Raw genomic sequence first — 114,644 nt, forward strand, 5'->3', positions numbered from 1 at the left:
AAATCATTAATTTGTTTTTGCAATATTCTTTCAATCTGTTTTTCTCTTGTAATCATCTTGCTCCTAAAATCAGGACTAACTTCTATTTCATCTGGTGTTCCCTTTTTATAATGTGTCTTAATTCGTTCATTAATTTGTCCAGGTGTTAACTTACCAAATTTATCATGCAGTTTATCCAAGCGATTTGCATATTTTCCTCTTTGAAGCTTTTCACCTTCACTCGTACCCTTAACCCCACCACTCTCCAAATTCGAGATCCTACTCTGAATACTCGCCTTTGAGGCATCATGGGCTTCTTGGAATTTCCCGCTATAATTCGTTCCAGATCTAACGACACTTCCATCTGGCAGTATTTCTACACCTTTAAAGATTGGGAATACGGAGTCCGCACCTTTTGCTAGTTTAATTTCAATTATATAATACTAGTAATTTCTGTTAACCTTAATTCATAAAAATAATTTTTAAACATTTATAACATGCCTATCTAATAAAAAAGCGCTTGTTGTCTTTCGTAGACAATCAAGCGCTTTAAGTTCATTTGTTTTTAAGTAGCGTAAATTTCTAAGTTTTGTAGTAACAGTATGACACCTTGTGTACATCATGACAAATACTATCTTAAAACTTACGAGTTTGTACAAGTTTGTACGAGTTCGTTAGTTTCATATACATTCCATGTGTTTATATTTATCGCCCGGTAAAATGTCATCTCGCCTAAGCTCGTACTTTATTTTCTATTCTATCATTGCACATAACACTCTATGATGGTACAACCATCATGAGGTCTTTACTTTTTAACAGCCTATTCTTTTTCGTTCTCATGCCTTACCTGACTGTGTATACAATTTTAGTACCACATGCTTTATCACTCTAGTATATAACCTATAAGTCCTGTAATAAATACTTAGGCAGTTACTATAGCTAATTGTATTGGTTTCCTTCACTAAATCACAAACTATTCATCCCATTCCTCATATACAACTGACCCCATATAAATTAAATTTCCACTTTTAAATTTAACTTCATCTATATCTCCATCGTACTCAAAATCATATAATCTAATAACAGAATCATAGGTTTCTGGCAATTCTTCCCCATAATGTTCCACAAATTGTGATAAAATTTCCGCTTCGTAAGAGGAACCACTTAAAAGGGTAGTCAACGATGTAGTGGAGCCCTCTATCAAGGTACTCTCTAATAAATCTTGGTTATAATCAATAAAATCAATATTAAAGTCTCTCATGAATTTAGATTGAATTCTGTCCCCAACTTCATCAAACTTAATTTCAACATATTCTTTTAGACTTTGCTTAGTTCTAAAATTACCTATCCATAAAGACATTACGCCCGGATTTTCCATAATGAATCCCCCTATATATAAATTATAGTAACATCACTTATCTTAAGCCTTCAGGTAATGAATTTATTCCACCTTTCAATCTAAAATGTGCCCAATTTTTTAATCTTCTTTTAAATGTACTATAATCTAAAGAACTATCAATAATTTTTAACAACTCATTATGTGTTGTAGTAGAACCTATATCACCATGTTTACCTATTGGATTAACAAATTGTCCCACTCAAATATTAGCTTATTAAATTTAAACTAAAGTAAAAAAACCTTGAAAGGCAATCTGAAGTGACCCCCGAAAACGGGACACCAATCAAAACACCTAAACCACTTGTTCCCTAAATTCTTTAGGGGATAGGTGGTTTAATTTTTCTTGAATTCGCACACAATTGTAGTAATGAATGTATTCTAGCACAATCTTTCGCACAGTTGTGTTGGATACTTTTGTTATCTTTTGTGAATAGAAAGCTTCACTTTTTAAATGACCAAAGAAGCTTTCCATGACGGCATTATCATGGCAATTTCCTCTCCGGGACATGCTGGTGATAATGCCGTTTTCTTTGGCATACGCTTGAAATTCTTTTGCTGTATAAATACTTCCTTGATCTGAGTGAAGAAGGACATCTTTTACTTTTCGCCCTCTCATTGCTTGTTTTAATATCTTCATCGCTAATGTCAGTGTTTGTGATTCGCTGATGACACAACTAATAATTTCACCATTAAAGGCATCCATAATCGTTGATAAATACAAAGTACGCTCTCCAAATAAGAGATACGTCACATCCGTAAACCATTTTTCATTTGGTCTGGATGCATCGAATTGGCGCTCCAATCGATGAGGGGCTACCATTGGCTCCGCACCATTGATATATTTCTTTTTCTTTCGACGTACTTTTGAAAGAATGTGATTTTGTCTCATGATTCGTAATACTTTTTTATGATTGACACACAGTCCCATTTTTCGAAGAGTAGCGGTCACTCTTCGATATCCATACCGGAATTTATGCCTAAGACAAACGTCCTTTATTTTCTCTTCTATACCATCTTTCAAATCTTCCGTTCGTTGTAACCAACGATAAAATGTGGAACGGGGTAATTCTAATACGTTACACAATTCTTTTACCGTTATTTTTGTTTTTACATTTTCCCATAAAGTAACTACAGTTTCTGGTTTCAGCCCCTTTCGATTTCCAGATACTTTCCCCATACAAGTAATTTTGTTTTTAGATGTTTATTTTCTAAACGTAGCTGTTCTAATTCACTGAGCTCTTTTGGTCCTTTTCCATAAGAATATTGTTTTCCTACAGGTTGTTGAAAACGATACGTTTGATTTGTACGATACCATTTCATCCATGTCTTAATTTGGGAAACATTTTTAATTCCGAGTTTCTCCATAATTGTACGATTTGAATAGCCGTCTTTCTTCATTTCAATCACTTTCCACTTTGTTTCTTCTGGGTAATGAACTCTTGTCTTCAAACGAAAAACACCTCCATTGAATTTGCATACTTAGTATGCGAATTCAGGAGGTGTTTTTTTCATGTACCACTATTCGGGTTCACTTCAATCAGCCACTCAAGGTTTTTAATACGCTTAATTTAACTCATATACTTTCATAAAGTTAAAAAATTACCATCTATCATCTACAGTAATTGTATATTGTGCCACACCGATAAACTTCAAATCACTATTTCTAAATTTACCTTTTGTTTTTTGAGCATCATATTCCAAATTGTAAATTAGAATAGCAGCATTAAATTCTTCACTATATCTTATAGTATCAAACTGTTCTAAAAATTGATCGGAGTAAGAAAATCCATCTAATAAATCCTTCACACTGTTTGTCGATTTACTAATCCATTTCTTTTCAATTAAATCGCGATCATAATAATCTAAGTTAAAGTCTTTTTCGAAAGTTGAAGAAATACTGTCTCCATCTTCTGTATACTCAATATTTGTATAATTCATTAACTCTTCCTCATTCTCAAAATTCCCAATCCATATTGATACATGGTCATTCATAATTTTACTACCTCCTTAATTCAATTGGTAATCCCATCTTTCCGCTTTCCAATCTATCTTCTGCCCAATTATTTAATCTTTTTACAAAGGTTTCATAATCTTTTGATGTATCTATAATTCTTAGAATTTGATTATGAGCTACTGTAGAACCTTCGCCACCATGAACACCAGGTGGATTAACAAATTTTACATATTTTGTTAAAGTTCTCATTTCTTTTATATCATTCATTGATATTCCCCACTCTTTAAACTTTGGAGTTCTTGCCACCAAATGCCACTCATGATATCCTCCCGGTCTTCGAATTCTATCTTCAATCCTTTTTCTTAACTTAGGGTCCTCCCACATTTTATTAAACTCTTTTGAAGATAACTCGTCAAACCATTTATTGAACTCTCCATTCCTAATAGAAGGAATATTTATTTTCCCTATAGCTTCACCCGTACCCTTAGTACCACCACTTCCCCGTATCTCCGCAAGCGAAGCTCTAACACTATCAATCTCATCTTGTATCTTCTGATTACTATCAATGCAGTGCCCATGTACCCAGCCTTCTACGTTAGTTCCAACACGTTCGAGAGTTCCGTTATCATTTGTTCTGTAAACAGGAACTTTGACACTTGCTAAGACAAAATTAAAAGGAATGAATCCTACACAATACAAGATTCATTCCTCACTAGATGCTTATAATATTTGTCTAACTTTTTGGGTTCACTTCACAATCAAGTGTTTTTTTAAACTTTAAGTGCAGTTTAACAAAAAAATATTAAGAAACCTATATCAATTTATTACAAATAGCAATGCTCTATATGTCTAATATATGCAAACTAGCTTAATTATTCTTTATAAACAAACCAAGAGCTAAATATTATAAAAAATCCCCAAATTTATTACTTACTTAAAATATATTTATAAAATCTTCTCTTTTTGTTGGAATTTCAGTATTTGTACTCGAGTAATTATTAATAACTGTTTCCATTTCTTTGATTTCCTCTACAGTAATAAAGCTGGTTTCCACTGCACTATTTAAGAAAATTGTAATACTATCGGTAGTAATACTTTCTAATGACTGTGGTAAATATTTTACTTTTTCATTTTTATAGGCTTCCCAAGAAGTATAAGCGACAGCATCAACTAATAGTGACCAGATCCTAGAAATATTCAAATCTTCTTCTTCCTCTGCAAATTCTGAAATTCCTGTAAAGTCTGCGTTATCAATAAGCTCATATAATTCATCCCCAGTAACAGCATGAGATTCAATCCATAACCAACATTTGTCCAAGGCTTCCCTTCCATCCGGATATCTTTCATCATCCTTGCTGATTATAGAAAATACTCTTTCAGCAACTGCTAAAACAAAGCCTACTTTAACTTCTTTTTGTAAATTCTCGATTAATATATTACCCATGATTTCCTCCTTAAATTATTCAATGATCTTTCCATCTTTTAAAACAAAAGATAACAATCCATTAGTTTTAACACTGCCATCAATCTCCGATGTTACTTCTATTGTTAAGTTAGGATATTTTTTGCTAGCTTGATAAAATATACCACTCTTTTCAATAGGATGTGGTTTCAGCAATCCTTTGCTACACTTATTACATACACCTCTTGGGTTAGATTGATGAATTCTAAGTGTACCCGTTACTTCCGTTGGTTCGATTCCTGCTTTTTTTATAGCATAATCAAACTCATTTAAAACTCCTTCTTCAGCATGTCTTGTAAACTGTGCTAACTTAGGATTTTTTAAATGGTCATATGGAGCCCTAATCTCCCTATTTGGTAAGATTGTATCCAATGAAGGCAGTCCAGCTTCTTTTCTAACTTCTGGAGACCCTCCTTCAAAAGCCAAATCCCTAAGGCCTTTTACATCTGTTTTACCAACTGCTATTGTATTAGTCTCTGGAACATTCCACTTTTTCCGTAAAGCATCCAAATCTTCTTTACCTAATTGGATTTTACTATTACCCGTACCCTTAACCCCACCACTCTCCAAATTCGAGATCCTACTCTGAATACTCGCCTTTGAGGCATCATGGGCTTCTTGGAATTTCCCGCTATAGTTCGTTCCAGTTCTAACGACACTTCCATCTGGCAGTATTTCTACACCTTTAACGAATGGGGTTACGGAGTCCACACCTTTTGCTAATGTATTTTCAATTATATAATACTAGTAATTTTTGTTAACCTTAATTCATAAAAATAATTTTTAAACATTTATAACATGCCTATCTAATAAAAAAGCGCTTGTTGTCTTTCGTAGACAATCAAGCGCTTTAAGTTCATTTGTTTTTAAGCAGCATAAATTTATAAGTTTTGTAGTAACAATATGACACTTTTTATACTTCATAACAAATACTATGTTAAAACTTACGAGTTTGTACGAGTTCGTTAGTTTCATATACATTCCATGTGTTTATATTTATCGCCCGGTAAAATGTCATCTCGCCTAAGCTCGTACTTTATTTTCTATTCTATCATTGCACATAATACTCTATGATGGTACAACCATCATGAGTCATTATTTTCAAGCTTCTCATTGTTTTTCTGTATCACTCAAAAATCTTTTTGGAGTTCCTTTATCTAGTTTTAATCATGTGATTTGTCTAGATAGATGTATTAGTGAAGCATACCCATAAATTCAGCAAATGTATCTGCAACATGATGACTTACTGGTTCAAGTTCAGCAGAATTCTCATGATCCCACACACAAACTTTCGGGTTACTTCTTGATTCTCTAAAATCTAAACATAAAAAATCACCGGCAAATAATACAGCAATTGGTAATAAAGCTACTCCCAGTAAATCTCCATCATCTGTAAGTCTCTCATCTAGCTGGGTCCATGTTACATCAATATCAAACATACCTATTTCAATATTTTCTGGGGCTTCAAGAATACATAAAAACCTAATAACTGCATAGCTATGGTTATTACACACAAAAGATTTCTTTTCTGGGGAACCACCATTATTAACTTTTATGAAATTCTTATAATCTACCGGTAGTTGAACTCTCCAAAATTCTTCTTTCTTTAATATTAAACTATCAGACGGTAACGGATAAATTATAGATTCTTTTTTAATTTCCATTCAAAACACTCCTTTTTTATTATCTTGGCGCATCTGCCCACATTCCTTTAGTCCTTCCACCATTATGAACAGTAATACCATGGATTCCGTAAGGAACTAGTTGCATTTTCCGCTCCCCAAAAACTATTTAAAGAAAAAAGATAACTGTCTACTAAATATAGATAGTAGATTGTTATCTTCTTTTCGTTTTCTTTATATTGATAAAATCCCTGTTTCTTACTCAAAGTAAGTGCTTTTTTAAGAGCCTCATCAAAATCAAAGTCATTTTTTATACCTGAATTTCTAAAAGAACTTTTATTAAACTCTTCATTTTATATGAATACATTTCATAATTCTCTTCCGTTTTTTCATCTAGTAGGATATTTTAATAAAAAATATTATCTTTCCTTTTTGTATTTCTCAATAATCTCTTTATCGAATTCATTATTTTCATCAGGTAACGTATTCAATTTTTTATATTTCCATATCACATGCCTTTCGTAATCATCATAATCACAATTATCCAAGTCTGTATAGTCATAATCAATGTTAAATTTCCCTGAAGAAGTTAGTTCAAATGTTAAATTAGACCATAATGGTTGATTATTATTTTTAAATTCCTCGCGCAATTTTTCTACATAGTCATTAAGTTTAAATAATTTTTCCATATACTGATTTTTATCTAAATTATATATTTTAGAAACCTCTAAACTATATATAGGTTCTGAAGAATCATTCGGATAGAAATAGAAAAAGGTCTCATTACTAAAGTCATCTATTTCTGCATATAAATAAACTTCCTTCCACCCAACAGGGATTATACTATTAAGATAGTTTGCAATCATTCCATATAATTCTTCCATTTTTTCAGTTTTCATATACTAACCTCCATATATATTTTTTAAAATTTTCACTTTTTCAATACCATTTATTTTATAACTGATAGCAAAGCTATCCGGTCGTATTGAAGTTCCGCTATACCTTGGCCTTATATCCACAAAAACTTCTTTTCCTCCCCTTAAAGCTTTTGCCCAAGCAGATTCCAATTTTTTATAAGCACTTACATTCACATTACCATTCATTGCAACTATATTATCAATTAGCGGAGATCCATTAAATTGCGTACCGATTAAATGTCCACCATGATCGCCTTGAGTGCTAGGAGCTTTAACTCGGTCTTCTCCTCCAGCAGCTAGCTGATGCTTACTATTACATTCTCCCATCTCTAACGTTAATTCTCCAGAAGCTCTCTCAATTCTTCCTAGTTCATCTGTTTGATATAGATATCCATTCGTTTCATATTTTACATTAGGTTTCAATTTAAATTCATCTGAAAAGTGACTACCATCTTTAACTACATCATCAACAGCCTTACTAGTTTCACCCGTACCCTTAACCCCACCACTCTCCAAATTCGAGATCCTACTCTGAATACTCGCCTTTGAGGCATCATGGGCTTCTTGGAATTTCCCGCTATAATTCGTTCCAGATCTAACGACACTTCCATCTGGCAGTATTTCTACACCTTTAAAGATTGGGGATACGGAGTCCGCACCTTTTGCTAGTTTAATTTCAATTATATAATACTAGTAATTTCTGTTAACCTTAATTCATAAAAATAATTTTTAAACATTTATAACATGCCTATCTAATAAAAAAGCGCTTGTTGTCTTTCGTAGACAATCAAGCGCTTTAAGTTCATTTGTTTTTAAGTAGCGTAAATTTCTAAGTTTTGTAGTAACAGTATGACACCTTGTGTACATCATGACAAATACTATCTTAAAACTTACGAGTTTGTACAAGTTTGTACGAGTTCGTTAGTTTCATATACATTCCATGTGTTTATATTTATCGCCCGGTAAAATGTCATCTCGCCTAAGCTCGTACTTTATTTTCTATTCTATCATTGCACGTAATACTAATTTTTTATCCATATCTAAATTCTTCTTTATCACCTATTCAACGTAATACCTCGGTGAACTCCTATAATAAAATTAAACTATTTAATCAGTAAAACAAATTTTCATATAAAGTTTACATAATAGTAATACCTCTTAAACTACCAATTCTACTTTTAAATTATTTATCAATTCAGCAAGTGAATTAGCAAGAAATTCGTTTTCTTCCGTTTCAAAATTCTCTATCAATATCTGTCCTGTTTTATTGTCAAAGATAATAGCCATATCTTCTGGAAAGACAAATCCTATTTGTATATATCTAAATTCTCTTCCATTGTTCTCTTCATATTGTTTCATTACTTCAAAAAATTCTAATATAGATTTACACGGTTCTATGGGTTCAAGATTAACTAATCTTGAACCGTAAAAGCCTTGTAAGCTTAAGAACCAATACGAATTAAAGTATTCTTTCATTGCATGGTGAATATTCATACCCAGCTTTTTTTCAATTTCTGTAAAATCATCTAAATCAACTTTTTCAATAGGTTTCCAATATACATATTCTTCTTCATCTGGATTACTTAAATACAATCGAGGATCAATCTCTTCATCCCACGGTGCTTTAGGATATGTACCATATTTTGTATCCCATACATTTATGAGTTCTTTAAAATAATGTTCTAATGCTTTTTTTATGTCCATGTTATACCTCCAAAAAGATTACTTAATAAATACTTGAAGACGTTCAGCGTTTTCTTGATCTTTTCCCCATATACCTATTTGTTTCTCTATATTATGGATTCCTCCACTCCCTGGATGCAACGGTTGTGGAATAGCCATTGCTTGTCCCCCACCACCAATATGATGATGTACTAAAGGTTTTCCTTTTAATCCCACAATATCATATTGAGGGAAATGTCTCCTAAAGACCGCATCATTTACAATAGCCCATCCATTATTAAGATTTTTGATGTTAGCATCGCTAAAATACTCAGGATGTAATTTATATAGTTCATTAAAATAATACTTGTTATCTCTTAGCCATCCTTCTGAATTTGTACTTTGCTTCCCCTTACCTATATAAGGCATATCCACAACAAGTTTTTCATCTGCTACTATTTTAGTAACAAATGTTCCTTTTCTAGTAATTATTTCATACTCTTTATTTAAAACGGTGTCGTCAATATCACGGTATACTCTCACTGGATGGTTTGTATTACCCGTACCCTTAACCCCACCACTCTCCAAATTCGAAATCCTACTCTGAATACTCGCCTTTGAGGCATCATGGGCTTCTTGGAATTTCCCGCTATAGTTCGTTCCAGATCTAGCGACACTTCCATCTGGCAGTATTTTTACACCTTTAACGAATGGGGTTACGGTTTCCGTGTCCACAACTTTTACTAATTATATAATACTAGTAATTTGTGTTAACTTTAATTTACAAAAATAATTTTTTAAATTTTATAGTATGCCTATCTATAAAAAAAGCACTTGTTGCCTTTCGTAGACAATCAAGTGCTTTAAGTTCATATGTTTTTAAGTAGCATAAATTTATAAATTTTGTAGTAACAATATGACACTTTTTATACTTCATAACAAATACTATCTTAAAACTTACGAGTTCGTTAGTTTCATATACATTCCATGTGTTTATATTCAGCACCCAGTAAAATGTCATCTCGCCAAAGCTCGTACTTCTTTTTCTTTTCTATCATTGTACATAGTACTCCATGATGGTACAACCATCATGGAGTTTACTCTTCAAAATAGCCATTTCTTTTTCTACCCACTTCTCATATATGCTTATACATGTTTACGTTAAACCACTACAAGCTTTTATCATATATGGTATTGCACTCAATTTTTTGTATCTTCAAGATTTTTAAGATGCTTTTCTAAGTATTTTTTCCCTGAATTACTTTTAGGCATAAGACCAAGATGTTCATATTCCCAAATAATCATTCTCTCGTGGGAATTTTCATCCGAAAGGTCATCATAATTAAAGTCAATATTAAACTTTCCTGTATTATCAAAAATCATAGTGAAATTTGTCCAAGCTTCTTGATTATTATCAATAAACTCTTTCTTCATTCTCTTAATACAATCTAACAAACGATGCCACTTCTTAAAATATTCTTCTTCTGGGACATTAAAGAGTTCAAAAATACTATGACTGTAAATAAGAGTACTATTCTCTTCAGGGTAGTAATAAAAATATGATTCTTGAGCACCTTCCCCAACCTCACCATACAGGTAAACCTTAAACCACTTCTCTGGAATTGTATCAATTACAACCTCTGCTATTTCATTGTATAACTTGCTTAATTTTTCATCATTCATCTAATTTTCCTCCTGGTACATTATCAAAATTCTTTAATCTCCATCTATCTTCATCACCAATTTTATATCTAATAACAAAACTGTCTGGACGTTTTGAATTCCCGCTATAATTCGGCGTTATTTTCACCCTAACTTTATCACCATCATTAAGAGCATTAGCCCATTCATTCTCTAGTTTTTTCCATTCTCCTCTGTTTAAGTTACTATTCATTGGAACTAAATTATCCATATTACCAGAGCCTTTAAATATAGTTGCAATTAAATGTCCGCCGTCATCATCATCCAAACGGTCATTCCTACCTACCACTCTCTGAGCGTAGTTATTCCGCTTACCATCACCTAATTGAAGGCTACCCTCGCAACTTGCAACACGCCCTTGACTATCTGTTGTATATGTATATCCTTCTTTACTTGTATACTCAACATTTGGCTTTAATATCTTTTTACGTTTTTCCCTAGCATATTGTTCTCCATAGTTTACTTTTACAGGTCCTTCACCCGTACCCTTAACAACCTTACTCTCCATATACTGATAAGCCTCTTTCAGAGAATACTGTCCTCCTCCTGAGACCTTTCCTACTCCAGCCATGGCGAAGCCTTTTCCCTCGCCTGGGATCCATTTGTATTCCAGTAATGTTTTTACTGCGTGCTGGATCTTTTCATTCTCCTGCAAGAAGGTTGTTTTTACGGTTGTGGCGCCTTTGTTCCATAGATTTCCGATTTTGTCGGCAAATCCTTTTGCTGTGGAGGCTACAAAGTTTACACCTTCTGTTACTTTGTGGTTGGCTGTTTTTATGCCATCGACAGCTGCTTTTTAGTACCTATTTTTCACTTTTTATAATCTCAAGCTAATATTAACTTTATCTTTATTATATATCATTTTTATACTGAGACGAAAAAAGCACTTGTTGCCTTTAATTGACAAACAAGCGCTTTAAGTTCATATGTTTTTAAGTAGCATAAATTTGTAAATCCTGCAGTAAAAGTATGAAACCTTTTGTATGTCATAAAAACTACTACGTTAAAACTTACGAGTTTGTACGAGTTCATTAGTTTCATATACATTCCATGTATTTATATTTATCGCCATATAAAATGTCATCTCGTCTAAGCTCGTACTTCTTTTTCTATTCTATCATTGCACATAGTACTCCATGATGGTACAACCATCATGGAGTACTATTTTCAAACACCCTATTATTTTTCTATCCACTTCACCTAAACTTTATTTTTCATTCATCATTATATTTTTTAATCGTGTAATTTACTTAAAAAATCAGTAAATGTATCTGCAATATAAAATACATTTTCTCTTGCCAGTTCTTCTACTTGTGCTTCTGTTAGACCTTCTTGACGCATTAACATTTCTTTTTCGCCAGCATTCTCATGTTCCCAAAATACCACAACAGGGTTATTTTGGGCATTTTTATAGTCAAAACATATTAAATTTTCTGCTGGGTCAAAAGCAAAAGGAACTAACTCTTTAGGTATAGTAGTGGCATAAGTACGATATACTTTAACAATATATTCGCTACTATCCGTATCATAAGAGAGCAATGTCCCAAACACTCTTGTTACTCCATCCACCTCAAACTTATATGGTAATACCGCTGAACCATTATTAGTAGTAGCACACTCTACATAATCACTTGGAAATATAAAATCCATCTGCTTACCCACTTCATATATATATTCTACTGAAACCGGCTCATCTGGTACTGGCCATGTTAAATCTTTTCTCATCTAATTACGGCCTTCCAATACTATTAAAAAAGCACTGGTTGCCCTTAGTCAACAATCAAGTGCTTTAAGTTCATATGTTTTTAAGTAGCATTAATTTTGTATATTTTTTAGTAGTATGATACCTTTTATATGTCTTGACAACTACTACGTTAAAACTTAAGAGTTTGTACGAGTTCATTAGTTTCATATACATTCCATGTGTTTATATTCATCGCCATGTAAAATGTCATTTCCCCTAAACTCGTACTTCGTTTTCTATTCTATCATTGCACATAGTACTCCATGATGGTACAACCATCATGGAGTACATACTTTCAAATACCATATATTTTTTCTATCCACTTCAAAAATACATTCTTTTTCTTCACTTTTCTTATAAGTAATATAACCACTTTTATTGTGTTATCTCTCTAGAAAATACTATTAAATAAAAAATTTGTTTTTTTATTCTTTTTCATCCATCTTCTGCTTTAAATATTCAGCAATTTCTGTTTGCCCTCTTTCAATAGCAAATTCATAAGCTCCCATATCTTTCATAGTATCTCCTGTATACTTAACAGTAATATCAATACCATTCTGAACAAAATACTTTACAACATCAAGATGCCCACCATAAATCGCTGAGAATAAAGGATTCCTATTCGGGTCACCAACATCTAATATTGCACCCTTATTAAATAAGTACTCTACAATATTAATTTCACCTTCACTAGCCGCATGTGCAATAGGCGCTGACTTTGGTACACCTTCGTTTATGTTAATATCCATACCAGATTCAACTAGAAATTTTATCATATCCAGTTCACCAGCTCTAGTCGCAACATGTAGCCACGTTCCAAAAGGTGTTACAAAATCAAGTAAACTTTTATCAGTAACAATTATCTCTTTCGCTTGTTCTATATCACCATTCTTCATTAAATCATAGATTTTTATTGCTTTCTCCTTATTATCCATAGAATCCTCCTAAAATATCTTTATTTCATTGATGCCGCTTCTTCACCTAGTAGTTTAAGCATTTCAACCATTTTTTCACGAGTTCCACCAAAACTATCTACTGCCTTTAACTTATCAATAATATGTTGAAGACGTTCTATGCCGTGTTGTCCTGCAATTCTATTTGGTGCCCAAACAAGGTTTTCTTTACCGATTATTGGATCTATCCCATACCTTCTTAATATTTCTTGACCTTCTCGAACCAGTTCTTGTTGCTTCTGACGAAGGCCTTTTTTAAATAAAATATGATGTGCATGTGGATCTATCATAGCAGTAGGTGGGTCACCTATTAGTCCTCTAAGATATTTACCAAAATCAAGTTTAATTAATGCTTCATTATATTCTTTAGTAATGCCTAAATCAGACATCTTTTTTCTAATCTCAGACAACTCATCTACACTAAAAGTATTATTTTGAATAGCATTTTTAAGCTTATTCATCTTTGTGGCATTGACACTACCAGCCTCGACTATATCATCAAGATAATTGCTTACAGTGTTACCCGTACCCTTATTTAAAACCAAAAGCGATAATTGGGTTACCAATTATCGCTTACTAAGTCAAACCATTTGATGTACTATAAAGTAACAATTATTTTATTATCTATGATAGTTCTAAAATTGGTGTAATTTCTCATCATATTATTACCATATGCACTAACTGCTTCATTACCACACACCATACTTTCATAGTTATCTTTAAATTCTTTTTTTATTGACTCTTCCAAACTGTCATAGTATCTTTTGATAGCTTCCTCTGCCAATTCACACGACCCGTGCGTTAATATAAAATTAATATCTACCATATAACCCTTTTGAGGATAAAAACCCCTTTCAACAACCTCTTTTACAAAGTTGTTCAAATCATTCGTACACCTTTCTACAATTGGCATAAATACACTATTTAACCAATTAGTGAATTCGTTAACTGTCCGCTCCCACTCTTCCTCATTTGCTATGTTCCAATATAACTGACCGCTTGGTACATTGCACTGACGTGTATTAATATGAAATATTTTATCTTCAGATTTTAAAGGAAGAATTGCGCATTCACCATAAAATACTACGTTTTTATCAGATATATTATTCCAACTTGTATAAAAGAGTACCTTATAAATGAAATTTTTATCTTTTTTACTCATCCAATGACCAGACTTCGAATATTTCCAGCCATTATCTAAATACTTTTCAGATATTAGATTACATACGCATTCAAATGCTTTATTAGCTTTCACATTACCCCTCCAACAATTCCATGCAATTTCCAATTATTTTATATTTACATCATTTAATACAGTTTCAACTAATTCTCCATATGAAAAATCAACTTCATCAAAACATGTTTCAAAACAACTACTTATATTTATCTTTGCATATTTCATATTCGCTTTAGAAAAATCCGCTTCGCCAAACCTACAATCTGCAATATGTATTTCCTCTAAATTACAGCTCCTGAAATCAGCCAACTCAAAATCACAATCAAAAAAAGATGCTCTCATTAGTGAAGAAGCTCTTAAATGGACTTGTTTTGCCATGATACCCTCTGCCATCACCTCTGACAAATCTGAAAAAGTAAGATCTAAATCACTCATATCTAGTCCATCTATAACCTCATCATTGTATTGAGATCTATTTAATATTTCCATGACTCTTATTCTATCATTACCATTCTCATTCATTATTACGATCTCCTTTCATTTAGCTTTTCAGATAGTCCTTCCAAGCAATATTTGGAGAATAAGTTACAACCATTCGACTTTCATGAAAACTTGGCATGGCCATTACTTGAGCTGGTTCTAAGTATTTCATTACATGTAACCAACTATCAAGTAATATATCTATATCGGCTTCTAATGGATTTTGTAAAAGGTCTATACAAATCCCACCCCAATCCAGCTCTGATACGACAGCTGGGCTATTTAGTAATAATTCCTTATCAAACATGTCTAAAATATGACCACTCAAATATGTTTTAGCGCCTGCCCCCAAAGGACCGTTAGGAAGAAACCTTACCGGTATAGGTAAGGCAGACATATTCATCCACATATGTAACCGTTCACGTTCCGTATTCCATGGATAAGACGCTTTCCAAAAGATTTGCGACACCCCAAAACGTGGTTTTACAATTTCTGCGATTTGATCGGATAACTCAAAAAAAGCAGACCATAAACTTTTAGGTATTGATTTATGAAACTCAAACTCAAGATATGACCTATGACTCCAGTTAACTTTAAAGCTTCCTCTATAATGCACTGCCTTATCACGATACAAATGTACTTCTGATACTTTACGTTCCAAAATCACCTTTTCAAGAATTTCCTCACGATTATATTCTACCCGTACGGTTTCACTGTTACCCCAATGAGTAGGAGCAAATTTTTCATTCGAATCAAACACGCTCAAAAGACGAACTAGTATCTCTTCCTGATTAATCGATACTGTAGGATACATTGCAATTGTAAAATAATTAGGTTTCATTTAAATCCCCCTTAATACTAAAAAGTAAAGTTACATACTTATCTATATTTTTATCCATATACCTCCACCTGGGATATCTAGGTGCGCTTCCCACTTATGTGTTACTTTACCACTATTTGGATCAGTATAGAAAATGTCACTCTCTTTCGCTAAAGGCCCACTTGGTCTTGGATGAGGAGGAATCCCATTCAAATCAGGTTTATCGCTTGATATTGTCACAATATGACTTCCATTTTTATCTTCGAGCATCTCTCTTTCAGCTCGCATTTGGCTGTCATTATGAATAAAGTGTTCTTTGTCACTTATTTTGTGTTTGTGATCATGAACTAAATCGATTTCATCCTTAGCATTACGACCTATACTATCTGGACGCGTAAGATGCCCTTCACTGGATGTATACGTAACAACCTTGCCAGAGTTATTGTCCTCTAATGTACGATTTAGGTGTTCTCCCAAAGCTTTTCTTCCTTTTATTTCTTCTTCTCTTCCACGCTCTTGACTTTTCTTTAAATTTTCACGCTTAACATCCCACTCTTTACGTTCTAAAGGCTCTTTTGTTTCTTCACAATGACGATTATACCTAATGTTATCTGCTTCCTTATAATCCCCCCGTGCTTTGGCTTCATCTATTTTTATTCGATAGTATTTTTCTCTTTCCGGGGTTAGTTTAATTTTGTTTGGGTTTGCGTTACTACCAGTACCCTTAACCCCACCACTCTCCAAATTCGAGATCCTACTCTGAATACTCGCCTTCGAGGCATCATGGGCTTCTTGGAATTTCCCGCTATAGTTCGTTCCAGATCTAACGACACTTCCATCTGGCAGTATTTCTACACCTTTAAAGATTGGGGATACGGAGTCCGCAACTTTTGCTAATGTACTTTCAATTATATAATACTAGTAATTTTTGTTAGCCTGAATTCATAAAAAATATTTTCTAAAAATTTATAGCATGTCTATCTATTAAAAAAGCACTTGTTGCCTTTCGTAGACAATCAAGTGCTTTAAATTCATCTGTTTTTAAGCAGCATAAATTTGTAAGTTTTTTAGTAACAGTATGACACCTTTTATATGGTAACAAGTAATACATTAATACTTACGAGGTCATTATTATTATGTCCTTTCCATGTCTTTTCAATAAAATATCATCTCACCTAATTCTCACGCTTTTCTTTCTAATACAGTTGTAAAAATAAAAAATTCAATAGCCACTACGTTCTCCTAACGTTGCCATTGAATTCCTTTACTAAGCATGTACCTTTGTCAGCGTCCAAGTAACCAATAAAATAGGCACATTTCTCAATTTATTTTTCTATTATCAACCCTCCCAAATCCAAAACATTTTTATTATTTCGAATTCAGGAGGTGAAAAGTTTAAATGCATTTGTAGTAACACATGGTGTTATTAAAATTGTACGTGGCCAAAAATAGCACATTCTAGGTGGTTATGCAATCTTGATATTAACTTATAAAAAAATCTTGATCGGATTCAAGGGTGAAGGTATACAACCTTAGGCCTATCTATAATATTTGATACACCTTTCTTGAAAAGGAATTCTATCATCAAGCAACACCTCTTCTTGCAGGATTTTTGTTATATTCTCTATTTTCCCAATGAATAATGCATAAAAGTCGCCCGAATTTGGATATAAAAACAGACCAAATCCCTTTGGTGACAGTATTTTGTTGGCCATCTTGATCTTATCGGGTAAAAATTCATAATTAAATGCTTCTAATCTCTCAAGTTCTTCTTGTGTTGCTAATTCAATTTGGTGGGCAAATTCGTAATCAAGAATAAAATTGACAATTTCTTGGTATTGCTCACCTTTATAGTCAACGTATAAAAACTGTTTCGTTGTCAATCCATATTTTAATAGGTCTTCATGTAAGTCATAACTTCCTTGTTCCTTCAAAAATGTTTCCAAATCCTTGCTATCAGGAAATATAATCTGCGCTATCCCTTGATCAGGCATCTTAGCTTCCTCCCTTTTATTGAAATAATTCTCCATGCTTGTTAGGAATATATTCCGGATAGTTTTCACGATAAAATTGATCAATCATCTGAAGTACGGGATCCCATTCAGGATATGACTCATGTTCCCCAAATACCATTCTAGCTTCTGAAGTATTCATCAGAAAATTATCGATTTGAGTAGGTACTGGCAACCCTAGTTGTTTCCTTACATGGATTAAAAATAATATTTCAAAAGGATAAAATCCGTATCTGAAATCACCAAATTCACCTAGCTGTCCGATTTCAGAAGCTAACGCAGAATGATACTGAGACATTATCGAAATTAGATATTCTATTTCTTCTAAGTCACGAGTCGACCAACGTCCTAACACTTCATCATATATATTTAGGTCTTCAGGGATTAAATCGCATCGCAGTTCAGCTTCTTTAAACTTATTTTTCACGACTAGATGCAATTTTTCATTTGTCCCCATGATGGTTTTATTTCTATACTGCGAGTATAGCTCTAGCAAAAACCAAATATGTCTATTCTCTTCATTAGCATCTATTAAATGTCCACCGAAGTGATGAACCATAAAATCATATAATATATTTTCTTCTTTCTCCCATCCATACATTGCAAAATGAACTAATGTGAGGACGACTTCTCTAAACGTATACCCCAAAATCATCTTTGGATATCTGATTTTATAAAGATCTTGTCCCATGCACTGGTAAAATAAGACTTTCTGCATGTTCTTTAATCCTTCTACATTGTTTCCACCGCTTATCAATACATCGTTTTTCCATAGTGACAAGTGATATGAGAAAATTTTGCTTAAATTTATTAGTAGGATGTGATCTTTCTCTGTTTCATTTTGCTCAACGATTTTCTCAATCTTTCTTCTACTGACATTATATTTATCTTTCACATCTTCAAATTTGATTCCATCCACAAAATTTTTGCTATATTTTTTAAAAGCCATTTCTAACTTTTTTTGGTTTATCATTGTATCCTCCCTATGAATTAATCTATTTTCTTATTCCAGTCCTTTACCTTTAACTCATCAACACCGAATCCAGTATCAGTATTCTTTATATCTGTTTCAACTCTAATAAAATCGAATTGTAGATCCGGACTCTCCAAATTCGAGATCCTATCCTGAATACTCGCCTTTGAGGCATCATGGGCTTCTTGGAATTTCCCGCTATAGTTCGTTCCAGTTCTAGCGACACTTCCATCTGGCAGTATTTCTACACCTTTAGCGAATGGGGTTACGGAGTCCACACCTTTTGCTAATGTATTTCCAATTATATAATACCAGTAATTTGGGTTAGCCTTAATTCACAAAAATAATTTTTAAAATTTTATAGCATGCCTATCTATAAAAAAAAGCACTGGTTGCCTTTCGTAGACAATCAAGTGCTTTAAATTTATATGTTTTTAAGTAGTATTTAATTTGTAAGTTTTTTAGTAACAGTTCGACAGCCTTTACATGTTGTGACAAATACTAGGTAAAACTTACAAGTTTATATAAATGCATTCTACTTGTATTTATTGCTTAATAAATATAGAATACACTATTTTATCCTTCCATTAACTTCTTCCTCATTTTATGTGTTTCTAAATCTGCTAATCTAACAGGAATAGGTAAACGACTTTCATTATTAATACAGTTCATAACAATTTCAGTACTTGTATCTAAATCAATCCAGTTCCCACAAGAAACAAAAATAGGTTTAACATTTTTGGTCGTTCTTAAAGTTCGACCATAGACTTCATTATTTATTACAATATCAGTGTAAGATCCTTTTAGATTCTCTGGCATAATAAAATCTACATCTCGAATTTTAAGATAACTTTTTGCTACACCAATGGTTGGTTTATTTAGCAGAAAGGAAGCATGAGTAGCAATACCCATGTGACGATAATGTAAATATCCATTACCATCAAAAATATATATATCTGGTTGCTTTGTTAGCTTTTTAACTGCCTCTATTATTAAAGGTAACTCTCTAAACGCAAGGAAACCTGGAATATACGGGATTGGTATTTCTCCATAACTGTATACTTTTTCGACAACTTCCTTTGTACCATAATCAATGATTACAATACAACATGTACCATACTTAGTTTTATTCACATTCCAATAAGCCAAATCTACCCCTGCGATAAATTGTATCTCTTCTATTTGAAAATTATTTTCTAATTTAATTCTAGGTGATAATTCACTTTGGATTTTTGAAAACTCTTGTATTAATTTCTTTTCATCAAAATTATTCATTATCATCACAATCAGCTAATCGGGTAATTAGTCTTAATTCCTCTTTTGTTGGAGCAACTTTTTGCCTAATTATATTCCCTTGTTTATCCCATTCAGTATATTTTAAACAAACGCCAAACTTAAACGTTCCTTCATATTTGAGTTCTTCGCTTTCATACCAAATTTTTCTTATACCTCTTGTTTGTCCTTTTATCATGTAATCTATAGATTTAACTTTCCCATTATGGTGAAATTTAACATAATTACCTTCTTTAAAACCATTCTTATAATAACAGTAATACGCTAGATTCCCATTTTCATATAACTCATAAGCTAATCCAGTAAAAGGTTTTCCACCTTCATCTTCTGGGTTATCCAGCACTTCATCGCTGTAAGAGGTAAACCATAGTTCCTCATCAAAATCTATACCCTGTTCTAATACATATTCTTTACTTAATACACCCATCTTATTTTCCAATTTTTCTCACCTCTGAACTAAATTCAAATCCTTCAGTAATAAAATTACAATGTGGATAGGTTGGCATCATCATACCAGCCGGTTTCAATTTCTTACCAGATCTTACGACGTGGGTAATAAAATCTGTTGGCTGTGCGTTGTGATTCGCAAGTAATGCCTGATTCAAGGAGTATACCTCTGCGTGGGAACCTGCTCCATACGTAAATTTATAACCATCTCTAACGCTACTAGGCATGTTCTCTATCCGATCCCTAATAATTGTGTGCAATGTAACTGGAATATCACCGTCAGTATTGTTAATTCCAAAATAATATTTTCCAGTATTTTTATCAAATGTTCCTGCAACCGCTGGACCCATTTCGTTTTTGGTTAGCCCTAATGTATTTAATCTTTCAACCTCTTTTTCTACAGCACCACGCAAATTAATTCTATGATTTAATTTGCGTGGAGTAAATCGACCATATTTATTACGCAAGTATTCTATTCTACTTAATTTTTCACTACTATTAGAAACTTCACCCGTACCCTTAACCCCACCACTCTCCAAATTCGAGATCCTACTCTGAATGCTCGCCTTTGAGGAATCATGGGCTTCTTTTACGCTTTCACTGAAGTTCGTTCCATCGTATCTACGTACGCTTCCATCAAGTAATACTTCTTCACCTCTAATGAAGGCGGTTGTTTCGTCCACACCTTTTGCTAATGTAGTTCTAGTTATATAATACTAGTAATTTTTGTTGGCTTTAATTCATAAAAATAATTTCTTTAAATTTATAGTATATTTTTCAATAAAAAAGCACTCATTGCCTGTAGTCGACAATCAAGTGCTTTAACTTCATATGTTCTATAAGTAACATTAATCCGTCACTATTCTTCTTTCAATAGTCCAACTAAAGCTAGTTAATTTGGATATTTTACATATTTACTCGCTAATAATACATTCCTTAATTTAACAAAAAAATATTTTAAGATTTATTTTGCTCTTCATATTCTTTCATCTCTTCGAATTTTCTTCGCTCATTTTCATTACTAGGTTTCTTCCCTAAATATTTATATTCAAAATAATCCACTCGGTCATTCGGTCCAAAAGTAGATTGATACCATTTAGTATACCCATAATGAATTTTTAATTTCCCCTCAGATGTCACAATCATATCAAAAGAATACCAAGGTTCCTGATTATTTTTTATAAATATTTCCTGTAACTCTACACTTAAATGAAATAATTCATCATATGTCTTATCATATTCTTTTTCACTCACATTAAATACATCTGGTATATCATGGGAATATATATATTCATCCGATCTATCTGGGGTATTGAAAAAGAATAATACCCCACCCTCTTGGTTATAAATCTCTGCATTAAAATAAAAGATATCCCATTCTACGGGAATTGTATCATTTATTTTTTGCGCTATATTTTGATAGATTTTATTTAATTCTAATTCGAACACTTTTACATCAACCTCCTGTTTTATTAAGTATTTCACGTATTACCTTACGTTGGCCTTCAATTTGGTATTTTATTTTAAATGAGTTTGATCTTAGCGATGAACCTAAGTATACTGGTTCAATTTTTACTGTCACTTTTTTAGGAGGCTTTCCACCTAATGCATTAGCCCATTCTTTCTCCATGTTATACCATTCTCCACCCGAACGATTAATTTGTTTATTTTGAGCGACTAAATTATCAATATCACCGGATCCATGGAATTGCGTCCCTATCAAATGCCCACCATCATCATCCGGTAATCTATCTTCTCTTCCTGCAGCCACTTGCATTCCTGTGTTTCGTTTTCCTTTTTGAAGTATTAATTCTCCTGCCTCAACATCTACTATTCTACCAAGCTCATCTGTTGTATATTTATAACCATCCTCAGTAATATAACGCACGTTTGGCGCAAGTTCTTTCCTTCCATTTTTCCCTTTAATAATGTGCTTCCCAAGATCTTTCTCTTTTATTTCAGTTATCTTAGGAGTTTCACCCGTACCCTATGTTGTAATCTTAAACCCTCACAATAAAAAAACAAACCATGTAAACCTTATTAAACTACTTCTTTTTCTTCCACTACCGGCAACTCATAAGCTGTTTTATATTTCATCATGCCATATACAATGTTTACAAGCCTTCTCATAATACATACCAATGCTTGTCCTTTTGTTTTTCCCTCTTTAAGTTTCTTTTGATAGTACGCATGAAACACTGGATTTCGTGGCATCTTACTTCCTTTTGCTACTTGCACTTGCTGTACTGCTAAATTATAAAATAAAGCGTGTAACGCCCTGTTTCCTTGTTTGCTTTTATGCGCCTTACCTTTCCCACCAGAACCAAAGTAAACAGGCGCAATCCCCGCAAATCTTGCTAATTTATTGGCATTTAGAAATCGTCTTATATCTCCTATCTCAGCTATTAATGCTGATGCCGTCACAAGTTCTATTCCTGGCATCGTGTCTAATTGATAATCTAGTAGATTTACTAACCGTTTTAATTCTCTTTCGATGTATTTCATTTCCTTCTTTTTAAACTCAATATCCCGTACAATACTTCTTACTAAAAAGTCTCGTGTTTCTTGATATTCCTTCATTGTATGTCCATCTTCTTTTACAAGTTTTAATATGTCGCTTGCTTTCTTTACTGAACATGTATTGTTGCTAACATCTAATAAAAAAGCTGTTAATTGCTTTATATTCGCCCCCTCTAAACAAGAGGGTGACGGATATTGCTGCCAAAATGCTAATGCTGTTTTTCCATCTAATTCTGAGAAAAACCTTTTATAGCTTGGATAATGATAGTTTAATTGAATATGTAGTTGGTTCTTTAACGCACTTTGTGCTTTTACTAATGCATCCCTTCTTGAAACCAGTTGTTGTATTGACCATAATAAATCGTTTGGCTTTGCATCTGGCAATTGATTAAATTTGTTTACCAGTATGCGTGCCACACATTCCGCATCCCAACTATCATTTTTTTGTATCATCACTTGGCTTTTTCGTTCTAAAAATGATAAAGCTGGATTTACTTCTTTCACTACTCGTTCATGGTCTACTAAATATTTCGCTAACGCTCTTCCGTAACCACCAACATCTTCTAAACCAAATACAACTGATAAACCATCACTCACATATGTCTCTACTTCTAATAAAAACTTCGAAAATGCAGATGGTTTATTATCAAACTGTATTTCTCCTAATTTCTCTTGCCAACAATTAATAATAACAGCCGTATGATGCTCCTTATGTAAATCTACTCCTACATACAAATAGTTTTGTCTATTATGCATAACTCATCCCTCTATCCAATGATTTAGTCATATATAAAAATGTCGGCAACCTTAGTTCGAGCGTTCATCTTCCGATGCGCATAGGTACGCAAGCCTATCCATTTTCATAATTTCATAAGTACATATAGTAAAATGAGCGATTTTTTTAAGTACGACTTTTATATAATTGCTGGATGCTTCCCATTTGTTTGTATTTGCCCGTATGTATACACCCCTCGATAAAAGTTCTCTCTATCTAACATGCGTTTCACTTGTACTTTCGTAAACAGCTTTCCTTTCTCAGTACAATACCCTTCCCTATTTAGTCGTTCTGCCAATTGAGTTAGCGACCAATGTTTAAAAAAGTGTCTTAATTCAAATAGTCTACGTACAACTATCGCTTTCTCAGCATCCACTTCTAACACTTTTTGTCCTTTTGTTGCCTTGTAGCCAAACAGTACACCCCCACCTGCATATCCACCTTGTTCCGCTTTCTTCTTTCTCCCTCTACTTAGCTTTAATGCAATCTCGAGACGTTGATATTGGTCTAGTAGTTCTAACATGCCATTTACTAAAAAGTCATTTGGGTCATGCGTGTATATACTATAATTTGGTTGTTCAATTGCTTTCACATCTACCTTGTATTTCTTTAGCTCTCGTTGTATTAACACTTTTGCCATATCAGAGCGCCATAACCGAGATGTATTTAGTACAATAACTTTGCTTACTTGATGACACGTCATATCTGACAGTAATTCTTGTAAGCCTTCACGTTCAACTGTTAATCCATCTTCATCTACTGTCGCTCCGCTAATTCCCTTATCTTCGTATATGTGAAGCAGCTGTAGTTTATTTTCAATGCAGTACCGTTCAATTTCTTCTACTTGATACGTTAGGCTATACCCTTCACGTACTTGTCCTTCTGTTGAAACTCGTACATAACCAACTACTTTCTCTTCCATATTGAGTCCCTTCCCGTTACAGCAATTACAATTCCTGTAACGTTTACCCGTTTTTTGCGGATAACGTGTTCATAGCGTAAATCCGTTAAAACGTACTTTACGATGACTTCAAAACATAATACAACCCTTTAGTTTTTCCTCTACTATCGTCATACACTGTACAAAGCCATTACAGTCTATAAAATTTAACACTTAATACACTTATAAAATTATACGTGTACCAACTTATTTCTACGCTAAAACACAAAAAAGCACTTGTTGCCTTTAATTGACAATCAAGTGCTTTAAGTTCATGTATTTTTAAGTAGCATAAATTTGTAAGTTTTGTAGTAACAGTATGACACCTTTTATACGTCATAACAACTACTACGTTAAAACTTACGAGTTTGTACGAGTTCGTTAATTTAATATACAATCCATGTATTTATATTCGTCGCCCCGTAAAATGTCATCTCGCCTAAGATCGTACTTCGTTTCCTATTCTATCATTGCACGTAATACTCTATGATGGTACAACCATCATGAAGTACGAACTTCAAAATGACCTTTTCTTTTTTTGTACACTTCACATATACTTTGTTTTTCATTTATATGTGTATCAAACAATACAAACTTTATCACTTTTGTAAATTGCCATTATACACCTATCTATCTTTTTCATCCTCTTCATATGCTAATGCAATTGTTACTATTTCCTCTGGTGATAACTCTTCATCATGCCAAAAAATTAAGTCACTTGGAGCTGGATGAGGTACATTACTTTCTAATATATCAATATATTCACTCACTTCTTCATCAGACAACTTCGGATTACATATTTTTTCTACAAGTTCAATTAATTCCTCTTTAGATAGTTTATTTTCCATAACATTCATCCTTTCCTAAATCAATGTCCTTTTTTCCCAAAATGATATGCTGGATCTAAGATGTTTTGATGCATTTTTGGTGAAGTAATTATTAAATTATCAAGATTATATACTTCTCCGCCTTTATCTATAGGCTGTTTATGATGAAGTATATATGACTTGTGTTTACCATAATGTTCAAGCTTAGGAGCAATTGGTGCATTTCCCTCTAACATTCTTGTAACATTTCGGCTATTAAACTCTTCTGCAAAACTTGAGTTTGCAACTGACTTCCAAAACTCTTTTCTAAAGTCATCAAAAGAGTTAAAATGTTTTCCTATTAGCTGGTCTCTAACCTCTTTTGGTATTACTCCTATTGAACCTTTATTATACATAAATTGTTTTTGAGTTTGGAGACTTCTTTCTAAGTTAAAACTTTGATTTACAGTCCCAGGTTGATACCTTGGATTCTTATTTGGATTCTTATTTGTATTCTTTCCCGTACCCTTACTAGCAAGAGAAGCCTCTACACCCTTAATCTTATCATCTATAATCTTATTACTTTCTGTATGATGCTTATTCACCCAGCTTTGGAAATCTGTACCACCTTGTTTAGATAATAGTAAGCCATTTCCGTCAACTTCAAAACTTGCCGATTTGGCTGTCCTATCATCTATGCTTTTGGCTATTTTTTCGCCAAGTTGATACATCTTTTCATTTCCGGATTTCTCCATTTTAAGGCTTGCTAGTTTCAAACGGTCAAGCATAATAGCTTTATTATCACGCAATGATTGTACCACATTTTCACCCAAATTTGGATTAAAACCAGGCATTCCTTCTTTGAATTTTAATAATTTCGCTAAATCAGCTAATTCACTGGTGCCTTTGAATGCTTTTACTCCTTTTCCTACTGCTCCAACAACTGGGATTGCGTCTAATCCGCCAAAAATGATGTTTCCTACCCGCTCTTCTTGGCTCAATTTCCGGTGTGTTCCCCAGTCTTCTCCGTCGATACCACTTTTGATTTGTACAGCGCCGTATACAACTGCCGCAGCGGTTCCGAGTGGTGGGCAAAGGATTGTTGTGATGATGATTCCTAGGCCTATTCCTATGTCTCGCACCATTTCTAGTTTTTTCTGTTCATCTTCTATCGATTTATATTCAAATCCTCGTGTGGATGGGACTACTTTCTTGTATTCTTCATAATTTAATTTTGCATCTGGGTTTTGTTTTTTTAGTTCTTTGTATTCCTCTCTCAGTACGTTATCAAATGCAGGTGAATCTCTAAAAATATCTTCTACTGTTATTTTATCTTTTTTTGTTTTTATTGTTTGTGGTACACTTCCGTACCCTGCGTGCGCATCTGGTAATACTGTCGTTGTTGTGGAGCCAATTCGGTTATCTGTTTCGAAACTGAGAATAGATGTATCTCTCATTTTTTGAGCGAATTTATCCATTTCTACTAAAAAAGGTTTATCTATATGTTCAGAGACCAATCGCCCTGCTTCTCCGCAATATCTTTGTAATGTCGAATAGCTATCAAGTAATTCCCCGATTTTTTGCGATTGATCTTTTGGGTTAAAATGTATACTGCCATCTGAGTCTAAATCTCGTATTCTTCCATCAATTTTTTTCAATAATTCATTTGCGCGCTGTAATTTTATGAGTGCATCTTTTGTAATTCGATTCATACCATCCCCCATGTTTTGCCATGGTTCAGGTCTATATTTCACATCCATTTCGTTTTCATCCCCCAGCCGTATGGTGATTTCTACAACTTACTTAATATTTCACGTAATTGTTCGTCCTTTTCAAGCATTTCTACACATGCGACCCTTACAAGTCTCGCCGACCTAGAATAGTGTTCAGCAAATTCAAGTGTTTTGTGTAATATATCAGGATATTTTTCAATTACTCTCATCGCTTCACCTTTTTGATAAAAATCACTGCTTAATAAACTCTCAATATTCGTTCCAATGACGTCTACATGGATTTTATATATATCTTCTAATTTCATTACTATATCAAGTAGTTCTTGAAAATTAACTAATACTTCTTCTCCACCACCAGAACCACCATCTCCCATTGATACTTGCATTATTCAATACCTCCTAACGAAAATTGTCTCGGGTCAATTAATTTTTTATACGGCATTTTTAACACGTCATACAATTTCTTATTTACCGCATAGAGACTCACCCAGTCATACCGATTACGTTCTACATCAATTTGAACGAAATCTTCTCCTTCAGTGAAATATAAGAAACATTCCCATTTTCCTCCTCTGTTACTCCGAGGCCTCGTATATGTTTCTATCGCTATAACATCTTTATTTGATAAATCTTTTTCCTCAAATGTTTGTTGTTCTTCTTCTGTCATTCTCTTTGAGAAAAATGTATCTTCTATGTCCCTCGGTTCTCTCAATAAGAAAGGGATGCGTGTTAATAAGGAAAAATATACGTCTGGCTTTGGTATGTAGTCGATCTCGTATTTTTTATTTGGCTCTATTTCCGTTAATACAGCCACTCGGTCTTTATCCTCTTTCAAAAAGCCCATTAATAGATTATTCATTCTCGTGTATTCATGACAATTTTCATATTCTTTTAATAGCTCAATCATTTGAAAAGCGGCAGGGGTAATTCCATTTTCACTTGTAAGTAAGCCCTTTTCTTTTAAACTCGTAGTTGCTTTCGTGACACATTCTTCATCAAGTAAAATAATTACGTCACGGTTTGGCAATCCAAATATATCGGTAACCCCAGCTGCACCTGCGAGAACATATAATTCAGCAGGTGCAAAAACCATTTCTTTCCCCATTCTTTTATCCCTCATTTCTCCATCACAATTTTTTTATCGCCCTTACTTCCGATATATCGCCATACGTTTGAATACTTTTCTCTAACTCTTTCAAAGCTTTCGTATGTCCTTCAAATGCCTCTACCATTTCTGAGTTATATTGAATGATTAAATCAAGATAACTTAAAAAGGCATCTCTCGTTTTTCCATTCCATTTCGCACATGTAACGTACGCTTTTAAGTTTTTCGCTTGATTTAAAGAATCTTTCATGCCGTTCTCTATGTTTTGTGCGTAAGAAATGGCACTTGCAGTGTTACTTCCTATAATTTCAACCTCTTTACCACTCATATTAGTTCCCTCCATTCTTTGTATACTTAATGGATAAGTTTTTCAATTTCCTTTTTCTTTTCTTCAAAAGCTCTGGTCGCTGCAGCGTATGCTGACGCTTTCTCCGCTTCTGCTTTCGCTTTATATTCCAAATACTTTGCATAAGCTGTACCTATCGCAGATCCAACATTGCTTAATTCACTTTTAAAATAGGATAGTACTGTATTTAAGTCTTCATCCTTTTCATGACGTTTTTGTTCAAATTCCACTGCTGGAATTTTATTTGCTTCTAAGCCATTACTTTTACTCTCATAATCTCTCTTCGCTGATTCAGCCTCTTGAATGTATTGCTTTAACTCTCTTTCTTGATCTTTTAAATAATCATGTAATGTATCATACTGATCTCGTTTCCTCGCGCTTTCTGTAAAACCCGATGCATTTAAAAAAGCATTATACAATTCATCTAACATCTTTCTCCTCCTTTATTACAATAACTATGTAGTTAAATTCGTATATTTGAACATGAATATTCATTACATTGAGAATTTATAAATAATTATTTTTGCATATTGCTATTTTATCAAAGGGGTTTTAACATTTCCATATTTTATAAAAAGGTTTCGCATTTTTCTTCAATTAAATAACAATGAATATTTATTATCTAAAAATTGTAGTTTCATATAGATTATTGAAATTTTATCCACATTAAGGAAATGAATAACAAATAACCATCATTTACATGTTATAATTGCGATGTATACATTTAATTGTATTAAATGTATATGTGTAATACGTATGTTTAATAAAGTTAAATTAAACTGGGGAGGCTTTCGCAAATGGGTAAGAAAACAAGCAAAGCTAAAAAAATTTTCGGATTCGTAATCACCGCAGCTCTAGTAACTACAACGATGGTAGGCACAGCAAACGCACAAACAACTACGAATAACTATAAAGTAGCTGGCAATGCGAACACTGTATTTACAGATGTACCAAAGGACCACTGGTCAAAAGATGCTATTGATTACTTAGCAGCAGCAGGACTTTTTAACGGATATGGAAATGGAAAATTTGGTTTTGGGGATCATATTACTAGAGGCCAGGTAACTTCTTTAATCGCTCGTTATTTAGGTTTAACAGCAAACAATGAACAGAGCAATATGTTTAACGATATTAAAAATCATATGTTCGAAAAGGATATTAAAGCCATTGCGCAAGCTGGAATTATGACAGGTGATGGAACAGGTGCTTTTCGTCCAGATGATGCATTAACTCGGTATGAAATGGCAGTAGTATTACAAAAAGCATTTCAATTACAATCAAAAGGACAAAATAACTTTAAAGATGTACCTCAAGATCATTGGGCTTATAAATTTGTAAATACGCTACGTAGTAACCGAATATCCTACGGTGATGAGGCAGGTAATTACAATGGCAACACGCTTGTGAAACGTGAGGAGTATGCACAATTTTTATATAATGCAATAGCAAAAAACAGAGATTATAATTTCAACATCAATACAAAAGAAGAAATGAAACAAATGTTAACAACAGCTTTAGAGAATGGGACGTTTGGTCCATTTAAATTAAATTCATTGGGTAAAGAGCTATCTGACGTAAAAAAAGAATATGGAGTGCCTGATGTTTTGAAAAAAGCACCATGTACAGAATGTGATGCACCTAATACAGCGGTATACGGCGATTATAATATTGATATGTACCCTTGGGACGCTAGATATATATGGGTGAAAATGGATATCCCTATCAATGAATTAAAAGAGTGGTTTGGTGAGCCCGATTTAATCGGAGAGGATATGACTAGCGAAGGCTTTATATATAATCGAGGAAGCTATTCTCTTTATTTCAGCTTCTCTGATGGTTATATTCAACGCGCTGAAATATCTAAAAGTGAACACCATTAATACGTTACAAGCAATATAAAATATATAAAGCATAAAAAAATCCTTCAAGAACGTGCCTTTTCTTGAGGGATTTTATTTTGTTCCTACCTATTTAACATAATACAAAGCTGTAAAACCACTACTGATTAAAGTTCCACTTTATTTTTCTTAGCGCTCCGCATTCCATTCACTTAAATACGTTGCATATTCTAATTCATCTGGATCATCATCTAGTATAGAAATAAACTCTAATTTATTTCCATCACAATCTAGAAAATATACACTTGCAGCTGGCATCCACCTTTGGACAATTGGCTCTTCATTTCCTTTCCCCTGACTCCCTACTACCTCTATTCCACACTTCTCTAACCACAATTTAGAAGTCTTTAAAAACTCTAAATCTACACGAAAAGCGAAGTGTTTCGTCTCAAAATTTTCATTACTATGTACTTCCCATAACCCGAGCATTTGCTCTTTATTTTCTCCTACCCAAAAGAATGCAACTCGTCTTTTCGATAGTCTTTTTGCTAATGATAAACCTAATTTATTTTGATAGAAATCTATTGCCTTTTCTAAATTTCTTACATATAAATGCGTTTCATATATGCTTTGTATCATATTATATTTTCCCTCCTCTACATTCTGATTTTTAAAATATATTTTGTTTTTATCATACAAATATTTATATTTTTAAGCATCCTACTTTTGTATCATTGTTCTTTCCTACAAAGGTATATATCTAGCTTTATCATTCATATACCAACGCCAAAATTCAATAAAAAACATATTTACATTCTAGCAAATACATTCATAAATTTTTATAATGTAATAAAAGTAACATCTTAATAATAGAGGAGGAACCATTCTGGATAAAACCAAAGTTATGGCTTATTTTAGTGCAACGGGTGATGTGTTTCCTGTTGAAGCAATTACCAATGCCCTAAGTATCGAGCCTACAAGAACTTATAAAAAAGGTGATGTTGTTGCAAGACGTGATAATCCGAATCTTGTATCCACCAAAACCCTATATAGAAAAGAAACTAATTGGACTTTAAGCACTGGCTATCAAGAATCATACGATATAAATAATCAGTTACATGTTATTCTACAATCCCTTGAAGGAAAAACAGAACAATTAAAACATCTCAAGAAGAAGTATAGTTTAGAGTTTCTTTTTATGGTAGTGATTCAAGTGGAGAATAACGAATCACCCACGATATATTTACAAAAAAACATTATTGATTTTGCTAGTTCCATTCAAGCAGAAATTCATTTTGATCTATATATTTGTTAAAAATAAAAACGCTATTGATATTGAAATCAGTAGCGTTCTTATGTGACCATATGTTTTATCTTACTTGTACCCAAAAGCACATTCTTTTTATATAACGTATTACTTCAATTTCCCCTCAAAAACAATCTTCCTACCACACGGTTCAACTACTGTTTTACCGTCTTTCTTCACTTCATGAAAGATTGGCTCTTCCATGCGACGAGACGGTGCGTAGCCTTCTTGTTCCATACGTGCTAAGCAGTCTGTAATTGTTTCATTTTCGAGTACTTCAAATTTCTTTTTATTAGGTTGTTTTGTCATGCCCTAACCTACTTTCTATTTTTCTTGATGCGAATTGATTCTTCATGTAGATCATATATAACATTGCGAGAATTCCTATTATAATCATAACCGCAATAAAAAAGCTTGTATACTGTATTTTTTCTATAAATACGCCTCCTAATACAGGTCCCAGTATACTTCCTAAACTAAAGGCAATTCCAGATAATATATTACCTGCTGGCAATAAGTGTCTCGGTAATAAATCTGTCATAAATCCAAGTCCTAACGAGAAGCACGATCCAATGACCATACCCGCTAACAACATGCAGGCAAAGACGATCCAATAATATTGATCAAATACGGCTGCAAGCAAGAAAATGCCCGTACTTATGCAGAACGTCCACGTTAAAATACGATCCCTTCCGTATTTGTCACTTAATATACCGAGCGGAATTTGTGTAATAATGCCCCCAACTGCAAATGCTGGTAATAAGAAGGATACTTCTGAAACAGACCATCCTTTTCGAAGCGCGTATACTGGTAAGTTACTGTTTAACATTGCTTCCAGTACGCCATATGCAAGTGGTCCCAGCAGTGCAATCCATCCTAATCCAACAACTTGTTTATAACGAGAAAATGATGATTCACTCTTCACTTCTCTTTCATCTTGCGCCGGGAATGCATTTTTTGTTGGTAATAGTAACAGCCAACCTATTAGACAAAGTATAGTAGATATAATAAATGGCGTTGCAAGACCGTACTGAACTGTGCTTGCTAAATATGGACCGACGGCAAAACCAATTCCGAAGAATACACCGTATATCGATACTTGTCTACCTATTTTACTCGGATCCGATGTTGTCGTAATCCATGTTTGTGTTCCGACATGTAGCATATGATCTCCCACGCCAACTAGAAATCTAAGGATAAACCATACCCAAAACGAAAATGTTTGTGTAAAAAAGAATAATGAAATAATAACGAGAAACCCACCAATCACGATAATTGGCTTCATTCCAAACTTTTGCATCGGTTTTTCAAGAAACGGTGAGATCACTAATATCCCAATGTATAGTGCTGTCGCATGAATACCGTTAATACTTGAACTAACCCCTTCTTGTTCAAAAATCATTGCAATGGCCGGTAAAAGCATTCCTTGTGACAAACCCGAGATTGCTACAATCCCAACCATAATCCAAAAAGTAAAACGTATCGACATTCCCTTTCCCTCTCCTTCTCACGCTTTCCACTTCTCATTATAAACTGTTTCTGCAAATGCGTGTACGAATATTCGCAATAAAAAAGAAGCTAAAAGAATGAATCTTTTAGCTTCTTATCCTTCCCAAACTTGTGCTTTCACATTGTTATGGAATTGCTTGAAATACGGATGTTTATAAAAAGCAGTTTCATACAAATAATGATGCGAATGAACAATTGGTGGCTGTTGTATTTGTAACGGAACTACAACTGGTGAAACTTGCATATACAGCGGAGCTATCATCATTTTTGTATACACATGATGATTATATGGAGAATGCGCAATGAAGAACGGATGATGCATGGATAATCTCCCCTTTTACCTACAATGTTATAGTATATGCAATACCTTTCATTTCGGGGATTATTTCTGTTCTAACCAATCCTCTACATGCTTTATAAATACATCTAAACAATCAATAAACGGCGAATGACCGCAATCTTCTAATACCTTCAACTCTGCATTTGGCAAATGTTTTGCTAACTCCTCACCGACTACTTGTGGTACGACATAATCTCTGTCACCTTGTATGACGAGTGTTGGTGCTTTAATATGATGAATTTGCTTACTTCCCTCTACAACCCCATTATGTTCATCTGAAATATTAAATGTAATGAGCGCATAATTCACATCTACGAAATTACGTTGCGTTAACATATCGTCTAAATACTTTTCATAACGGTCTGGTTCAGGTTGATTATGTGTATATATTAATAAATTCCATACTGTACGGTAATATAATTTATTCATATTTTTTATCGCATCTAACACTGGTGCAATCTGTACGGGATCTTGTGCAATTTCTTCTTTCGTCTTTACTAAGCTTGATACGATTGGTTGCCCGTTTATATCCTTTTTAAAAATCGGATACCCTTTCATGCCCACTGATTCTACTAAAATTAACTTTTCTACAAAAGTTGGGTGATTCGCTGTAAATTGCATTGCAACACCACCGCCCATTGACCAGCCCATTAATGAAAATTTCTTTAGTTTTAACCCGTCGATAAATAATTTTACATCTTCTGCAAAGTCTTGTATTGAATCTATCGCTTTATTATACGTTGATTGACCAAATCCCCTTAAATCGAGAGCGTAAATATGGTATTGATCTTGCAGCTTTTCAATAACTAAATCAAAGTGTTGTGACGATGTCATGTTCCCGTGAATAAGTACAAGAATTTCTGCATTTTGCCTTCCAACTTCCTGATACGCAATCGTTTCTCCGTTCGATAGTGAAACAAACTTCATTGTTGCAGGCTTAATCATCACAAGTTCCCCCATTCTATTTAAATAGAAAGAAAATTCTTTACTTACTTAAAGAATAGCACGTAGAATATACGTTCGCAACATAAAACCTATAAGAATTTTTTACATAAATCAACATGTCTATTACTAGACAATTATAATAAAAAAGTATATAGTTAGCTAGGTAACTAATTTGAAAGGATCAACATACATGGACGAAAAACAACATTTTTTTCACATTGTCAGCCAGACTTCTCGCAAGTTTACGAAGAAATTTAATGAACGCGTATCTCCCACTGGGTTATTTAGTGCGCAATGGGCTGTAATTTTCCGTATTAATCAAACTGGTTCTTGTACGCAAACAGAATTATGTCAGTATTTAAATGTTGAATCACCAACGATGACTCGTACGTTAACACGTATGGAAACGATGGGATGGATTATTCGTACTGAAGGAAAAGATCGCCGTGAGAAGCTCATTTCTTTATCAGAAACAGCGATAAAAATGATTCCGGTATGGCAAGAAGAAGTTGATACTTTTGAAGAAAAGACGCTAGAAGGTATTAACGAAGATGATTTACATCAAGCATTTCAAGTGTTACAACAAATTATTAAAAACTTAGATTAACTTGGAGGGATGACCATGCAAAGTGAGAAACTTTGGACGAAGGATTTCCTCGGAACTTGTTTTAGTAGTCTATTTCTCTTCTTAACATTTTATATGCTTATGACTACTTTACCCGTCTATGTAATAGACGGCCTAAAAGGAAAACCTGAGGAAATTGGTTTAGTTGCAACTGTTTTTCTTATTTCATCTGTTTTATGTCGACCATTCACAGGAAAATGGCTCGATGATTTAGGAAGAAAGAAAATATTATTTATTTCACTTTCACTATTTTTAGCCGCTACCGTTATGTATTTCGGTGCACAAAGTTTATTTTTATTACTAGCCCTTCGCTTCTTACATGGTATTGGGTTCGGTATGGCAACAACTGCAACTGGTACGATTGTCACAGATGTTGCGCCAGCTCATAGACGAGGCGAAGCACTTGCCTATTTCGGCGTATTTATGAGTCTGCCGATGGTAATTGGTCCTTTTTTAGGTTTAACAATTATTTCTCATTTTTCGTTTACTGTATTATTTATCGTTTGTTCCGTATTTTCATTACTTGCATTTTTATTAGGACTACTTGTCAATATTCCGCATGAAGCACCTGTAAGCAAACAAAAACGAGAAAAAATGAAATGGAAAGACTTACTTGAACCATCTTCTATTCCAATCGCTCTTACAGGATTTGTTTTAGCCTTTTCTTATAGTGGTATTTTATCCTTTATTCCTATTTATGCAAAAGAGCTCGGTTTAGCTGATATTGCAAGTTACTTCTTTATTTTATATGCACTTGTTGTTGTCATTTCTCGTCCATTTACAGGTAAGATTTTTGATCGCTTCGGTGAAAACGTACTTGTTTATCCAGCTATCATTATTTTCACAATTGGGATGTTCATTTTAAGCCAAGCACAAACTTCATTTTGGTTCCTTGGCGCAGGTATGTTAATCGGTTTAGGTTATGGAACATTAATTCCTAGCTTCCAAACGATTGCGATTTCTGCTGCTCCAAACCATCGACGTGGTTCTGCGACAGCTACGTACTTCTCATTCTTTGATAGTGGTATTGGCTTTGGTTCTTTCATTTTAGGTATCGTCGCAGCGAAATCAAGCTATCATAATATGTATTTTATCGCAGCTATTATCGTTGCGTTCACTTTACTTTTATACTATGGATTACACGGACGAAAACAAAAATTCAAGAAACAACGTACAGACGGACAAATATCCGCTTAACGTAAATAAGGAAAGTAAACTTCCCCGTTTACTTTCCTTATTTTGTATTTCTTTCAATAGACGCGTATACTAATAGTAGAAATAAAAAGGAGGGACCGATATGAAACTTAAAAAATCTCCCCTACTCTTACTCATAATCACATTCATATTTGTAATTACAGGGCTCGGTTTTACATACTTCAAACATAATAAAACAATTCCGTCGAAAAATAATGTGACGAAAAAAAATTGGTTAGATGATCCGTACTTACGTTGGTCGTATACACATATGAAAGAATTCACTTTAATTAACGAGGTGAAAAATAACCCGGATCACGTTTTTCACTTCTCTACCGCATTGCAAAACTTAGACGATTTTGCTGTAGAGCGTAGATTTGGAAATACAACTCCTCTAAAAAAACTTTTAGATGATAACAAAACAGATGCGTTTGTCGTTGTACACAATGGACAACTTGTTTATGAACGATATTTCAATGGATATAACGAGAGCGAACCGCATGGTATGGCGTCATTAGCAAAGGTATTTACCGGAGCAATAATACAATCTCTCGCTGAAGAAAACCGTATTGATTTAGAAAAAACAGCTGACACATATATAAAAGAATTAAAAAATACACCGTTCGGAAAAGCAACACTGCAGCAATTATTGGATATGCAAGTTTCTGTAGAATATCCTACTCACGGATATGAACATCCAGCATTAGAAAATCAAGATGCACAACTATATTTAGCGAGCAATATTTTACCTCGAGGTAAAAATTACGACGGCCCAATGAAAATTTATGATATGTTACAAGAAGCAGAAGAAACTGCACCGCCTGGTTCCGATTTTTCTTACGATAACGGATCAGCAGAAACACTCGCTTGGATTATTCGAACGATCACTGGTAAATCATTAGCTGAAAACGTTAGTGAGCGCATATGGTCTCAAATTGGTATGGAAGAAAACGCGTATTACGTAACAGATGAAACAAAAGTTGAACAAGCAAGCGCTGGTTTAAATGCAACTGCTAGGGATATGGCGAGATTCGGACAATTATTATTAAATAACGGGGAATATAACGGAAAACAAATTCTCCCTTCTTCTATTACGGAAGATATAAAAAATGTTCAAGAAGGTGAACTTGCAGTTGGCCCTGGAGCTTCCATTTCTTATCATAATCAATGGTGGATTCCGCACAATGAACAAGGTGCTTTCGAAGTGTTAGGTAGTTACGGACAAACACTTTACATCGATCCGAAAGCGAATATGGTAATTGTCCACTTCTCTTCTAATGCTACGCCAAGTAATGAAATCCATTCCGTTTACTCCAATATGTATATTGATATTGCACATCATTTAGAAAAGCTTCCACAGTAGTGGAAGCAGGAGTTTAAACCTTACATGTATGACTATTTAATTGAACACACAATCTGTTGTGTTGAAACATCAATATATCTAAAAAAAGGAGCTCTCTTCATAAAGAGAGCTCCTTTTTTTATTTCTTCTTCTTTTCTGTCGGTTGACTTTGTTTAGCGAAATTAGATGAATCATCGAAATTTGGTTGCTTTTTACCAGCATTATTACTTCTACCTTTTCCCATATGTAATACACCTCCCCTCATCCTTACTATTCCCAATAAAAAAATCCTCTTGCATCCAGAATTTTTTTATTGTCCCTTATTCGTATGGCACTACTGTTCTCGTAGTACTTCCAACACTTTCAGTTAGAGAAGCTTCCACAGTAGTGGAAGCTTTTTCTTGTTGGGGTGTTTTACTTAAAACCATTACCCTCATCACGTTTATTCATAATGAAACTTTTTATTAGCAATCCAATAATACGTTACGAAGAGTGTCAATAAGATCCAAACTATAGTTAGTACTCCTGTAATTATTGCGTTTGAATGTACGCCCCCCGTAACTAACGTTTCCATTGCATCCTTACTCATACTTGCTGGATTAAGCAAATCCATTATTGGATTCAAACCGACGATTACTCTACAGGCTAACAGGAAAACAATTGAAATTAATGCAATCATACCTTGACTGTGAAAAATAGTACTTATCATTGTTGTGAAAGATACGATAAAAAGAATCCAAATTAGATACAATAGTAATCCAGTAATTAGGTGCGCGAATGGAACAGCGCTAAAAAGAAAATTTACATATAGATAAGAAGTAACGTATCCAATTGTTACACTACAAGCTACCATTAAATAGTTGGCCACTATTTTCCCACCTACATATGAAGTAACAGTAACGGGTCTTGTTAAAATAAAAGCCAACATACCATTGGCTTTATCTGTTTGAATAGTACCCATCATAGATATCACTAGAATCATAAGTCCGAGCTGATCAAACTGGGATCCCAAAGTACTTGCTAATACTTCGCCTCCTTTTTGTGTTGCCATATTTGGATCAATGATAATTCCCTGCCCTCCACCTAATGCTTCTAGAATGGATGGTAAATAATGAGTTACTATCGGTTGTGTCGCGCCTAAAAATATAAAAACAATTGGTAGCCAAATGATCTTAAAATCACGTAACATTTGAACATATTCTTTTTTTATCAATACCATTGTGTTATTCATTTTTGCACCACCAATTTCAAAAAAATTTCTTCTAAAGTATCGTTGCTCATTTCAAATTTAACGATGTTCACTTTATGTTCGAGTGCATTTTGCAGTAACATATTTTTATTTATTTCAATACTTTCAACCTTTACTTTGATTTTAAGCCCAACCACTTCTACGTCCTTCACATACGGTAATTTTTTTACAACTTCAATCCACTTTTGATCTTTAGTTGTTATTTCAATAATCAATTTATTTTTACTATTACGGTGTAAAAGTTCGGTAATCGTTGTGTCTTCTATTTTTGTTCCATCTTTTATAATGACAAATCGTTCACAGATTTCTTCTGCATCGCTTAAGATGTGGGTTGATAATAAAATGGTTGTATCTTTTTTTATTTCTTCAATCAGATTCAATACTTCTCGCCGGCCGATTGGATCTAATGCGGATACCGGTTCATCCATGACAATAAGCGAAGGTTTATGCAATAATGCTTGTGCAATACCAAGTCGTTGTTTCATTCCACCAGAAAATGTACTAACCTTTTCGTTTTCTTCCCCTTTTAGTCCAACTTTCTCTAAAATTTCTGGAATTGACTTTGACAACTCTACTTTATTCAATCCCGAAAGTTGGCCCATAAACATAAGCGTTTCTCTCGCTGTCATCCAATGAAAAAAATTAGGATATTGAGGTAGATAACCAATTTCACTTTTCATTTTTGATATTTTTATCCCATTCAATAAAACTTCACCAGCAGTTGGATTAGTAATATCCGAAATTACTTTTATTAATGTAGATTTTCCTGCTCCGTTTGGTCCAATTAATCCGACGCATTCCCCCGCTTGCAGTTCCATCGAGAAATTATTGACAGCAGTTTTTCCTTTAAATGATTTTGTTACATTTTTAATCTCTAGTTTCATAATTTCTCACTGTCCTTTCTCCCTATAACGAAGTAGAAAATAGGTCCCAATACATTAACGAAAAGAATAATGAACGTCCATACAAGTACATTTTTTCTTGTTTTTCTATGTCGGTATAAATCAATGAATGCAATAAAAACTAAAAGTGCCCCCACTGCAATAACTGGCAATATAATAGGTAGAAAAGTCATAATATCAATGTCTTTAAGATCATTCAATCCATAATGTAGTTGCATTATTGTCATTCCTCCCTAAATTCATTCTCATTATTGATAATGATAAATCATAAACGAATGAATTGCAAACATTATTCTCATTATTTATAATGAGAATAAAAATATATGATAAATAAGGTGAGCGAATGAGTAATAAAGTTGAAATTTTAATGCATCCAGTAAGAATGAAAATTTGCCAAGTGTTAATGAGAAATAAGGAAAATGGGCTAACACCATTAGAAATGGTAAAAATCATTAAAAATGTACCACAAGCTACACTATATAGACAGCTACAAACTATGGTTGATTCTGGTATCGTCCATGTAATTAAAGAAAAAAAGGTAAAATCTGTTTCTGAAAAATATTACGCAATCAATGAAGAAGATGCAAAAATTGAAGGAAGTGAATGGAAAGGCTTATCTGATGATGAAAAATTAAACTACATTTCCTATTATCAGTTATCACTTATGACACAATATCAAAGTTACCTTAAGAAATTAGAGGAACAAAACAGTCAAGAAGATACTGCTACTTTTTCTGTAGTGGAATTAAAGCTAGATGAAGAACGCTTTGGAAAATTTCAAAGCGAACTTAACGAATTAATGATTAAATACTACAATAGCCAAAATAAAGATGAAATAGAGGCTCCGGTTCGGACCATCGCTATTACAATTATTCCAGAAACGTGAACTCACTCAACATACATAATACAAGCCGATGATTCCTTACCGTAGGAATCATCGGCTATCTTCATTTTGACTTTTGCTGTATGGCTGGCGAAAAAAACGGATCTAGAAACTGAAATGTTTTAAAATCTAGAATTCGAATGTGCTTAAAGTTGCTATCTATATTACATGAATTCTTTTCTCGTGTTAATCTCATACGATCCACACTCTCTCCAAAAACTTTTAAAAAAGAAGCATGGGTAAACTAACAAATATAAATTAGGGATCCACCAAGACATATCAAAATCTAAACGAATTGTCCAAAATGCTAGAGCTTGTAACCCTGAGCAAAAAGTTAAAATTAATGATAGAAATGCAAAGTGGCTCCAAGTATGTTTTTGTTTAGAATGCAAATACAAACTTAAAAATCCCGTTAACGAGATTAACAAATCTAGAGGCAGGAAAGACCAATTCCACGCTACTAAAATAGGATCTTCATAATCTTTAAACAAATATTCTTGCGGAATCATATGAAAAATTGTTATGAGCCAATATATAACAAACCCAAAATCAGTAATAAAGAAAAAATACTTTAATCGATTCAATGTATACGTTCCTCCACCATTTCTTTTTTCTTCGCTTCATGTGCCGTACTATTAAAATTTAATATTACGACTCCAACTAAAATAAAAAGAATTGCTAGTATCTTAATTATATTGATACTTTCTCCAAAATAAATAAAACCAATTGTTGTAATCGTTACAATTCCCATACCTGACCACACCGCATATGCTACGGACATTTCCATCCCTTTTAATGCAAATGACAGAAATGCAAAACTTACTACATAAAATACAAAAATAAGAATGCTTGGTACAAGTTTCGTTAATCCATCAGATAGTTTCATCGCAGTTGTACCTGCTACCTCAAATAAAATTGCTAAACATAAATAAATCCACTGCACTACTCTCCCACCTTCTATTTCGAATTAGAAATGCCATATAGTAACATGTCCATAATCGATTCAAGCATACTTCCCAATGTATAATCACTCTTTTCAATAAACATAGGATCATATATGCGATTCAGTGCCCCTAAATACACTTCAATAAAAAACGGAATTTGAATTTTTCTTATGCTACCTTCTCTCATTCCCTCTTCTATTAAACCAATTACAGTAGACCAGCCTTCACGTAAAAACTCATCTAATTTTAACCATTGGTAATAATGATGTTTTTTTAGTTCTACTAATAAACGTGCATCCATGAATGTAAATTGTTGTGGAATGCAAATTAAGATGAGTCTTATTTTTTCAACGGTTTGTAACGTATCATCTTCAGCGATATTTTTTTCCTTTTCTTGAATACTTTCTATTACATTACGAATAACTTCATCTACTATTTCATCTTTTGAAGAGAAGTGCTCATAGATTGTCCTCTTACTGACAGCTAATTGTTTTGCTAAATCACTAATTGTAAATGTAAACCCCTTCGTTTGAATTTGATGAATGGTTTCTGTTACTATTCTTTGTTTCATAATCCGCCCCCTAAACCTTTGGTACCAATTTAGTTTTTTTGGTACCGTTTCATTTTACAATATTTAACACAATGTATACAACTAACATTTCAAATTTTCTTATTTTTAACTCAAAACAGGTAAACATAAGAGCGTTGAGAATCATACCTGCATATTTAACAATCAAGTGAATGTATAAAATAACACTCATACATGAAAGTTTAACTAAAGTTAAATGCAATTGTATAAGGCTATGTTGGTAAATATTCTTTTTTAGCTTGATGGGGAGACACCCCGATCTACCTTTCACCTAATTAAAAAAGCGCCCTATAAACAGGGCGCTTTGCTCCAACCTAATGACTAATACTAGCCGTCGGATATAATGTTGTTCCTCCAATTGAAACCTTTATTTCATTTGTTAATGGAACATTTTGTTCATTAATAATGGTTCTCCACCATTCCCATGCAAGACCTGTACATTCTCTTGCTACGATTTTTATATTTTTTGAATTTGGTGGAAGAGGGATTACTGTAGAGTAATGGGCTGTTTTGTCTTTGCCACTACCTTCCCATGTTTTATGTGTTAGTACTTCTTTCCCATTTTGATCAAATGTGAATTCATCCCAAGATACATCAAATTGCGCAACGTAAGCACCGTAATGATCAAGTGTCATTTTTGCACTTGAATATTCTGTAGTTGTCGTCTCGATATAATCTGTATTGTTATGAACAGCAGCAGTTGCATTATCTTTTAAGAACGTGCTTGTATATGAAATTGGATATGCTGGATTTTTAAAACTTAATTCAGCATTATCTTTAATGATATTTCGTATTTCATTGAAATCTTTTGTAACAACCTTGTTATGCTCTTTCGCATCTCCACCTAATACGACAGCAGTAAAGGTACTTTCTTCAAAAATATCTTTGTACTGTCCACTCGTTTCGACGCTGTTATTCTTCAGTAAAGCTTTAAAAGCAGCTTGTACATCTTTACTCTTAGATGTTGTTTCTAATTTTACATAAACCGTTCTACCATAAGCTACATTTGAAACCATAACAGGTGGAGCCGAATTACTTACTCCTTTACGAGTTAGCTCATCAAAAGTAACACTATTATCAAAGAGATCAGATGGATTATTAGGTAGTTCAGCACTTACAGTATAAAATATTTGTTTATATGCCGCCACCATCACTTTCTTTTCTCCATTTGCAACTGCATTAAAGTCAATATTTAGACTGTTATCAAGATATTTAGCATTAACATTAAGAGCACTTGCGATTTGTGATTTACTATAAACCATAGATTCTGTATACTGCATTCTTGCAGGTAACGTATGTGTTGCGGAATACTTTTCATTCCAAGTAGATACTAAATCATCTACTGCTCCAGCCACATTACCATATGTCGGATTTTGGACAGTGATTGTATTTTCTTTTCTCATACCAGGTAAGTCTATACTAATATTCAAAGGCTTTCTCTTAGCCACTAATAAACTCGGTTGATTGTCTGCAAAAGCTTTATTGGCAAGTTGTACAGCTCCTGGATACGTACGATTCGCTACAGAATCAATAATCGAAATATCGACTGGTGACGTTGTAAGTGATTTTTTCTCACGTTCCACTACTACAAATTTACCATTTGAATTGATACTTTCTTTCGGAACAAAACCCTCTATTTTATCACCATTTACAGCTAAAACCTCTTGATTATTATATGTAAGATTCCCTATACCAGTATCAATGCTACTAGCATTTTTAGTTATATCATTTGCATGATCGATTTGTGTTTCTGCGAAAGAAATAGATGAATAATTAAGAGTGCATAGACTAACTAATACACATGTAAGGAACTTTCTTTTCTTGGTATTTTTCTTAATGTTCAGAAAAATCACCCCGTTCTTTTTTTAGTAAGATATAATAATGATGGATATATGATAGCTAACGAATAAACTTACATAAACGCTTTTAAAAGTTCTTGAACTAAAGGAATTACTCCACCTAAAAATTTTAAAACTGCCATTGCGATTTCCATATTCCTTCCTCCTCTTTGCTGTATTAAGATGTGTTGTATATTTATGCTTTCATTATAATAAGCTTTTACATTTGCATCAATTCATTTTTATATGCAATATTTCATATTAGGGAAAAAGCAACTTTTTCTGTCAGGGTGATGATGCTACCACTCTTCTTGAACATATTTCAATCCTTCTAAAAATATCAGAATTTTCTACTTTTAAGAGGTTATGAACGAAACAACCTCGAATAATTGTAATACATATACATAAGGAGGTTGATCTATTTTGTTTCGTTCTTTTACTAATGGTTGCGTCGCCTTAGTGCAACGCTTCTTGCCAGAACCGTTTATTTTATCATGTTTATTAACTGTTTTCGTTATCTTCTTTGGTATGTTTGCAACGCATCAAACACCTGTGGAAATGATTAATCACTGGGGTAATGGCATTTGGGGACTTCTCGCCTTTTCTATGCAAATGGCACTTGTACTCGTGACAGGATCTGCTTTAGCAAACGCCCCTCTTATTAAAAAAGGATTAACGAAAGCGGCAAGACTACCGAAAACGAATGGACAAGGTATTATTGCCATTTCAATCGTAAGTTTACTAGGGGCGTACATAAACTGGGGATTTGGTATTGTTGTATCTGTTTTATATGCAAAAGAAGTAGCAAGACAGCTGGAAGGATTAGATTATAGACTGGCAATTGCTTCTTCTTACTCTGGATTTCTCATTTGGCATGCGGGGCTTTCTGCTTCTATCCCTCTTACGTTAGCAACAGGCGGAGAAACGTTAATGAAAACGACAGCTGGAAGGATTAAAGAAGCGATTCCAATCACTGAAACGTTATTCTCACCATACGCCCTCGTTCCAGTTATTATCTTTTTAGTTACGATGCCTCTCATTAATAAGGCGATGCATCCAGATGAAAAACATACGATTACAGTAGACCCTAGCGTGTTTCATGAAGAAGCTGCCGCTCAAGAGGTAGGGAAAAATACGTTCGCTGAGAAAATGGAAAATAGTATCATTATTACACTTTGCGTTGGATTGTTAGGTCTCATTTATATTTTCAACTACTTTTATACGAAAGGCTTTAACCTTACGCTAGACATCGTTATTTTTATGTTATTAATTGCTGGACTCGTTTTCCACCGTACTCCGATTCAATATATTCGCGCTTTTTCAGACTCTACGAAAAGCGCTTCTGGCATTCTACTTCAATTTCCGTTTTACGCAGGAATTATGGGGATGATGATTGGAGCAAATAGTGAAGGCCTTTCACTTGGAGGAGCTATTTCGAATTTCTTTATTAGCATTTCAAACGAAACGACTTTCCCGCTCTTTACTTTTTTAAGTGCTGGCATCGTTAATATTTTCGTTCCATCTGGTGGCGGTCAATGGGCTGTGCAAGCACCCATTATGATTCCAGCTGGCGCTGAACTTGGTGTACCTGCTGCAAAAACAGCAATGGCCATTGCGTGGGGCGATGCTTGGACAAATTTAATTCAACCTTTCTGGGCATTACCAGCATTAGCGATAGCTGGTTTAGGTGCTCGTGATATTATGGGATTTTGCGTTGTGAACTTACTATATGCAGGTTTTATCATTAGTCTATGTTTCTTATTTATTTAAACGAAAAGCTAGTTTTATACTAGCTTTTTTACATAATAAATCATTTATTTCCCACGCAATTTATTATGGTCTTCCACTCTATCTCCGTAAGATGTAATGCCTCAAATGCAAAAAAATCTTCACATACTTTTTCAATTAAATGTGGATTGTTCTTAAGGAAATCCCACTGTAATGCTTTAGGAAGAAAATATGTATCATATTCTTTACTTCCCCTTACTACTTCATCCACTTCTCTTTCACAAATTCCTCTTATCAAGTAGTCATTTCTTAATTGTATTTGAATTTGCTGAAATGTTTCGCTACATTTCTTCAATTGAAGTAAACATGTAATATACGTTCGAAAAAGTTCGTTATCATACCCACAACAGTTTATAATACGTTCCATTTCATTCATAATGTACGAGCCTTTTCTTCTATTTGTAATAACCACTTTTCCCGCTTCTCTCGTTTACTCGTTTTTACAGATTGAAATACTGACCGTTTTATATCGCGAATGCCGCAAAAACGTAAAACACCTCTCTTCATTATAATCCAATCTGCTGATCGATATAATAGTGCGACGTACCATAACGGTGAATCTAGCGTATTAATCACCCATGCCTTCTTCCCTTTCAATAACCCTTTAGGCAGAGCACCTTCATATTTATAAGCAAATCCAGCAACGAAAATACGATCAATAAATCCTTTTAAAATAGCTGGCATCCCCCACCACCATATCGGATAGATGAATAGAAGCATATCCGCTTCTTCTACTAATGTCCTATACCGAGCTGTTTCTTCTTCATTTACTAAATCACGTCTTTTCTTCTCTTCATTAAATACAAGGACTGGATCAAATTGCTCCTTATATAAATCAAGTACGGTAACTGAATGATTTGTTTCCTTTAGTCCTTTTTGCACATGATTTAAAATTGCCGCGTTAAAACTTGAAGAACTAGGATGAGCGTATACAATGAGCACATTCACTACAAAACAACTCCCTCTATAAGTTAAAGTTTCCCCTTCTTTAACATCTTCTCTACAATTTGCACGTTTTTTGAACTTTGCAATAAACGATTTAATACTGTGAGTAACTCTTCCTTTTCTAAATCTTTCAGTTTCTCTTTCACCTTACTCTCACCAGCATCTTGCATATCATAAACAACTGCCGCCATATGCTTACAATAATTTTCATATGGACATTCACAATTACTTTCTGAAAAATCTTCGAGATCGATGACCACTTCATAATCCCCTGCATTTCCAGTTACAAATGCAAATACTTTATTATTATGTATTTCTACATCTTCTACATGTCCATCTTCATAATATTCATATCCTCTATCAATAATATATTTCGGAATATGCCTATATAGTTCTTTTATTAAATAAGCGTACATAACAACCCCTCTTCCTTTAATTCCCTTTTGACTTCTAGAGCCACTGCATGTTATTCTAATAACTGTCAAATAGCAAGTCTATATGACAAAACGACTGACACCTATTCGGCGAAGGTGTCTCTTTTCATTTGCAGCCGATATGAAGTGCCTCTTTCAGGCACATTCAATCTTTGACACTACACACTCAACACCATTCCCTGTATCAGGCTGCTTAAGCAGTCTTTTACTCTACATACTTCAAAAAAAGAGAGCTTAGCTCCCTTTTCTCGCCTTATAAAATACCCCTTTTTCAGTATAGAGATATTCATCAGCTAATGTAATTTTCCCATCCAGTTTCAGTTCATCTAATAGTCTTGATAAATAAAATTGATGTAACATCTTTTTCGTGAATTTTCCTTCATGATGCGAAACGATATGTTCTTGAATATCTAACAATGATATCGGCTTATCTTGCTCTATCATATATTCATAAACTGTACTACGCAGTTTTACGTATTTTTCGAGTGTCACAGTAACGCGCAACCCCTTTCTTCTTAATATAAATTTTCGTAATCGGTTTTTTTGCAATAAAAAAACCTCTCCGATAAGAAGAAGTTACGTATATATCTTCGTCTTATCTCCCAGAACAAATATGTTCTGCTGGAATTAGCACCTGCATCGCGGTTGCTGGGTTTCATCGGGCCAGTCCCTCCACCTCTCTGGATAAGAAAATATTCACTTAATTCTTACTATACGTAATTTCATTTCAATTGTCAAACAAATATAACAAATTATATTTTCTTCTTTACTGTTCATACTATACATATATGAGTATGCAAGGAGGATTATGAAATGCACGAAAATGCCCGCGGATATGTCCAAGACTCTTTTCAATCATTACAAGAAGCAAAACAATGTTTAGAAGCAGCATTACAGACTGTTGAAAAAGATTTTAATCGCGCTCGTATTGAGCAATCTCTTTATGCGATCGAACAAGCTATTCAACGCTGCGATTACACCGTTCACATTTTAGAACAAGATTGAAAAAACTTCCCATCATAAGGTGGGAAGTTTTTTCAAATGGCATACTTCATAATTATTGCCGTTATGATTAAAAAATATACAGAATTCACAATTTCTAAAATCCCTACTTTTATAATAGAAATTTTTTTGCCATACAATATAATGGCTCGAATGACACTTGGTATAAAAATAAGAGAACACAACGGATTAATAGCAAATACGATGACCGTTAACATGATATGATAACCCCAAGATATATAACGATACTTCGGATTATTTTTCTCACGTATCATCGTTTTCACATAAAACGTACTTCCTAAAAAATATAAAAATGAAATAAGCGCAATAAATAATGCTGTTTTATCTATCAGTTTCATTGAAAAATAATAACTAACTAAACCACCTATACAGAAAACAATAATTGCACTAACGTCATTTAATAATGCTCTTTCATTTTTTTGACGAGCGTAATACATATTTACTATAAAGAATGGAATCATGACTATTACGAATAAAAGAATGCGCCATTCATATAATAGAGAAATCATCCCAAATATGACCGCAATAATAAAATATACAATTGAAGCATGTAAATACTCTTTTTTCCGTTTTTGTTTTATGTACATAAGAAATGGATACGTAGCTAAATAGATAAAGAACCAAGCTAAAAACAATGGAATATGATACATAGTAGGTTTCCCAAGTATGACACTTAATAGAAATGGTATAACAAGCATCGCCCATGCACCATGTTGCTTCGGAATAACTAACTTCATTAACTATACACCTCCCTTTTGAAAATAATTCTCACCTACTATTATACAAATAATTTTATATGGTAACGGATATATATTGGACTATTTTTTGACAATAAAAAATGCTCCTTACAATATGTAAGAAGCATGAAAGAGGCAAACGAATATGTAAGTCGCGACCCTACCTTATATGAGTATGCTTTTCTATACCATGTTATGCTTATCCAATATGCCATATTTCTTTTTAAATCTTGTAAGAATCGTAATCCAAGACGTACTAAATAATAGTAAGAAAACAACATTCGAAATTGCATGGCTCAAATCGAAATAAAAACTTGCGATATAATACGAAATGACTGTTTCCCACGTTGCCTCTCGTATAAAACCGAGAAGTCCCCAGAAATTCATGATCCAGCCAAATAAAAATCCAACAAACAATCCGTATAGTAGTCTTCCCCATAGCTTTTTCATTAAGAACGTATTACGTAATAATCCAGCTATAAAACCAATCATACCCCATGAAAACATTTGCCACGGCGTCCACGGACCTTGTCCTAAAAAGATATTAGACACAATCGCCGCTGTTGCCCCGATCATAAATCCAGTTTCACTTCCGAACACGATTGCAGAAACAATAATAACAAAAGAAGTCGGTTGTACACTCGGTAAAATAGAAAATGGTACGCGGCTCACTGCTGCAATTGCTGCTAACACGGCAACGAGAACAATTTCACGTGAAACAAACGCCTTTCTTTCAAAGCGGATATAGAAAGGTAACATAATAACGACTAATAAAAACAAACTACTTAACATGTAATACCCATCCATGATAAGTGTAGTAAAGAGTAATGTGCCTATTATTACTGCAAAAATACATATTATGAATGCAACATATCGTTTGGACACGCTTCGTACACATCCTCCCACGTTAATGCATATGGCAATTCTTTTCGAATGAATCGATTGATAGATGTTGTATAAAAGAAGTTGCCACTAAAAAATTCCTTCGGTGCATTATTCATAATGACTGCTCCATCAAATAACATCATACATTGATCCACGTATTTCGCTGCAAACTCAATATCATGCGTTGCCATTACAATTGTTGTACCTTCTTTTTGCAGTTTCCTAAATAACTCTCCTACTCTCTCTTTCTTCCATGGATCGAGTCCCTTTGTCGGTTCATCCAGTAATAATAAAGTCGGCTTTGATAATAACGTTGTACATAATGCAAGTAGTTGTTGCTCTCCCCCGCTACAATCATGTGGATGGCGTTCTTTAAGTGCATATAGCCAAAACTTTTTAAGCTGATGTTCTGCTATTTCGTTTCCTTGTTCTCCATATAATTCACGCGCTCGTTCATACACTTCGTCCCACACTGTATCAAATGTAAAATGATAATACGGATGCTGTGATACATACCCAATACTTTTAAATCGTTCTTTCGAATCAACTTTATGTATCACTTTCCCATTCCACTTTACTTTCCCTCTTCTCGCTTTTTGCAATCCAGCTAAAAGCGTTAACAGTGTAGACTTCCCTGTCCCATTCTTTCCAACGAGAGCTACCCATTTTCCTTTTTCAATCGATACTGTTAAATCTCGTAAAATGAGCGGACTATTTTTTTCATATTGGAATGAAATATGCTCGGCACTTAAAATGACTTCTTGCTTTTCACTTTGTGCTATTGGCTCACTTACATATGACATCGCTGAAAAATCATTCATTTTCATTTGCGCTTCTCGCACTGTAAACGGAATATCTTTCGTATTCCACTCTAAAAACAATCTTGGAATTTGCGGAATAAATGGCCGGAACTTTTCTACTTCCCACATATTTGCTACAACCGTTTTCGGACTACCGTCATACACGATTTGGCCGTTACTCATACAAATAACGCGCGTTGCAAGTGGTATTACTTCATCTAAACGATGTTCACTTAAAACGATCGTAATTCCAAGTTCTTCATTAATACGCTTTAACAATCCTAAAAACTCTTTTGCGGCAATTGGATCTAACTGCGCTGTCGGTTCATCTAATAATAATAATTTCGGTTGCATTACTAATACGGCAGCTAAATTAACAAGTTGCTTCTGTCCGCCAGATAACGTATGAACAGATTGATGCAATAAATCTTGAAATCCTAAGAAACTAATGAGCTCTGCTATTCTTTTTTGAATAATATGTGATGGTAATCCAATATTTTCTAAAGAAAACGCTAATTCTTGAATTACTGTATCCATTACGAGTTGATTTTCTGGATTTTGAAATACCATACCAATTTCTTGAGCAGATAACAAATCCGGTACATTTTCTAATAAAGTACCATTATAATATGTATCCCCAGTACGCTTACCGATTGGAAGTAATTCCTTTTTAAAATGTTTTAATAAAGTCGTCTTTCCAGATCCTGATCCTCCAGCAAGTGCAATAAACTCTCCTTTTTGAACAGAAAGAGAAATATGCTGTAACGCTTCTTCGTTTTCATCAGCATATACAAATGATAAATTGTTTATTTCTGCATGCGCCACCATACCCATTCCCTTCCTTCCATTATGATTGGTAAACTAATAAACATCGTAAATACAACAAACATCATCCCATCGTATTGCTGAAATAAAATAGATTCGACTTTCGGATAAATGATTAACTTTCCCCCGCCATACGTACTACATATAATAGCAACTATAAATAGAATACTTAAACAACTGAGCGTATACCAATCTAGTTTTTCCATTCTATAGCGAATATATGTCGTACGTTTCGTTACACCAAATCCACGAGCTTGCATAGAATCTGCCGTTTGCAGTGCATCTTCCAATGAACAAATTAATAATACTTGCAATAGTTGCATACCATTTTTCACACGTTCCACAATGGAACCTGCATCTACCTGTACACCTTTCGTCTTTTGGACGAGTGTTATTTTCTGTAATCGCCTCATAAACAAAGGAACAAATCTCACTGTAATCATCGTTAACAATGCTACTTTCGGTGAAATTCTAGAAAACAAATATAAAAATTTATGACTTGAAATAATATCATTATACGAAGCAAACGTAAACATAATCGCCACTAGTAATAACCCCATTACTACTCCAAACATAATTGCCTCAAGTTTAATACGGCTATCACCTAACCAAAATAATGTCGTTCGGCCTCTATGTGTTAATAGCGAATTAAATAAAATGACCATAAAAAAGAAAACGATTGTGCTCGGTAACATCTTTCTTACCTTTTCGCTATTCCCTTGCATCACATTTAAAATAACAATTAATAGTATTGCTCCAATTAAAAAAAGAGGATGAAGACACATCATACATAGTATCATCACCCCGATATAATAGAAAAAATTCACAAAAGGATGTAAAGAAGAAAAACTTATTTTCATAGTCCTTTACCGAATGCCTTTCTTATTTTAATACAAACACCCACTCGATTGTATCGCCTGGTTTTACTGTAACTACACCTGCACTATGGTTTGGAAACGCACCGTTCACACGATATTTCCATCCACTAGTAGCGGTAATATCTTTTTCATATAAATCATTAATACCTTTTACATAAACTCCATCTTTAGAGCCCATTGCATCCACATCTAATCCTGTACGCTGCAATACTTTATAAACTGTATCACCTTCTTGTACATCCACCTTTTTTGCACCTAATAAATATCCTTCATTACCTTTTACTGAGATCGTAACTTGTTTTGCTTTAGGTACTGGTACTGGATCTGGTTTTGGTTTTGGTGGTTCAGGAGTTGGTACTTGCGGAGTCGGTATCGTTTTCTCCTCTTTATTCGGATCAATCTTCTGCTCCTGCTTCGGTGTTTCTTTCGGTTGATTTACAACCTTCGCTTCTTCTTTTACTTCTGGTGCTTTCGGTTGTTGCTCTTGTTGTTTCTCTTCTTGTGCTTTTTGTTGTTCTGGTTGTTTATTAACAGCAGGCTGTTCCTGAGGTTTTTCTTCCTTCTTTACTTCCGGCTGTGCCTGCGGCTTTTCTTCTTTCGGCTTCTCTTCTACTTTTTGTTCTTGTTTCTCTTTCTGTTCGTCTTGCTTATTTTGCTCTTGTTCAGCTTGTTTTTCCTCCGGTTTTTCTTCCGGCTTCGCTTCATCTTTTTTCTCTTCTTGTTTTGCTACTTCTTCTTGCTTCGGTTCTACTTTCTTCTCAGGCTTTACCGCTGCCTCTTCACATCCGGCAAGTAGCCCAAGTGAAAGCAGTAAAGAAATAAACCATTTCATCTTACTCATGTTGCCTCTCACCTTTCATATTAAAAATTAGGAGCAAATGATTGCTCCTAATTTTTGTTAAGCTGCTTTACGTCTCCATAATACATATGCAGAAGCAATACATAATACACCCATACCTACTTCTGTCGCTGCACTATGAGAAGATGCTCCTGTTTTTGGTAATGTGCTACCGTTTCCGGATTTTTTATTTTTAACCGGTTCGTTATCCACAACAACTTTTAAAGTGTCATCTTTTGTTTCTTGTTGCACTTGTTTTTGTTCTTCTGGTTGTTCAGTAACTTCTTTTTCCACCACAACATTTTCTGAATCTACATTTGGTTTTGGATTAATTTCAGTAACAGATTCAGTTGACCAGTCATAAATCGATTTTCCAAGGTCTTTAAACTGAAGTAAAGCTAATAATGCTTGCTCTGTTGCCATTCCGCTACCGGTTTGATCGCCTGGTAACCATTTAAATTCACCATTTGGAAGTTGATATGACAATAGATTTTGCACTGCCTTATGAAGACGGTTTTGATCTACATCTTTCACAAGGGATAATCCAATAATTGCTTGCGCAACACTATTAGAATTCTCTTGTCCATCAGCAGAGAAACCGCCATTTTCTAGTTGTTCATTATATAAGTATGCGACAGCCTTTTGCACAGCTGGTTTCACATCTTCACGGTCTTGATAAGGAGCTAATGCTGATAAAACCATACCTGTTACATCAACGCTACTCGCGCTGTCTTTACTGCTTGCACTATCATAAGTCCAGCCGCCATCCGTATGCTGCGCGTTTAAAAGTGCATCTACTAAAGCAACTCGATTCCATTTTGAATCTACTGGAATTTCATATTTTTTCGTATCAAATGCAAGTAAAGCAAATGTATAACCTGTAACAGAATTCACTTTATCTGATTCGTACAATTTTTGAACTAAATTATGTTCGCCTACCATTTTTGGGTCTGCATTCATTGCATTCATCATAATAATCGTTCTAGCTAAATCTGTCGCTGAAAAACGATTAACGCGCTTTTCTACCTTTTCAGTTACAGCCTTAACATAATTTAATTTCGCCTCGATTGGTATATTCTTTCCAGAACGAGAAAGACCTAGCGCTACCCAATCACTTTCAATTCCATCTTGTAACATCTTTTCAGACGTCTTAGAGATCGCGTCATTTACTTGTGCTGCTGGAATTTGAATGTTCTCTTGCTTTGGTTGTTCTGGTTTTTCTTGTTTTGGATCATCCGTCTTCGGTTCTTCTGGCTTTTCTTGTTTTGGATCATCCATTTTTGGTTCTTCTGGCTTTTCTTGTTTTGGATCATCCGTCTTTGGTTCTTCTGGTTTCTCTTGCTTTGGATCATCCGTCTTTGGTTCTTCTGGTTTTTCTTGTTTTGGATCATCTGTTTTTGGTTCTTCTACAGTTTTACAAGTACCAAATTTATCTAATGTTTGTTGTAATGTTTCTTGACTCATATTGTTCCAGTCTGAAACAAAGCGGAAAACAACAACATCTCCAGATTTTAATTTATAACTATCCGCTCCAACTTCTGCAGATTTATCATTTACATCATACAGCCAGCCACTTGTAGCCCCGGCCATTAGCCCATCAATGCCTTTTACATACGTTCCAAACGACATCGTTTCAGCTTCTACTTTGTCCCCCATGACTTTTTGTAGCAAGCTTAAAGCTGTTTCCCCATCTTTAATTTGCTCTTCTTTCGGACATAACATAATGCCCTTTTGTGATTCACCAATAATTGCAAGTTTTGCTGTATTTCCTTCAGCAAACGTAATATGTACTGTATTCGCAAAAGAAACAAATACAAGTGTAACTGCCATTAACGACGTAAGCAGCCATTTTTTTAATATTGCCATCCCAAAATTTCCTCCCTTACTACTATTCACACAAAAAAAGGCCCTTCAAGGGCGTGCAATTGACACTCTTTTTTTGTAAGTGTCGAACAAACTGTGCAACACCTCCTACCCGCATCATTCGCGGCTATATTTGTATAGGAAAAATAATTTTGTTCATGAACGTATCATTGTGATAACATTCACTTTTCTAGGCACAACTTACTTCCATTTAAGTTATCGTAAAACGATAAACCTATACATTCTGTTAATTTTAAATTTCTGTATTATTTTACTATTGACAAAGAATTTTGTCCATGCTTTATCGGATTTATTTTCTAAGAATAGTAACTTACTAACCTTTAACGATGCAAACTCTTTTCACTAATAATGACGCCATCTTCATCCACATACACATATTCATTCGGCTTCCATTCAACTTGCCCAAATTGCAATGAAATATTTCGTTCTCCTTTCCCTTCTTTTACACTTCTATTCGGCATTGTCCCTAACGCTAAAATACCTATATTTATATTCTTTAGTTCACTAGAATCACGAACGTATCCATATACAATAATTCCTGCTAGCTTTCTTTCCTCCGCAATAGCTGCCAAATTATCACCGAGTAACGCACAATTCGTAGACGCTCCCCCATCAACAACTAATACCGTTCCTTCTGGTAATGTTTGTAATCCTTCCTTCACTAGTACATTATCATCCTTCACTTTTACCGTTGCAATTTTCCCGTAGAATTTTTCTTTCTTCCCAAAAGACCGAAAAGATTGGCGACATATTTGTAATTTATTTTCAAACTCATCACATAGATCCGTAGTTTTCCACATCTTTTTCCCTCTTTTCTTTTTACTTTCTATTTAACATATTCTTGGATTATTTTCGTTTCCCTGTCTAATGTTGCAAGAATTTGTATGTGCGGGAAAAGGACAGAAAAACTATTGCCTTAATTGCCGTCATAAGGTAGGCTGAACGCTTTTGTTTCGCTCATAATAATTTTTGAGGGCGAATGTTTGTTTCTTTTTGTCTTACGATATAATGTAGATAAGAAGGGAATAGATTGTAAGACAACGAAATTAGATAATGATTATCATTCCGCTACTTGATCCAAAAGGAATTTCGATGAAGAACATATTCTTGTTCCATTTCTTTCTAAATATTAATTTATCAAAAATAATTTTAATACTCCCTCTAAGAAAAGCGGTGAAAACAATGGCCAGAAAGAAAGCAGTGAAAGTATTACGTAAACAAAAGAAAAGAGAAAACATGCAACGCTTCACGCAGAAACAGAATATCGGACGAGTTTGCCTCACAGCTAAAGAATTTCGCTTACTGCAGCGCATGTCACATAATTCAAAAGCATTGCGAAATGTTGGATTGTACACGATTAAACAAAGTTATTTGAACGATAATAAAATGGCTACTATAAAAGAAGTGGACACTGCCATGCAAGCCGACACCAACTACTGGGGCATGCAATCAAACTCTGTTCAAGCGATTCGTAGAACCTTATTTACAGAAGTGAAGAGCTTTTTTAAAGCATTGGAACAGTGGAAAAAAAAATCCTGAGAAGTTCACAGGTCGTCCGAAGTTCCCAAATTATTCTCGTTCCACCGACAAACGAATCGTTGAAATCTATCAAGTTCCAAAAGTAGATGATAATGGGTATTGGATGATTCCAATGAATGTGGCATTCAGAAAAAAATTCGGTTCTATTAAAATACGTATGCCGAAAAACTTAAAGAATAAAAAAATCTCCTACATTGAGATTGTACCGAAGCAAAAAGGTCGGTTCTTTGAGGTGCATTACACATATGAAATGCACGTTTCTCAAATGAAGAAACCATCCACGACTACGAGTAACGCTTTGAGTTGCGATTTAGGTGTAGATAGATTAGTAAGTTGCGTAACCAATACAGGTGATGCCTTCTTAATCGATGGAAAAAAACTAAAATCCATAAATCAATACTTCAACAAAATGATATGTAATCTAGGGCAGAAAAATATGGACAATGGAATTTCAAAACGTATTGTAACGAATAAAATGGCCGCACTTTGGCATAAACGAGAAAGACAAATAAACGGTTACATTGCACAAACAGTAGGTCTGTTGTTCAAAAAAGTGAAAGAATTCGATATAGATACGATTGTTATAGGGTATAACGCTGGTTGGAAACAAAACTCTCATATGGGGAAAAAGAATAATCAAAAGTTTGTGCAAATCCCATTTCAAAAATTGATGGCAGCAATTGAGAATAAATGTATAAAAGAAGGCATCCGATTTTTCAAACAAGAAGAAAGCTATACTTCAAAAGCTAGTTTTATTGATAAAGATCCGGTTCCGGTTTGGTCTAAGGATGATAAGACGCAGTATTGCTTTAGTGGCAAACGAATTACGCGTGGTCTGTACCAAAGTAAAGCAGGAACATGTATCCATGCTGATATTAATGGTGCCCTGAATACATTGCAAAAATCAAGAGTTGTACAATTGGATGACAATCTCAAAGTGAAAACGCCGATTCTATTAGAAGTACAAAAACGTAAGGCTGTTGCTTCGCGCATAGCTTAGTGGGTGCGTCAACCATCCATGTGTACGCGACTTGTCGGGGCTTGTAGCACACGCCTGATTCATCTGAGTGGTGGCTTCTTCCATAAGGGAGAACTGCTCTTTTTCGAAAGGGTGGTGCAAGTGGGAAAGCAATCGTTCGTTGCCAGTACCAACCAAAAACATACTTGGGGTGTTACCATAAGGTGGCATGAATGCTAGAGCGTCAACTGTCTAGCGATAGACGAAAAGACCTAGTGTTCTAACCCATGCCCCCACTGAAAGGCTTTATCTCAGTGGGGGGAGTTGACTTAGGGACTTATGCTGGTTTTAATGCTACTATTTTATCGCCCTCACCTTTAGGCATTTCACAAAAAATCGCGGAACTCCCAATGTTTTCAGGAATTGGTTTACGTACAGCAATCTATCTCTCTTTTTTACTTGCAACCATTCTATATATTAATTGGTACGTAAAACGCTTAAAAAATTCGAATAAAGGAAGCATACTCGAAGATAACTGGTTTCCAAGTAATGCTCTTTCAAGTGAAAAAGAAGCGCAGAAAACAGAAGTTCCTTGGACAATACGTCATAAATTAATTTTACTCGTTTCAGCTTTATCATTAATTGCATTTTTAATCGGCGCTTTTCGTCTACATTGGACAGACGCAGAAATGACTGCTACTTTTATTTTCATCGCAATTACAGCTGGAATAATAGGTGGTATGAAAGCAAACGATATCGCTTCTACTTTTCTAGCAGGCTGCCAAAATCTCATATACGGTGCTTTGATCGTCGGAATGGCTCGTTGTATTTCAGTCATTTTAGAACAAGGAAAATTACTTGATACAATTGTTAACCAACTCGCACAGTCTCTCGAAGGACAAAGCCCGGTATTTGGCGTAATCGGTATGTATGTAAGTAGTGCCGCATTACATTTCCTTATTTCATCCGGTACAGGTGAATCTGTTGTTTTTATTCCGTTATTAGCTCCGTTAGCTGATTTCATGCACATTACAGGCCAAGTTACAGTACAAGCTGTTATGCTCGGCGAAGGTGTAGTGAACTGCCTCAATCCAACTTCCGGTGTTTTAATGGGCGTTCTCGCAGCGAGCGGCATTTCTTACGGAAAATGGATTCGATTTATGGCTCCTCTTGCACTCATTTGGTTTATTATTGGACTTATTTTTCTTATTGTTGGGGTTAATATTGAGTGGGGACCGTATTAAAAACTATGACACTCTCTCCTTATTATTTCACCGTTATCTTATAGTAATGATAAAAAGGATTGATCATAATAATCAATCCTTTTCACTTTCATCTCTCAAAACTAAATTTCTGCATCTAATAAATTGTGCTCGTAGTCAAAAGAAGCATGGATTCTATGTCCTCCAAATAAATCTCCATCATTATATTCACAATATATATCATTTTCTCTCATTACAATGTCCATAAGCGTAATAGACTTCTCAAATGTTTCTTTCGTTATATCATACTCCCCTGCGTCTACAGCCTCCCAATTTAAATGTTTATCATTCTCATCATATTCAGACCAAAAATCATTTTTATACTCTATTAATTCTTCCGCTATAGCGACCTTAGCATTTTTATCAAATTCCTCTAAGCATATATAAAGCTTTTCTGCTCTTTTTATCATTTCATATACGTGTACATGCTCATTTCTAACATCCAATTCCCAATGTACTTTTCCTTCGTTTTGTTCATATGTATGAAAAGTTTCATTAAAGATAAACATTCCAATTCATTCACTTTTTATTGATTTTTCCATAATTTCATTTCCTTTCTATTCCCAAAAAAGAAACGGCTATATTTTAAGTAGTTATAGCCGTTGACTTTCATATTATATAAAAACTGCATTATGGAAAAAGTAAAGCTTTAATTGGATTGCAATATCCTATATTTCACCCCACTCTGCCGATAAAAAATGAAGATAGTGTAATAACAAAAGCTCTCGTTCACAAATACAAAATTACGAAAAAACTGAAAAACCTATATACTAAACTAACCTAAAACGGTCAATGTTTTACAGGCAATTACTCTTCCTTCTAACCCCATTTTAAATTTTTATTTAACTATTAAAAAACTGAAACACAAAAACAGGCAATGGAGAAAATGCTGTCCATTGCCTGGGAATACATGAGATATGTGATGTATGACTTACTCGTAACTATTTAATTTTTATCTTTCGTATAGACGATGTAGCTAGGCTCATTATAAACCCACTCACTTGTACCAATTCTTAGCCAACCATTCTTTTCTTCGTATACTGTAGCTTTTTCACCTTTGCTTGCTTTTCTAACAACAGAGTAGCTAGATCCTGCTCCGCTGCGAACATTTACCCCAATACCATTTATTTCAACCGTACCAATTCCTTTTTGAACATTCCCAGTTTCAATAACTTGAAGCATGTTTAAAATGAATGCTGCAGTTTCACCACGAGTTGTTGTTCCTTTAGGGACATATAGGTTATCTCCCATACCTGTTACAATACCTAAGCCGTATAATCTTTGTACAGCTTCTTTATAGATAATTTGATCTTTATCTGTAAATGGTAAGTTTACCAATGGTCCATTTATTCCTTTGTACTGTAAAGCTTTATTTACAATAACCGCTGCTTCTTCTCTTGTAATAGGTGTGTTAGGGTCAAAATTACCGTCTCCTCTACCAGAAATGATGCCTGCACTTGCAGTACGTTTAATACCATCTCGTAAAGTTGAATTTACATCATTTAAATCTTTAAACGTCGCATCTCCAGCTGGAAGACTTAAAGAATTCGAGATTAATTGCGCAAACTCAGCTCTTGTTACAGATCTATTAGGCGCAAAAATGCCGTTTCCTTCTCCTACCATAATACCTCTTCTGTTCAAATCACGAATAGCCGATTCATACCAACCTCCTGTTATATCGTCTGTCGGTTGATAAAATTTATTATAATATCCTTCAACGCCATTTACGAATGGTACCCATTGTCCACTATTAATCAACATATCGGGACAGTTTTTACCACTCCATTTTTGATGTTTTACGATGTTGTTTAATGGTACACCCGTTTCTTTCATTAAATAAGCTGCAAGTTTCTTAGCGTTATCGACTGCCTTATTGTAGTCACCATCACTATTAACTGCAATTTCAATTGCAATAGATTCTCTATTACCCGCCCCATCACCATCTCCTGCGTGCCATCCATTCTCGTTTAATGGTAAGTGTTGATAAATTTCTTTATCATCTACTGTAAAGTGCCATGATGCAGCTCGGTCTGTTTCCCCTACTGCTTGGTTATACAAGTATTGAGCGTGGCTTTTAGCTCCTGCTCCTACGCTTTTATTATCAGTTTCATGAATTGTAATATACTTTGGAATCATATGATTTTGAGGGCGAATATTCTCGTTACCTGCTGGAACAATCCATTCCGTGAATGGAACCCCGTTTATCGTACTAGAAACTGTAGGTGCTGAGAAAACAAGACTACGCTTTGTTCTACCTGAATGGTGAGGAACAGTTAATGTACCCGTTTCTTCATAAATACCTTCTGAACTTTGAAGACTGTCCACTTTCTTATTATTGACAGTACCTCCACCGCGTCCATCTACCCCTTCAAAACTTTCTTCAATACTTTTTAAAACTTGTTCTTCTGATACTTGAAGTTGATCTGTCCCGCTTTGTTCCTGAATACTTATAGATTGATGGTTATTTACAGATGGCTGTTCTTCTGCGAACGATACCATCGATGAAGATAATACCGTTAGTCCTGCTGTTAATGCTACTACTTTTTTATTCAATCTAATACTCATATTTAATTTAGTATATCTCGCTATTTTAATAGATATACCTTCCTCCTCACACTTCTTCTAATGTACATCCTAATAGTTACATAACACCTTCATTTTTCATTACATATAATCAATCGAAATCTATACATTCTCCCAGATAAATCAATATGTAAGAACATTTCAAACAATTATAAAAGAAAATGATAGAAACTATACATGACATTTTACTTCATATGTCGTTCTTTTTCTATGAAATTCACATTTTTTAATCTTTATTATAAATTAAAAAGAAAAATTTCTTATGATAGGTTCTTTCAAGAATCATTGTGGTGAGGGTGTAGCAGCTTCTGTAATAGAGTTAGTTGAAGAATGCTGTTTCCTTCGTGGGATTGAAACGACAATTACAAAAAAGCCCGATTGGTGTAGGATTCATAGGTACCCACACCAATTAGGCTTTTACAAGCAGTTACTCTTCCTTCTAACTTCCTCGCTTTCGCAGATTTTTAAGGTGGATGTCTTACTGCCAGCATACTGCGAGATAAAATACGTATCCATCCAATTCGCAATTATTTCTTCCAGCTCTGGATGAAGTGGCTTTCTCGCCCCTTCTTCGTAATTCTTTTTAAACTCTAAAGCTTTAAAATCTCCCTCAAAACTTTTCAAACTATGATCCATATCTTTTATTACATGTACCTCAGAATCCCCCTTCACATAATCACCAATTCGCTTCGCTTTTTCAGGGTCAGCCTGAATATCTTTATCACCAGCGATAGCTAGCACTGGACATGTTACTTGTTGTAAGTCTTTATAAATGTCATGCTGAAAATGCTCTCTAAACCATTTTGCGTTCATCGGTTTAAAACCAACTTTAATCGTATCTTTTTCTGTATTCATCATTTTCTCTTTTATTTTTTCCATCTGCTTTTCTCCACGTTTCTCCACCTTGAGAAGGCGCATTAGTTTTCCCTTTATTCCTTTTTGTTCTTTTAATTCTTTATAAGCAATTTCTCTTTGTCTTTTCGTAGCCTCTTCTAATGATTCCGCAGCTCCTGTAAGAAGGATAAGCCCATTAACTGGTGTTCTTGCGTTTACTACAGTTGCCAACATACATCCTTCACTATGACCAGCCAAAATGATATTTTCTGGATCAACAAATGATTGTTCTTTTAAATACGTAATCGTAGACTCTATATCACTAACTAAATCCCACATTCCAGTCTTCAGAAATTCTCCGTCACTCTTTCCTACTCCGCGTTTATCAAAGCGGAGCGTCACTACCCCAAGTCTCGCCATTACATGCGCTAAATCTTTATATATGTTCGCCTCAAGCTTTAGCGGTACGATCGTTCCATCACGATCAATCTCTCCAGATCCCGCGATAATGACAACAGCCGCATACTTCCCATCAGCTTTTGGTTTAGTGAGTGTACCTTGCAAAGTAAACTCACTATTGATCGCTACTTCATATTCATCAAAAGTCATCATTTTGTCCCCCTATTCTTTTATATCCAATTTAAATTTCAAACTCGCTATTATATTTTTGTACTCTCTTTCATCTTTCATCGGAGTGAAAACTGGATTCTCTGCAATACTTTGTAACATGCTTCGCTTTATAATCTCTTCATTTCTAACTGTTTTAGCGCCGAGTGGAAACTCTGCAAACCATCCGTCAATCGCATCAAAATAGGAATCGCCATGTAAATGCAGACTATTTACTGTGAAGCTTGCCGCACAAACTGCTGCATATTTCCGTAACATTTCTAATGCTCTTTCAAAATTGCCTTGCATACAATATACTTGCGCAGCAGCATAGTATACTTTTAAAGTCATATTAGGATGTAATGTTTCTATTTCATATATGTCTATTAACATAAAAGCTCTATTCAAAATCACCTCTACTTTTTCAACGCTTGAGGCATTTACTACTACATAATTCGGTATTGTCGCAACGAGTTGTATTAAATGTTGATACATGCTAATTTGCATTATTTCATTCGCCTTTTTAGTATTTCCAAGCATTTGATACGCCTGTGCGATTAAATCTTCCTCTGGAACGTTAGGGCGTATCGTTTCACCAAGCAATTGCAATACTTCATTCGGTTTATTGAGTATAAGATAGCAAGTTGCTTGAAACGATACCGCCTCTTTCACAAGAGAAACATCATCACTTTCTTCCTGAACCCTGCTAAAGAGAGACATTGCTTCTTCTAACATTTCAATTCTTCTATCCGTGTCCTCCGTTAACATGTGATGATTAATAAAAAGTATTCCTATTTGATTTAATAATGGAAAACAAGAATAATATTTTTTAATTATTTCTCTGCACTCCATCATTACTTCATCAAATGGTTTTTCACTAAAAGCTTCCGCTAGTCTATGATATAAATCCTTAATATCTTCTGGTTCCATTTGCGGTGTATAACAGATTAGTTCGTCTATACTTATATTAAAGTACGATGCTAACAGTGGTAAAAATGTAATATCCGGATAACTCTGCCCTGTCTCCCACTTAGAAACAGATGCCTTCGTAATACCGATATACGCCGCTAACTCTTCCTGCGTAATTCCCTTTTCTTTTCTCTTATCCGCAATTACTTTATGAATGTTTATCTCCTTCACATCATCACCTCATACTTTTATTATATGCTTTTATTTCAAACAAAATATGGATTTGAAGTCGACTTTCGTTAACAAAATCAACTGTTAGGAAACATGTCTCTAAAATCAAAGGCAGGGACATATTTGATATGTCCCTGCCTTTTTATTGTGGGGTACCGATACATAGCCATCTAGCTAAGATTTTGAAGTACTGCAAAATCAAACATTTCATCTCACCATAGTTTTCTATGAGATTCCAGTGAACAGCTTATTTACATAACTTTCGAAGTCGGAAGTACAAATTATCTTTTTTGATAGATACAAGAAATTAAGAACTGATCCTTATTCAAGAAAAGCACCCGTTAATTCAATAACCATCTCACATAATTTTTTTCAATACCTTTACCATAAATGGTGTCTTTAATGTCTCTTTTATTAGTGAATTTTTGTGTTTCATAAAATTATTGATCTGTTTTTTTCTATTTGGAACCATTAAAAAAGGTAATCTACTAGGATTAAACCATCCAATTTTTGCAGTTTCAGGTCCATTATTTATTGGTTCTCCTCCTAGTAATTTTCCTGAAAATATATGTTGCATATCATTGTATTCAGGCTGGTGATATTCTCCTATTTTACGTTCAATAGCAATTATATAGCCCGTTTCTTCTTCAGTTTCTCTTATAGCGCATTTATCTAACTGTTCGTTCTCTTCTAATCTTCCCCCAGGCAAATCCCAGATAGGATAATCATTTCGTTTAACTAGCAATATTTTGCCTTCATTATTATCAACAATAGTAAAGCACCCTGTGGTTTTTATAGTATTCATTATAAATATAATCTCCTTAACTTACTCAATTGCTAACAAACTTGTATTTCTCTATGTCTAATAAATTTTCCTTTTTGCTGAATTAAACTGGCCCTTTAATGGAACAACATAAGATGAATATTCTATACATGCTCGGTTAACATAACGTCTCATTAGCGGAAGTAATATATAGATAGGTGCAACAATAATTAAAAATCTTTTATATGTTTTCTAATATCTGCGGCTATTTTGGTAGGATCATCAATCTCAAAAAAGATATATTTATATTTTTCATGACCTTCTAATTCAATCATTACGAGAGGGACTCTATTTTCATAAGAGAGAAAGTACCATTCGTCAGCATATTTAAAACTTCCTTCAAAAATATTGAGAGAAGAAATTGATGTTCCAGGCATACGAAGCATCCATTGTGGAGCATCAAAATAGTCAACATAGACACTCTTGATCGTGTTATAAGGCATTTTTAATTTTAGTTTAAATGCAAGTAATCCTGTTACCCCATTTAGCTTTAGAATCACACCTTCATTATCAAACAGTATTTCTTTCCCCATAATTCCCCTACCTCCTCCTATAAAATAAAACGCCATAGCAATCCCCCATTATTTAAGAGAAGGTTTACTATTCTTTATATTTTTCTGGATCATTAATAAAGAAACGAACTTCTCCACATTTGGAACAAACATATGGAATTACCTCACTATACGTTGCATTTACAACAGCATGTTGGGATGGTTTATTCAAAATACCAACACTGCCTCCCACAGATTTCAGAAGGGATTTTGTCAATGATATTCCGCATTGATTACAAGTCTTTTCTTTCATATAGTTTCTCCTTCATATCTAATCATTTTCCTTATTGTACCATTTGAGGTAACTGATTTGTTCATATTTTTAGATGTATATTCTATACATATCAGGTTAACATAACGTCCTATTATCAGTAGCATGAAAAAAGGAGAACCCTGCTCTCACAAGGGAACCTTCTTTTTTAGTTCTATGAATCTATACATATTCTATACATTCCTATTCTGGTATCGTTTTATGGTTCTTGTTTGTTACTCGATTAGCCAAAAAACTGTATAAAATCTTGCATACTCTTATGCGTGGGGTTTTTCAAAAATACTAGCATTACCAATATATGCTTTCTTATGGGTATTTCTTGAAAACTCATTAAAACACTCTCCAGTCCTTTTGCTATCTTTAAGGGTAACTCTTGTTTATTTAAATTCCTTGTAACGAGGCATTGTCCTCCCCCCAAAGCCAAACAAATGATTCATATTACAGTCTGTTTCAAACTGAATATTCAATATTTAATCATTTTAATATAGACATATAAATAAAAAGGATAATCAGCCCCATAATGGACTAATTATCCTATAAATGTTTATCTAAACTAGAACTTCTTTCCCTATGTATATTTATTTCGTTACCTCACCAAACTGCGCTCTCGTCACTTTCACCAAGTCATCCACTTTCAGCTCAATTTGTATACCTATTTTTCCGCCGCTTACTATCATCGTTTCAAGTAATTGGGCACTCGCATCAATACATGTAGAAAATAACTTCTTCATTCCGACTGGTGAACAGCCGCCGCGAATATATCCTGAAACTTTCGTAATATCTTTAACAGGAATCATTTCAATTTTCTTTTCACTTACTGCTTTTGCGGCAGCTTTTAAATTTAGTTCCTCATCTACCGGGATGATAAACACATGATAATTTTTACTGTTCCCTTGAGCGATTAACGTTTTATATACTTCTCTCACTTCTCGTCCAATTTTCTCGGCTACTGATACGCCATCAATTTTCCCATCGTCTGGATTATATGACATCATCGAATATTCAATTTTCTCTTTATCTAATATTCGCATCGCATTTGTTTTATCTTTTTTCATAGTGATCTCCTTAAACGGTTATTTCATATTATTAAGTTTTATTATACACCCTTTTCCATTTCTCCTACATAACTTCACGTATATTTCAAAACTAAAAATATTGATAATTCAAAAATCATTTGATATAATTTGGAAAAACTTATTGTTAAGGAGAGATTTGTAATGCAAAATTTTAATATTTCTTTCCAACTTCATCATCATACGTAACGCCGTGTATCCGAAGAAAAATTTTTCTTCGTGGGTACAGGGCTTTTCCTGTTGACCCACGAAGCGTTCATAAAGCTATGTGGGTATTTTTATACCCGCATAGCTTTTTTTAATTTAAAAAGGAGTGATTATGGTGGAAATGAGAAATGTAAAAGGAACGAAAGACTATTTACCAGAGGAACAAGTACTGCGAAATAAAATTAAAAGAGCTTGTGAAGATACATTTGAACGATACGGATGTAAACCGTTAGAAACGCCGACATTAAATATGTATGAGCTTATGTCTTACAAGTACGGCGGTGGCGATGAAATATTAAAAGAAATATATACGCTTCAGGATCAAGGAAAACGCGGTCTTGCCTTACGTTACGATTTAACTATTCCATTCGCAAAGGTTGTGGCAATGAACCCGAACATCCGCCTTCCTTTTAAACGGTATGAAATTGGGAAAGTGTTTCGAGATGGCCCTATTAAACAAGGGAGATTTCGTGAGTTTATACAATGTGACGTTGATATAGTCGGTGTTGAGTCTGTCATGGCAGAAGCTGAACTTATGAGCATGGCGTTTGAGCTGTTCCAAACGTTAAACTTAGAAGTAACAATCCAATATAATAACCGCAAATTGTTAAATGGTATTCTTCAGGCCATTAACATCCCTACTGAATTAACAAGTGACGTCATTTTATCATTAGACAAAATCGAAAAGATTGGGATTGATGGCGTACGAAAAGATGTATTAGAGCGCGGAATTTCTGAAGAAATGGCTGATACGATATGTAATACCGTATTATCTTGTCTACAGCTTTCAATTGCTGACTTTAAAGAAGCTTTCAATAATCCACTCGTTGCCGATGGAGTAAACGAATTACAACAATTACAGCAATATTTAATCGCACTTGGAATAAATGAAAATGCTATATTTAATCCGTTTTTAGCGCGAGGACTCACAATGTATACAGGTACCGTATATGAAATCTTTTTAAAAGATGGATCAATTACATCTAGCATCGGTAGCGGTGGTCGTTACGATAATATTATTGGAGCATTCCGTGGTGATGATATGAACTATCCAACAGTCGGTATTTCATTCGGTTTAGACGTTATTTATACAGCACTATCACAGAAAGAAACAGTATCATCTACAGCGGATGTATTTATCATCCCGCTCGGAACAGAATTACAATGCTTACAAATCGCCCAGCAATTACGTTCTACCACTTCCTTAAAAATCGAACTTGAACTAGCGGGACGCAAATTAAAACGCGCCCTTAATTATGCAAATAAAGAGAATATCCCTTATGTGCTTATTATTGGGGAAGAAGAACTTAGTACAGAAACTGTTGTGCTGCGGAATATGAAGGAAGGTAGTGAAGTGAAGGTTCCGCTTTCTTCTTTAAGTAATTATTTGTAATACGAACCACCCTCGTTTGGGTGGTTTTTCTATTTTATAAATAACTCATAATTAGTTAACATAAAAAAATTACATTCTACTAAAATCTACAAATATATAATATCCAATTACCTATTATTTTTGGTAATATATAGATATGAATTATTTTAGGAGGATTCACTTTGAAAACCTACATCCAAGCACTAAAGTGGACTACAGGGATCTATCATCTTTTATTACTTCCTTGTTATTATTTATTTCTAAGTCACGTTAACCTATATGGGATACCTTTACTTTTATTGATTGTGTTACATATCACTACTATTTTATTAGCTAAAAAAGTAGACATGAATACGTACCCTCATTATATTGGCATTATCGTTACTCTAGTTGCCTTCTTTCCTTATATAGTAATCGTTCTACATATTATAGCAGCCATTTTCCTTTTATTAGATGCGGCTTCTATGAATGCAAAAGAAGTGTATGATTCATAACAGGATAAAATGAAACTTTAATCAGTAGAGTTTTGAAGTCAGTTAGCAAATTGCAAAATTTACATAATAACGTTATTGCTAACACCCAAAAAGGATTTACTTTTTAAGTAAATCCTTTTTCAAATTACCCTCCTTACCCCAGACCAATAAAAGAATATTATGTTTAATTTTTATGAATTTCTAAATATTTATAAAATATTCAAATTAACATACATTTTAGTTATATAAAAAACTAAGTGTAAAGGAGATGAATTCATGCTAAAAAAAATGATAGTAGGTGCAGTGGTAGCCATTTCATCATTAACTGTAGGGTTAGGATCAGTATCAGCTAGTACCGAAAAGGGTTATTCGATTACCTCTTTTGAATATGTAACTGTAGATGAAAAGACTGTAGATTCGTTTAACAAATTGGATGCTCCATCAAAGGAAGACATAAAAATAACTTTAGTTCTACCGAAACAAAATCAAAATGGAAACTGGTTATCTTATGGATTTTCGACCAAAGAAAGTTTAGAGTCTTTTATTAAAAAAGATAAACAAAGGTTGAATCATACAATCACTCCTCTTGGTGTCGGAGGAAGCGGACCTAATAATACAGATTTCTATGAACATGCAAATAAAGGTGGCGAGTATTTTTCTCTTAGTAGCGGTTTTAAAAATTTGCCTCTTAGTTGGCAAAATAGAATTTCTTCTGTAAGTACAGCATCCCCTACTGCTAGCTATTCAACAACGCTATGGGAACATACTTCAACTGAAGGATATGGAAAAGGTGTTGTTTTTAAACACGCTGATTGGTATGGCAAAACTGTAAACTTGCATGACTTCGCAATTTCAGCAGTTGATGTTAAAAAGTAAAAACATGAAAATAAAAGGTGTCTTCACATATGGAAAACACCTTTTATTTCTACAACTCTTTCCTATTATTTTTCGTATTCCTACTCTCCAAAACTTTCTCCATATTATGAGTCGCCCACTCCATCATTAATAGAATCATTGGACGAAGCGATTCACCAAGCTCCGTTAACGAATATTCTACTTTTGGAGGTACTTCACGGTACACTTCACGATGTATGATGCCATCTGCTTCAAGTTCTCTCAGCTGTAATGTTAACATTCTTTGTGTGATATTAGGTTTTAATCTTTTTAATTCATTAAACCTCTTCGTCCCATCTAATAGATGATACAAAATTACCCCTTTCCATTTCCCTCCAATGACCTCAACCATCGCTTCCACTGGACAAGAATATTTATTTAAAAATGGGTAATTTACATTATTTTCGTTTGAACAATCCATAATAAATCCCTTCCCTTAACATTAGTATCTTTTTTGATACTATACCACATAAATGTGCGTACTTGTTTCTATGTTACTTTAAAAATATAATTTGGTTACAAAATAAATTAATGAAAAGAGGAACTTTTATGACAAATACAAATCAAATTACAAAAGAAAAAATTATGGAAGCTTTTCATTTCAGACATGCATGTAAAGCGTTCGATCCTATGCACAAAATTTCAGAAGAAGATTTTAAATTCATTTTAGAAACAGGCAGATTATCCCCTTCTTCTTTCGGATATGAACCTTGGAAATTTGTTGTCGTACAAAATAAAGAATTAAGAGAAAAACTACAACCATATTCATGGGGCGCTGGTGGGCAACTTGCAACAGCTAGCCACTTTGTCATTGTTCTTTCAAGAAATATTAAAGATATGCATTATGATGCAGATTATATTAAACATATGATGAATGATATTATTGAATTACCTGAAGACGCGCAAAAAATTAGATATGAATTCTTCAAAAAGTTCCAGGAAACAGATTTTAACTTATTACAATCTGATCGTGCTGTATTTGATTGGGCATCTAAGCAAACTTATATTGCTTTAGGGAATATGATGACGAGCGCAGCTCAAATCGGGATTGATTCTTGTCCAATAGAAGGATTTGATAAAGAGAAAGTAGATTCTTTACTTCGTCAAGAAGGCATTATCAATGGAGATAACTTTGAAGTATCTGTTATGGTTGCCTTTGGTTACCGTAAAGAAGAGCCAAAACGTGATAAAACAAGACAGACTATGGATGCAATTGTTGAATGGATTGAATAAGATAACATGCGCTCCTTATAGCTGTATACTCATACGAAAAAAGTAGAATTTCATTTCTCTTATGTATGAAATTGGTTTTTCATGGAAAGATATATTAGTATGTATGCAGTTTAAACACTCTATTTATTAGAGTTGGACAGGAGGAGAATGAATATGTCTGATATTGAAGTTGGCGAAGTGTTTACTCTTAGTGATGAGAATAACGAAGAGCAAGAAGTAGAAGTGCTTGGAGCGATGGATGTCGAAGGCGCTGAATATATTGCAGTTGCCTTTGTTGAAGATATCCAAACAGAAACCGAGGAAGACATTGATATTTTCTTTTTAAAAGTAGAAGAAGATAGTGAATTCTCATATATTGAGAATGACGAGGAATTTGAAAAAGTATCTGCTGCGTTTGAAAAGATTTTGGATGAGCAAGAGCAAGAATAGAATGAAACACACGAGGACGGATGCATATCCGCCCTCTTTTTATTTTTCACTCATCCAAAGATTTATGCAGCAATTCCAGTACATCTTTCATCACAAAAGGACCGTCTTTTTTTACATGCTCAGCAAATTCAGAAACGAGACGTAGTGTACTCACACTTTCAACCGGATGCTCTCCTGAAGCACTTTCAGCAGAAAGCATAACAGCATTCGTTCCGTCCAGTACAGCTTGAAACACATCAGTTACCTCTGCCCTTGTTGGAATAGAATGATCTACCATAGATTGAAGCATTTGTGTTGCTGTAATAACATATGTATTCGTTCGATTACATTCCTGAATCATCATTTTTTGCAAGAGCGGAATAAATTGAAACGGTAACTCAACTCCTAAATCTCCCCTTGCAATCATAATTCCATCTGCTTCTTTACATATATCTTGAAAATTTTCAATCGCTTCCATCGTTTCTATTTTGGCAATTAAATTAGGTGACGTTTCTTTATATTGTTGTATGAAATCTCGTATTTCTTTTATATGACTAGGTTTTCTTACGAAAGAACATGCGATAAAATCAACACCTTCTTCTAAAAGAAACTGAATATCTTTTTTATCTTTCTCTGTAATAGCTGGTAAACGAACAATTGCGCCTGGTAAGTTCACCCCTTTATGAGAGGAGATATTACCACCTGTTTTCACCTTCGTTTCTATTTTATCCGTACTTACTTTCTCAACGATTAACTCAACTTCACCATCATTAACTAAAATTCTACTTCCAACTTTCACATCATTCGCGATTCCTTCATAATCAACACTTGCTTCCGTACTACTCCCTGTAACTGGTTGCGTATGCAAAATAAAAGAATCTCCCGCCTGAAGTGTAATTTGTTCTCCTTTCATTTCACCTAACCTTATTTTAGGACCTTGTACATCGCCTAAAATTTTAATAGAATCATCTAACGATTTCACTAAACGAATGATATCTTTATGACTTTCATGCGTCCCATGTGATAAATTTAGCCGAACAATTTTCATACCATTGCTTATTAACTGCGCTAACGATTCTTTATTATTACTTGCTGGGCCAATTGTACAAATTCGATCGATTGTCATTTTTGTCACCATCCTTTTTCGTTAGGTTTCCCATAAACTTTAATTACACTCTCAACATAAAAAAAGCCTACTCCCACAAGTAGGCTTTTGAAACTACGAAAGTTTCGTCAATAACTGATTTAAATCTTTTTTCGTTTTCGTCGTTAATGATTTCATTTTAGTAATATCTATCTTTTCTTTCTCCGCCCCTACAATTAACGGATACATACTTTGTCCAATTGTTTTATATTCAGCTGGGTGTGATGTTTCTAACTCTTTCTCAATTACATCCCACTTTGCATTAATTTGTTTTCCAAGTTTATTTACTGTATCCAATTTCGGATTAGCAGCTAACTGCTTATCTAAGCTATCCACTAATGCAGCAACTTCTTTCACACTCGTTTTCACAGCTACACTTTTCTTCGGATCTTTCGTTGTTTTTCCGTCTGAGTTTGTACTTGTACTTTGATCTGTTGTTTTCCCGCTAGTCGTTTGATCATTCGTTTTTCCTGTCGTCTCTTTTTCTTTTGTTTTTACATTCTCGTTTTGAGTTGACGTTTTACCGTTACTTTCTGTTCCTAATGATTCTTTCGTGTTTTTTGCATCTTTATCTGTTTTTTCGTTGGAAGAAGTATTTGTTTCTTTGTCAGTATCTTTCGTTGTTTTTGACGCTTCATCTGCACTTGTCGTTTTTGATTCTCCTTCATTTTGCGCTGTTACTTGCTCTTTCTTTTCTGTTTCTTTATCTGCTGACGGACTACAAGCTGCCATAGTAAGCATTGTACCAATTGTTATCGATGCGATAGCGACCTTTTTCATTTTCATATAAATCCCCCTATGTTTACGTTTTTATCCTCCCCTTTACGATTCGATTTCCCCTTAAAAAATCCCTTTTCATACGAATTACCATCTTTCCGACAGTAATCTTCATAATAATACGTACAAAAACTGATAAATCAATTTGAATATTCGAGTTTCTTCTACTTCATTTTTCTTCTCTGTAGTAAAAGAAAAAGAGTATATTGTCACATGAAGAATTACGATCTTCATATGACGATATACTCTTCTATCAAATTTTTATCTTTCTTGACATTTTATTTATACAAAAAAATAAAATTTTCTTTCGTTTTTTTGTTTCTCAACAATTGTTAACATAATATATTTATGAGTACCCACCATTCGAATGAATAACTTGCCCAGTAATCCATTTCGCTTCTTCACTTACTAAAAAAGATATTAAGCGCGCAGCATCCACCGGCTCTCCTACTTTACCTTGCGGGAACTTCCATACTAAATAATGCTTCAGCTCCTCTGTAATCCATCCTGTATTCGTCGGTCCTGGATCAACAGCATTTACTGTAATCCCCTTCTCCATCGCAACTGGTGCTACTGATTTTGTAAATGCTTCAATTGCTCCTTTCGTTGCTGCGTATGCTAATTCATCAGGCATCGGCCCTAGTGACTGTCCTGAAGTAAGGTTAATAATACTTCCACTCGCCTTGCTTGCATACTGTTTTATAAATAATGAACTTAATAACATAGTAGCCCGAACATTAACCGTATAATGTTTATCTAACTGTTCTACATTTAATTCCTCAATTCTCGTATGAGTAGCATACGCTGCATTATTAATTAAAATAGATGGATCACCTAACCGTTCTGATACCATATAAAACAAACGATTGGGCGAATACGACTGCGATAAGTTGATTTCTGCCATTTCACATCGAACACCGTAACTTTCAATCTCCTCTTTCAACAAAAAGGGCTCTTTGTCATGCATTCCCCACGGCATCGCTTTATCATACTGAGACCAGTACGTGAAAAAAATGTCTATTCCTTTTTGAGCAAGCGCCTTGCATACAACTGCACCAATTCCATTCAGACGAGTGGCCCCTGTTACAATTGCTATTTTCTTCACCTTTTCTCCTCCACCTATGGATAAATCCTCTGCACGAATACAGAGGATCTATCTTTTTATTCAATATTTGACAATATACGTTCTGCACCTAATTTTAAAATTTTAATAAAGATATAATTTACAATCGTAAACATTACAAATAAAACGATAAACATAACCCACAGTCCCACTTGAAGGAAGAAGTATAATAGACTTACTCCCGCTACAATAACTAAAGCTATTAAAATATTAGCTAAAAAATTCCACAAAGTTGTATAGCGACTCTTAAATAATTTCTGCTCTGTATCCCAATGTATATCTGCAGTTTGTGCATCCCAGCGTGTGCCGATTAAATTAATTAACAATAAACCGTTCGCACTTAATAAGAACCAAAGAACCATAAATACTGGAGAAATTCCCGCTACAACTGCCATCGTAATACCGAACACTGCTAAAATAATTACATTAATTAACCAAGCAGTGATCGCTTTCGCAAAAAAGATATCCGAAGCTTTTACTGGTAAATAACGATTCACAAACCAAGAGCTTCCATCACGTGAGAATGAAGTTGTTGCGATGACGTTACTTCCCATTAAAAATAGAGAGGCACAAAGGCCAACACCAATTGCAAGTCCTGCTGATTTTGGATTATCAATATATCCCGTGATCCATTTTAAATTCCCTTCTTGCACGAATAAAATGAAGAACAACATAATCGGCATAACGAAAGTTTGTACGATACAATTTAAGAAGAATTGTGGTGTACGGAATAACGTTTTAAATTCTTTTTTCACATATGCTTTCAAATGTGAACTTTGTACCGTAGATTTCTGTAAGCCTTCTGCTGAAATGACTTCTTTTTTTGCTGTACTCGTTGAAAGTCCAATAACCCCTTTTAAATATGTACGCTCTGCAATGTAATAAAACAACACAAAAAATACAAATGAAATAACTGCAAAGATTATTACGTATAAAGGACCCTTCCAATTTGCATTTTCTACTAATGCTACTGCTCCAAAATATGTAGTTGGAAAATAGTTTGTCATTTGTACTAAAAGAGAAGACTGGTTGTTTGCAAGGTAATCCGCAATTGCATCTTCAGAAAACGAACTTTTATTTTTCCACTGCAAAAACACGTTAATTCCTACAATAAATAGTATACTTACGATTCCGATAAATATATTTCCTCGGTCTTTATTTTTCGCTATATTTGTATACCTCATAATAACTGTCATGAGTAACGAAGCTAGTACTAACGGCACAATCGGGAAGAGTAAGTAAATGAAAATCATATATATGTAATATGTAATAAACGCTCCACTTTTTAATCCGTAAGTAATGAAGATTGGTAGTAAAATAAATGAACTCATTACGTATTGTGTAATTAATACCGTTAAAAATTTGGCTGAAATAATTTGCGCTGGTTTTAATGGTAATGGTAATAACATTTCAATGTCATTGCTGTAGTAAAATACAGTTAAAATGTTCGTAATACTCATTAAAAATACCCATATACTCGCAATCGCAAGTCCCATTGCGATAATCATTCCTGGATCTTGCCCTAAATGTATCATTCCCTCATACATTGCATGCGTGATAGAACCAAACAGTAAAAATCCGACAAATAAAATAGCCGCAAATGAAAATACATACGCCCATCGCTTCTTCTTATCTGTTATAAAATCTGCATAATTTAATTTCAATAATACTTTCGTTAACGTCCAAATTTTACTCATTGCCCGTCATCTCCAAGAACATTTTTTCAAGTGATTCGTTGGATTTAAAATGATCTCTCATTTCATCTAAATTCCCTTTAAACTGCAAATTCCCCTTATTAATAATCGCGACGCGATCACATAATTTTTCTGCCACTTCTAATACGTGTGTAGAGAAGAATACAATCTTTCCTTTATCCGCATGTTCTCTCATCATTTCTTTTAAAATATATGCAGATTTCGGATCAAGCCCCGTTAACGGTTCATCTAAAATCCATACATCTGGCTCATGCACGAGCACACCAATAATAACAATCTTTTGTCTCATACCGTGCGAGTAACTTTGAATTTGATCTGATAAAGCATTATAAAGATCAAATTTCTTCGCTAAGGACTCAATTCTTTCTTGGCGTACTTCTTTCGGCACTTCATACATATCTGCCATAAAGTTTAAATATTCAATTCCCTTTAATCGTAAAAACATATCTGGACTATCTGGGACATAACCAAACGTCTTTTTCGCTTCCATCGGATTTTTCATAATATCTATACCGTTAATCGTAATCGTCCCTTTGTCCACCCCATGGATACCAGTAATCATCTTAATTGTCGTTGATTTACCGGCACCATTTGGCCCTAAAAATCCAAAGATTTCTCCGCTAGGCACAGATAAACTTAAATCTTTTACTGCATAGGTAGAACCATTATAACTTTTTGACACATTCATAATTTCAATCATTCCATCCAATCCTTTCCTTAATTACCAAATAACTATATTAACATTATAGCATACTTATATTTTTATATTTTTGTATTTTTCAGTTTTTAACCTTTAAAATAAATATACAGACCTAACCCAACGATTAAAACGACAGCGAGTATAATATAAATCATCGTAAGTCTTCTAATATTCCCCTTTGTTGCTTTACTATAATTTGCATCACCCTTTCGCCCAATTAACACTGTCGCGACTACAGTAATGACTACAAGTAATACAACGATCATGATCCAATTTAGCATACCTTCCTCCCCCTCCTTACAACCATTTTACAATATTATCCTCTTTATTTCGCAGTATATTTCCTCTTTTTACTATTATTATGAAGCAAACTAAAAAACTATTATTACCATTCCTATCCATATGTCATATATTTATAACATAACGTGATTTATTTCTAACATGATAAGGAGGAACTATCATGAAAACAACTTGGATAAAATATTTAGGATTTCTCGGTTTCTTCGGTTTTCTTGGCTTTTTTTATGAAAAAGGATTGTTTACTATGTTTTGTTTCTTCTCCTTTTTCACCTCATATAGAACGGTTCAACACGATGAACTGTTTGAACAAATCGTCAATAAATCGTGCCGCAATGCCTTTATCGTTACGTTACTAACTACCGCTATCATTATGTTCATTGAAATGTTATTTCCAAACCCGGTGCTACAAGGGATTGATATCGCTCTTATTTTCGGCACGCTTATTCTTACGTTCGGATTCTCTATGTTCTTTTACGATAAACCAGTTGATGAAATGGAAGATGCGCCGTGGCGTTCGTAACGAAAATAAAAGAATACCGCGCCAAATTGAATATGACGCAAGAAGATTTAGCGAAACAAGTTGGTGTACGTCGTGAAACAATTAACCATCTCGAAAAAGGAAAATATAATCCTTCCTTGCAGCTTGCTCACGATATTGCGAGGGCACTTCATAGTACGATTGATGAAGTTTTTATTTTTGAGGATAAATAAAAATACCGGCATTCTTTTCACAAAGAATACCGGTATTTTTCATTTATACAACGATCACCCATACAAAACCGCATGAAATACGCCCAACAGTAAATATTGGTCTTCTATATAATCTTCATCGTATACATTCATCTCGATGTGATACATATCTTCCTCAAGACGAATATTCCAATCTGCAATTACATAGCCTTTTCGTAATAATTTTCCCATCCCAAAAGTAGTTTTATGAACAACAAATTCTTCTCTCTTATATGTAAAGGTAAATAAGAAATTTGCATCCAATAACTTTCCGTCACATACAAGTATTTCATGCTCTGCATCATGATTATCTTTATATGTTACTAAAATTCTTCTTTGACGCTGCCTACTTACATCCTTTGCAATGACGCGAATATTGTCCTTACTATCCTTTATTTCATAAATAATATTACTACCGACTTTCGGAATGAAATCTAGCACTCTCATCAACGTATTTTTATAATATCCCCGTACTGTGCCTACTCTGTCGCTTTCATTGTAAACCTCAATAGGCACCGTATCCGCTTTACTATCACACAGTCGTTTGTAAGAAAGCTGCATCACCCGCTCTCCTCTTAAGTACTGATCAAACGTCACAGGATATTCTAACGCGCGCAGTTCTTTATTTAACTCATATAAATAACGCTGAACACTCTCCACTAATGCTGTAGTAGAAATACATTCCTGAACCTCAAATTGTTGCCAACTGGAAGAAACTCTCCATTGATTGTCCTCTTCATAGAAGAAACTAAGAATTGTCTCATCACGGTCAGGCGTTTCATAACTCATATGTACGTTCTGCCCATGTTGCACTTGCTCCATCCACTGTCCTAAATAAATACCGAGCTCTGCGACCTTCATGCATGACTTTTGAAAAAGCACGCTGTCACTCACGCGAATCGTTACATCCCCTTCGATAAAGCCCTTTGAATAAGCATCATACCGCCGCTCATCTTTCTGTGGGATATTCTTGTCTAACTCAAATAAAAATGTTAACATCTTTCACTCACCTCTAGTTATTACACCGATCGTACCTATAAAATGAACGCAACTCAAATTATATCGACGATTTTGCCAATATATCTACCGTAACTTAAAATATATCAACGATTTTTTCGATATATCGACGATTCGACAAAGAATATCGACTTATCAACAAATATCGACACGATTAAAATGAAACTACCTTTTCTTCCGCCACTTCTACAAGTTCTAAAATTTGCAGCAGACTCTTCACTTCATAAGTCGGCTTAACACTTGCCTTATTCTCTTTCAAACTCGGATTATACCAACACGTATCAATGCCGTAATCTTCTCCGCCTTTCATATCAGAAGTGAGCGAATCTCCAACCATTAGTACACTTGATTTATCCGTAATCCCAAACTTTTCAAATGCATAATCAAAAATCTCACGTGCTGGTTTTTGATGACCAACCTCTTCTGAAATAATAATATGATCAAAGAAATTACATAAAGGCGAATTTCCGATTCTAGATTGTTGTACTTTTGTATATCCATTCGTAATAATACCTAACTTGCAATCTTGTAGATTCTCACATAATTGCACTGCACCTTCTATAAGATGTACTTCTTTCCCTAAGTTTTCAAGATATACGTCACTAAATTGCTGTGCATCTACTTCTATATTATGAAGTGCAAATAATTGTCTAAATCGATCTACCGCTAATTCACTTAACGTAATCATTTTATTTTCTAAATCTCTCCATAACCCATTACTAATCTCTTTATAACTTGCAAGATAATCAGTATACCCTGTAGGCATACCAAACTGTACAAACGCATTATGTAATGCGTGTCTTTCCGTTTCAGGGAAATCTAATAATGTATCATCTACGTCGAATAATATAACTTTGTATTTCATGATGTTCTCCTTAGTTCCTATTTTAAAAGCTTCGTTCTCATTGCTTATAAGTTTTTATATATTTCTTGATGAAGCGCTTTAACCCGCTCTTTATAGAATACACCTTTATCTTTTATTTTCAAATGTGCTATAAATAAGTTTGCTAGCATGACAGCTGTATCTAGTCTATAAAATAAACTAACGATATGAGGGGTAACATTAAAGATACTATCATTCTTATATCCATCTTTAAATTCATCCCAACTAATCTCATTAGTTTCAGCTATTCTCATTAACTCCAGCAATGGATGACCAATTAAAGCGTTATCCCAATCAACTATTGCTTTAACTTCTCCATTATACCCGATTAAATTGGCTGGTCGAATGTCCATATGTAATAAGCATTTTACATGATCTGCTGTACTAAGAATATGTTCAATTGTTTTTGTATCTGGAAGTTTAATTCCACAGTTCGTAATTGTATTAAACCCTTCTATCCGTTTCACAATTCTTTCTGCTATATACTTACTAATCGGCTCTTTAATATTTTTCTCGTAATGCAAACCATCAATTGGCATGCTATGAAGCTTGCTCACTAACTCTCCTATTTTGTGCGCAGAAATTGGCATATGATCAGTATACACACAATCCGAAATTAAAAAATCAAGTTCGACAGAAAGATGCAATCCGTGTATCTTTGGCACCGAAATACCTTTTGAATGACAATACTTAGAAAGCTCTGCTTCCTTTTTCAATGAAATCCGACTATTAAATAAATCTTCATTTATATTTTCTACTTCTCTTTCCCACGGCACTCGAAATGCCAAAGACCCCTTTTCTGAATCTCCTCGAAAAACAATATTTTGCACTCCCGTTCCAATCACCTTTAAATCCTGAACAGCTAATTCCTTATAATCTTGACTTAGTATTGTTGCTAGCTTTTCTCTTAACCCCTCTGCTTTTCCACGTGTATGAATCATTTTATCCCCCGATTCGTAAGTTCTTTTCATTCATTCTCTCTTCGTTGCACAACATTCTCATTAGCAAAATTATAACAACAATAAGAAAAGGAGGCTAATCCAATCAGCCTCCCTCCGCTTTATTTATCTTCTAACAATAAAACTTTCATTTGTTCTAACGACTCTTTCGTAAAGCCAAGTGCTTTTTCAGCATACGCTTCAACTGAACCATATTGCTTTTTCACTTCATCAATCGCAGCTTGTAAATACTCAGCACGTGCTTCGAACATCGCACCTAATATCGCTCTACTCTCATCGTTTTGTAGTTTTGCACCTAAAAAGGCCATCATTTTCTCGTTTAACTTTTCACGAAAACCGTTACTTAGTAAATAATCTTCCATTACTGTTTTCTCTGGTACACCTAGTAAAAGTAATAATAATGCTGATCCAAATCCAGTACGGTCTTTCCCAGCTGTACAATGGTTTACTAACGGTAAGTTTTCCGGGTTTTGCGCTAAGTTTAAGAAGCTTACGAACGCCTCGTTACCACTTACGAAATCTTGATTCATTTTCACAAGGTATTCGCCTGGTTTGCCTAACATAGAAAGGTCACCAACTTGGAAAAACTCATTTATGTTCAAGTCTTTTGCTAAGTCTTGCATAACTGGTAAACACACTTGACGAGCTCCTGTAATCTCAGGGTTTGGCTTATGCTTCACTTCAAAGTCTGTACGGTAATCGCAAATTAACTTTAAGCCAGACTTTTGTAAATACGCAATATCCCACTCTGTTAATCCTGCTAATTCTTCAGAACGGTATAATTTACCCCATTTTACTTTACGGCCTTCTGTCGTTTCATATCCTCCCATATCACGGAAGTTAAACGCGCCTTGTAATGGCAGTCTACGCTCAGCTACTGTTACTGCTTGTCCATTACTACCTACTAGTCTAAAATATGGACGCTCATTTTCGCTCAGGTTTTCAATTGTATATGATGATTCTCCATTTACCGCTGCAAGTAATTCTCCATTTTCTTCAATATGATCTGGTGAAGTACTCCAATAAATACGAACTTCTTCTATATTATTTCCCCACTTTATTTGTAACGTATTATCTTCATTTCTTTCTACAGTTGCTTGTAACCAATGTCTTTGCTGCCCCATTCTTTCACCAACGCTTTCTCTTATAATCGAATCTTACTCTATTGTATTATACGAATATCTACTTTGTCGTTCTCATTTTTCTTTTTATCTTACAAACAGGCAAAAAGTTCTTTTACTTGTTCAAAATTTGTACATGGATTACCGCGAAATACGTATGCGATTTGTTCATTACCTAAATCTTCGTATACAACTGTTCCGCGATTAGGGTGTGAATAAAACTCTAACCCGTTTATAATTTGTTTTGGGCCATAGTTCATTGTCCATGAAGAAATAGGATAATACGCTTTGTTTTTATGTCTACAAACCCAAAGTGCATATAGTTTATTAACTTCATCCCAGTATACATACTGCGTTTCGTCATTTCCGAAACCGACCGATTCGAGTTTCCAACTTAGCTTTTCATGAATTGACAATTTTACATAGGATACGTCATCTGGAGCATTCCACTCTCTACATCTTCCTATCTCACCCATTTCACTTCTCTTCGCTTGAAAGCTTAATAAGTGAAATGGTGTATGTAATATCGTTTTCCCAAGCTCCATATTTACTGGTTGTAATTCAAATAGAAATCGTTCCATTTCGTCTTGGTTTACATATCCATGATCAACAGAAATTTCAACTTGTGTTTTCCATATAGATGTAACGTAACTTTCTTTTCCTTTATAATTTATACCTTTCCAATACACAAGCCCTTTATATTGAAAACAATCTCCTTTTGCTTGAGAAATACAGCTATCCGGAAATACTGGTTCCATTATATCGAGAAAAAATTCCTTTACTCGAAACATCCCAGTTGGAGTAACAACCTGAAACCAAAAAGTTCCCCACTTTTCACCTTCATAACGTTCTGAAACTTTTTCAACATTCCAGCCTTCTAACAATACATGTGGATACAATAACACGAATGAATGCATGGATTGCTTTAACATATATAGTCCCCTCCCGCTATACGAGTTCGAGAGTATACATCGTTCATCCTCCTAAAACTTTCTCACATATCTCTCAGTTGAACTAAGCAGCTGACATCCGTTATTTTCAAAAATATCCTTCATCCACTCATTTTGTACATTTGTCTCACCGATATAATAAGATGCACCTATTTCTTTTAATACAAACATCGCTCCTGTAAAGAATACTGCTTCGTATCCTTTATTTCGCATATTTGGAGCGACTGCGAAATACATAAGTTTTCCTTCTTCTAACGTCCCCTTTTCAATATATGGGATTACAATTCCGATCTGCTCTTCATTAATACTTGCAGTTAAACAATGTTCTTTCCATTGCTCTCCAATTTCTTGTAGCATCATATTTACAAATTGATCATAAGTGACTTGTTCTTCCGTCATCTCGTTCCAAAGTGAATAAAAAGCATCTTCTCCTACTTCTTCAATCAACTTAAAATCAATTTCACTTTCTACATCTTCTACTTCATATATATCCTTACATACAATGATGTTTTCAGTAACATATTCAAAAGAATACGCTTCGAAACATTTCTTATACACATCATAATTTGGGCTTTTTGAAGAAACTTCAAAATGTAAGTTTTCAATTCCCTCTTTTTCAGCCTCAGCAACACAATATTGCATGATTCCCTTTAATTGCTCTTCTGTAAAAATCTCTGCATTATTTTCTTTTATCATGATAGAAGAAGCATTTCTTCTTATTTTAAAATGTTTTACTAACTGTTCTATCGTCGTCATATTCTTCCCTCATCTATGTCATACTTGAATTTCTACTTGTTCTCCTTGCATGAGGAGGATTGTCCTTGAATATATAGAATACTAGAAAACATCGCATCTTTAAAGTGCGGAGGAGGTTCTCCATTGGATATTACAGCGCTGCAACAACAGTTAGAGCTTATACAACAAAATGACTATACGCAACTGCGATATATAGATATAAATGAATTAACGCTCCATATGCTTCAGTATATCGGAACGACTGATAGTTACGTTCGTTATCAACTTATATATAAATGTTTTGTGCATTTTATTCATCATGAATTCCTTATGGATGATCAACTGAAATTACTGTTGCAAACTTGTTTAAGTGATGAATATTTATATTGTGACATATACTCCCCGCATTCAGATGGGGTTTTCACACGTTCTTACACTGTTTCGTTAATTGCGTTAATACTCCAATTCGCTAATTCGCACTACTTTTGTACGGAGGAGGATATTGAAGAAATAAAAAACAAACTCATTACATACACAAACTTAGAAACAGATTTCCGAGGCTATATTGAAAATAAAGGATGGGCTCATTGTCTTGCTCACGTATCTGATGCCTTTACGGAAATTGTTCATAATACGTATACAACTTTTGAATGGTACGAAGAGTTAATTCATTGTTTATTAAATAAAATCTTCATTCCATCTGACCTTTTTCATAATAACGAAGATGAACGCATCGTTACTCCTTTACTAGCGATGTTGTATCATGACTTTCCGCAAGACGAGTTAATTTCTATTATTCATAAAAAAATAAAAAGGCTTCCTCAAATTAGAAAACGCCTTTCGTTAAATGAATATTGTATTTTATGCGCCAACATTAAAACCTTTTTACGCACTTTATTTTTCAGAACGAAAGATGATCATAACTTAGCCTTTACAGCACGGAAAACAGAAAGAATGTTAAAAGAACTTCCTAATTATTATTAGCTATAAGGAGAATAACTATGGGTTATATTGAAGATATGAGAAATTTAGTAGGAAATCAGCCACTGATTTTAATAGGATCACACGCCATTATAGTAAATGAAAACAATGAAATATTGCTGCAGCTCCGCACAGACTTTAACCGCTGGGGCATTATTGGCGGCGCTTTAGAATATAACGAAACATTAGAAGACGCTTTAAAGCGAGAAGTATATGAAGAAACTGGACTTATTATTAAAAATCCAGAACTATTCCGTACATACTCTGGACCAGATTACTTTCAAATCTATCCAAACGGCGATCAAGTACACGGTGTACTCGTTGTTTATATTTGCCGCGAATTCCACGGTGAGCTTGTATGTGATCAAACAGAATCAAAAGAATTACGTTTCTTTCCGCTTGATGAATTACCTAGTACTCTTCATCCAGTTATTGAGGGGATTCTTCGCGATTTTCATCACTCCAATTAAAGATAAAAATAAAACAGCCTCATCTCCCGTCATGATAATGCGAAATGAGGTTGTTCATGTTAGATCGTTATCTCAATCTGATTTCCTTCAGGATCACTTACTACACTTTCATAGTAACCATCCCCTGTAGTTCGTGGGCCGTTTAACACAGGGTACCCTGCTTCTCTTAATGTATTCGTTAATTCGTTCACCTTTTCTTTACTACCTACAGAAAAAGCAATATGTGCATATCCTATTGTTTCTGTTTGTAATGCATCCTCTATCCCTACCCGCTTCATAAGTTCTAGACGCGCACCACCTTCAAAAGTTATAAAATAAGATTTAAATTGCTTTTTCGGATTATCATATAAGCTATTTTCTTCACCATTAAAATATTGTTTATAAAAATCACGCATTCCTACTAAATCATTCACCCAAATTGCTACATGTTCAATTTTCATAATCGACACCTTTTCTTTTATGTTATTCAACTGGCAATTGGATGCTTCATTGCCAGGACATTTAATTTTCTTTATTCGTTCTCGTAATCATAAGATCAAGTCCTAGACTTTTTAATCCATATAAATAATCTTCTTTCCAATTACTCACTGTTATTTTCGGAATATGTTCCGCCGGGATGTACTGCGGACAAGTTTTTACAATTTGATCTATTACAAATTGATTCACTTCATCATCACAGAAGATAAAGGCATGCGGGTTAATAATAGCTATACATGTAGCGATTAAACGAGTAATAGCATCTATATTATATTCCTCTGGATTATTCGGATCTTCACTTCTCAAAGCTTGCAAGAAATTTTTATTATTATACTGCGGGACGAAAGATATCTCTCCTGAGAAAAATGTGCTTCCGCGTACGACATCTCCATTTACCATAATACCTGCACCTGGACCATTTTGACCGGAATACAAATATACAAGAGAGGAATTGTCATAGTTTCCAGTGTTTTTATAATAACCAAGCACAGCAGCATTCATATCGTTTTCTATTACTACTGGTATAGAAAACTGTTCCTCCAAATGACTTTTCAAATTAAAATTTTGGAACTTTTCATATCCAGGAATATAAAAAATACGACCATTATCAACCGAACCAGGCACACCAATTGATATAGAGCTTATTTTCGGGAATGTAGCGATAAGACCTTCAATATGTTTAGATAATAGATTTACGCCCGTATCAATTAACATACTTGAAGTACTCCCCTGTTCTTTTACTTCCCCTAAACAGTTAAAAATTGTATAGTTTGTTTCATTTTTTTCTAAAAATATCGCTAAACCTAACATATATTCTGGATTATATTCATATCGTTTCGCTCTTCTTCCACCACTTGAATCATCTAAACCAGCTAAAGTGACTTCACCGTCTTGTTTCATTTTTTCTATAAATTTACTTATCGTTGGAAAACTAATTTCTAATGTATTACTAAGCTCAACTTTCGTTGCACTACCTCGCTCTAAAAGAACTTTACGAATGCCGCGAAGGATTGTCTCTTTAATCGATTTTTGAGTAACAAACTGTTTACTCAAATCGCTCACCACCTTAATCAACATACTTATTAAACTTTTTTAATAAGTTGCGTTGACAATATATCATACATCATTTTCTAAAGCAATAAAGATGATATATTTCTACTAGCAGTATTCCGAATGCTTCCCCTAGTATACTTAAAAATTGTGTATAACCTATGATAGAAACTTACGGCAAACGAGAAAACCAGCAAAACAAATAAGAAAAAGAGCGTTTCAAGAAGTAAGTAATGTCTTCGTACGATTTTCCGCACTATTTTTCTTTATATGAAACATCTTTCACATTTTCTATACGATACAACATCTGTTTATTCATGCACTCATAAAAAACGATTTCTATAAGTCTATCGTTTTAATAACTTTAGCTGGGTTACCACCAACTACTACATTATTGGGTACATCTTTTGTCACAACTGCCCCTGAAGCAATTACAGCGTTATCTCCAATTGAAATACCAGGGTTAATAATAGCTCCCCCGCCTACCCAAACATTGTTACCAATCTTTACAGGCTTTCCATATTCTTTACCAGAATTCCGCTCTACCGGGTGTAAAGGATGAGTAGCAGTATAAATGTGAACACCAGGTGCAAACATACAATTATCCCCAATTCGCACTTCACAAACGTCTAAAATCACACAATTGAAATTGGAGAAAAAATTCTTTCCAATATGGATATTGTAACCATAATCACAACGAAAAGTAGGTTTAATATGTGATGCCCCGTCAGCTGAAGAACCTAAAAGCTGATTTAATAATGTAAAACGTCTCTCATCTCCTGTCTCCATCGCCTCGTTATAAAGGCGTGTTAAACGTTTTGCCTCCACCCTATCAGCCACTAATTCTTCGTCATCTGCAATATACATTTCTCCCGCTAACATCTTTTCTTTTTCTGTTTTCATAGAATCATCTCCTTCGTAATCAAATGAACCCTACTTATTAAACATGTTTAATAAGCAACCCTATAGTAGCATACTTTTTAATATATGCAACTAATAAGTTTCAAAAGAATATGCGAACTCCTTGCTTTACTCATCGATATGACGAATAAGTTATAGAGAAAAAGAGGGAACGCTCAGTGCTCCCTCTCAAATCCAATCCGTTTCTTAATTTCTGTTAAATTTACCTTCGCAATAGTCCGCGCCCGCTCAGCACCTTTTTCCAACGCTTCATATAATAAATTCGGTTCATTCATATACATAGCATATTTCTCACGTGGCCCAGCTAATTCACGGTCTACAACGCGAAACAACTCTTTTTTCACATCGCCCCATCCAATGCCAGTTTCATATTTTTCACGCATTGACTGCATTTCATCTTCCGTTGCAAATTCTTTATAAATTGTAAATAACGTTTCTAGTTCTTTCGGTTCATTTGGAAGTGAAGAATCTGTTTTGATTTTAAATATTAACTTTCGTAGTTTTTCTTGCTCCGCGAATAACGGGATCACATTCCCGTAACTTTTACTCATCTTTCTTCCATCAAGCCCTGGTAATATTGCACCCTCTTCTTGTATGACATACTCCGGAAGTGTAAATGTCGTGCCAAAAGTATGATTAAAATACGTCGCAATATCACGCGCAATTTCGATATGCTGAATTTGATCTTTTCCAACGGGTACATGCGTAGCCTGGAATAGTAATATGTCGGCTGCCATTAAAATCGGATACGTATATAATCCCATATTCACTCCTGCATCGACCTCTAAACCCGCTTCTTTATTTTGCTCTACTTTCGCTTTATACGCATGAGCACGGTTCATAAGCCCTTTCGGAGTTAGGCAAGCTAATATCCAAGCTAATTCTAGAATCTCCGGCACTTCTGTTTGCCTATAAAAAATAACATCTTCTCCAAGTCCAAGCGATAACCAAGTAGCTGCTACCTCTTTCGTATAACTACTAAACTGGCTCGGATCATGCACAGCATTTAACGCGTGATAATCTGCTATAAAATACAATGCTTTCCCTTCATTCTTCTTTGACATTTGCAACGCAGGTTTAATTGCACCAATATAATTTCCTAAATGCGGATAACCTGTCGGTTTAATTCCTGTTAACATTATTTTCTCACTCATCCTAACTCCTCCTTTCTCAAAATAAAAAGAGCCCCTCATCCTTAAAAAAGGACGAGAGACTCCCGCGGTACCACCTTAATTAGCTATTGTTAGCTCACTTCAACTTCTTAACGTGAAGCAACCGTCTTTACCTACTCATTTCAGTTAGAAGCTCCAGAGCCCATTCCATATTCATCCCTTACTGATTTCCACCACATATCAGCTCTCTGAAAAGTTTCGAATATGTACTCTTCTCTTTCATCGCTTTTCGTTATTTTTTACAGTTTATCACATTTCACCTCTAAACAAACCAAAATTTTCTATTTTATATAGCAGGAATTTCCACTTCAATTGCCTAATATTATATAGGTTTGCAGAAATACTCGAAACAACTTTGGAGGTTTTTTCATGGTAAAATATATATCCATTTTAGGTTCAACAGGATCTATCGGCACATCTGCATTAGATGTCGTTTCAGCTCATCCCGAATATTTTAAAATCGTCGGTTTAACCGCAAATTATAATATCGAGCTTCTTGAGCAACAAATCAAAAGGTTTCAACCTCGCATTGTAAGCGTCGCGACAAAAGAATTAGCAGACACGCTTCGTACGCGTATTTCAACCAACGTAAAAATTACATACGGAACAGATGGCTTAATTACGGTAGCTACTCACCCTGATTCAAATCTTGTATTAAGTTCCGTCGTTGGTGTTTCAGGATTACTCCCAACAATTGAAGCATTAAAAGCGAAGAAAGATATTGCCATCGCTAATAAAGAAACGTTAGTTGCAGCTGGTCATATTGTAACTGAACTGGCCAAACAAAACGGATGTCGTTTAATTCCAGTCGATAGCGAACATTCAGCTATTTTCCAATGTTTAAACGGAGAAAATAATAAAGAAATTGACAAATTAATCGTTACAGCTTCTGGCGGTGCATTCCGTGATAAAACACGTGAAGAAATGAAAACTCTACAAGCAAAAGATGCTTTAAAGCACCCAAACTGGTTAATGGGGGCAAAATTAACGATTGATTCTGCCACATTAATGAATAAAGGATTCGAAGTAATGGAAGCAAGATGGCTATTTGATATTCCTTATGAAAAAATTGATGTAATGATTCATAAAGAAAGTATTATTCATTCTTTAGTAGAGTTTATTGATGGATCAGTTATAGCGCAGCTCGGTGCTCCTGATATGAGAATGCCGATTCAATATGCGTTTCACTACCCTACTCGGCTACCTTCTTCCTATGAAAAATTAAATTTATTAGAAATCGGTAGTTTACATTTTGAAAAACCAGATTTAGAGAAGTTCCCTTGTCTACAATACGCATATGAATGTGGCAAAATTGGTGGTACTACTCCTGCTGTATTAAACGCAGCAAATGAAATTGCGAATGCACTATTCTTAAAAAATGAAATTGCCTTTTTCGATATTGAAAAAACAATTTACAAAACAGTTGAAGCCCATCATAACGTAAAAAATCCTTCACTAGATGCTATATTAGAAGCGGATCAATGGGCACGCCAATATGCACATCAATTGTTAATAAAAAAGAGCTAAAACAGATAATACTGTTTTAGCTCTTTTTCCTACGTATTCAACTTAACAAATCGATAACCATGCGTTACCAACACCTTTAATATCGCATACCCTGGAATTGCTAAAATAATCCCCATAATTCCAAATAAATTTCCGGCAGTTAAAATAATAAAAATGATAGTAATCGGGTGAATATCTAGCTTTTTCCCCATGACTTGCGGAGAAATAAATTTACCTTCTGCTAATTGTACAACCATCATTACAATAATTACCTTTAAAACCATCCCCGGCGAATCAATAAACGCAATAATTAACGCTGGTGTAATTGCGATAATTGGTCCTACGTACGGAACGATATTTACAATCATCGCTAAAATAGCGAGTAGTACTGCATATTTAATACCGATAATAAGGTAACCAATTAATAGCATAATACCGATAAATAAGCTAACGATAATTTGTCCTCTAATATACGAGCTAATCGCATAATGCATATCGTCTAGTATTCTCATCGCTGCTGGTCGTCTTTGTTCTGAAATAAACTTTAAAAAGTGATTTGGTAATTGCTCACCATCTTTTAAAAGATAGAACAATATAAACGGAACCATTACAAACGTTAAAACGACCTCTGTAATAGTACTTAAAAATCCAGTTACATTTCCTGTTACTGATGATAAAGATTTCGTAAAATCAACTGTATAGTCCTTTACCATACTCGCTACATCAATATTTAAATTCTCCTGAATTTTTCCTAGTAAATTACTTTCCCCAAATCTACGTGCTGCTCGTTCAATTTCATGACCGAAATACGGTAAGTTATCTATTAATGCATCAATTTGATCTTTAATAATTGGAATAACCGTTAAAACTAAAAACACAAATAATCCAATTACGATTAAGTATATCGAGGCTATTGATACGATTCTTGAAACACCTTTCTTTTCTAAAAGCGAAACGAATGGATGCAAAATGTAAAATAGTACGCCCGCTAATAATACTGGGAAGAAAATTGTTTTTAAAAAGACGATAAACGGCGTAAAAACAAATGATATTTTTGTTAGTAATAAAATATTAATGAACAATAGTGCAAACCCAAGTAACACTGCTAAATAATTGTGTTCTCTAAAAAATTTTTTCAACTTATCTCGTTTTCTTAAACTTACTTTCTCCAATAAAACCACCTCTTCGAATGATGAAAAGCCCTTATATAGGGCTTTTTATCATAATATAACTCTTTATTTCCTTGCAGATTTCACTACAAATGATACAATAAGAACGAGAACAATTGATCCTAATAAAGCTGGTACAATATGAATACCACCTAGTGATGGACCCCAATCTCCAAATAATTTACCGCCTAACCAAGCTCCTAATAAACCAGCAATTATATTTCCAAACATGCCAGCAGGAAAGTCTTTACCTGTAATAGAACCTGCAATTGCACCTATAATAGCACCAACTATTAATGTGATAATCCACCCCATCTTTAGTCCTCCATTTCTATTATAGTGTAATTCAATTTAGCTACTAACTTATTGTGTAACTATGTAATTATTATATCCAAAAAAGAAAAATCTTGTCAAATCTATGAAAATACAGCCAACAAGGAGGTTTCTATTCTATGATTCAAAAATTAATAACAACTTCTCACAAAACTGCAACTTCTATTTTAAGCATTCAAATACCCGCTTATGAAATTGAGGCGAAATATATAAATAGTACAGCTATCCCTCGACTTTATGATACTGTAGCCGATATTCAATCTTGTGATGAAATTTTTTACGGCTATTTTTTTGAAGATACACTTGCTGGTTTTATTTCTTTTAAAATAGATGAAGAAGAAGTGGATATTCATCGTTTAGTAGTATCCCCTGATCATTTTCATAAAGGGATTGCAACAAAACTACTACTTTATGTATTTGACATGTTCTCCCCTTCCAAAACATATATTGTACAAACAGGGAAAGAAAATACACCTGCTTTGTCTTTATATAAAAAACATGGCTTTATCGAAGTACAAAATATCGTATTGCCTGATGGTGTGATTTTAACCTCGTTAAAAAAGACAGAAAACAATAAATAGTTTGACTAACCTGATTATTTGTGTTATCTTTTACTTTATAAAACCTTTTGCTGAGTCCAAAATTTGGAGCGGGGGAACCATTTTTGTAGCTATGCTACTTGGGGCGAATCTTATTTAAGTAGGGAAACTCTCACTTCCCGAGTCCGACAGCTAACCTCGTAAGCGTAATGGGAGAGGAAGGTGCTTTTTGCCTATGTTACACATTTTGCCTCCTTAATTATAAATATGGGATCGATACCAAATAGACACCTATATTTATAGAAAAGGAGACATGCGCTATGTTACGTTTATCTGATCACGCAATCAAAATGATGGAGCAAAGACTTCGACTCGAACAACATCGCACATACCAAGCAAATAAAATTGTAGATAACTTACATCACAAATACTTCTTTCAACATATTTTTCAACCGAAGAGATAAGTACTAACCTTTAATAAAATACAGCGTACGCTTTTTTCAGTGTACGCTGTATTTTTCATTTTCTCGCCTTAATAATAAAAGTAGTCGGCACCATTCTAGCTTTATATAAAGAATAATATTTCGTAGACGGCTCAGCTAGTTCTTCATCAAACAAGCTCGATGGTTCAGGCTCTTCTATTCTCTCAATTGTAAATCCTGCTCTATTTAACTCATTTATGTACGTACTTATTTTTCTCTTATATAATGTCGCTTGTACATCCTCCCCCTTAAATGTTTCAAACGTAATAGGAGTTTCTTCATGATAAGACGAGCTGAAAGCAATCTCCTCTGTTCCATACATTAAGTTTGAATATACGGGATGCTCCCAGCTAAAAATAAAGCTTCCTCCTGGCTTTACATATGAATATATTAGTTCCAACGTTTTTCTTAAATCTGAAGTCCAACCTAATGCATAAATGGAATATACAATATCAAAATACCCTTTCGGAATATCCACTTCCTCTTCCATTGCTCCACATATTAACTTCGGATTCCACGACTGTAACGTTTTATGTGCCGTTTCAATTTGTGTGCTCGAAAGATCAAGTCCCCACAATTCTTCTGCGCCATGTTCCGCCATATATTGCAACGAATGCCCACTTCCACATCCAATATCAAGAACCTTTTTATTTCTAATTGAATCGAACAAATGAATCTCCTCTTCAGATGCTGTATACGGACCATATTTCGGCAAACAATCTACTTGAAAGAAATAAGGTGCAACTGTATCCCAACACTTTTTATTTAATGCTATCATTTGTGTACCTTTCATATGCTACATTCCCCCATCCATTTTTCTTCCCCTAATAGTAATTACACATTATAACCCGTTCTTCCTTTTCTCTTCGCGCGGTAATTTTTCACTTTTGCAATTGTACCGCATGCTCTGCCTCCTTCTTCACCAGCATACATACCGCACCATCTTTTGCTTCCATTTCGCGAATGATCGTAAAATACCCAACGGCAATCTGGACATGCTTTTAACCTTCCCCACAAATTTTCTTGAATCGAGATAAACACAATGCTTAATATTTTTGTATACACATTCTCTTCGTATACTGGTTCATATGTAATACCTTTCATATCTTCCTTTATATGTACATGAAATGGGTATTTCTCTAACCATTTTTGCAATGATCCTTCACCTTCAATTGCCGCCCGAATATCTTCTCGAAAACTTTTTAATTCCTCTATCGTATGAAATAGAAGCTCTTCATGAAAAGATTCTTTCATAAATTTCTTTATATCCTCTTCTGTTTGCAGCAAATCAATTGGCTCTCTCGTATCGTTTGGTATTCTCCATGTATTTAAAAATTCTCGAATATACTCTAATTCGTTTGGTGCGTTTTGACTCAACTCTATTCACCTTCTTCTTAAAATTTACTTTTTTCTGACTTTATGTATAATTATAATATAAAATAGTTAACCACTAAAGAAATTTACTGGTTACAATATTAGGAGGAGTTCTATGAAAAGTTTCTCAACACCGATACGTTTCATGCTTATTTCTTCATTTTTTATGTCTTTTGGTTATTTTGCAGTATACGCATTTTTAGCTATTTATCTATTAACCTTTCTCCATTTTTCAGCTTTTCAAGTAGGAACAGTGTTGACGGTTATAATAATTACATCACGAGTTATCCCTTTATTCTCAGGATTAATTGCTGACAAAATAGGCTATATCATTATGATGATAGCCGGATTATTTTTGAGAGGAATCGGATTTATCGCTTTAGGAATATGCTCTGATTTCTATACAATTTCTATTTCTTCTGCACTTATTGGCTTCGGAACTGCATTTTACGAACCTGCCGCTCGCGCTATATTTGGCTCACAGCCAGCTCATTTGAGAAAAAATTTATTTACATATTTAAACCTTAGCTTTAATTGCGGTGCAATAATCGGACCAATTGCAGGAGGGTTTTTACTCTTACTCGATCCAATCTATGCTTTCTCTCTAACAGGATCTCTTATGCTGATATTTGCTTTAATCTTTTACTTACTTAAAAATCACTTCCAAGTCACTACTGAAAACACGTCTATTACATTAGGAATACAGGCCATCTTACAAAACAAGTCTTTTCTTCTGTTTTCCTTTATCATGATCTTCTTCTATATTATGTTTACTCAGCTTACTGTCGCACTTCCACTTCATATGAAAAACATTAGTAATAGCAATCAACTTGCTACACTCGTTATTACGATAAATGCAATAACAGGCGTCATATTTATGGTATTATTCCGAAAATTATTCCACAAATACAACACACTTTCGATTATTAAATACGGTGTTTTATTAATGAGTATTTCCTTTTTACTCATTCCTTTATTTCAACACCCATATTGGCTCTTTATTTGTGTAATTTTATTTACAATCGGTGAAACACTCGTATTACCTAACGCTGATATCGCTATTGCAAATTACAGTAATGAATCATATACAGCCACTTTCTTTGGATTTTATCAACTATCACTCGCATTTGGTTTTATCATCGGTAATTATACTGGTACATCTTTTACATCCAAGTTAAGCGGAGTGTATACACCATGGCTTATTTTTGGCGGAATAGGACTTATTGGTTTTATTTCATTACATATTTTAAATACGAAAAAGGATTTCCTAAAGAAGATATATGACTACTGTAAAAATACTAATTTACAGCAATAAGTAAACTTTCAATCTCCTTTAAATTGGATATACAGCCTGCATCATTTTACATATTATGGTATAATCAAAAAGAATGCTCACTAAACGTTTACATAAAACACTAGCAATCTAACAATGCCAAAATCAGAAATCACATAGAATCGGAGGAATGTTATGAAAAGGAAATTACTTGTTCTTCTATTCACCGGAATCATACTATCAGGATGTTCAACTATAGCAGAAAATTCTTTAGAAACCGGAAACGCCAGTATGGAACTATTAACACCAACGATTACAACAAAAGATAATGAATTAGAAATTAAGACTGAAGGTATTGATGAAAATAAAGTGACTTTTATTTATGTTGCTAATAAAAAAGTGTTGGAACAAAAGCTAAAGAATGGTGAATCTTACAAGCTTAACATTAAAGATATCGAACACGCTCATCGGACAGACTACAAACCAAAAGTTCAACTTTTGCAAACGAAAGATAATAATGATGATGGAGAAATAGTCACCTTCAAACAAGTTAGATATACAGTTAAAAACTAATTTTAAAGTTGTTTCATTATAAATGTAATGAACGAAAATATACTTTTAACAGTAGATACATGTAAGGGGTGCTAACATGAAAAAACGATGGATTTCTTGGTGGATTGGTAACCTATTTTGGATTATCGTTTTTGGAATATGGGCAGCTATTATTTGGCTACGAGATGTTGATGGTGCTGGTGTCATTCAAACACCCGAAATTAAATCCATATCACTTATCGTTATATTAATCGCGTTTATCATACCTGTATTTTTTCAAGTTATATGGCTAATCATTAATTTGAGGATGAGTAAAAAAAATAATTATACGATTTAGTTTTTCAATTAACAATAAAAAAGAGAGGAATCTATTTTAATGTAGATTCCTCTCTTTTACATATGGGAACTTTTAAAACGGCACTACTCCCTTTTCTTTACGACGCATGATGATCTTTCTTCTTCATTAACGCTCTTTTCTTCATCGCCTTCGTTAAATATCCGCCTTTAAATGAACGAATTTCATAAGAAGACATAAACGCTTTCGGTGCAATTTCATTAATGATTTCTAATAGTTCTTTTTCTCTAGAACGTTTTGCAACGATATCTAAGCGATAACGTATCGAATTAATACCTTCACCTTCAAATACTGTAACGCCAAATCCAGAGTGACGTAACTCATCTACTAATTCATTACAACGGTCTAGTAAACTAACTTGATACGTAATATAACCAATTGCTAATTTATTCTCTATATAACCGCCTAATAACAGTCCCGCACTAAAGCCAATGACATAGGCAACGATGTTCATCCAATTTGATAAATCTTGAAACACAATACCTAAACTGACAATGTAAATAGCTCCTTCTAACAATCCAACAGCAGCAGCGGATCTTGTTTGATTCTTTACAAGCAAAATCGTACGGATTGTTAAAATGGGAACGTAAATAATTTGAAGCACAAAAATAAGTAGCGCTTGTAACATTGGTATCCACCTCTTTCAAAAAGTCTTTTGTCATGATAACATACATAACCTTTAGAAATCGATGGGTTTTTAAATTTTTTTTTATTATTTTTCATACTATTGAAAAACGCAAAAAAGAAGCGTATTATATTTGTCGTTAATTTAATTACTTGTATCATATCGCTAAACTAAAAAAGGAACCCCATTAGGTCCCTCTCATCATAGCTCTATGTTTTTCGAAGCATGTTCCCTTTTCTTCTCTTCTTCTTTCACTACCTGCATATTTGCATAAGCTAAATTCGCAATCATTAAAAAGTGACCACCTAAAATGCCTGTACCAAATGCCCACATTTCCATTTCATGCTCAATTTCATACATGATAATAGCTCCTAAAATGGCCGCTGCAAATCGGTTTAAAACTCCTAACCCTGGAGCCTTTTCCTTCATTACAATACTTTTCCCAAGTTTCTCCACTCTGCGAGCTAATAACCAAAGGCAATATGCACTTACAGCTAATCCGATCCCAAACCCTGTTACTTGTTTTCCAAACGGAGTAATCGTCCACATAAGTAGTAAACCACTAAAGATCACATACAATTGTAATCGATATACACGTAAGGCTACTTGAATCAAAATATCCGCTCCTAATTTCTCATTTTTTATACTTTAGAAGAAAAGCAGCAACTTACACAGTTGCTGCTTTCTCTTCTTCTTGTTCTTGTTCCATCTTACGAATTTCAACACGTTTAATTTGGTAAGCGTCTTTTTCTAACACTTTAAATTCATAACCTTCCGCCTCAACGTGTTGTCCTTCTTCGATTTCATGATTTTGCATCATAATCCATCCACCGATTGTATCCACATCATCTTCTTCAATGTGTAATCCAAATAAATCTTTCACTTCTGAGATAAGCACTTTTCCATCAACAATGATATGTTGCTCGTTCACATGTTGAATTGGTGGTGCTTCATCTTCATCATATTCGTCACGAATTTCGCCGACGATTTCCTCCAAAATGTCCTCAAGCGTTACAATTCCAGCTGTTCCTCCGTACTCATCATATAAAACAGCCATCGGAATTCGCTTCTTCTGCATTTGAAGTAATAAATCGTGAATTGGAGTCGTTTCCATCACTTCAATAATCGGACGCATATACGAGCGAATGGATGATAAATCTTTTTGATCCTCGGTCATATATCGAATAAAGAAATCTTTTACGTTGACCATACCGATAATATCATCTTTATCTTCTCCAAAAATCGGATAACGTGTGTATCGCTCATTTTGGATTACTTTCATGTGTTCTTCTACTGAATCTTCCAGGTAGAAACCAACGATTTCTGTTCGCGGTACCATAATTTCTTTTGCAATACGATTATCAAATTCAAAAATGTTATTTACATACTTGTATTCAGCTTGATTAATTTCGCCACTTTCATAGCTATCTGAAAGGATAAGGCGTAATTCTTCCTCTGTATGAGCTACTTCATGTTCTGAAGCTGGTTTTAAACCGAATAAGCCAGTTACAACACGAGCTGAACCGTTCAATACCCAAATAAATGGATACATTACTTTATAGAACATCATTAATGGACCTGCCAATAATAACGTTACCTTTTCAGCCTTTTGAATTGCCATCGTTTTCGGAGCTAATTCTCCTACTACAACGTGTAAATACGTCATAATCATAAAAGCAAGACCAAATGTTAATACTGATGAAATAGAAGGGTTTAAGTTCCATTTCTCAAATAACGGGTGTAATAACTTTTCAATTGTCGGTTCACCTAACCAACCTAATCCCATAGCTGTAACTGTAATACCTAATTGACAAGCAGATAAATATTCATCTAAATTTGTTGTTACTTTTTTCGCTGCTAAAGCACCGCGTTTTCCTTCTGCAACAAGCTGATCAATACGACTTGAACGTACTTTTACAATCGCAAACTCAGCTGCTACGAAAAATCCAGTAAATGCGATTAAAATCGCAACCATGACTAAATTAAATATTTCCAATGAATCCCCTTAGTTAAAAAACTAAGGTGTCCACCTCCTGTATACTATAATGTTTTCTTATTTCTTTCTTAGAAAACATAGCCCGATACAAAAATTAAAGAGGTCGGATTTCACTTGTTCTATAATAATAGAGCAAGTGTCTGTATTAAAGCTGTCGTTTGACCAGATAAAGATTTCGATATTTTTTCACGTTGTGAATCAGTCAATCCATCTAAAAGCGGCTTTAATTCCGTTAGCTCTACTTCTAATCGATGAATATGGTCTGTCACTTCATTCACTTGTTTCGAAACGTGTTCATTGATACCGAGCAGCTTCTTCTTCTCCTCGATTTTCTCTTTAATCTCACAAAGCGGCATATGCATTTCTTTGCACTTCTCAATAAATTGTAATGTCTCAAATGCTGTTTCGTCGTAATAGCGATAATTAGATTGAGATCGCTCCGCTTTTAAGATACCTAGATTCGTATAATAATCAATCGTTCGTTTCGACACGTGAGCCATGAGAGCCAACTGTCCGATTCGATACACCTTCCCAACGATCTTCCCCCCTTGTTTATATTACTAACATCATACAATACATAAACTGTACAGTCAAACGTGACGGTTTATTATTCATAATTTATACACAATTCCACTTACCATTTTATCATTTTGTAAATTAACAATACATTACTTAATTCTTATAATCGAATTACATTTCCCATACTACATTACTATGAAAATATCATCATAGAATCGCATATTCCTTTCAACCTTTTTTAATACAAAACATATGATAATAATATTTAATTAAAATTATTATTCATGCTATTGGAGGAGATTGAAATTACTAAAACTATTATCTCTCACTTTTATAACGAGGAGTATTTATTACCATGGTGGCTTATGCATCATACAAAAATATTTGATCACGGTATATTAATTAATAGAGGTTCTACAGATCGTTCCGTTGAAATTTGTAAATTATTTGCTCCCCACTGGGAAGTACGAGATTCAAGATTCCTTGAATTCGATCCCACTAATACTGATATTGAGGTAATGGAAATTGAAAGAGAAGTTTCAGGTTGGAAGATGGTATTAAATACTACAGAATTTCTTTGCTGTAACAATGTAGAAGAATTTTTCTCATCACTTCATACGTTAGATCAAAATATGTATGCGATTAGAATGATTGTCATGATTGATAAGCATGATTACAATTATTCAAAACTAAGATATTCCATTCCTTTAGTAGAACAACGATATCATGGGCTTTTTCCTTATAACCCAGAAATCGGCTGTGCCTGGAGATTTATACACAACCATCTTGATGGTGCATATTTACCAGGCAGACATTTTACGCGGCATCAACATGTCGTTTATAACTCCCCTTCATTCATTGTTAAATTTTACTTTAGTCCTTGGAACGAACATACAAAGGCAAGAAAATTACAAATTACACCCACCCTTTCAAAAAAGGGCGTTCGAATGGGACTTCAAACACATTATGGTCAGTCCCCTGAGCAACTCGAAACTCGATTTTTAGAGCTTAGTAGCATAACCCAAGATCTTCGTAACCACCCTGAATATCAACAATTATTCCCTAAATTTAAACCTTAATATTTCTCACACCATCATTTTCCACACATTTTTACGCACTTAGTCAAAAACAAAACCATTTGCATACAATATGAATACTGTATATATTATAAATTTTTATTTTAGGAGGAAAAAATGAAAGCTGTTATTCTTGCTGGTGGATACGGGACAAGGATTGGGGAAGAAACACATTTAAAACCGAAACCTATGATTGAAATTGGAACAAAACCTATTCTATGGCACATTATGAGTTTGTATAATCATTACGGTATTACTGAATTTATTATTTGCTTAGGCTATAAAGGATATGCAATTAAAGAGTTCTTTCTAAATTACAACTTACACATGTCAGATTTCACGATACATTTAAGCGATAATACAATTACTAGCCATTCTCAACGTGTAGAACCGTGGAAAGTTACACTAATCGATACTGGTGTAAATACCGAAACGGGAGGACGAGTGAAAAGAATTCAAAATTTTGTTGGAGACGAACCTTTCTGCCTCACTTATGGTGATGGATTAAGCAACGTAAATATAAAAGAACTTATTGCATTTCATAAAAAACATGGAAAAATGGCAACTGTTACCGCCGTACAACCTCCTGGTAGATTCGGTTCTCTCATATTAAATAAACAGTCTGTAACATCTTTTCAAGAGAAGCCACTCGGGGATGGCGGATGGGTTAACGGTGGATTTTTCGTTTTAAACCCTGAAGTTTTCAATTACATTAGTGGAGATAAGTCTGTTTTTGAAACAGACACTTTAGTTCAGTTAGTAAACAAAAACGAACTATCAGCATATCAACATACTGGTTTTTGGCATCCGATGGATACATTGCGCGATAAAAATAAATTAGTCGAGCTATGGGAAAGTAATAACGCTCCGTGGAAGGTTTGGTAATATGGCTTCTTCATCTTTTTGGAATAAGAAAAAAGTATTTATTACGGGACATACTGGATTTAAAGGCTCTTGGCTCACCCTTTTCTTAACTTCTTTAGGTGCAGAAGTAGTTGGCTTATCTTCTCATCCCCCATCGATTCCTAATCTTTTTGAACAATGTAACGTAGCAAAAGAGTGCATAACAATTAAAGGCGACATTACAGATTACGATTCTTTATTACACGCCCTAAAACATCATAACCCTGACATACTATTTCATTTAGCTGCCCAGCCAATCGTCACCACTTCATACAAAGATCCTATCGAAACATTTAAAACGAATGTTTTAGGCACTGTTCACGTATTGGAAGCTGCAAAACATACAGAAAGTATACGTGGCATCATTAATGTTACAAGTGATAAATGTTATGAAAATGACGGGAGCGGTAACCGGGCATTCGTGGAAATTGACCGGCTAGGAGGTATCGACCCTTATAGTGCTAGTAAAGCTTGCGCTGAAATAGTGGCAACATCCTATCAAAAATCATTCTTCCACACTAATACTCAGAAACTCGCCTCAGTAAGAGCAGGTAACGTCATCGGTGGTGGGGATTGGGCAGAAGACCGATTATTCCCAGATGTCATTCGTGCATATTTACAAGATGGTACATTAACGATTAGAAACAAAAAGGCTATTCGCCCGTGGCAACACGTATTAGATCCTTTACACGGCTATATCCTTTTAGCTGAAAAACTTTGGACAGACGCTGCATATGCAGAAGCATGGAATTTCGGCCCGTTGAACGAACCTAACAGAACCGTTCATGATGTCATTCAATCTGTAATAAAATTATGGAATAAACAACTAACGATCACTTCCCCCTCTACAAACACTCCTTATGAATCGCCTGTTTTAACACTCGATAGTACAAAAGCAGTAACTAAACTCGGCTGGACTCCTAAGTTATCAACAGATAAGGCTATCACTTGGACTGTTGATTGGTACAAAAAATATGCATCTGGTGAAAATATCGAATCTTTCACGCGACAACAAATCGATGCATTCAAAAATTTATAAGGGGGCTATAAAATGGAACAGAAAAAATGCCGTTTTTGCCACTCATTACTCAGCAACACTTTTTTAGATTTAGGTGTTTCTCCTCTCGCTAACTCATTTGTTTCTCCAGAAAACGCATATAAAATGGAACCATTTTATCCATTGCACACATTTGTTTGTCACTCTTGTTTACTCGTACAATTAGATGAATTTGAATCTCCGCACAATATTTTTCATGACTATTTATACTTTAGCTCTTACTCATCAAGCTGGCTACTGCATGCTAAACAATATGTAGAAATGGCGATTAAGCGTTTCTATTTAAAGAAAGACTCCAAGGTGGTTGAAATCGCGAGTAACGATGGGTACTTATTACAATACTTTCAAAAAGAAAATATCGAAACATTGGGAATTGAACCTGCAAAAAATGTAGCAGAAATCGCTATCCAAAAAGGAATTCCTACTGAAGTGAATTTTTTCAGCAACGACTTAGCAAAAAAATTACCACAAGCTGATTTAATCATCGCTAATAACGTATTAGCACACGTTCCAAACTTGCATGATTTTGTCGCCGGTTTAAAAACGTTATTAAAACAAGATGGCACGATAACAATTGAATTCCCTCACTTACTAAACCTCATATCCTTTAAACAGTTTGATACGATATACCATGAGCACTTCTCCTATTTCTCACTTATAAGCCTGCAAAAAGTTTTATCTCACCATCATTTACAAATTGTCGATGTAGAAGAACTTGCAACGCACGGTGGTTCCTTACGTATTTTTGTAAAACATCATAGCGACGAATCAACTATCCATTCTAGTGTTACAAAATTAATCCAAAAAGAAGTGGATCACGGGCTAAATACATTAGATTGTTATCTCCTTTTTTCTAAACGCATCGAACAATTGAAAATAAATATTTTACAGTTTTTTATCGAAGCGAAAGCTTTAAACAAACAAATTATCGGTTACGGTGCGCCAGCTAAAGGAAACACCCTTTTAAATTATTGCGGGATAGGAAAAGAATTTCTAGCTTATACAGTAGATAAAAACCCTCATAAACAAAATCTTCTTCTACCAGGAACCCGCATTCCAATAAAATCTCCAGAAGAAATAAAACGTACAAAACCTGATTACATTCTTATACTTCCTTGGAATTTAAAAGACGAGATTATGAAAGAATGCTCTTTCATTCGTGAGTGGGGCGGCAAATTTTTAGTAACAATACCAGAAGTTGAGGTAATTGAGCCATGAAAAAAATCCTTGTAACAGGCGGTAGCGGATGGATTGGTAAATATGTTGTACATTCTCTTATTCAAAAGGGCTATGAAGTGCACGCCACTTACAATACAAATAAGCCTTCCCATCTTTCTTGCCATTGGCATAAAGTCAACTTACTTTGCGATGAAGAAGTAAAAAAACTCATTTACGACATGAAGCCTAGTCATCTCATTCATTTAGCTTGGGAAGCAGTGCCGCCAGCGTGTTATGTATCTATCAATAATTACTATTGGCTTACGTCTAGTATCTCATTGATTCAACACTTCACAACATGCGGCGGAAAGCGAGTCGTCGTTGCCGGGACTGGCGCAGAGTATGAATGGTTTAACGGTGTATTATTTGAAGATTCACCGCTTCTTTCTTATAAAACCCCGTATTCATTATGTAAAAATGCACTACACTCCTGGCTCCAAACGTACGCTGAGCAATCAGGCCTCAGCATGTGTTGGGGCCGCATTTTTCATATGTATGGCCCTCACGAACAAGGGAATCGACTCGTTTCTAACATCATCACTTCTTTATTAAAAAACGAGGAAGCACTATGTACACATGGAAAACAATCAAGAGATTTCCTCCATGTGAGCGACGTCGCTGATGCTCTCATAACAGTATTAGAACATGGCGTTACAGACACAATCAATATCGCTTCGGGTCAATCTGTACAAATTAAAGAATTAGCATCTATCATTGGGAAAAAGATAGGAAAAGAACATCTAATTAAACTAGGTGCAATACCTTTCTCTAAAGATGAACCTTTATTTGTCGGCGTTAATGTAGAACGTTTAAAAACTGAAGTAAACTGGAAACCGACATACGATCTAAATACAGGAATCGAAGCAACAATTTCATGGTGGGAATCATTTATACAAAAACATAACGGTACGCATCACTAAAACGTAAATCCTTCGTTCCTCTTGCTAATTCCTTATACCATTCTTCTAATCTTTCCGGCGTAATAATATGGTGTGTACCCATCCCCCCATGCTTACTAGCTTCAGAAAGAGTCGGACCAATTTGTAACTTTCTCTTTCTCATCGCATCGTTCCACGGACTAAATCCAAACCATAATATACAAGCAAGAGGGGGATAAATCATAGATTCATGCGCGGATAAATGTCTTCCAACTGTATAACTTCCGTGTTCATGATTATGAATAAATCTACCTCTTCTCCACAACGGCCAATCTTCTGGTAAATAACCATGAAATCGCTGTTTCATTAAAGGGAGTCCAAAGTTAAGGTCCGGATAACTGTAGTTAGGATCATCAACCATAATAAGCCCTTCTAGCCAATACATCCTCCCTCCCAATTCATTTAGTGATTTCCAAAACTGATTTTTATCTTGCACACAAAGAAACTCAGTCGTATTTAAAATCATTTTCCATCCTTGTATTTCTTGTTCTACCCTCATCACTTCATGATCCGTCGCATATGCATCAAACTCTGGATTTACAGAATCTCGCACTTCCCAATGCGGTGCGAATTTCTTACAAATCTCCACCGAACGATCTGTTGAGCCTTTATTAATTAAAATACCATGATCAAACAGTTTCGTATGATGAGCAAGCCACCACGGTAATAAATACTCTTCGTTATAAAAATGAGAAATAACGGTTGTAGTTATAATAATCTCCTCTTTCTCTATTAATCTATTTTTCATCCTACAACCAATATACTCATAAACTAAAAATATGTTTCCTATATTAATAACCAAATCGTATTACTAATATTTTTGTAAGTTTTCCTTTGGTACCCAGCCATCCTCACCACCTGTTTTTTCACACCAAACCCATCCATTCAATTCTTCTAACCCAATCAATCTTTCTCCAATACTTACATTTAATTCTTTGGCAGTATATTGTTTCGTAATGATTCCTACATCAGTTATATTTTTCATTATAATTTGCTCCGGAACCCACCCTTTCCGGTCATATTTCTCTTCGTGACAAAACATCCAGTTTTCCCAATTTTCAGGACCATCGTAACTCTCTATCATTTTCACTACATCCCCCTCTTCTAAGCGAATTGGATCAGGATAATTGCTAACATGTGATTTTATAACGATATATTTCATAACAACCTCCAATAATCAGAAAATTAAGTTATAATATCATTATAACTTAAGAAGGAGGAATACACATGTACTACAACACTTCATTCGAAAACGATCAACCTGTAGGCCGTCTATAAACTAAGACGGGCATTCATATAACACGTGCACTATGCCTCGTCTTAGGGAACTCATCATACCCTAAAAATAGACGGAGGTACTTTACATGAAACAAACCATTTTAGGAGCTATATGTTTATCACTAGCAGCTAGTATATGGGGCGGTATGTATGTTGTTAGCAAATATGTACTCGACTTTATCCCACCACTCACACTCGTTTGGCTACGCTTTATCATTGCTTTTGTTGTTTTGTATATGATTTTAAAAATTACTGAGAAAAAGCAAAAGAAAACAGTAACCATTCGTAAAAAAGATTGGCTATTATTCGCTTGGATTGGATTTATCGGATATTTCATTTCGATCACTTGTCAATTTATCGGAACAAAATTATCCGACGCTCATACAGGATCTTTAGTAACATCAGCTACACCTGCATTTATGGTTATATTTGCAGCGATCATTTTAAAAGAAAAACTAACCGCTCGTAGATTACTATCTACCATCATAGCGACAATCGGTGTCATTATCGTAATCGGATGGGATATTGAAATTGGCTCCTATTTTATCGGTACAATCATATTAGTCGAGGCAGCTATTACGTGGGCTTTACTATCTATTTATGTAAAAATTGCTTCAGCTCGATTTTCATCTTTAGTGATTACAACGTACGCTATTTTCTTTTCACTCTTTTTTATTACACCTTTTATGATATGGGAATTTCAATCAAACTCTATTGAACATATGAACCTATATGTAGTATTAGGCGTACTTTATTTAGGAATCATCTCAACGGCAGGTGCCTTTTTCCTTTGGAATAAAGGATTAGAATTAATGGACGCTAGCATCGGTTCGTTATTTTTCTTCTTCCAACCTATCGTCGGTTCGTTGCTCGGTTGGTTCTTATTAAATGAGACATTAAATAGTAACTTTTTTATTGGTGGTATTCTTATTATATGTAGCGTTTTCATTACTACTTTTGAAAGGAAATGAAAAACAGGCAGAGATTAAATATCTCTGCCTGCCTTTTTACACTCTTTACGCACCCCAATGCGATGGCCGGGACAACAATTTCGGTAATTTCGTATGTTTGTCCCCTCTCGCCGCATTAACTTGAACTTGCGTCAGAAAAATACTATTTGTAAAATCAGTCCCGCGAATATCTGCATCTCGTAAATCTGCTCCAATGAGATCCGCCCCTCGTAAGTTTGCACCATTTAAGTTTGCCGCAATTAAATATGCTCCTCTTAAATTCGCCCCTTGTAAATTTTTCTTTTTCAGGTTTGCTCCCATAAGATCTGCGCCGCGGTGTATGATTCGTTTCCTACGCGCAGTATTCATTTCTTTCCATACTAGTTCGCTCGTTTCTAAAAGTAAAATATTCACTTCTGCACGATGTAATGGGATATTTACTTTCATTAACTCGTCCGCATTTAAATTCGAAAGTCGCTCCGTCTCTTCAATTGCTTTACTTAATTCTTTATGGATCGATTGTGTCGCCTTTAATAAAATAGCCTCATTTAAATACCAAAGCATTTCATGGAGCTGATGCATAACTGGAAAAGCATCATACATTTTTCTCGCATGCTTAGCATCTTTCCGCCAATCAATCCCGTTAAATGTAACTTGAGAAATCTTCTGTCCAGCGCCGAAACACTCAAATACTGTACAACCTTTATAACCTTTTCCACGAAGATTTTTATGTATGCTGCATTTAAAATCTGATTGTAAATTGGAACATGGTTTACCACCATCTTTATTCACTGCAAAATCTACTGACGCTGCGAACGGTAACGCCACACAACATAAACCGAAGCATTTTTCGCAGTTTGCTTTTAAATGATCGTTATGATTAGTCAAAATGTATACCCCCTGTTGTCTTTTGACTATTTCATAATATTCTAACTGCATGAAATAATCAATTTAAAAATAAACGAGCGCCTTTCATTTCAAATCACAACTTTATCATTCTATTTCCTTTCAATTGAAAAGGACTAACTCTGCTCATTGAATTATAATTAAATTATAAATATTCAAACTAAAAGGAGAGTTACTATGGCACTACAAATGAAAACAAACTGTCAAATTTGCGATCAATCGCTAGAACAAGATTCTGAAGCATACATTTGCGTATATGAATGTACATTTTGTGCACCATGTACAGAAGAAAGACATAACGTTTGTCCAAACTGCGGCGGCGAGTTAGTACGTAGACCGAAAAAGAAACAGTAAAAAGCAAAGCGATATCGCTTTGCTTTTTTTTAGGCATATGAAATTATATCAACGATTTTTCAAATATATCGAACACAAATTCAAATATATCAACGATTTTTTTAATATATCGACGTTTCGACAAAGGATATCGACTTACCGACAAATAACGACACCTCTGCATGCATTCAGCTTCAACACAACTTAAACATTTAAAAACTTAACACAAACAGGCTCCGGCACAACAACATCAGATTGTAAAAGTGTTAACTTCCCTGTCGTTTCATTTCTTGAAAATAATACAAGATTATGCGACTTTTCATTTGAAGCAATAAGGAACTTTTCAGTAGGATCTAATACAAAGTCTCTTGGCCAATTTCCTTCTGTAGATGTGTGTTCCACAAATGTAAGCTCACCTGAGTTTTGATCCACACTGAAAACAGCGATACTATTATGACCACGATTGCCTGCATATACAAACTGGCCGTCAGAAGAAATATGAATCGCACTTCCTTGATTATTTTCATCAAACGCGGCAGGAATAGTAGAAATATACTGTACTTCTGTAAAAGCTCCTTCTGCCGGATTATATGTTAACACAATAACCTCTGAACTAAGCTCCGTCATCACATACGCATACTTTCCATTCGGATGAAAAGTAATATGTCTCGGACCACTTCCTGGATTTACAGCCAAGCTATTCACTTCTTTTAATACACTATCTTTTATTTCATACGTAATTATTTTATCTATCCCTAAATCAACACCTACCACATATTTTTCATCAGGCGTATATCCTGCGTAATGCGCATGTGGTTTCTCTTGGTTTTCCTTATTCAGACCTGAACCTTTATGCGTTATAATAGAGGTCGCAGGATTTACAGATCCATCTTCTTCATTTACTGCGAAAGACTCAATCGTTCCTTTATGATAATTTGCTGTAACTACCGTGTGAGTCCCACTATCAACACTCACATGACAAGGAGAAGCCCCTTCTACCACTTGTCTATTTTTCTCCTTTAGCTCTCCAGTTTTACTATCAATCAAATGAGCAGCTACACCACCAGATTCTCCTTCCTTAACAACGGAATAGAGATATTCATTATTTCGGTTAATCGTTACATATGTAGGATTATCCAACTTGGCCGCAAGTGTTACATTACTAATTTTCTTTGCTTCCGTGTCTAAAATAAACTTATATATTCCTTCACTTTTTTCTTTCGTGTAAGTTCCAACATATCCAATAAACTCTTTATTATCCTTCATTTTCATAACCCTCTCTCCCTATATTTTTCATTCATCTTACTTCCTATAATATTTTATGTTGAAAGAGTATCCTAAAAAATTAGAGTACCTCTTTATACGTTACCATATTTTCTTGTTAAATAGCTTTTAAACCCACTTTTTTTGGTACGCTGCTATACTTTCATATTCTTCTTCCAATTGACGAGACAGACGAATATAGATTGGTGTTAAATCTTTATACTTTTCTACACTTTCCATGTTTGGTTCATGGTGGAAATTCGCCCCTACCATTTCAGAAACTACATGCAACGTATCTACTTCACCTAAACTATATAAACCGAGGATTGCTGCTCCTAAGCAAGAGCTTTCAAAACTTTCCGGAACATATACGTCTTGATGGAAAATATCTGCCATCATCTGTCTCCAAAGTTCCGATCTTGCAAAACCACCTGTCGCTTGAATTTTTTTCGGTTCACCAATGAGTTCTTTTAAAGCGAGAAGAACGGTGTATAAATTATAAATTACTCCTTCTAAAACAGCACGGATAAGATGTTCTTTCTTATGATGCAATCCAAGTCCGAAGAAAGATCCTCGTGCATTTGCATTCCATAAAGGAGCTCTTTCTCCTGCTAAATACGGATGAAATAATAAACCGTCGGACCCCGGACTCACTTTTGCTGCTATTTCAGTAAGCACTTCATATGGATCTTTTCCTAAACGCTTCGCAAGCTCAATCTCTGAAGTACCTAATTGATCACGAGCCCATCTGAAAATCATACCACCGTTATTAACCGGTCCACCAATTACCCAATGGTCTTCAGTTAAGGCGTAACAAAAAATTCTACCTTTTGGATCTGTTACAGGACGATTTGTTACAGCACGTATCGCACCGCTTGTACCAATTGTCACAGCAACAACGCCAGGATCTATTGCATTTACACCTAAATTGGATAGGACTCCATCACTCGCTCCTACTACAAATGGAGTAGAAACAAGTACATTCATTTCTTTGGCAAGCTCTTCATCTAATCCTGTTAAGCTGTGCGTCGTTGGAACAAGTTTAGAAAGCTTATCATCTGTAATGCCCGCTACACGTAAAGCCTCTTCATCCCATTTTAAAGATTTCAAATTGAACATTCCTGTCGCTGATGCTATAGAATAATCAATTACATACTCCTTATATAACTTATAAAAAACATACTCTTTAATAGAAATAAATTTATAAGTTTTTGCGAACAATTCTGCCTGCTCATTTTGTAGCCAAACTAATTTCGAAAGTGGTGACATCGGATGAATTGGTGTCCCAGTCCGTAAATAAATTTCATGACCATTCATATCATTCTTTATTTTCTCTGCCCAGCTTGCACTTCTATTATCTGCCCAAGTAATACATCTCGTTAACGGCTTTCCCTTCTCATCTACAGCAATGATACTATGCATTGCCGAACTAAAAGAAACACAAAGAATATCATGCGGCTGTACACTACTTGACTGTACAGTTTCTTTAATCGTATGTATTACTGCACGAAAAATTTCTTCTGGGTCTTGTTCTGCTGTTTCCGGCGTAGGAGAATATAAAGGATATTCAATTCCATGACTTGCAATAACAGATCCATCCGTAGAAAATAGAACTGATTTTGTACTAGTTGTCCCAATGTCTACACCAATCATATATTTTGAACTCACCATTTCTTCCTCCTAACAAAAAATTACTACAGTATCCCACTATAAAAACATCTTTATTTTAAACAAACATATCGAGTAGTAAAACTCCTCCAAAAGCGATAAATGAAAGTAATGTTTCTAATACTGTCCATGTTTTAAATGTTTCTTTCACTGTTAAACCTAGGTATTCTTTTACCATCCAGAACCCAGCATCGTTTACGTGAGAAAACATTAATGCTCCTGCACCCGTTGCAATGACGAGTAATTCTAAATTCACACCTGTCGTATTTTCAACGATTGGCGAAACGATACCCGCTGCTGTTGTTAAGGCGACTGTCGCTGACCCTGTCGCAATTCGAATTAATCCAGCTACCATAAATGCTAATACAATTGGAGATAGTGCTAAATGCTCAGACATTTGAGCAATAGCATTCCCTACACCACTATCGATAAGAATTTGCTTAAATCCCCCGCCGGCACCAATAATCGCAACGATTGAACCGATTGGTAATAAGCTATCTTCTGTTACCTTCTTAATAGCCTTTTTATCGATACCTTGACGAAATCCAAGAAAATAAAATGCTGCAAAACATGCAATCAAAAGTGCAATGATAGGACTACCGATTAAGGTGACCATCTTCATCAAAGTAGTAGAAAGCGGAACATAAGGAGCTGCTGCCGCTAACACCATTAACATTACAGGTAACAATATAACTAAAAACGAAACTCCTATTCCTGGTAATTTCGTTGATTTTGTATTTACACGAATCAATTCTGGCTCATTTTCAGGAATTACACGTTTGTGAATCCATTTAGCGAATATAGGACCTGCAATAATCGCTGCAAAAAATGTAATAATGAGTGAATACAATAATACCTTCCCAAGATTCGCTTTATAAATACCTATTGCAACGATTGCCCCTGGATGCGGAGGAACAAGGCCGTGTACGACAGATAACCCAGCAATTGCTGGTAATGCTATCAATAAAATATTTTGTTTCGTTGTTTTATGAATAGAAATTACTAACGGCAATAATATTAAAATGCCTACTTCAAAAAATACTGGAATTCCAATAATAAAACCTGCAATTAACATCGCCCATGGTAAGTTTTTTATTCCGAAGGATTTAATAAAGAACTCTGCCACCTGCATTCCAGCACCTGACTCTGCCATCATTTTCCCTAAAATTGTACCTAATACTAAAATACCTACTAAATGCCCAAGAACACTTCCGACTCCCGTTTCATAAGCACTCACTATTTTATCCATTGGCATTCCAGACATAATTGCTAAAAATAAACTTGCAATCGTTAAACTAATAAACGCGTGCCATCTCCACCACGATACCCCTAAAATAACAATTACAATTGATAATAATGTAATCATTAAAAGGTACATATTCATACGCAATTCCACCCCTTTATGTAAACCCTTTCAAAAATGATATACAATGAAAAGAACCTATATAGTTCTTTTTTGAGTAAAAATTTATATATCGATATACAACTCATCTTCACAACATAATAATTTATATAAAAAGAATCTCCCTTATCAGAGATATACTTTAACTCATCTCTCTGATAAGGGGATTTCTCTTTCATAATTGTAATGTTATTGTGATAAACGCTTCGCGTAAGCAAATTTTCCTTTTTTAAAAGTGAATGACGCTTTCTTCTCTTGCTGTTTTCACATAGTAAGACTACAAACTCGGGATCCCGTTTAAACGATGAAGTTACTTAGGATTTGTCCTCTCATGAAAAGCAATTTTCGGAAAGCTCCTTCACTTTTATGCATTATAATTTAGGAGCTTTCGCCCAGTCCGCAGCAAACTTCTCAATACCTTGATCTGTTAATGGGTGCATAGCAAGTTGTTCAATTACTTTATAAGGGATTGTTGCAATGTGAGCACCTGCCATCGCTACACGAGTTACATGATCTGGATGTCTAACAGAAGCCGCAATAATTTGTGTATCTAATTGGTGAACATCGAATAATTCAGCAATTTTAGCAACTAATAATACGCCATCTTCAGAAATATCATCTAAACGTCCTAAAAATGGAGAAACATACGTTGCACCTGCTCTGGCAGCTAAAAGTGCTTGGTTCACAGTGAAAATAAGTGTAACGTTCGTTTTCACACCTTTTTCAGTAAGATAGCGACAAGCTTCTAATCCTGCTAGCGTCATTGGAAGTTTTATTGTAACTTTCTCATCGCCGCCGTTAATCTTAATCAACTCTTCTGCTTGAGCAATCATTTCTTCAGCCGTCACAGCATCTGGCGTTACTTCTGCCGAAACAGATTCAACTTTCGGCACTGCCTGACAAATTTCTGCAATACGGTCTTCAAATTTAATCCCCTCTTTTGCTACTAAAGAAGGATTCGTTGTAACACCAGCTAAAACTCCAAGTTTATATGCTTTTTTTATGTCCTCAAGATTTGCAGTATCAATAAAAAATTTCATGATTCATTCCCTCCATTTTTTAAACGTCAATGAGTTAAATTTTTAAGATGTTTATTTCTTTTCTACTGCATGTCCGCCAAATTCATTGCGCAGAGCTGCTACTACTTTTCCTGTAAATGTATCATTGTCTAATGAGCGGTAGCGCATTAATAGAGACATTGCGATAACAGGAGTTGCTGTTTGAAGGTCTAATGCTGTTTCTACTGTCCATTTTCCTTCACCAGAAGAATGCATAACACCCTTAATTTCATCTAGTTTTGCATCTTTAGAAAATGCATTTTCTGTTAATTCCATTAACCATGAACGGATTACTGAACCGTTGTTCCATACTCTTGATACTTTTTCATAATCGTAGTCAAATTCACTTTTCTCTAGAATCTCAAATCCTTCACCAATAGCAGCCATCATACCGTATTCAATTCCGTTGTGAACCATTTTTAAGAAGTGACCACTACCAGCTTTTCCAGCATATAAGAATCCATTTTCTACAGCAGTATCTCGGAAGATAGGTTCAACGATATCCCAAGCTTCTTGATCTCCTCCGATCATGTAACAAGCACCATTACGAGCGCCTTCCATTCCGCCAGAAGTTCCTGCATCCATAAAGTGAATGCCATCTTTCTTTAGTTGCTCATATCGGCGAATAGACTCTTTATAATGTGAATTACCCGCTTCAATTAAAATATCTCCTTTTGATAAAAGTGGTGTAACCTCATCGATAACAGAATCTACAACAGCGTGTGGTACCATAACCCAAAGAACTCTTGGTGATTGTAATGACTGAACAAGTTCATTTAAACTAGATGCACCTGTTGCCCCGTACTCTTTCATTTCTTCCACTGCACTTGCATTCAAATCAAATGCTGCTACTTCATGTTTATGATCGATTAAATTTTTCCCTAAGTTTAATCCCATTTTACCTAAGCCAATTAATCCTACTTGCATAATATAATTCCTCCTCAAATCATCTTTTATTAAAAATTCATATCACTACAATCTGGAATACCTTGCAGCACTGATATGTACGGAAAGGTATTCACAGTCATAGCTTAAGAATTCAATACATTTTTTGTAATT

Annotated in this window: 132 protein-coding genes, 6 pseudogenes, 2 riboswitches and 1 other annotated feature (1 of these 141 only partly in view); of the genes and pseudogenes, 32 read left to right on the forward strand and 106 right to left on the reverse strand. The window is 34.5% G+C overall.

Annotation, left to right across the window (positions count from 1 at the left end; translation table 11 throughout):
- Positions 1–217 precede the first annotated feature (217 nt).
- The 41 genes and pseudogenes from ACTT1L_RS02785 to ACTT1L_RS02985 all read right to left on the reverse strand — a co-directional run.
- Positions 218–407 (reverse strand): annotated as a pseudogene (locus ACTT1L_RS02785) (HNH endonuclease); the annotation flags it as partial.
- A 545-nt stretch (positions 408–952) separates the two neighbouring features.
- Positions 953–1,357 (reverse strand): immunity 22 family protein, encoded by a 405-nt coding sequence (locus tag ACTT1L_RS02790; RefSeq protein ID WP_000431156.1) that lies wholly within the window; start codon positions 1,355–1,357, stop codon positions 953–955.
- A 313-nt stretch (positions 1,358–1,670) separates the two neighbouring features.
- Positions 1,671–2,827, reverse strand: a protein-coding gene (locus ACTT1L_RS02795; protein ID WP_140385531.1) for an IS3 family transposase whose coding sequence is annotated in 2 segments (ribosomal slippage) — positions 1,671–2,575 and positions 2,575–2,827 — 1,158 coding nt in all. Because the reading frame shifts where the segments join, the coding sequence is not laid out codon by codon here.
- Positions 2,828–2,977: 150 nt separating this feature from the next.
- The gene (locus tag ACTT1L_RS02800; RefSeq protein WP_073530252.1) at positions 2,978–3,370 is read right to left on the reverse strand and encodes an immunity 22 family protein; all 393 of its coding nucleotides are present in this window, start codon (positions 3,368–3,370) and stop codon (positions 2,978–2,980) included.
- A gap of 7 nt (positions 3,371–3,377) precedes the next feature.
- Positions 3,378–4,031: a hypothetical protein gene (locus ACTT1L_RS02805; protein ID WP_240814055.1), complete on the reverse strand. Its 654-nt coding sequence runs from the start codon at positions 4,029–4,031 to the stop codon at positions 3,378–3,380.
- A 235-nt stretch (positions 4,032–4,266) separates the two neighbouring features.
- Positions 4,267–4,776: an Imm6 family immunity protein gene (locus ACTT1L_RS02810; RefSeq protein ID WP_076874018.1), complete on the reverse strand. Its 510-nt coding sequence runs from the start codon at positions 4,774–4,776 to the stop codon at positions 4,267–4,269.
- A 15-nt stretch (positions 4,777–4,791) separates the two neighbouring features.
- Positions 4,792–5,304, reverse strand: coding sequence for a hypothetical protein (locus ACTT1L_RS02815; protein ID WP_016118296.1), 513 nt, complete (start codon positions 5,302–5,304; stop codon positions 4,792–4,794).
- A gap of 27 nt (positions 5,305–5,331) precedes the next feature.
- A pseudogene (locus tag ACTT1L_RS02820) lies at positions 5,332–5,505 on the reverse strand (hypothetical protein); the annotation flags it as partial.
- Positions 5,506–5,577: 72 nt separating this feature from the next.
- On the reverse strand, positions 5,578–5,769 hold the full coding sequence (locus ACTT1L_RS02825) for a hypothetical protein (protein WP_071743237.1): 192 nt from the start codon (positions 5,767–5,769) through the stop codon (positions 5,578–5,580).
- A 218-nt stretch (positions 5,770–5,987) separates the two neighbouring features.
- On the reverse strand, positions 5,988–6,458 hold the full coding sequence (locus ACTT1L_RS02830) for an SMI1/KNR4 family protein (RefSeq protein WP_000403325.1): 471 nt from the start codon (positions 6,456–6,458) through the stop codon (positions 5,988–5,990).
- A gap of 19 nt (positions 6,459–6,477) precedes the next feature.
- Positions 6,478–6,564, reverse strand: a complete 87-nt coding sequence (locus tag ACTT1L_RS02835) for an HNH endonuclease (RefSeq protein WP_235355870.1) — start codon at positions 6,562–6,564, stop codon at positions 6,478–6,480.
- 271 nt (positions 6,565–6,835) lie between these two features.
- Positions 6,836–7,315, reverse strand: coding sequence for an immunity protein YezG family protein (locus ACTT1L_RS02840; RefSeq protein ID WP_000845734.1), 480 nt, complete (start codon positions 7,313–7,315; stop codon positions 6,836–6,838).
- A gap of 3 nt (positions 7,316–7,318) precedes the next feature.
- A complete protein-coding gene (locus ACTT1L_RS02845) occupies positions 7,319–8,017 on the reverse strand; it encodes a DNA/RNA non-specific endonuclease (RefSeq protein WP_442821958.1) in 699 nt (232 codons plus the stop codon).
- A gap of 474 nt (positions 8,018–8,491) precedes the next feature.
- Positions 8,492–9,037 (reverse strand): SecY-interacting protein Syd, encoded by a 546-nt coding sequence (locus tag ACTT1L_RS02850; RefSeq protein WP_061182616.1) that lies wholly within the window; start codon positions 9,035–9,037, stop codon positions 8,492–8,494.
- An 18-nt stretch (positions 9,038–9,055) separates the two neighbouring features.
- Positions 9,056–9,730 carry a hypothetical protein gene (locus ACTT1L_RS02855; RefSeq protein ID WP_061182617.1) on the reverse strand — a complete coding sequence of 225 codons (675 nt, stop codon included), beginning with the start codon at positions 9,728–9,730 and terminating at the stop codon, positions 9,056–9,058.
- 46 nt (positions 9,731–9,776) lie between these two features.
- Positions 9,777–10,016, reverse strand: a complete 240-nt coding sequence (locus ACTT1L_RS02860; protein ID WP_425592479.1) for a hypothetical protein — start codon at positions 10,014–10,016, stop codon at positions 9,777–9,779.
- 179 nt (positions 10,017–10,195) lie between these two features.
- On the reverse strand, positions 10,196–10,678 hold the full coding sequence (locus ACTT1L_RS02865; RefSeq protein WP_163062128.1) for an antitoxin YezG family protein: 483 nt from the start codon (positions 10,676–10,678) through the stop codon (positions 10,196–10,198).
- Entirely contained in the window at positions 10,671–11,351 is a 681-nt protein-coding gene (locus ACTT1L_RS02870; RefSeq protein WP_442821783.1) for a DNA/RNA non-specific endonuclease, read from the reverse strand. The genes ACTT1L_RS02865 and ACTT1L_RS02870 overlap by 8 nt, the downstream gene beginning before the upstream one ends.
- 578 nt (positions 11,352–11,929) lie before the next feature.
- Entirely contained in the window at positions 11,930–12,421 is a 492-nt protein-coding gene (locus ACTT1L_RS02875; protein ID WP_119683706.1) for an SMI1/KNR4 family protein, read from the reverse strand.
- A gap of 444 nt (positions 12,422–12,865) precedes the next feature.
- A complete protein-coding gene (locus ACTT1L_RS02880; protein ID WP_442821784.1) occupies positions 12,866–13,375 on the reverse strand; it encodes an ankyrin repeat domain-containing protein in 510 nt (169 codons plus the stop codon).
- A 20-nt stretch (positions 13,376–13,395) separates the two neighbouring features.
- Positions 13,396–13,959 carry a hypothetical protein gene (locus ACTT1L_RS02885; protein ID WP_442821785.1) on the reverse strand — a complete coding sequence of 188 codons (564 nt, stop codon included), beginning with the start codon at positions 13,957–13,959 and terminating at the stop codon, positions 13,396–13,398.
- A gap of 32 nt (positions 13,960–13,991) precedes the next feature.
- A complete protein-coding gene (locus tag ACTT1L_RS02890; protein ID WP_061130307.1) occupies positions 13,992–14,648 on the reverse strand; it encodes a hypothetical protein in 657 nt (218 codons plus the stop codon).
- Positions 14,649–14,684: 36 nt separating this feature from the next.
- Positions 14,685–15,092 (reverse strand): annotated as a pseudogene (locus ACTT1L_RS02895) (pentapeptide repeat-containing protein); the annotation flags it as partial.
- A 19-nt stretch (positions 15,093–15,111) separates the two neighbouring features.
- Positions 15,112–15,891 carry a hypothetical protein gene (locus ACTT1L_RS02900; RefSeq protein ID WP_074543648.1) on the reverse strand — a complete coding sequence of 260 codons (780 nt, stop codon included), beginning with the start codon at positions 15,889–15,891 and terminating at the stop codon, positions 15,112–15,114.
- A 42-nt stretch (positions 15,892–15,933) separates the two neighbouring features.
- Complete coding sequence (locus ACTT1L_RS02905; protein ID WP_076872462.1) at positions 15,934–16,737, reverse strand: ADP-ribosyltransferase; 804 nt, start codon at positions 16,735–16,737, stop codon at positions 15,934–15,936.
- Positions 16,738–17,408: 671 nt separating this feature from the next.
- Positions 17,409–17,864, reverse strand: coding sequence for a hypothetical protein (locus tag ACTT1L_RS02910; RefSeq protein WP_001113308.1), 456 nt, complete (start codon positions 17,862–17,864; stop codon positions 17,409–17,411).
- A gap of 16 nt (positions 17,865–17,880) precedes the next feature.
- Positions 17,881–18,855, reverse strand: a complete 975-nt coding sequence (locus ACTT1L_RS02915) for a hypothetical protein (protein WP_000609922.1) — start codon at positions 18,853–18,855, stop codon at positions 17,881–17,883.
- Positions 18,856–18,983: 128 nt separating this feature from the next.
- Positions 18,984–19,133, reverse strand: a pseudogene (locus ACTT1L_RS02920) (hypothetical protein); the annotation flags it as partial.
- A gap of 298 nt (positions 19,134–19,431) precedes the next feature.
- A complete protein-coding gene (locus ACTT1L_RS02925) occupies positions 19,432–20,130 on the reverse strand; it encodes an endonuclease V (protein ID WP_033695110.1) in 699 nt (232 codons plus the stop codon).
- Positions 20,123–20,575: a toxin-antitoxin system YwqK family antitoxin gene (locus tag ACTT1L_RS02930; RefSeq protein ID WP_052494081.1), complete on the reverse strand. Its 453-nt coding sequence runs from the start codon at positions 20,573–20,575 to the stop codon at positions 20,123–20,125. The genes ACTT1L_RS02925 and ACTT1L_RS02930 overlap by 8 nt, the downstream gene beginning before the upstream one ends.
- A 1-nt stretch (position 20,576) precedes the next feature.
- Entirely contained in the window at positions 20,577–21,278 is a 702-nt protein-coding gene (locus ACTT1L_RS02935; RefSeq protein ID WP_074543644.1) for a YwqJ-related putative deaminase, read from the reverse strand.
- A 274-nt stretch (positions 21,279–21,552) separates the two neighbouring features.
- Positions 21,553–22,044, reverse strand: a complete 492-nt coding sequence (locus ACTT1L_RS02940; protein WP_016124921.1) for an immunity protein YezG family protein — start codon at positions 22,042–22,044, stop codon at positions 21,553–21,555.
- Between the two features lie 7 nt (positions 22,045–22,051).
- Entirely contained in the window at positions 22,052–22,561 is a 510-nt protein-coding gene (locus ACTT1L_RS02945) for a DNA/RNA non-specific endonuclease (RefSeq protein WP_442821959.1), read from the reverse strand.
- A 74-nt stretch (positions 22,562–22,635) separates the two neighbouring features.
- Positions 22,636–23,871 (reverse strand): IS110 family transposase, encoded by a 1,236-nt coding sequence (locus tag ACTT1L_RS02950; RefSeq protein ID WP_442821786.1) that lies wholly within the window; start codon positions 23,869–23,871, stop codon positions 22,636–22,638.
- Between the two features lie 158 nt (positions 23,872–24,029).
- Positions 24,030–24,812 carry a recombinase family protein gene (locus ACTT1L_RS02955; RefSeq protein WP_098345583.1) on the reverse strand — a complete coding sequence of 261 codons (783 nt, stop codon included), beginning with the start codon at positions 24,810–24,812 and terminating at the stop codon, positions 24,030–24,032.
- Between the two features lie 644 nt (positions 24,813–25,456).
- Positions 25,457–25,678 carry a bacteriocin immunity protein gene (locus ACTT1L_RS02960; protein WP_074543642.1) on the reverse strand — a complete coding sequence of 74 codons (222 nt, stop codon included), beginning with the start codon at positions 25,676–25,678 and terminating at the stop codon, positions 25,457–25,459.
- Between the two features lie 20 nt (positions 25,679–25,698).
- On the reverse strand, positions 25,699–27,396 hold the full coding sequence (locus tag ACTT1L_RS02965) for a hypothetical protein (protein ID WP_442821787.1): 1,698 nt from the start codon (positions 27,394–27,396) through the stop codon (positions 25,699–25,701).
- A 32-nt stretch (positions 27,397–27,428) separates the two neighbouring features.
- Complete coding sequence (locus tag ACTT1L_RS02970; RefSeq protein ID WP_001198193.1) at positions 27,429–27,755, reverse strand: hypothetical protein; 327 nt, start codon at positions 27,753–27,755, stop codon at positions 27,429–27,431.
- A complete protein-coding gene (locus tag ACTT1L_RS02975; RefSeq protein WP_000514132.1) occupies positions 27,755–28,474 on the reverse strand; it encodes a DUF5081 family protein in 720 nt (239 codons plus the stop codon). Before ACTT1L_RS02975 ends, ACTT1L_RS02970 begins: the two co-directional genes overlap by 1 nt.
- A gap of 22 nt (positions 28,475–28,496) precedes the next feature.
- Positions 28,497–28,802: a WXG100 family type VII secretion target gene (locus ACTT1L_RS02980; RefSeq protein ID WP_000014540.1), complete on the reverse strand. Its 306-nt coding sequence runs from the start codon at positions 28,800–28,802 to the stop codon at positions 28,497–28,499.
- 26 nt (positions 28,803–28,828) lie between these two features.
- Complete coding sequence (locus ACTT1L_RS02985; RefSeq protein ID WP_000883453.1) at positions 28,829–29,251, reverse strand: hypothetical protein; 423 nt, start codon at positions 29,249–29,251, stop codon at positions 28,829–28,831.
- A 366-nt stretch (positions 29,252–29,617) separates the two neighbouring features.
- Here ACTT1L_RS02985 and ACTT1L_RS02990 point away from each other — a divergent pair, with 366 nt between their 5' ends.
- Positions 29,618–30,700, forward strand: coding sequence for an S-layer homology domain-containing protein (locus tag ACTT1L_RS02990; RefSeq protein ID WP_061130540.1), 1,083 nt, complete (start codon positions 29,618–29,620; stop codon positions 30,698–30,700).
- A gap of 147 nt (positions 30,701–30,847) precedes the next feature.
- Here ACTT1L_RS02990 and ACTT1L_RS02995 read toward each other — a convergent pair whose 3' ends face one another.
- Positions 30,848–31,297 carry a VOC family protein gene (locus ACTT1L_RS02995; RefSeq protein ID WP_061130539.1) on the reverse strand — a complete coding sequence of 150 codons (450 nt, stop codon included), beginning with the start codon at positions 31,295–31,297 and terminating at the stop codon, positions 30,848–30,850.
- Between the two features lie 265 nt (positions 31,298–31,562).
- Here ACTT1L_RS02995 and ACTT1L_RS03000 point away from each other — a divergent pair, with 265 nt between their 5' ends.
- Positions 31,563–31,973 carry a DUF4279 domain-containing protein gene (locus tag ACTT1L_RS03000; protein ID WP_061130538.1) on the forward strand — a complete coding sequence of 137 codons (411 nt, stop codon included), beginning with the start codon at positions 31,563–31,565 and terminating at the stop codon, positions 31,971–31,973.
- 99 nt (positions 31,974–32,072) lie between these two features.
- On the opposite strand, the gene ACTT1L_RS03005 is transcribed toward ACTT1L_RS03000, so the two are convergent.
- The 4 genes from ACTT1L_RS03005 to phaZ form a co-directional block, all read right to left on the reverse strand.
- Positions 32,073–32,273: an NETI motif-containing protein gene (locus ACTT1L_RS03005; RefSeq protein ID WP_000166303.1), complete on the reverse strand. Its 201-nt coding sequence runs from the start codon at positions 32,271–32,273 to the stop codon at positions 32,073–32,075.
- Positions 32,257–33,453, reverse strand: coding sequence for an MFS transporter (locus ACTT1L_RS03010; protein ID WP_000027642.1), 1,197 nt, complete (start codon positions 33,451–33,453; stop codon positions 32,257–32,259). Before ACTT1L_RS03010 ends, ACTT1L_RS03005 begins: the two co-directional genes overlap by 17 nt.
- Positions 33,454–33,567: 114 nt before the next feature.
- On the reverse strand, positions 33,568–33,795 hold the full coding sequence (locus ACTT1L_RS03015; RefSeq protein WP_000546480.1) for a hypothetical protein: 228 nt from the start codon (positions 33,793–33,795) through the stop codon (positions 33,568–33,570).
- Positions 33,796–33,855: 60 nt separating this feature from the next.
- On the reverse strand, positions 33,856–34,773 hold the full coding sequence (phaZ, locus tag ACTT1L_RS03020) for an intracellular short-chain-length polyhydroxyalkanoate depolymerase (RefSeq protein WP_046198439.1): 918 nt from the start codon (positions 34,771–34,773) through the stop codon (positions 33,856–33,858).
- Positions 34,774–34,948: 175 nt separating this feature from the next.
- On the opposite strand from phaZ, the gene ACTT1L_RS03025 reads away from it, so the two are divergent.
- The 3 genes from ACTT1L_RS03025 (at position 34,949) to ACTT1L_RS03035 (ending at position 37,940) form a co-directional block, all read left to right on the forward strand.
- Complete coding sequence (locus ACTT1L_RS03025; protein ID WP_000343680.1) at positions 34,949–35,365, forward strand: MarR family winged helix-turn-helix transcriptional regulator; 417 nt, start codon at positions 34,949–34,951, stop codon at positions 35,363–35,365.
- Between the two features lie 15 nt (positions 35,366–35,380).
- Entirely contained in the window at positions 35,381–36,580 is a 1,200-nt protein-coding gene (locus tag ACTT1L_RS03030; RefSeq protein ID WP_001190334.1) for an MFS transporter, read from the forward strand.
- A 100-nt stretch (positions 36,581–36,680) separates the two neighbouring features.
- The gene (locus tag ACTT1L_RS03035) at positions 36,681–37,940 is read left to right on the forward strand and encodes a serine hydrolase domain-containing protein (protein ID WP_061130535.1); all 1,260 of its coding nucleotides are present in this window, start codon (positions 36,681–36,683) and stop codon (positions 37,938–37,940) included.
- A gap of 421 nt (positions 37,941–38,361) precedes the next feature.
- On the opposite strand, the gene ACTT1L_RS03040 is transcribed toward ACTT1L_RS03035, so the two are convergent.
- The 3 genes from ACTT1L_RS03040 to ACTT1L_RS03050 are packed head-to-tail and all read right to left on the reverse strand — an operon-like array spanning position 38,362 to position 40,288.
- Entirely contained in the window at positions 38,362–39,150 is a 789-nt protein-coding gene (locus ACTT1L_RS03040) for an ABC transporter permease (RefSeq protein ID WP_061130534.1), read from the reverse strand.
- On the reverse strand, positions 39,147–40,052 hold the full coding sequence (locus ACTT1L_RS03045; protein ID WP_000764115.1) for an ABC transporter ATP-binding protein: 906 nt from the start codon (positions 40,050–40,052) through the stop codon (positions 39,147–39,149). The genes ACTT1L_RS03040 and ACTT1L_RS03045 overlap by 4 nt, the downstream gene beginning before the upstream one ends.
- Complete coding sequence (locus ACTT1L_RS03050) at positions 40,049–40,288, reverse strand: PLD nuclease N-terminal domain-containing protein (RefSeq protein ID WP_001175969.1); 240 nt, start codon at positions 40,286–40,288, stop codon at positions 40,049–40,051. Before ACTT1L_RS03050 ends, ACTT1L_RS03045 begins: the two co-directional genes overlap by 4 nt.
- A gap of 125 nt (positions 40,289–40,413) precedes the next feature.
- On the opposite strand from ACTT1L_RS03050, the gene ACTT1L_RS03055 reads away from it, so the two are divergent.
- The gene (locus tag ACTT1L_RS03055) at positions 40,414–40,956 is read left to right on the forward strand and encodes a transcriptional regulator (RefSeq protein ID WP_000066859.1); all 543 of its coding nucleotides are present in this window, start codon (positions 40,414–40,416) and stop codon (positions 40,954–40,956) included.
- Positions 40,957–41,117: 161 nt separating this feature from the next.
- Here the strand turns inward: ACTT1L_RS03055 and ACTT1L_RS03060 are convergent, their stop codons facing one another.
- The 4 genes from ACTT1L_RS03060 to alo all read right to left on the reverse strand — a co-directional run bounded on the left by ACTT1L_RS03060 (position 41,118) and on the right by alo (position 44,339).
- Positions 41,118–41,537, reverse strand: coding sequence for a DUF5360 family protein (locus tag ACTT1L_RS03060; protein ID WP_001080894.1), 420 nt, complete (start codon positions 41,535–41,537; stop codon positions 41,118–41,120).
- Positions 41,534–41,896, reverse strand: a complete 363-nt coding sequence (locus ACTT1L_RS03065) for a DMT family transporter (protein ID WP_001198606.1) — start codon at positions 41,894–41,896, stop codon at positions 41,534–41,536. Before ACTT1L_RS03065 ends, ACTT1L_RS03060 begins: the two co-directional genes overlap by 4 nt.
- A 14-nt stretch (positions 41,897–41,910) precedes the next feature.
- The gene (locus ACTT1L_RS03070; RefSeq protein ID WP_061536493.1) at positions 41,911–42,468 is read right to left on the reverse strand and encodes a TetR/AcrR family transcriptional regulator; all 558 of its coding nucleotides are present in this window, start codon (positions 42,466–42,468) and stop codon (positions 41,911–41,913) included.
- A gap of 332 nt (positions 42,469–42,800) precedes the next feature.
- A complete protein-coding gene (gene alo / locus ACTT1L_RS03075) occupies positions 42,801–44,339 on the reverse strand; it encodes an anthrolysin O/cereolysin O family cholesterol-dependent cytolysin Alo (RefSeq protein ID WP_442821788.1) in 1,539 nt (512 codons plus the stop codon).
- Positions 44,340–44,747: 408 nt separating this feature from the next.
- On the opposite strand from alo, the gene ACTT1L_RS03080 reads away from it, so the two are divergent.
- Positions 44,748–46,094 carry a short-chain fatty acid transporter gene (locus tag ACTT1L_RS03080; protein WP_442821789.1) on the forward strand — a complete coding sequence of 449 codons (1,347 nt, stop codon included), beginning with the start codon at positions 44,748–44,750 and terminating at the stop codon, positions 46,092–46,094.
- 40 nt (positions 46,095–46,134) lie between these two features.
- Here the strand turns inward: ACTT1L_RS03080 and ACTT1L_RS03085 are convergent, their stop codons facing one another.
- The 4 genes from ACTT1L_RS03085 to ACTT1L_RS03100 form a co-directional block, all read right to left on the reverse strand.
- Positions 46,135–46,488: a group-specific protein gene (locus ACTT1L_RS03085; protein WP_061130531.1), complete on the reverse strand. Its 354-nt coding sequence runs from the start codon at positions 46,486–46,488 to the stop codon at positions 46,135–46,137.
- The gene (locus ACTT1L_RS03090; protein WP_442821790.1) at positions 46,485–47,060 is read right to left on the reverse strand and encodes an NAD(P)H-dependent oxidoreductase; all 576 of its coding nucleotides are present in this window, start codon (positions 47,058–47,060) and stop codon (positions 46,485–46,487) included. The genes ACTT1L_RS03085 and ACTT1L_RS03090 overlap by 4 nt, the downstream gene beginning before the upstream one ends.
- 23 nt (positions 47,061–47,083) lie before the next feature.
- Entirely contained in the window at positions 47,084–47,473 is a 390-nt protein-coding gene (locus ACTT1L_RS03095; RefSeq protein WP_048556804.1) for an SWIM zinc finger family protein, read from the reverse strand.
- 252 nt (positions 47,474–47,725) lie between these two features.
- Entirely contained in the window at positions 47,726–47,983 is a 258-nt protein-coding gene (locus ACTT1L_RS03100) for a hypothetical protein (protein ID WP_000171478.1), read from the reverse strand.
- 100 nt (positions 47,984–48,083) lie between these two features.
- A riboswitch (SAM riboswitch) is annotated at positions 48,084–48,182 on the reverse strand.
- Between the two features lie 122 nt (positions 48,183–48,304).
- On the opposite strand from ACTT1L_RS03100, the gene ACTT1L_RS03105 reads away from it, so the two are divergent.
- The gene (locus ACTT1L_RS03105) at positions 48,305–48,496 is read left to right on the forward strand and encodes a hypothetical protein (RefSeq protein ID WP_000545001.1); all 192 of its coding nucleotides are present in this window, start codon (positions 48,305–48,307) and stop codon (positions 48,494–48,496) included.
- Between the two features lie 32 nt (positions 48,497–48,528).
- Here the strand turns inward: ACTT1L_RS03105 and ACTT1L_RS03110 are convergent, their stop codons facing one another.
- The 7 genes from ACTT1L_RS03110 to rraA all read right to left on the reverse strand — a co-directional run bounded on the left by ACTT1L_RS03110 (position 48,529) and on the right by rraA (position 56,161).
- Entirely contained in the window at positions 48,529–49,251 is a 723-nt protein-coding gene (locus ACTT1L_RS03110; RefSeq protein WP_061130529.1) for a YwiC-like family protein, read from the reverse strand.
- A gap of 183 nt (positions 49,252–49,434) precedes the next feature.
- Positions 49,435–50,136 (reverse strand): ECF transporter S component, encoded by a 702-nt coding sequence (locus tag ACTT1L_RS03115; RefSeq protein WP_002170204.1) that lies wholly within the window; start codon positions 50,134–50,136, stop codon positions 49,435–49,437.
- Positions 50,109–51,770, reverse strand: coding sequence for an ABC transporter ATP-binding protein (locus ACTT1L_RS03120; RefSeq protein WP_442821791.1), 1,662 nt, complete (start codon positions 51,768–51,770; stop codon positions 50,109–50,111). The genes ACTT1L_RS03115 and ACTT1L_RS03120 overlap by 28 nt, the downstream gene beginning before the upstream one ends.
- Positions 51,743–52,621 carry an energy-coupling factor transporter transmembrane component T gene (locus ACTT1L_RS03125; protein WP_242277421.1) on the reverse strand — a complete coding sequence of 293 codons (879 nt, stop codon included), beginning with the start codon at positions 52,619–52,621 and terminating at the stop codon, positions 51,743–51,745. Before ACTT1L_RS03125 ends, ACTT1L_RS03120 begins: the two co-directional genes overlap by 28 nt.
- A gap of 22 nt (positions 52,622–52,643) precedes the next feature.
- Positions 52,644–53,480: a DUF4430 domain-containing protein gene (locus tag ACTT1L_RS03130; protein WP_061130526.1), complete on the reverse strand. Its 837-nt coding sequence runs from the start codon at positions 53,478–53,480 to the stop codon at positions 52,644–52,646.
- A gap of 57 nt (positions 53,481–53,537) precedes the next feature.
- Positions 53,538–55,343: a DUF4430 domain-containing protein gene (locus ACTT1L_RS03135; RefSeq protein ID WP_442821792.1), complete on the reverse strand. Its 1,806-nt coding sequence runs from the start codon at positions 55,341–55,343 to the stop codon at positions 53,538–53,540.
- A 338-nt stretch (positions 55,344–55,681) separates the two neighbouring features.
- Positions 55,682–56,161, reverse strand: a complete 480-nt coding sequence (gene rraA / locus ACTT1L_RS03140) for a ribonuclease E activity regulator RraA (RefSeq protein ID WP_000266068.1) — start codon at positions 56,159–56,161, stop codon at positions 55,682–55,684.
- Positions 56,162–56,543: 382 nt separating this feature from the next.
- Here rraA and ACTT1L_RS03145 point away from each other — a divergent pair.
- Positions 56,544–57,900, forward strand: a pseudogene (locus ACTT1L_RS03145) (RNA-guided endonuclease TnpB family protein).
- A gap of 281 nt (positions 57,901–58,181) precedes the next feature.
- Positions 58,182–59,102, forward strand: a pseudogene (locus ACTT1L_RS03150) (Na+/H+ antiporter NhaC family protein); the annotation flags it as partial.
- 101 nt (positions 59,103–59,203) lie between these two features.
- Here ACTT1L_RS03150 and ACTT1L_RS03155 read toward each other — a convergent pair.
- The 8 genes from ACTT1L_RS03155 to ybaK form a co-directional block, all read right to left on the reverse strand.
- Positions 59,204–59,629: a DUF2262 domain-containing protein gene (locus ACTT1L_RS03155; RefSeq protein WP_061130524.1), complete on the reverse strand. Its 426-nt coding sequence runs from the start codon at positions 59,627–59,629 to the stop codon at positions 59,204–59,206.
- Between the two features lie 436 nt (positions 59,630–60,065).
- Positions 60,066–61,685: an S-layer homology domain-containing protein gene (locus tag ACTT1L_RS03160; protein WP_074543626.1), complete on the reverse strand. Its 1,620-nt coding sequence runs from the start codon at positions 61,683–61,685 to the stop codon at positions 60,066–60,068.
- 435 nt (positions 61,686–62,120) lie between these two features.
- Entirely contained in the window at positions 62,121–63,149 is a 1,029-nt protein-coding gene (locus tag ACTT1L_RS03165) for an alpha/beta hydrolase family protein (RefSeq protein ID WP_061130522.1), read from the reverse strand.
- 9 nt (positions 63,150–63,158) lie between these two features.
- On the reverse strand, positions 63,159–64,283 hold the full coding sequence (locus ACTT1L_RS03170) for a helix-turn-helix domain-containing protein (protein WP_442821793.1): 1,125 nt from the start codon (positions 64,281–64,283) through the stop codon (positions 63,159–63,161).
- Between the two features lie 358 nt (positions 64,284–64,641).
- Complete coding sequence (locus tag ACTT1L_RS03175) at positions 64,642–65,088, reverse strand: NUDIX hydrolase (protein WP_001092198.1); 447 nt, start codon at positions 65,086–65,088, stop codon at positions 64,642–64,644.
- 188 nt (positions 65,089–65,276) lie between these two features.
- A complete protein-coding gene (locus ACTT1L_RS03180; RefSeq protein WP_012644491.1) occupies positions 65,277–65,639 on the reverse strand; it encodes a hypothetical protein in 363 nt (120 codons plus the stop codon).
- Positions 65,640–65,706: 67 nt separating this feature from the next.
- Positions 65,707–65,829, reverse strand: a complete 123-nt coding sequence (locus ACTT1L_RS03185; protein ID WP_256460985.1) for a hypothetical protein — start codon at positions 65,827–65,829, stop codon at positions 65,707–65,709.
- A gap of 677 nt (positions 65,830–66,506) precedes the next feature.
- A complete protein-coding gene (ybaK, locus tag ACTT1L_RS03190; protein ID WP_000710877.1) occupies positions 66,507–66,983 on the reverse strand; it encodes a Cys-tRNA(Pro) deacylase in 477 nt (158 codons plus the stop codon).
- A gap of 340 nt (positions 66,984–67,323) precedes the next feature.
- On the opposite strand from ybaK, the gene ACTT1L_RS03195 reads away from it, so the two are divergent.
- The 3 genes from ACTT1L_RS03195 (at position 67,324) to ACTT1L_RS03205 (ending at position 69,929) form a co-directional block, all read left to right on the forward strand.
- A complete protein-coding gene (locus tag ACTT1L_RS03195) occupies positions 67,324–68,601 on the forward strand; it encodes a histidine--tRNA ligase (RefSeq protein ID WP_000425995.1) in 1,278 nt (425 codons plus the stop codon).
- Positions 68,602–68,762: 161 nt separating this feature from the next.
- The gene (locus ACTT1L_RS03200) at positions 68,763–69,074 is read left to right on the forward strand and encodes a hypothetical protein (RefSeq protein WP_000860710.1); all 312 of its coding nucleotides are present in this window, start codon (positions 68,763–68,765) and stop codon (positions 69,072–69,074) included.
- A 255-nt stretch (positions 69,075–69,329) separates the two neighbouring features.
- Complete coding sequence (locus tag ACTT1L_RS03205) at positions 69,330–69,929, forward strand: hypothetical protein (RefSeq protein ID WP_000914519.1); 600 nt, start codon at positions 69,330–69,332, stop codon at positions 69,927–69,929.
- A 49-nt stretch (positions 69,930–69,978) separates the two neighbouring features.
- Here the strand turns inward: ACTT1L_RS03205 and ACTT1L_RS03210 are convergent, their stop codons facing one another.
- Positions 69,979–70,368 carry a winged helix-turn-helix transcriptional regulator gene (locus ACTT1L_RS03210; RefSeq protein WP_000340663.1) on the reverse strand — a complete coding sequence of 130 codons (390 nt, stop codon included), beginning with the start codon at positions 70,366–70,368 and terminating at the stop codon, positions 69,979–69,981.
- A 128-nt stretch (positions 70,369–70,496) separates the two neighbouring features.
- On the opposite strand from ACTT1L_RS03210, the gene ACTT1L_RS03215 reads away from it, so the two are divergent.
- Positions 70,497–71,180, forward strand: a complete 684-nt coding sequence (locus ACTT1L_RS03215; protein WP_061536094.1) for an NAD(P)H-dependent oxidoreductase — start codon at positions 70,497–70,499, stop codon at positions 71,178–71,180.
- 147 nt (positions 71,181–71,327) lie between these two features.
- Complete coding sequence (locus ACTT1L_RS03220) at positions 71,328–71,609, forward strand: DUF1292 domain-containing protein (RefSeq protein ID WP_001997837.1); 282 nt, start codon at positions 71,328–71,330, stop codon at positions 71,607–71,609.
- Positions 71,610–71,655: 46 nt separating this feature from the next.
- Here the strand turns inward: ACTT1L_RS03220 and ACTT1L_RS03225 are convergent, their stop codons facing one another.
- The 6 genes from ACTT1L_RS03225 to ACTT1L_RS03250 form a co-directional block, all read right to left on the reverse strand.
- Positions 71,656–72,726, reverse strand: a complete 1,071-nt coding sequence (locus ACTT1L_RS03225; protein WP_076867570.1) for a pyruvate kinase — start codon at positions 72,724–72,726, stop codon at positions 71,656–71,658.
- An 81-nt stretch (positions 72,727–72,807) separates the two neighbouring features.
- A complete protein-coding gene (locus ACTT1L_RS03230) occupies positions 72,808–73,518 on the reverse strand; it encodes a hypothetical protein (protein WP_061131002.1) in 711 nt (236 codons plus the stop codon).
- A gap of 337 nt (positions 73,519–73,855) precedes the next feature.
- The gene (locus ACTT1L_RS03235; protein ID WP_220779500.1) at positions 73,856–74,614 is read right to left on the reverse strand and encodes an SDR family oxidoreductase; all 759 of its coding nucleotides are present in this window, start codon (positions 74,612–74,614) and stop codon (positions 73,856–73,858) included.
- 56 nt (positions 74,615–74,670) lie between these two features.
- Positions 74,671–76,329 carry a putative ABC transporter permease subunit gene (locus ACTT1L_RS03240; RefSeq protein ID WP_442821794.1) on the reverse strand — a complete coding sequence of 553 codons (1,659 nt, stop codon included), beginning with the start codon at positions 76,327–76,329 and terminating at the stop codon, positions 74,671–74,673.
- Complete coding sequence (locus ACTT1L_RS03245; protein WP_000570055.1) at positions 76,322–77,047, reverse strand: ABC transporter ATP-binding protein; 726 nt, start codon at positions 77,045–77,047, stop codon at positions 76,322–76,324. The genes ACTT1L_RS03240 and ACTT1L_RS03245 overlap by 8 nt, the downstream gene beginning before the upstream one ends.
- Positions 77,048–77,133: 86 nt before the next feature.
- Positions 77,134–77,328 carry a hypothetical protein gene (locus ACTT1L_RS03250; protein ID WP_000935861.1) on the reverse strand — a complete coding sequence of 65 codons (195 nt, stop codon included), beginning with the start codon at positions 77,326–77,328 and terminating at the stop codon, positions 77,134–77,136.
- 179 nt (positions 77,329–77,507) lie between these two features.
- Here ACTT1L_RS03250 and ACTT1L_RS03255 point away from each other — a divergent pair, with 179 nt between their 5' ends.
- Both ACTT1L_RS03255 and ACTT1L_RS03260 read left to right on the forward strand, forming a co-directional pair.
- Complete coding sequence (locus ACTT1L_RS03255; protein WP_220779498.1) at positions 77,508–77,867, forward strand: DUF3796 domain-containing protein; 360 nt, start codon at positions 77,508–77,510, stop codon at positions 77,865–77,867.
- Positions 77,855–78,058 (forward strand): helix-turn-helix transcriptional regulator, encoded by a 204-nt coding sequence (locus ACTT1L_RS03260; protein ID WP_000896292.1) that lies wholly within the window; start codon positions 77,855–77,857, stop codon positions 78,056–78,058. Before ACTT1L_RS03255 ends, ACTT1L_RS03260 begins: the two co-directional genes overlap by 13 nt.
- 54 nt (positions 78,059–78,112) lie before the next feature.
- On the opposite strand, the gene ACTT1L_RS03265 is transcribed toward ACTT1L_RS03260, so the two are convergent.
- The 6 genes from ACTT1L_RS03265 to ACTT1L_RS03290 all read right to left on the reverse strand — a co-directional run bounded on the left by ACTT1L_RS03265 (position 78,113) and on the right by ACTT1L_RS03290 (position 83,762).
- Positions 78,113–79,075 (reverse strand): tubby C-terminal domain-like protein, encoded by a 963-nt coding sequence (locus tag ACTT1L_RS03265; protein WP_214328214.1) that lies wholly within the window; start codon positions 79,073–79,075, stop codon positions 78,113–78,115.
- A gap of 172 nt (positions 79,076–79,247) precedes the next feature.
- Positions 79,248–79,958, reverse strand: a complete 711-nt coding sequence (locus tag ACTT1L_RS03270; RefSeq protein ID WP_000875919.1) for a YjjG family noncanonical pyrimidine nucleotidase — start codon at positions 79,956–79,958, stop codon at positions 79,248–79,250.
- A 44-nt stretch (positions 79,959–80,002) separates the two neighbouring features.
- Positions 80,003–80,947 carry a phosphotransferase family protein gene (locus ACTT1L_RS03275; protein ID WP_033670767.1) on the reverse strand — a complete coding sequence of 315 codons (945 nt, stop codon included), beginning with the start codon at positions 80,945–80,947 and terminating at the stop codon, positions 80,003–80,005.
- A gap of 89 nt (positions 80,948–81,036) precedes the next feature.
- A complete protein-coding gene (locus ACTT1L_RS03280) occupies positions 81,037–82,059 on the reverse strand; it encodes a tyrosine-protein phosphatase (protein WP_076875573.1) in 1,023 nt (340 codons plus the stop codon).
- Positions 82,060–82,148: 89 nt separating this feature from the next.
- Positions 82,149–82,988: a hypothetical protein gene (locus tag ACTT1L_RS03285; protein ID WP_061131006.1), complete on the reverse strand. Its 840-nt coding sequence runs from the start codon at positions 82,986–82,988 to the stop codon at positions 82,149–82,151.
- 51 nt (positions 82,989–83,039) lie between these two features.
- Positions 83,040–83,762: a hypothetical protein gene (locus ACTT1L_RS03290; protein ID WP_061131007.1), complete on the reverse strand. Its 723-nt coding sequence runs from the start codon at positions 83,760–83,762 to the stop codon at positions 83,040–83,042.
- Between the two features lie 123 nt (positions 83,763–83,885).
- Here ACTT1L_RS03290 and ACTT1L_RS03295 point away from each other — a divergent pair, with 123 nt between their 5' ends.
- Together ACTT1L_RS03295 and ACTT1L_RS03300 are read left to right on the forward strand one after the other, a co-directional pair.
- A complete protein-coding gene (locus ACTT1L_RS03295) occupies positions 83,886–84,725 on the forward strand; it encodes a DUF2785 domain-containing protein (protein ID WP_000355462.1) in 840 nt (279 codons plus the stop codon).
- A gap of 17 nt (positions 84,726–84,742) precedes the next feature.
- Complete coding sequence (locus ACTT1L_RS03300; RefSeq protein WP_061131008.1) at positions 84,743–85,192, forward strand: NUDIX hydrolase; 450 nt, start codon at positions 84,743–84,745, stop codon at positions 85,190–85,192.
- A 59-nt stretch (positions 85,193–85,251) separates the two neighbouring features.
- On the opposite strand, the gene ACTT1L_RS03305 is transcribed toward ACTT1L_RS03300, so the two are convergent.
- The 4 genes from ACTT1L_RS03305 to ACTT1L_RS03320 all read right to left on the reverse strand — a co-directional run bounded on the left by ACTT1L_RS03305 (position 85,252) and on the right by ACTT1L_RS03320 (position 88,794).
- Positions 85,252–85,632, reverse strand: a complete 381-nt coding sequence (locus ACTT1L_RS03305; RefSeq protein WP_061131009.1) for a VOC family protein — start codon at positions 85,630–85,632, stop codon at positions 85,252–85,254.
- Positions 85,633–85,693: 61 nt separating this feature from the next.
- Positions 85,694–86,722, reverse strand: a complete 1,029-nt coding sequence (locus tag ACTT1L_RS03310) for an ROK family transcriptional regulator (RefSeq protein ID WP_071743293.1) — start codon at positions 86,720–86,722, stop codon at positions 85,694–85,696.
- Between the two features lie 336 nt (positions 86,723–87,058).
- Positions 87,059–87,622 (reverse strand): maltose acetyltransferase domain-containing protein, encoded by a 564-nt coding sequence (locus ACTT1L_RS03315; RefSeq protein ID WP_000845609.1) that lies wholly within the window; start codon positions 87,620–87,622, stop codon positions 87,059–87,061.
- A gap of 173 nt (positions 87,623–87,795) precedes the next feature.
- Complete coding sequence (locus tag ACTT1L_RS03320; RefSeq protein WP_071743295.1) at positions 87,796–88,794, reverse strand: tryptophan--tRNA ligase; 999 nt, start codon at positions 88,792–88,794, stop codon at positions 87,796–87,798.
- Between the two features lie 44 nt (positions 88,795–88,838).
- Positions 88,839–89,044, reverse strand: a binding site (T-box leader).
- A gap of 137 nt (positions 89,045–89,181) precedes the next feature.
- Here ACTT1L_RS03320 and ACTT1L_RS03325 point away from each other — a divergent pair.
- Positions 89,182–90,339, forward strand: a complete 1,158-nt coding sequence (locus tag ACTT1L_RS03325; RefSeq protein ID WP_442821795.1) for a 1-deoxy-D-xylulose-5-phosphate reductoisomerase — start codon at positions 89,182–89,184, stop codon at positions 90,337–90,339.
- Between the two features lie 29 nt (positions 90,340–90,368).
- Here ACTT1L_RS03325 and ACTT1L_RS03330 read toward each other — a convergent pair whose 3' ends face one another.
- Together ACTT1L_RS03330 and ACTT1L_RS03335 are read right to left on the reverse strand one after the other, a co-directional pair.
- Entirely contained in the window at positions 90,369–91,490 is a 1,122-nt protein-coding gene (locus ACTT1L_RS03330) for an AI-2E family transporter (protein ID WP_000416969.1), read from the reverse strand.
- A gap of 63 nt (positions 91,491–91,553) precedes the next feature.
- Positions 91,554–91,802 carry a GlsB/YeaQ/YmgE family stress response membrane protein gene (locus ACTT1L_RS03335; RefSeq protein WP_000539718.1) on the reverse strand — a complete coding sequence of 83 codons (249 nt, stop codon included), beginning with the start codon at positions 91,800–91,802 and terminating at the stop codon, positions 91,554–91,556.
- A gap of 137 nt (positions 91,803–91,939) precedes the next feature.
- On the opposite strand from ACTT1L_RS03335, the gene ACTT1L_RS03340 reads away from it, so the two are divergent.
- A complete protein-coding gene (locus tag ACTT1L_RS03340; protein WP_061131012.1) occupies positions 91,940–92,401 on the forward strand; it encodes a GNAT family N-acetyltransferase in 462 nt (153 codons plus the stop codon).
- A gap of 38 nt (positions 92,402–92,439) precedes the next feature.
- Positions 92,440–92,582, forward strand: a riboswitch (cyclic di-AMP (ydaO/yuaA leader).
- 97 nt (positions 92,583–92,679) lie between these two features.
- Positions 92,680–92,823 carry a hypothetical protein gene (locus ACTT1L_RS03345; RefSeq protein ID WP_000945244.1) on the forward strand — a complete coding sequence of 48 codons (144 nt, stop codon included), beginning with the start codon at positions 92,680–92,682 and terminating at the stop codon, positions 92,821–92,823.
- 55 nt (positions 92,824–92,878) lie between these two features.
- On the opposite strand, the gene ACTT1L_RS03350 is transcribed toward ACTT1L_RS03345, so the two are convergent.
- Positions 92,879–93,634 (reverse strand): class I SAM-dependent methyltransferase, encoded by a 756-nt coding sequence (locus tag ACTT1L_RS03350; protein WP_076867575.1) that lies wholly within the window; start codon positions 93,632–93,634, stop codon positions 92,879–92,881.
- Positions 93,635–93,675: 41 nt separating this feature from the next.
- Positions 93,676–94,218, reverse strand: a complete 543-nt coding sequence (locus tag ACTT1L_RS03355) for a CGNR zinc finger domain-containing protein (RefSeq protein ID WP_000081062.1) — start codon at positions 94,216–94,218, stop codon at positions 93,676–93,678.
- Between the two features lie 112 nt (positions 94,219–94,330).
- On the opposite strand from ACTT1L_RS03355, the gene ACTT1L_RS03360 reads away from it, so the two are divergent.
- The 3 genes from ACTT1L_RS03360 (at position 94,331) to ACTT1L_RS03370 (ending at position 96,377) form a co-directional block, all read left to right on the forward strand.
- Positions 94,331–95,530 carry an MDR family MFS transporter gene (locus ACTT1L_RS03360; protein ID WP_442821796.1) on the forward strand — a complete coding sequence of 400 codons (1,200 nt, stop codon included), beginning with the start codon at positions 94,331–94,333 and terminating at the stop codon, positions 95,528–95,530.
- Between the two features lie 153 nt (positions 95,531–95,683).
- Entirely contained in the window at positions 95,684–96,061 is a 378-nt protein-coding gene (locus ACTT1L_RS03365) for a hypothetical protein (RefSeq protein WP_000823782.1), read from the forward strand.
- A gap of 76 nt (positions 96,062–96,137) precedes the next feature.
- Positions 96,138–96,377, forward strand: a complete 240-nt coding sequence (locus tag ACTT1L_RS03370; protein ID WP_000747691.1) for a DUF3923 family protein — start codon at positions 96,138–96,140, stop codon at positions 96,375–96,377.
- 97 nt (positions 96,378–96,474) lie between these two features.
- Here ACTT1L_RS03370 and ACTT1L_RS03375 read toward each other — a convergent pair whose 3' ends face one another.
- The 4 genes from ACTT1L_RS03375 to ACTT1L_RS03390 all read right to left on the reverse strand — a co-directional run bounded on the left by ACTT1L_RS03375 (position 96,475) and on the right by ACTT1L_RS03390 (position 99,543).
- On the reverse strand, positions 96,475–97,023 hold the full coding sequence (locus ACTT1L_RS03375) for a DUF2179 domain-containing protein (RefSeq protein WP_000938434.1): 549 nt from the start codon (positions 97,021–97,023) through the stop codon (positions 96,475–96,477).
- Between the two features lie 198 nt (positions 97,024–97,221).
- Positions 97,222–97,635 (reverse strand): ATP synthase subunit I, encoded by a 414-nt coding sequence (locus ACTT1L_RS03380; protein WP_000616837.1) that lies wholly within the window; start codon positions 97,633–97,635, stop codon positions 97,222–97,224.
- Positions 97,636–97,687: 52 nt separating this feature from the next.
- Positions 97,688–99,016, reverse strand: a complete 1,329-nt coding sequence (locus tag ACTT1L_RS03385) for a hemolysin family protein (RefSeq protein WP_000402268.1) — start codon at positions 99,014–99,016, stop codon at positions 97,688–97,690.
- Positions 99,017–99,135: 119 nt separating this feature from the next.
- Positions 99,136–99,543, reverse strand: a complete 408-nt coding sequence (locus ACTT1L_RS03390; RefSeq protein WP_000285640.1) for a MerR family transcriptional regulator — start codon at positions 99,541–99,543, stop codon at positions 99,136–99,138.
- Between the two features lie 276 nt (positions 99,544–99,819).
- On the opposite strand from ACTT1L_RS03390, the gene ACTT1L_RS03395 reads away from it, so the two are divergent.
- The 5 genes from ACTT1L_RS03395 (at position 99,820) to ACTT1L_RS03415 (ending at position 104,709) form a co-directional block, all read left to right on the forward strand.
- Positions 99,820–100,614 carry a glycosyltransferase family 2 protein gene (locus ACTT1L_RS03395; RefSeq protein ID WP_442821797.1) on the forward strand — a complete coding sequence of 265 codons (795 nt, stop codon included), beginning with the start codon at positions 99,820–99,822 and terminating at the stop codon, positions 100,612–100,614.
- Between the two features lie 114 nt (positions 100,615–100,728).
- Complete coding sequence (rfbF, locus tag ACTT1L_RS03400) at positions 100,729–101,496, forward strand: glucose-1-phosphate cytidylyltransferase (RefSeq protein ID WP_071743301.1); 768 nt, start codon at positions 100,729–100,731, stop codon at positions 101,494–101,496.
- 1 nt (position 101,497) lies between these two features.
- The gene (gene rfbG, locus ACTT1L_RS03405) at positions 101,498–102,553 is read left to right on the forward strand and encodes a CDP-glucose 4,6-dehydratase (protein ID WP_061131015.1); all 1,056 of its coding nucleotides are present in this window, start codon (positions 101,498–101,500) and stop codon (positions 102,551–102,553) included.
- Positions 102,554–102,565: 12 nt separating this feature from the next.
- Entirely contained in the window at positions 102,566–103,789 is a 1,224-nt protein-coding gene (locus ACTT1L_RS03410) for a class I SAM-dependent methyltransferase (protein ID WP_071743302.1), read from the forward strand.
- Positions 103,786–104,709: an NAD-dependent epimerase/dehydratase family protein gene (locus tag ACTT1L_RS03415; protein ID WP_071743304.1), complete on the forward strand. Its 924-nt coding sequence runs from the start codon at positions 103,786–103,788 to the stop codon at positions 104,707–104,709. Before ACTT1L_RS03410 ends, ACTT1L_RS03415 begins: the two co-directional genes overlap by 4 nt.
- Here ACTT1L_RS03415 and ACTT1L_RS03420 read toward each other — a convergent pair.
- Both ACTT1L_RS03420 and ACTT1L_RS03425 read right to left on the reverse strand, forming a co-directional pair.
- Positions 104,678–105,475 (reverse strand): glycosyltransferase family 2 protein, encoded by a 798-nt coding sequence (locus ACTT1L_RS03420; RefSeq protein ID WP_000797328.1) that lies wholly within the window; start codon positions 105,473–105,475, stop codon positions 104,678–104,680. The genes ACTT1L_RS03415 and ACTT1L_RS03420 overlap by 32 nt on opposite strands.
- A gap of 63 nt (positions 105,476–105,538) precedes the next feature.
- Positions 105,539–105,889, reverse strand: a complete 351-nt coding sequence (locus ACTT1L_RS03425; RefSeq protein ID WP_000875277.1) for an SH3 domain-containing protein — start codon at positions 105,887–105,889, stop codon at positions 105,539–105,541.
- 202 nt (positions 105,890–106,091) lie between these two features.
- Here ACTT1L_RS03425 and ACTT1L_RS03430 point away from each other — a divergent pair, with 202 nt between their 5' ends.
- Entirely contained in the window at positions 106,092–106,976 is an 885-nt protein-coding gene (locus ACTT1L_RS03430; protein ID WP_071743305.1) for a DMT family transporter, read from the forward strand.
- Positions 106,977–107,021: 45 nt separating this feature from the next.
- Here ACTT1L_RS03430 and ACTT1L_RS03435 read toward each other — a convergent pair whose 3' ends face one another.
- A complete protein-coding gene (locus ACTT1L_RS03435; protein ID WP_071743306.1) occupies positions 107,022–107,843 on the reverse strand; it encodes a pentapeptide repeat-containing protein in 822 nt (273 codons plus the stop codon).
- Positions 107,844–108,038: 195 nt separating this feature from the next.
- Between ACTT1L_RS03435 and ACTT1L_RS03440 the strand changes: the two genes are divergently transcribed.
- Positions 108,039–108,215 carry a DUF1272 domain-containing protein gene (locus tag ACTT1L_RS03440; protein ID WP_001207874.1) on the forward strand — a complete coding sequence of 59 codons (177 nt, stop codon included), beginning with the start codon at positions 108,039–108,041 and terminating at the stop codon, positions 108,213–108,215.
- 183 nt (positions 108,216–108,398) lie between these two features.
- On the opposite strand, the gene ACTT1L_RS03445 is transcribed toward ACTT1L_RS03440, so the two are convergent.
- From ACTT1L_RS03445 to tkt, 6 genes are all read right to left on the reverse strand, one after another.
- The gene (locus ACTT1L_RS03445) at positions 108,399–109,460 is read right to left on the reverse strand and encodes a lactonase family protein (protein WP_428839392.1); all 1,062 of its coding nucleotides are present in this window, start codon (positions 109,458–109,460) and stop codon (positions 108,399–108,401) included.
- 126 nt (positions 109,461–109,586) lie between these two features.
- Positions 109,587–111,128 (reverse strand): gluconokinase, encoded by a 1,542-nt coding sequence (gene gntK / locus ACTT1L_RS03450; protein ID WP_000254936.1) that lies wholly within the window; start codon positions 111,126–111,128, stop codon positions 109,587–109,589.
- Between the two features lie 55 nt (positions 111,129–111,183).
- Positions 111,184–112,509, reverse strand: a complete 1,326-nt coding sequence (gntP, locus tag ACTT1L_RS03455; protein WP_001057620.1) for a gluconate permease GntP — start codon at positions 112,507–112,509, stop codon at positions 111,184–111,186.
- Positions 112,510–112,898: 389 nt separating this feature from the next.
- Positions 112,899–113,567 carry a fructose-6-phosphate aldolase gene (gene fsa / locus ACTT1L_RS03460; protein ID WP_000667676.1) on the reverse strand — a complete coding sequence of 223 codons (669 nt, stop codon included), beginning with the start codon at positions 113,565–113,567 and terminating at the stop codon, positions 112,899–112,901.
- Between the two features lie 51 nt (positions 113,568–113,618).
- Positions 113,619–114,512, reverse strand: a complete 894-nt coding sequence (gnd, locus tag ACTT1L_RS03465; RefSeq protein WP_001195905.1) for a phosphogluconate dehydrogenase (NAD(+)-dependent, decarboxylating) — start codon at positions 114,510–114,512, stop codon at positions 113,619–113,621.
- Positions 114,513–114,616: 104 nt separating this feature from the next.
- Positions 114,617–114,644: the end of a transketolase gene (gene tkt / locus ACTT1L_RS03470; protein ID WP_442821798.1), read on the reverse strand. It continues 1,967 nt past the right edge of the window; the window shows 28 of its 1,995 coding nt (coding positions 1,968–1,995); the start codon falls outside the window, past its right edge; its stop codon occupies positions 114,617–114,619.

This window comes from Bacillus sp. FH (assembly GCF_052216825.1).
GTDB classification, from domain to species: Bacteria; Bacillota; Bacilli; order Bacillales; family Bacillaceae_G; genus Bacillus_A; species Bacillus_A paranthracis.

What these genes read in the sequence shown, in the direction of transcription:
- ACTT1L_RS03110 (WP_061130529.1), bottom strand. Translation starts at nt 49,251, where the DNA reads ATGAAGTTAGTTATTCCGAAGCAACATGGTGCATGGGCGATGCTTGTT.
- ACTT1L_RS03085 (WP_061130531.1), bottom strand. Translation starts at nt 46,488, where the DNA reads ATGAATGAAATGGAACGTATTATAAACTGTTGTGGGTATGATAACGAA.
- ACTT1L_RS03265 (WP_214328214.1), bottom strand. Translation starts at nt 79,075, where the DNA reads ATGTTAACATTTTTATTTGAGTTAGACAAGAATATCCCACAGAAAGAT.
- ACTT1L_RS02930 (WP_052494081.1), bottom strand. Translation starts at nt 20,575, where the DNA reads ATGGGTGTATTAAGTAAAGAATATGTATTAGAACAGGGTATAGATTTT.
- ACTT1L_RS03445 (WP_428839392.1), bottom strand. Translation starts at nt 109,460, where the DNA reads ATGAAGGATAATAAAGAGTTTATTGGATATGTTGGAACTTACACGAAA.
- ACTT1L_RS02810 (WP_076874018.1), bottom strand. Translation starts at nt 4,776, where the DNA reads ATGGGTAATATATTAATCGAGAATTTACAAAAAGAAGTTAAAGTAGGC.
- ACTT1L_RS02850 (WP_061182616.1), bottom strand. Translation starts at nt 9,037, where the DNA reads ATGGACATAAAAAAAGCATTAGAACATTATTTTAAAGAACTCATAAAT.
- ACTT1L_RS03225 (WP_076867570.1), bottom strand. Translation starts at nt 72,726, where the DNA reads ATGGTGACAAAAATGACAATCGATCGAATTTGTACAATTGGCCCAGCA.
- ACTT1L_RS03215 (WP_061536094.1), top strand. Translation starts at nt 70,497, where the DNA reads ATGACAAATACAAATCAAATTACAAAAGAAAAAATTATGGAAGCTTTT.
- ACTT1L_RS03395 (WP_442821797.1), top strand. Translation starts at nt 99,820, where the DNA reads ATGCTATTGGAGGAGATTGAAATTACTAAAACTATTATCTCTCACTTT.
- ACTT1L_RS03340 (WP_061131012.1), top strand. Translation starts at nt 91,940, where the DNA reads ATGATTCAAAAATTAATAACAACTTCTCACAAAACTGCAACTTCTATT.
- rfbG (WP_061131015.1), top strand. Translation starts at nt 101,498, where the DNA reads ATGGCTTCTTCATCTTTTTGGAATAAGAAAAAAGTATTTATTACGGGA.
- phaZ (WP_046198439.1), bottom strand. Translation starts at nt 34,773, where the DNA reads ATGGGGGAACTTGTGATGATTAAGCCTGCAACAATGAAGTTTGTTTCA.
- ACTT1L_RS03155 (WP_061130524.1), bottom strand. Translation starts at nt 59,629, where the DNA reads ATGTTTATCTTTAATGAAACTTTTCATACATATGAACAAAACGAAGGA.
- ACTT1L_RS03105 (WP_000545001.1), top strand. Translation starts at nt 48,305, where the DNA reads ATGCACGAAAATGCCCGCGGATATGTCCAAGACTCTTTTCAATCATTA.
- ACTT1L_RS02910 (WP_001113308.1), bottom strand. Translation starts at nt 17,864, where the DNA reads ATGCCTGATCAAGGGATAGCGCAGATTATATTTCCTGATAGCAAGGAT.
- ACTT1L_RS03180 (WP_012644491.1), bottom strand. Translation starts at nt 65,639, where the DNA reads ATGGGGAAAGAAATACTGTTTGATAATGAAGGTGTGATTCTAAAGCTA.
- ACTT1L_RS03210 (WP_000340663.1), bottom strand. Translation starts at nt 70,368, where the DNA reads ATGGATTGTTCAAACGAAAATAATGTAAATTACCCATTTTTAAATAAA.
- ACTT1L_RS03360 (WP_442821796.1), top strand. Translation starts at nt 94,331, where the DNA reads ATGAAAAGTTTCTCAACACCGATACGTTTCATGCTTATTTCTTCATTT.
- ACTT1L_RS02995 (WP_061130539.1), bottom strand. Translation starts at nt 31,297, where the DNA reads ATGATACAAAGCATATATGAAACGCATTTATATGTAAGAAATTTAGAA.
- ACTT1L_RS02790 (WP_000431156.1), bottom strand. Translation starts at nt 1,357, where the DNA reads ATGGAAAATCCGGGCGTAATGTCTTTATGGATAGGTAATTTTAGAACT.
- ACTT1L_RS02925 (WP_033695110.1), bottom strand. Translation starts at nt 20,130, where the DNA reads ATGAATAATTTTGATGAAAAGAAATTAATACAAGAGTTTTCAAAAATC.
- ACTT1L_RS02915 (WP_000609922.1), bottom strand. Translation starts at nt 18,855, where the DNA reads ATGATAAACCAAAAAAAGTTAGAAATGGCTTTTAAAAAATATAGCAAA.
- ACTT1L_RS03415 (WP_071743304.1), top strand. Translation starts at nt 103,786, where the DNA reads ATGAAAAAAATCCTTGTAACAGGCGGTAGCGGATGGATTGGTAAATAT.
- ACTT1L_RS03050 (WP_001175969.1), bottom strand. Translation starts at nt 40,288, where the DNA reads ATGCAACTACATTATGGATTGAATGATCTTAAAGACATTGATATTATG.
- ACTT1L_RS03365 (WP_000823782.1), top strand. Translation starts at nt 95,684, where the DNA reads ATGAAAAGGAAATTACTTGTTCTTCTATTCACCGGAATCATACTATCA.
- ACTT1L_RS02835 (WP_235355870.1), bottom strand. Translation starts at nt 6,564, where the DNA reads ATGCAACTAGTTCCTTACGGAATCCATGGTATTACTGTTCATAATGGT.
- ACTT1L_RS03285 (WP_061131006.1), bottom strand. Translation starts at nt 82,988, where the DNA reads ATGTTAAAGCAATCCATGCATTCATTCGTGTTATTGTATCCACATGTA.
- ACTT1L_RS02875 (WP_119683706.1), bottom strand. Translation starts at nt 12,421, where the DNA reads ATGAGAAAAGATTTAACATGGCCAGTACCAGATGAGCCGGTTTCAGTA.
- ACTT1L_RS03175 (WP_001092198.1), bottom strand. Translation starts at nt 65,088, where the DNA reads ATGAATACTATAAAAACCACAGGGTGCTTTACTATTGTTGATAATAAT.
- ACTT1L_RS03255 (WP_220779498.1), top strand. Translation starts at nt 77,508, where the DNA reads ATGAAAACAACTTGGATAAAATATTTAGGATTTCTCGGTTTCTTCGGT.
- rraA (WP_000266068.1), bottom strand. Translation starts at nt 56,161, where the DNA reads ATGTGGAAAACTACGGATCTATGTGATGAGTTTGAAAATAAATTACAA.
- ACTT1L_RS03030 (WP_001190334.1), top strand. Translation starts at nt 35,381, where the DNA reads ATGCAAAGTGAGAAACTTTGGACGAAGGATTTCCTCGGAACTTGTTTT.
- ACTT1L_RS03000 (WP_061130538.1), top strand. Translation starts at nt 31,563, where the DNA reads ATGGCTTATTTTAGTGCAACGGGTGATGTGTTTCCTGTTGAAGCAATT.
- ACTT1L_RS02830 (WP_000403325.1), bottom strand. Translation starts at nt 6,458, where the DNA reads ATGGAAATTAAAAAAGAATCTATAATTTATCCGTTACCGTCTGATAGT.
- gntP (WP_001057620.1), bottom strand. Translation starts at nt 112,509, where the DNA reads ATGAATATGTACCTTTTAATGATTACATTATTATCAATTGTAATTGTT.
- ACTT1L_RS03040 (WP_061130534.1), bottom strand. Translation starts at nt 39,150, where the DNA reads ATGAATAACACAATGGTATTGATAAAAAAAGAATATGTTCAAATGTTA.
- ACTT1L_RS03220 (WP_001997837.1), top strand. Translation starts at nt 71,328, where the DNA reads ATGAATATGTCTGATATTGAAGTTGGCGAAGTGTTTACTCTTAGTGAT.
- ACTT1L_RS03440 (WP_001207874.1), top strand. Translation starts at nt 108,039, where the DNA reads ATGGCACTACAAATGAAAACAAACTGTCAAATTTGCGATCAATCGCTA.
- ACTT1L_RS02840 (WP_000845734.1), bottom strand. Translation starts at nt 7,315, where the DNA reads ATGAAAACTGAAAAAATGGAAGAATTATATGGAATGATTGCAAACTAT.
- ACTT1L_RS03325 (WP_442821795.1), top strand. Translation starts at nt 89,182, where the DNA reads ATGGTAAAATATATATCCATTTTAGGTTCAACAGGATCTATCGGCACA.
- gnd (WP_001195905.1), bottom strand. Translation starts at nt 114,512, where the DNA reads ATGCAAGTAGGATTAATTGGCTTAGGTAAAATGGGATTAAACTTAGGG.
- ACTT1L_RS03120 (WP_442821791.1), bottom strand. Translation starts at nt 51,770, where the DNA reads ATGGGTATGGTGGCGCATGCAGAAATAAACAATTTATCATTTGTATAT.
- ACTT1L_RS03345 (WP_000945244.1), top strand. Translation starts at nt 92,680, where the DNA reads ATGTTACGTTTATCTGATCACGCAATCAAAATGATGGAGCAAAGACTT.
- ACTT1L_RS02970 (WP_001198193.1), bottom strand. Translation starts at nt 27,755, where the DNA reads ATGCAAGTATCAATGGGAGATGGTGGTTCTGGTGGTGGAGAAGAAGTA.
- ACTT1L_RS03320 (WP_071743295.1), bottom strand. Translation starts at nt 88,794, where the DNA reads ATGAGTGAGAAAATAATGTTAACAGGAATTAAACCGACAGGTTATCCG.
- ACTT1L_RS02900 (WP_074543648.1), bottom strand. Translation starts at nt 15,891, where the DNA reads ATGAAACCTAATTATTTTACAATTGCAATGTATCCTACAGTATCGATT.
- ACTT1L_RS03045 (WP_000764115.1), bottom strand. Translation starts at nt 40,052, where the DNA reads ATGAAACTAGAGATTAAAAATGTAACAAAATCATTTAAAGGAAAAACT.
- ACTT1L_RS02985 (WP_000883453.1), bottom strand. Translation starts at nt 29,251, where the DNA reads ATGTTAGATGAATTGTATAATGCTTTTTTAAATGCATCGGGTTTTACA.
- ACTT1L_RS03305 (WP_061131009.1), bottom strand. Translation starts at nt 85,632, where the DNA reads ATGAAAATTGAACATGTAGCAATTTGGGTGAATGATTTAGTAGGAATG.
- ACTT1L_RS02960 (WP_074543642.1), bottom strand. Translation starts at nt 25,678, where the DNA reads ATGGAAAATAAACTATCTAAAGAGGAATTAATTGAACTTGTAGAAAAA.
- ACTT1L_RS03005 (WP_000166303.1), bottom strand. Translation starts at nt 32,273, where the DNA reads ATGACAAAACAACCTAATAAAAAGAAATTTGAAGTACTCGAAAATGAA.
- ACTT1L_RS02990 (WP_061130540.1), top strand. Translation starts at nt 29,618, where the DNA reads ATGGGTAAGAAAACAAGCAAAGCTAAAAAAATTTTCGGATTCGTAATC.
- ACTT1L_RS02980 (WP_000014540.1), bottom strand. Translation starts at nt 28,802, where the DNA reads ATGAGTGGTAAAGAGGTTGAAATTATAGGAAGTAACACTGCAAGTGCC.
- ACTT1L_RS03010 (WP_000027642.1), bottom strand. Translation starts at nt 33,453, where the DNA reads ATGTCGATACGTTTTACTTTTTGGATTATGGTTGGGATTGTAGCAATC.
- ACTT1L_RS03205 (WP_000914519.1), top strand. Translation starts at nt 69,330, where the DNA reads ATGCTAAAAAAAATGATAGTAGGTGCAGTGGTAGCCATTTCATCATTA.
- ACTT1L_RS03250 (WP_000935861.1), bottom strand. Translation starts at nt 77,328, where the DNA reads ATGCTAAATTGGATCATGATCGTTGTATTACTTGTAGTCATTACTGTA.
- ACTT1L_RS03335 (WP_000539718.1), bottom strand. Translation starts at nt 91,802, where the DNA reads ATGGGGTGGATTATCACATTAATAGTTGGTGCTATTATAGGTGCAATT.
- ACTT1L_RS02825 (WP_071743237.1), bottom strand. Translation starts at nt 5,769, where the DNA reads ATGAAACTAACGAACTCGTACAAACTCGTAAGTTTTAACATAGTATTT.
- ACTT1L_RS03350 (WP_076867575.1), bottom strand. Translation starts at nt 93,634, where the DNA reads ATGAAAGGTACACAAATGATAGCATTAAATAAAAAGTGTTGGGATACA.
- ACTT1L_RS02955 (WP_098345583.1), bottom strand. Translation starts at nt 24,812, where the DNA reads ATGGAAGAGAAAGTAGTTGGTTATGTACGAGTTTCAACAGAAGGACAA.
- ACTT1L_RS03275 (WP_033670767.1), bottom strand. Translation starts at nt 80,947, where the DNA reads ATGAAAAGAACTTACGAATCGGGGGATAAAATGATTCATACACGTGGA.
- ACTT1L_RS03165 (WP_061130522.1), bottom strand. Translation starts at nt 63,149, where the DNA reads ATGATGACTTTTGATGAATATGAAGTAGCGATCAATAGTGAGTTTACT.
- ACTT1L_RS03425 (WP_000875277.1), bottom strand. Translation starts at nt 105,889, where the DNA reads ATGAAATATATCGTTATAAAATCACATGTTAGCAATTATCCTGATCCA.
- ACTT1L_RS03035 (WP_061130535.1), top strand. Translation starts at nt 36,681, where the DNA reads ATGAAACTTAAAAAATCTCCCCTACTCTTACTCATAATCACATTCATA.
- ACTT1L_RS02950 (WP_442821786.1), bottom strand. Translation starts at nt 23,871, where the DNA reads ATGCATAATAGACAAAACTATTTGTATGTAGGAGTAGATTTACATAAG.
- ACTT1L_RS03130 (WP_061130526.1), bottom strand. Translation starts at nt 53,480, where the DNA reads ATGAGTAAGATGAAATGGTTTATTTCTTTACTGCTTTCACTTGGGCTA.
- ACTT1L_RS02880 (WP_442821784.1), bottom strand. Translation starts at nt 13,375, where the DNA reads ATGGATAATAAGGAGAAAGCAATAAAAATCTATGATTTAATGAAGAAT.
- fsa (WP_000667676.1), bottom strand. Translation starts at nt 113,567, where the DNA reads ATGAAATTTTTTATTGATACTGCAAATCTTGAGGACATAAAAAAAGCA.
- ybaK (WP_000710877.1), bottom strand. Translation starts at nt 66,983, where the DNA reads ATGAAAAAAGATAAAACAAATGCGATGCGAATATTAGATAAAGAGAAA.
- ACTT1L_RS03240 (WP_442821794.1), bottom strand. Translation starts at nt 76,329, where the DNA reads ATGAGTAAAATTTGGACGTTAACGAAAGTATTATTGAAATTAAATTAT.
- ACTT1L_RS03095 (WP_048556804.1), bottom strand. Translation starts at nt 47,473, where the DNA reads ATGTACGCTTATTTAATAAAAGAACTATATAGGCATATTCCGAAATAT.
- ACTT1L_RS03015 (WP_000546480.1), bottom strand. Translation starts at nt 33,795, where the DNA reads ATGCATCATCCGTTCTTCATTGCGCATTCTCCATATAATCATCATGTG.
- ACTT1L_RS03290 (WP_061131007.1), bottom strand. Translation starts at nt 83,762, where the DNA reads ATGACGACGATAGAACAGTTAGTAAAACATTTTAAAATAAGAAGAAAT.
- ACTT1L_RS03300 (WP_061131008.1), top strand. Translation starts at nt 84,743, where the DNA reads ATGGGTTATATTGAAGATATGAGAAATTTAGTAGGAAATCAGCCACTG.
- rfbF (WP_071743301.1), top strand. Translation starts at nt 100,729, where the DNA reads ATGAAAGCTGTTATTCTTGCTGGTGGATACGGGACAAGGATTGGGGAA.
- ACTT1L_RS02865 (WP_163062128.1), bottom strand. Translation starts at nt 10,678, where the DNA reads ATGAATGATGAAAAATTAAGCAAGTTATACAATGAAATAGCAGAGGTT.
- ACTT1L_RS02975 (WP_000514132.1), bottom strand. Translation starts at nt 28,474, where the DNA reads ATGGGGAAAGAAATGGTTTTTGCACCTGCTGAATTATATGTTCTCGCA.
- ACTT1L_RS03315 (WP_000845609.1), bottom strand. Translation starts at nt 87,622, where the DNA reads ATGAAAACAGAAAAAGAAAAGATGTTAGCGGGAGAAATGTATATTGCA.
- ACTT1L_RS03410 (WP_071743302.1), top strand. Translation starts at nt 102,566, where the DNA reads ATGGAACAGAAAAAATGCCGTTTTTGCCACTCATTACTCAGCAACACT.
- ACTT1L_RS03135 (WP_442821792.1), bottom strand. Translation starts at nt 55,343, where the DNA reads ATGGCAATATTAAAAAAATGGCTGCTTACGTCGTTAATGGCAGTTACA.
- ACTT1L_RS03055 (WP_000066859.1), top strand. Translation starts at nt 40,414, where the DNA reads ATGAGTAATAAAGTTGAAATTTTAATGCATCCAGTAAGAATGAAAATT.
- ACTT1L_RS02965 (WP_442821787.1), bottom strand. Translation starts at nt 27,396, where the DNA reads ATGGATGTGAAATATAGACCTGAACCATGGCAAAACATGGGGGATGGT.
- ACTT1L_RS03370 (WP_000747691.1), top strand. Translation starts at nt 96,138, where the DNA reads ATGAAAAAACGATGGATTTCTTGGTGGATTGGTAACCTATTTTGGATT.
- ACTT1L_RS03070 (WP_061536493.1), bottom strand. Translation starts at nt 42,468, where the DNA reads ATGAAACAAAGAATAGTAACAGAAACCATTCATCAAATTCAAACGAAG.
- ACTT1L_RS03280 (WP_076875573.1), bottom strand. Translation starts at nt 82,059, where the DNA reads ATGGGGCAGCAAAGACATTGGTTACAAGCAACTGTAGAAAGAAATGAA.
- gntK (WP_000254936.1), bottom strand. Translation starts at nt 111,128, where the DNA reads ATGGTGAGTTCAAAATATATGATTGGTGTAGACATTGGGACAACTAGT.
- ACTT1L_RS03430 (WP_071743305.1), top strand. Translation starts at nt 106,092, where the DNA reads ATGAAACAAACCATTTTAGGAGCTATATGTTTATCACTAGCAGCTAGT.
- ACTT1L_RS03025 (WP_000343680.1), top strand. Translation starts at nt 34,949, where the DNA reads ATGGACGAAAAACAACATTTTTTTCACATTGTCAGCCAGACTTCTCGC.
- ACTT1L_RS03375 (WP_000938434.1), bottom strand. Translation starts at nt 97,023, where the DNA reads ATGTTACAAGCGCTACTTATTTTTGTGCTTCAAATTATTTACGTTCCC.
- ACTT1L_RS02800 (WP_073530252.1), bottom strand. Translation starts at nt 3,370, where the DNA reads ATGAATGACCATGTATCAATATGGATTGGGAATTTTGAGAATGAGGAA.
- ACTT1L_RS03160 (WP_074543626.1), bottom strand. Translation starts at nt 61,685, where the DNA reads ATGAGTATTAGATTGAATAAAAAAGTAGTAGCATTAACAGCAGGACTA.
- ACTT1L_RS03270 (WP_000875919.1), bottom strand. Translation starts at nt 79,958, where the DNA reads ATGAAATACAAAGTTATATTATTCGACGTAGATGATACATTATTAGAT.
- ACTT1L_RS03125 (WP_242277421.1), bottom strand. Translation starts at nt 52,621, where the DNA reads ATGAAAATAAGTTTTTCTTCTTTACATCCTTTTGTGAATTTTTTCTAT.
- ACTT1L_RS03230 (WP_061131002.1), bottom strand. Translation starts at nt 73,518, where the DNA reads ATGAAAATGAAAAAGGTCGCTATCGCATCGATAACAATTGGTACAATG.
- ACTT1L_RS03245 (WP_000570055.1), bottom strand. Translation starts at nt 77,047, where the DNA reads ATGATTGAAATTATGAATGTGTCAAAAAGTTATAATGGTTCTACCTAT.
- ACTT1L_RS03420 (WP_000797328.1), bottom strand. Translation starts at nt 105,475, where the DNA reads ATGAAAAATAGATTAATAGAGAAAGAGGAGATTATTATAACTACAACC.
- ACTT1L_RS02860 (WP_425592479.1), bottom strand. Translation starts at nt 10,016, where the DNA reads ATGACATTTTACTGGGTGCTGAATATAAACACATGGAATGTATATGAA.